Annotated in this window: 74 protein-coding genes; 35 read left to right on the top strand and 39 right to left on the bottom strand. The window is 68.2% G+C overall.

Translation table 11 applies throughout. The features are described from left to right. Nucleotides 1-141: 141 nt before the first annotated feature. The gene (locus tag V7Q48_RS13230) at nucleotides 142-339 is read right to left on the bottom strand and encodes a hypothetical protein (protein ID WP_333838710.1); all 198 of its coding nucleotides are present in this window, start codon (nucleotides 337-339) and stop codon (nucleotides 142-144) included. Nucleotides 340-660: 321 nt separating this feature from the next. Between V7Q48_RS13230 and polA the strand changes: the two genes are divergently transcribed. Then, complete coding sequence (polA, locus tag V7Q48_RS13225) at nucleotides 661-3,495, top strand: DNA polymerase I (RefSeq protein WP_333838708.1); 2,835 nt, start codon at nucleotides 661-663, stop codon at nucleotides 3,493-3,495. A 30-nt stretch (nucleotides 3,496-3,525) separates the two neighbouring features. Here polA and V7Q48_RS13220 read toward each other — a convergent pair whose 3' ends face one another. Further along, complete coding sequence (locus V7Q48_RS13220; protein ID WP_333838707.1) at nucleotides 3,526-3,957, bottom strand: CBS domain-containing protein; 432 nt, start codon at nucleotides 3,955-3,957, stop codon at nucleotides 3,526-3,528. Between the two features lie 115 nt (nucleotides 3,958-4,072). Between V7Q48_RS13220 and V7Q48_RS13215 the strand changes: the two genes are divergently transcribed. Beyond that, nucleotides 4,073-4,366, top strand: coding sequence for a hypothetical protein (locus V7Q48_RS13215; RefSeq protein WP_333838706.1), 294 nt, complete (start codon nucleotides 4,073-4,075; stop codon nucleotides 4,364-4,366). 18 nt (nucleotides 4,367-4,384) lie between these two features. Here the strand turns inward: V7Q48_RS13215 and V7Q48_RS13210 are convergent, their stop codons facing one another. Genes V7Q48_RS13210 through V7Q48_RS13195 form a run of 4 tightly spaced genes read right to left on the bottom strand, consistent with a single transcriptional unit; the run spans nucleotide 4,385 to nucleotide 7,378 of the window. After that, on the bottom strand, nucleotides 4,385-4,759 hold the full coding sequence (locus tag V7Q48_RS13210; RefSeq protein WP_333838705.1) for a (2Fe-2S) ferredoxin domain-containing protein: 375 nt from the start codon (nucleotides 4,757-4,759) through the stop codon (nucleotides 4,385-4,387). Then, a complete protein-coding gene (locus V7Q48_RS13205; protein ID WP_333838703.1) occupies nucleotides 4,756-5,271 on the bottom strand; it encodes a DUF2497 domain-containing protein in 516 nt (171 codons plus the stop codon). Before V7Q48_RS13205 ends, V7Q48_RS13210 begins: the two co-directional genes overlap by 4 nt. Before the next feature lie 41 nt (nucleotides 5,272-5,312). Continuing rightward, nucleotides 5,313-6,773, bottom strand: a complete 1,461-nt coding sequence (locus V7Q48_RS13200; RefSeq protein WP_333838701.1) for a TolC family outer membrane protein — start codon at nucleotides 6,771-6,773, stop codon at nucleotides 5,313-5,315. A 5-nt stretch (nucleotides 6,774-6,778) separates the two neighbouring features. Then, entirely contained in the window at nucleotides 6,779-7,378 is a 600-nt protein-coding gene (locus tag V7Q48_RS13195) for a protein-L-isoaspartate O-methyltransferase family protein (RefSeq protein ID WP_333838700.1), read from the bottom strand. Nucleotides 7,379-7,577: 199 nt separating this feature from the next. Between V7Q48_RS13195 and V7Q48_RS13190 the strand changes: the two genes are divergently transcribed. After that, nucleotides 7,578-9,101 carry a fumarate hydratase gene (locus V7Q48_RS13190; RefSeq protein ID WP_333838699.1) on the top strand — a complete coding sequence of 508 codons (1,524 nt, stop codon included), beginning with the start codon at nucleotides 7,578-7,580 and terminating at the stop codon, nucleotides 9,099-9,101. A 169-nt stretch (nucleotides 9,102-9,270) separates the two neighbouring features. Here the strand turns inward: V7Q48_RS13190 and V7Q48_RS13185 are convergent, their stop codons facing one another. After that, nucleotides 9,271-10,731 (bottom strand): PQQ-dependent sugar dehydrogenase, encoded by a 1,461-nt coding sequence (locus tag V7Q48_RS13185; protein ID WP_333838698.1) that lies wholly within the window; start codon nucleotides 10,729-10,731, stop codon nucleotides 9,271-9,273. A 70-nt stretch (nucleotides 10,732-10,801) separates the two neighbouring features. Here V7Q48_RS13185 and V7Q48_RS13180 point away from each other — a divergent pair, with 70 nt between their 5' ends. Next, nucleotides 10,802-11,281, top strand: coding sequence for a GAF domain-containing protein (locus V7Q48_RS13180; protein WP_333838696.1), 480 nt, complete (start codon nucleotides 10,802-10,804; stop codon nucleotides 11,279-11,281). A gap of 51 nt (nucleotides 11,282-11,332) precedes the next feature. On the opposite strand, the gene V7Q48_RS13175 is transcribed toward V7Q48_RS13180, so the two are convergent. The 6 genes from V7Q48_RS13175 to V7Q48_RS13150 form a co-directional block, all read right to left on the bottom strand. Next, the gene (locus V7Q48_RS13175) at nucleotides 11,333-12,328 is read right to left on the bottom strand and encodes a ParB/RepB/Spo0J family partition protein (RefSeq protein ID WP_333838695.1); all 996 of its coding nucleotides are present in this window, start codon (nucleotides 12,326-12,328) and stop codon (nucleotides 11,333-11,335) included. Beyond that, nucleotides 12,325-13,101, bottom strand: coding sequence for a ParA family protein (locus V7Q48_RS13170; RefSeq protein WP_333838694.1), 777 nt, complete (start codon nucleotides 13,099-13,101; stop codon nucleotides 12,325-12,327). Before V7Q48_RS13170 ends, V7Q48_RS13175 begins: the two co-directional genes overlap by 4 nt. Then, on the bottom strand, nucleotides 13,098-13,793 hold the full coding sequence (rsmG, locus tag V7Q48_RS13165; RefSeq protein ID WP_333838693.1) for a 16S rRNA (guanine(527)-N(7))-methyltransferase RsmG: 696 nt from the start codon (nucleotides 13,791-13,793) through the stop codon (nucleotides 13,098-13,100). The genes V7Q48_RS13170 and rsmG overlap by 4 nt, the downstream gene beginning before the upstream one ends. Next, nucleotides 13,790-15,640 (bottom strand): tRNA uridine-5-carboxymethylaminomethyl(34) synthesis enzyme MnmG, encoded by a 1,851-nt coding sequence (gene mnmG / locus V7Q48_RS13160; RefSeq protein WP_333838692.1) that lies wholly within the window; start codon nucleotides 15,638-15,640, stop codon nucleotides 13,790-13,792. Before mnmG ends, rsmG begins: the two co-directional genes overlap by 4 nt. A 78-nt stretch (nucleotides 15,641-15,718) precedes the next feature. After that, entirely contained in the window at nucleotides 15,719-17,023 is a 1,305-nt protein-coding gene (mnmE, locus tag V7Q48_RS13155) for a tRNA uridine-5-carboxymethylaminomethyl(34) synthesis GTPase MnmE (protein WP_333838691.1), read from the bottom strand. 85 nt (nucleotides 17,024-17,108) lie between these two features. Beyond that, complete coding sequence (locus V7Q48_RS13150; RefSeq protein ID WP_333838690.1) at nucleotides 17,109-17,378, bottom strand: DUF6489 family protein; 270 nt, start codon at nucleotides 17,376-17,378, stop codon at nucleotides 17,109-17,111. 131 nt (nucleotides 17,379-17,509) lie between these two features. On the opposite strand from V7Q48_RS13150, the gene V7Q48_RS13145 reads away from it, so the two are divergent. Next, entirely contained in the window at nucleotides 17,510-18,208 is a 699-nt protein-coding gene (locus V7Q48_RS13145) for a dienelactone hydrolase family protein (RefSeq protein ID WP_333838689.1), read from the top strand. A 122-nt stretch (nucleotides 18,209-18,330) separates the two neighbouring features. Here V7Q48_RS13145 and rho read toward each other — a convergent pair whose 3' ends face one another. The 4 genes from rho to hemE all read right to left on the bottom strand — a co-directional run bounded on the left by rho (nucleotide 18,331) and on the right by hemE (nucleotide 23,800). After that, nucleotides 18,331-19,587 carry a transcription termination factor Rho gene (rho, locus tag V7Q48_RS13140; protein ID WP_333838688.1) on the bottom strand — a complete coding sequence of 419 codons (1,257 nt, stop codon included), beginning with the start codon at nucleotides 19,585-19,587 and terminating at the stop codon, nucleotides 18,331-18,333. Nucleotides 19,588-19,921: 334 nt separating this feature from the next. Next, the gene (locus V7Q48_RS13135; protein ID WP_333838721.1) at nucleotides 19,922-20,365 is read right to left on the bottom strand and encodes a CopD family protein; all 444 of its coding nucleotides are present in this window, start codon (nucleotides 20,363-20,365) and stop codon (nucleotides 19,922-19,924) included. Between the two features lie 157 nt (nucleotides 20,366-20,522). Next, nucleotides 20,523-22,673, bottom strand: a complete 2,151-nt coding sequence (locus V7Q48_RS13130) for a prolyl oligopeptidase family serine peptidase (protein WP_442947139.1) — start codon at nucleotides 22,671-22,673, stop codon at nucleotides 20,523-20,525. A gap of 98 nt (nucleotides 22,674-22,771) precedes the next feature. Then, complete coding sequence (hemE, locus tag V7Q48_RS13125; protein ID WP_333838687.1) at nucleotides 22,772-23,800, bottom strand: uroporphyrinogen decarboxylase; 1,029 nt, start codon at nucleotides 23,798-23,800, stop codon at nucleotides 22,772-22,774. A gap of 364 nt (nucleotides 23,801-24,164) precedes the next feature. Between hemE and V7Q48_RS13120 the strand changes: the two genes are divergently transcribed. The 9 genes from V7Q48_RS13120 to V7Q48_RS13080 all read left to right on the top strand — a co-directional run bounded on the left by V7Q48_RS13120 (nucleotide 24,165) and on the right by V7Q48_RS13080 (nucleotide 30,338). Further along, nucleotides 24,165-25,007, top strand: a complete 843-nt coding sequence (locus V7Q48_RS13120) for a pyruvate, water dikinase regulatory protein (protein WP_333838686.1) — start codon at nucleotides 24,165-24,167, stop codon at nucleotides 25,005-25,007. Next, a complete protein-coding gene (locus V7Q48_RS13115) occupies nucleotides 25,004-25,588 on the top strand; it encodes a Maf family protein (protein WP_333838685.1) in 585 nt (194 codons plus the stop codon). The genes V7Q48_RS13120 and V7Q48_RS13115 overlap by 4 nt, the downstream gene beginning before the upstream one ends. Continuing rightward, nucleotides 25,585-26,445, top strand: coding sequence for a shikimate dehydrogenase family protein (locus V7Q48_RS13110; RefSeq protein WP_333838684.1), 861 nt, complete (start codon nucleotides 25,585-25,587; stop codon nucleotides 26,443-26,445). The genes V7Q48_RS13115 and V7Q48_RS13110 overlap by 4 nt, the downstream gene beginning before the upstream one ends. Then, the gene (gene coaE / locus V7Q48_RS13105; protein ID WP_333838683.1) at nucleotides 26,442-27,047 is read left to right on the top strand and encodes a dephospho-CoA kinase; all 606 of its coding nucleotides are present in this window, start codon (nucleotides 26,442-26,444) and stop codon (nucleotides 27,045-27,047) included. The genes V7Q48_RS13110 and coaE overlap by 4 nt, the downstream gene beginning before the upstream one ends. 49 nt (nucleotides 27,048-27,096) lie before the next feature. Next, complete coding sequence (gene dnaQ, locus V7Q48_RS13100) at nucleotides 27,097-27,813, top strand: DNA polymerase III subunit epsilon (RefSeq protein WP_333838682.1); 717 nt, start codon at nucleotides 27,097-27,099, stop codon at nucleotides 27,811-27,813. A 73-nt stretch (nucleotides 27,814-27,886) separates the two neighbouring features. After that, nucleotides 27,887-28,468 (top strand): ribosome hibernation-promoting factor, HPF/YfiA family, encoded by a 582-nt coding sequence (gene hpf / locus V7Q48_RS13095; RefSeq protein WP_333838681.1) that lies wholly within the window; start codon nucleotides 27,887-27,889, stop codon nucleotides 28,466-28,468. A 179-nt stretch (nucleotides 28,469-28,647) separates the two neighbouring features. Continuing rightward, complete coding sequence (locus V7Q48_RS13090) at nucleotides 28,648-29,109, top strand: PTS sugar transporter subunit IIA (RefSeq protein WP_333838680.1); 462 nt, start codon at nucleotides 28,648-28,650, stop codon at nucleotides 29,107-29,109. Between the two features lie 14 nt (nucleotides 29,110-29,123). Then, nucleotides 29,124-29,480, top strand: a complete 357-nt coding sequence (locus tag V7Q48_RS13085; RefSeq protein ID WP_333838678.1) for a DUF1491 family protein — start codon at nucleotides 29,124-29,126, stop codon at nucleotides 29,478-29,480. A 192-nt stretch (nucleotides 29,481-29,672) separates the two neighbouring features. Beyond that, entirely contained in the window at nucleotides 29,673-30,338 is a 666-nt protein-coding gene (locus V7Q48_RS13080; RefSeq protein ID WP_333838677.1) for a cell wall hydrolase, read from the top strand. Nucleotides 30,339-30,370: 32 nt separating this feature from the next. Here V7Q48_RS13080 and V7Q48_RS13075 read toward each other — a convergent pair whose 3' ends face one another. Further along, complete coding sequence (locus tag V7Q48_RS13075; RefSeq protein ID WP_333838675.1) at nucleotides 30,371-31,198, bottom strand: DUF815 domain-containing protein; 828 nt, start codon at nucleotides 31,196-31,198, stop codon at nucleotides 30,371-30,373. A 60-nt stretch (nucleotides 31,199-31,258) separates the two neighbouring features. On the opposite strand from V7Q48_RS13075, the gene V7Q48_RS13070 reads away from it, so the two are divergent. Beyond that, nucleotides 31,259-32,233, top strand: coding sequence for an L-threonylcarbamoyladenylate synthase (locus tag V7Q48_RS13070; protein ID WP_333838674.1), 975 nt, complete (start codon nucleotides 31,259-31,261; stop codon nucleotides 32,231-32,233). 36 nt (nucleotides 32,234-32,269) lie between these two features. Here the strand turns inward: V7Q48_RS13070 and V7Q48_RS13065 are convergent, their stop codons facing one another. The 6 genes from V7Q48_RS13065 to rpoZ form a co-directional block, all read right to left on the bottom strand. Next, nucleotides 32,270-32,536: a hypothetical protein gene (locus tag V7Q48_RS13065; RefSeq protein WP_333838673.1), complete on the bottom strand. Its 267-nt coding sequence runs from the start codon at nucleotides 32,534-32,536 to the stop codon at nucleotides 32,270-32,272. A 109-nt stretch (nucleotides 32,537-32,645) separates the two neighbouring features. After that, on the bottom strand, nucleotides 32,646-33,170 hold the full coding sequence (locus V7Q48_RS13060) for a CarD family transcriptional regulator (RefSeq protein WP_022675317.1): 525 nt from the start codon (nucleotides 33,168-33,170) through the stop codon (nucleotides 32,646-32,648). Nucleotides 33,171-33,656: 486 nt separating this feature from the next. Next, the gene (gene fdxA, locus V7Q48_RS13055) at nucleotides 33,657-33,995 is read right to left on the bottom strand and encodes a ferredoxin FdxA (protein ID WP_333838667.1); all 339 of its coding nucleotides are present in this window, start codon (nucleotides 33,993-33,995) and stop codon (nucleotides 33,657-33,659) included. 15 nt (nucleotides 33,996-34,010) lie between these two features. Continuing rightward, nucleotides 34,011-34,301 carry an RNA-binding S4 domain-containing protein gene (locus V7Q48_RS13050; RefSeq protein ID WP_333838665.1) on the bottom strand — a complete coding sequence of 97 codons (291 nt, stop codon included), beginning with the start codon at nucleotides 34,299-34,301 and terminating at the stop codon, nucleotides 34,011-34,013. 15 nt (nucleotides 34,302-34,316) lie between these two features. After that, complete coding sequence (locus tag V7Q48_RS13045) at nucleotides 34,317-36,968, bottom strand: helicase-related protein (RefSeq protein ID WP_333838664.1); 2,652 nt, start codon at nucleotides 36,966-36,968, stop codon at nucleotides 34,317-34,319. Between the two features lie 103 nt (nucleotides 36,969-37,071). Then, entirely contained in the window at nucleotides 37,072-37,416 is a 345-nt protein-coding gene (gene rpoZ, locus V7Q48_RS13040) for a DNA-directed RNA polymerase subunit omega (protein ID WP_333838663.1), read from the bottom strand. Nucleotides 37,417-37,632: 216 nt separating this feature from the next. Between rpoZ and V7Q48_RS13035 the strand changes: the two genes are divergently transcribed. The 4 genes from V7Q48_RS13035 to V7Q48_RS13020 all read left to right on the top strand — a co-directional run bounded on the left by V7Q48_RS13035 (nucleotide 37,633) and on the right by V7Q48_RS13020 (nucleotide 42,304). Continuing rightward, nucleotides 37,633-38,337, top strand: coding sequence for a PilZ domain-containing protein (locus tag V7Q48_RS13035; protein ID WP_333838662.1), 705 nt, complete (start codon nucleotides 37,633-37,635; stop codon nucleotides 38,335-38,337). A 123-nt stretch (nucleotides 38,338-38,460) separates the two neighbouring features. Beyond that, the gene (locus V7Q48_RS13030; RefSeq protein ID WP_333838660.1) at nucleotides 38,461-40,083 is read left to right on the top strand and encodes an NAD(P)/FAD-dependent oxidoreductase; all 1,623 of its coding nucleotides are present in this window, start codon (nucleotides 38,461-38,463) and stop codon (nucleotides 40,081-40,083) included. 26 nt (nucleotides 40,084-40,109) lie between these two features. Then, a complete protein-coding gene (locus V7Q48_RS13025; protein ID WP_333838659.1) occupies nucleotides 40,110-40,511 on the top strand; it encodes a GtrA family protein in 402 nt (133 codons plus the stop codon). A gap of 50 nt (nucleotides 40,512-40,561) precedes the next feature. Further along, nucleotides 40,562-42,304 (top strand): hypothetical protein, encoded by a 1,743-nt coding sequence (locus V7Q48_RS13020; RefSeq protein WP_333838658.1) that lies wholly within the window; start codon nucleotides 40,562-40,564, stop codon nucleotides 42,302-42,304. A 64-nt stretch (nucleotides 42,305-42,368) separates the two neighbouring features. Here the strand turns inward: V7Q48_RS13020 and V7Q48_RS13015 are convergent, their stop codons facing one another. The 6 genes from V7Q48_RS13015 to erpA all read right to left on the bottom strand — a co-directional run bounded on the left by V7Q48_RS13015 (nucleotide 42,369) and on the right by erpA (nucleotide 46,260). After that, the gene (locus V7Q48_RS13015) at nucleotides 42,369-43,478 is read right to left on the bottom strand and encodes an alkene reductase (protein WP_333838657.1); all 1,110 of its coding nucleotides are present in this window, start codon (nucleotides 43,476-43,478) and stop codon (nucleotides 42,369-42,371) included. A gap of 124 nt (nucleotides 43,479-43,602) precedes the next feature. Further along, a complete protein-coding gene (locus V7Q48_RS13010) occupies nucleotides 43,603-44,109 on the bottom strand; it encodes a Fur family transcriptional regulator (RefSeq protein WP_333838656.1) in 507 nt (168 codons plus the stop codon). Nucleotides 44,110-44,118: 9 nt separating this feature from the next. Next, the gene (gene msrA, locus V7Q48_RS13005; protein ID WP_333838654.1) at nucleotides 44,119-44,790 is read right to left on the bottom strand and encodes a peptide-methionine (S)-S-oxide reductase MsrA; all 672 of its coding nucleotides are present in this window, start codon (nucleotides 44,788-44,790) and stop codon (nucleotides 44,119-44,121) included. Nucleotides 44,791-44,807: 17 nt separating this feature from the next. Beyond that, nucleotides 44,808-44,963 (bottom strand): hypothetical protein, encoded by a 156-nt coding sequence (locus V7Q48_RS13000; RefSeq protein WP_333838653.1) that lies wholly within the window; start codon nucleotides 44,961-44,963, stop codon nucleotides 44,808-44,810. Between the two features lie 161 nt (nucleotides 44,964-45,124). Then, nucleotides 45,125-45,916, bottom strand: coding sequence for an exodeoxyribonuclease III (gene xth / locus V7Q48_RS12995; RefSeq protein WP_333838652.1), 792 nt, complete (start codon nucleotides 45,914-45,916; stop codon nucleotides 45,125-45,127). After that, on the bottom strand, nucleotides 45,913-46,260 hold the full coding sequence (erpA, locus tag V7Q48_RS12990; protein ID WP_333838650.1) for an iron-sulfur cluster insertion protein ErpA: 348 nt from the start codon (nucleotides 46,258-46,260) through the stop codon (nucleotides 45,913-45,915). Before erpA ends, xth begins: the two co-directional genes overlap by 4 nt. A gap of 192 nt (nucleotides 46,261-46,452) precedes the next feature. On the opposite strand from erpA, the gene V7Q48_RS12985 reads away from it, so the two are divergent. From V7Q48_RS12985 to V7Q48_RS12965, 5 genes are all read left to right on the top strand, one after another. Beyond that, entirely contained in the window at nucleotides 46,453-47,199 is a 747-nt protein-coding gene (locus V7Q48_RS12985) for an alpha/beta fold hydrolase (protein WP_333838649.1), read from the top strand. A gap of 8 nt (nucleotides 47,200-47,207) precedes the next feature. Beyond that, the gene (locus V7Q48_RS12980) at nucleotides 47,208-48,161 is read left to right on the top strand and encodes a tetratricopeptide repeat protein (RefSeq protein WP_333838648.1); all 954 of its coding nucleotides are present in this window, start codon (nucleotides 47,208-47,210) and stop codon (nucleotides 48,159-48,161) included. Next, complete coding sequence (locus V7Q48_RS12975; RefSeq protein ID WP_333838646.1) at nucleotides 48,158-49,144, top strand: LLM class flavin-dependent oxidoreductase; 987 nt, start codon at nucleotides 48,158-48,160, stop codon at nucleotides 49,142-49,144. The genes V7Q48_RS12980 and V7Q48_RS12975 overlap by 4 nt, the downstream gene beginning before the upstream one ends. Nucleotides 49,145-49,375: 231 nt before the next feature. Further along, a complete protein-coding gene (locus V7Q48_RS12970; protein WP_333838644.1) occupies nucleotides 49,376-54,118 on the top strand; it encodes an NAD-glutamate dehydrogenase domain-containing protein in 4,743 nt (1,580 codons plus the stop codon). 83 nt (nucleotides 54,119-54,201) lie between these two features. Further along, nucleotides 54,202-55,443, top strand: a complete 1,242-nt coding sequence (locus tag V7Q48_RS12965) for an NAD(P)/FAD-dependent oxidoreductase (protein ID WP_333838642.1) — start codon at nucleotides 54,202-54,204, stop codon at nucleotides 55,441-55,443. A gap of 3 nt (nucleotides 55,444-55,446) precedes the next feature. Here the strand turns inward: V7Q48_RS12965 and V7Q48_RS12960 are convergent, their stop codons facing one another. After that, complete coding sequence (locus V7Q48_RS12960; RefSeq protein ID WP_333838641.1) at nucleotides 55,447-56,319, bottom strand: alpha/beta fold hydrolase; 873 nt, start codon at nucleotides 56,317-56,319, stop codon at nucleotides 55,447-55,449. Beyond that, the gene (locus tag V7Q48_RS12955; RefSeq protein ID WP_442947138.1) at nucleotides 56,316-57,017 is read right to left on the bottom strand and encodes a TetR/AcrR family transcriptional regulator; all 702 of its coding nucleotides are present in this window, start codon (nucleotides 57,015-57,017) and stop codon (nucleotides 56,316-56,318) included. The genes V7Q48_RS12960 and V7Q48_RS12955 overlap by 4 nt, the downstream gene beginning before the upstream one ends. Before the next feature lie 179 nt (nucleotides 57,018-57,196). Between V7Q48_RS12955 and V7Q48_RS12950 the strand changes: the two genes are divergently transcribed. The 4 genes from V7Q48_RS12950 (at nucleotide 57,197) to V7Q48_RS12935 (ending at nucleotide 62,212) form a co-directional block, all read left to right on the top strand. Further along, a complete protein-coding gene (locus tag V7Q48_RS12950) occupies nucleotides 57,197-58,399 on the top strand; it encodes a spinster family MFS transporter (protein WP_333838717.1) in 1,203 nt (400 codons plus the stop codon). Nucleotides 58,400-58,546: 147 nt separating this feature from the next. Then, nucleotides 58,547-59,476, top strand: a complete 930-nt coding sequence (cysD, locus tag V7Q48_RS12945) for a sulfate adenylyltransferase subunit CysD (protein WP_333838638.1) — start codon at nucleotides 58,547-58,549, stop codon at nucleotides 59,474-59,476. Beyond that, on the top strand, nucleotides 59,476-61,419 hold the full coding sequence (gene cysN / locus V7Q48_RS12940) for a sulfate adenylyltransferase subunit CysN (protein ID WP_333838636.1): 1,944 nt from the start codon (nucleotides 59,476-59,478) through the stop codon (nucleotides 61,417-61,419). Before cysD ends, cysN begins: the two co-directional genes overlap by 1 nt. A gap of 28 nt (nucleotides 61,420-61,447) precedes the next feature. After that, nucleotides 61,448-62,212 (top strand): 3'(2'),5'-bisphosphate nucleotidase CysQ, encoded by a 765-nt coding sequence (locus tag V7Q48_RS12935; RefSeq protein ID WP_333838635.1) that lies wholly within the window; start codon nucleotides 61,448-61,450, stop codon nucleotides 62,210-62,212. A gap of 16 nt (nucleotides 62,213-62,228) precedes the next feature. Here V7Q48_RS12935 and V7Q48_RS12930 read toward each other — a convergent pair whose 3' ends face one another. Continuing rightward, the gene (locus V7Q48_RS12930) at nucleotides 62,229-64,352 is read right to left on the bottom strand and encodes a right-handed parallel beta-helix repeat-containing protein (protein WP_333838633.1); all 2,124 of its coding nucleotides are present in this window, start codon (nucleotides 64,350-64,352) and stop codon (nucleotides 62,229-62,231) included. Nucleotides 64,353-64,437: 85 nt separating this feature from the next. Beyond that, the gene (locus tag V7Q48_RS12925; RefSeq protein WP_333838631.1) at nucleotides 64,438-65,340 is read right to left on the bottom strand and encodes a LysR family transcriptional regulator; all 903 of its coding nucleotides are present in this window, start codon (nucleotides 65,338-65,340) and stop codon (nucleotides 64,438-64,440) included. Nucleotides 65,341-65,434: 94 nt separating this feature from the next. Here V7Q48_RS12925 and V7Q48_RS12920 point away from each other — a divergent pair, with 94 nt between their 5' ends. From V7Q48_RS12920 to mmsB, 5 genes are read left to right on the top strand one after another with little or no spacing between them, the layout of a single operon-like run. Beyond that, nucleotides 65,435-66,934 carry a CoA-acylating methylmalonate-semialdehyde dehydrogenase gene (locus V7Q48_RS12920; protein ID WP_333838630.1) on the top strand — a complete coding sequence of 500 codons (1,500 nt, stop codon included), beginning with the start codon at nucleotides 65,435-65,437 and terminating at the stop codon, nucleotides 66,932-66,934. Nucleotides 66,935-66,992: 58 nt separating this feature from the next. Further along, a complete protein-coding gene (locus V7Q48_RS12915; RefSeq protein ID WP_333838628.1) occupies nucleotides 66,993-68,138 on the top strand; it encodes an acyl-CoA dehydrogenase family protein in 1,146 nt (381 codons plus the stop codon). Then, nucleotides 68,135-69,190, top strand: coding sequence for an enoyl-CoA hydratase/isomerase family protein (locus tag V7Q48_RS12910; protein WP_333838627.1), 1,056 nt, complete (start codon nucleotides 68,135-68,137; stop codon nucleotides 69,188-69,190). The genes V7Q48_RS12915 and V7Q48_RS12910 overlap by 4 nt, the downstream gene beginning before the upstream one ends. After that, nucleotides 69,187-69,969, top strand: a complete 783-nt coding sequence (locus V7Q48_RS12905; protein WP_333838626.1) for an enoyl-CoA hydratase-related protein — start codon at nucleotides 69,187-69,189, stop codon at nucleotides 69,967-69,969. The genes V7Q48_RS12910 and V7Q48_RS12905 overlap by 4 nt, the downstream gene beginning before the upstream one ends. Nucleotides 69,970-69,998: 29 nt before the next feature. Then, entirely contained in the window at nucleotides 69,999-70,877 is an 879-nt protein-coding gene (mmsB, locus tag V7Q48_RS12900) for a 3-hydroxyisobutyrate dehydrogenase (protein ID WP_333838716.1), read from the top strand. A gap of 62 nt (nucleotides 70,878-70,939) precedes the next feature. Here mmsB and pnuC read toward each other — a convergent pair whose 3' ends face one another. The 4 genes from pnuC to V7Q48_RS12880 form a co-directional block, all read right to left on the bottom strand. After that, the gene (gene pnuC, locus V7Q48_RS12895) at nucleotides 70,940-71,518 is read right to left on the bottom strand and encodes a nicotinamide riboside transporter PnuC (protein ID WP_333838624.1); all 579 of its coding nucleotides are present in this window, start codon (nucleotides 71,516-71,518) and stop codon (nucleotides 70,940-70,942) included. A gap of 12 nt (nucleotides 71,519-71,530) precedes the next feature. Then, nucleotides 71,531-72,619, bottom strand: a complete 1,089-nt coding sequence (locus tag V7Q48_RS12890) for a phosphotransferase enzyme family protein (protein WP_333838714.1) — start codon at nucleotides 72,617-72,619, stop codon at nucleotides 71,531-71,533. A 20-nt stretch (nucleotides 72,620-72,639) separates the two neighbouring features. Beyond that, the gene (locus tag V7Q48_RS12885; RefSeq protein WP_333838622.1) at nucleotides 72,640-74,913 is read right to left on the bottom strand and encodes a TonB-dependent receptor; all 2,274 of its coding nucleotides are present in this window, start codon (nucleotides 74,911-74,913) and stop codon (nucleotides 72,640-72,642) included. Between the two features lie 284 nt (nucleotides 74,914-75,197). After that, nucleotides 75,198-78,119, bottom strand: a complete 2,922-nt coding sequence (locus V7Q48_RS12880; protein WP_333838620.1) for a TonB-dependent receptor plug domain-containing protein — start codon at nucleotides 78,117-78,119, stop codon at nucleotides 75,198-75,200. Nucleotides 78,120-78,441: 322 nt separating this feature from the next. Between V7Q48_RS12880 and V7Q48_RS12875 the strand changes: the two genes are divergently transcribed. Together V7Q48_RS12875 and V7Q48_RS12870 are read left to right on the top strand one after the other, a co-directional pair. Next, nucleotides 78,442-79,665, top strand: a complete 1,224-nt coding sequence (locus V7Q48_RS12875) for an MFS transporter (protein ID WP_333838619.1) — start codon at nucleotides 78,442-78,444, stop codon at nucleotides 79,663-79,665. Beyond that, complete coding sequence (locus tag V7Q48_RS12870) at nucleotides 79,662-81,299, top strand: glycoside hydrolase family 43 protein (protein WP_333838617.1); 1,638 nt, start codon at nucleotides 79,662-79,664, stop codon at nucleotides 81,297-81,299. Before V7Q48_RS12875 ends, V7Q48_RS12870 begins: the two co-directional genes overlap by 4 nt. On the opposite strand, the gene V7Q48_RS12865 is transcribed toward V7Q48_RS12870, so the two are convergent. Next, a complete protein-coding gene (locus tag V7Q48_RS12865) occupies nucleotides 81,272-82,003 on the bottom strand; it encodes a substrate-binding domain-containing protein (RefSeq protein WP_333838712.1) in 732 nt (243 codons plus the stop codon). The two genes, V7Q48_RS12870 and V7Q48_RS12865, sit on opposite strands and share 28 nt — an antisense overlap. Between the last annotated feature and the right edge of the window lie 20 nt (nucleotides 82,004-82,023).

The following is an 82,023-nucleotide window of genomic DNA, read 5'->3' as shown; positions in this document are numbered from 1 at the left end:
CCTCCCCACGCGTGGGGAGGATCCTACACACGCCGATTACCGCATCGCAGCATGCGCGTCGACGAAAACGCCGCACATGCGAAAAGGGGCGCAGCCGATGGCCACGCCCCTTTGCCTGTAACCTGCCCTTGCGGGCAAGAATTACATCTTGGCGGCAGCGCTCGCGTCAGCGGCGGCTTCCGAAGCCGAGGCGCTGGCGTCGGCAGCAGCAGCCGAAGCGTCGGCCGAAGCGTCAGCAGCTTCGCTAGCAGCTTCAGTGGCGGTTTCAGCCGGCTTTTCCGAGCAGCCGGCGAGGGCGAAGGCGGTGCCGGCGACAGCGGCGAGGATGAGCTTGCGCATGCGTTACAATCCCTGGATTGAAGTGAACCGCGCCGGGCAAAAACCCGCCGCAAAGCCTACTCCCACGGTAGACTTCGACGTCCCAATTAATCGGCAATTCATCGGCTTGCAAGCACAAGACGACGGTATTGCGACGGGCCGTCGCTATCGCCCTTAGCGGCAAGGCTTTTTTGCGCGAGCGACCCTGCGCCGAAGCGCCCTTTGCGCGGGACGTTCCGTTTAACGCACGATACGATCTTTCGCACTTGCACATGGATTTCAGTGCCAGGGCGCGCGCCCGTCGGCCTTTCCCCGCACGGACCAACGCGGTACAGCCAGCCCATGGATTCCCGCAATCACCTCTATCTCGTCGATGGCTCGGCCTACATTTTCCGTGCCTATCATCGCCTTCCCCCGCTCACCAACCCGCAAGGGGTGCCGGTGGGCGCGGTCTATGGCTACACCACCATGCTGTGGAAGCTGGCCGAGGACCTGCACAAGGCCGATGGACCGACGCATCTGGCGGTGATTCTCGACAAGAGCTCGATCACCTTCCGCAACACGCTCTACGACCAGTACAAGGCCAACCGGCCCCCGCCGCCCGAGGACCTCAAGCCGCAGTTCCCGCTGATCCGCGACGCGACGCGCGCCTTCAGCCTGGCCTGCATCGAGGAAGACGACCTCGAGGCCGACGACCTCATCGCTTCCTACGCCCGTGCCGCCACGGCCAAGGGCTGGGACGTGACCATCGTCTCGTCGGACAAGGACCTGATGCAGCTGGTCGGCACCTGCGCGCAGGGCGGCGGCTGCGTCGACATGCTCGACACGATGAAGAACCAGCGCATCGGCATCCCCGAGGTGGTCGAGAAGTTCGGCGTCGCGCCAGAGCTGGTCGGCGACGTGCTGGCGCTGATGGGCGATGCGGTGGACAATGTCCCCGGCATCCGCGGCATCGGCCCCAAGACCGCGACCAAGCTGATTCAGGAGCATGGCGGGCTGGAGGCGGCGCTGGCCGCCGCGCCCGGCATGAAGGCCAGCAAGCTGCGCGAAAGCCTGATCGAGCAGGCCGACATGGCCCGCCTCTCGCGCCAGCTCGTCGCGCTCAAGGAAGATTGCGCGCTGCCGATCCCGCTGGAGGATTTCACGCTCGGCCCGATCCCGCCCGATCCGCTGGCCGCCTTCCTGTCGACGCACGGCTTCACCAGCCTGCTGCGCAAGCTCGGCAGCGCCGCCGCGCCGACCGCCGGCACCGGCTCGATCGCCCCTGCCCCCGGTATGGAGCCGGTGGTGGCGCCGATCGATTCGACGCGCCAGCCGCTGCCCGAATGGCCCTCGATCGATCGCGACCTCTATCCGTGCGTCCAGACGATGGAGGCGCTCGAGGCGTGGATCGCGCGCGCCTATGCCGCCCGGATCGTTGCGATCGACACCGAGACTTCCGCCCTCGATTCGATGCGTGCCGATCTCGTCGGCGTCAGCCTCGCCACGGGGCCGAATCAGGCGTGCTACATCCCGCTTGGCCATCGCGGGGCCGACATGTTCGCCGAGGCACCGGTGCAGATCCCGCGCGAGGCGGCTTTGGCCGCGCTCAAGCCGCTGCTGGAAAGCGAGGCGGTGCTCAAGGTCGGGCAGAATGTGAAGTACGACCTCACGATCCTGGCGCGCCACGGCATCGCGGTGGCGCCGATCGACGACACCATGGTCATGAGCTTCTGCCTCGATGCCGGGCGCAGCGACACCGGGCTTGCCGGGCATGGCATGGACGAACTCGCCAGCCGCCACCTGTCGCACCAGACCATGCTGTTCAAGGACGTCTGCGGCAGCGGCAAGAAGGCGATCTCGTTCGCCGAGGTGCCGCTGGCAGACGCCACGCGCTATGCGGCCGAGGACGCCGACGTCACCTGGCGCCTGCACCAGCTGTTCGCCCCGCGCCTGTCCGACGAGGGCGGCACGCGTATCTACGAGCGCGTCGACCGCCCACTGGTGCCGGTGGTCGCACAGATGGAGCGTAACGGCATCCGCGTCGATCGCCAGCAGCTGGCCGATCTCTCCACCCGCTTCGCCGCCGACATCGCGCGGCTCGAAGGGGTGATCCACGAGAAGGCCGGCGGGCCCTTCACCATCGGCAGCCCCAAGCAGCTGGGTGACGTCCTGTTCGACAAGCTCGGCTACAAGGGCGGCAAGAAGGGCAAGAGCGGCCAGTATTCGACCGACCAGTCGGTTCTGGAAACGCTTGCCGGCCAGGGGGCCGAAGTGGCGACGCTGGTGCTCGAATGGCGCCAGCTGTCCAAGCTCAAGAGCACGTATACCGATGCGCTGCAGGCTGCGATCAATCCCGAGACCGGCCGCGTCCACACCAGCTACAGCCTGGTCGGCGCGCAGACCGGGCGCCTGTCGTCGAACGATCCCAACCTCCAGAACATTCCGATCCGCACCGAGATCGGCCGCCAGATCCGCGAGGCCTTCGTCGCCGAGCCGGGCCATGTACTGCTCGCGGCCGACTATTCGCAGATCGAGCTGCGCCTTGCGGCGCACATCGCCGATGTGCCTGCCCTGCGCGAGGCCTTCGCCGAGGGGCAGGACATTCATGCCCGCACCGCGCAGGAGCTGTTCGGCGAGGTCAACCGCGATACGCGCGGCCGGGCCAAGACCATCAACTTCGCCATCCTCTACGGTATCAGCCGCTGGGGCCTGGCGCAGCGGCTGGGCACCAGCGCCGACGAAGCGCAGGCGATGATCGACCGCTATTTCGAGCGTTTCCCCGGAATCCAGCGCTACATCCACGAGACGCTCGAGAGCGTGCGCACCAAGGGCTATTCGGAGACGCTGTTCGGCCGCAAGACCTGGTTCCCACGCATCACCTCGGGCGCGCAGGCCGAACGCCAGGGCAGCGAGCGCGCGGCGATCAACGCGCCAATCCAGGGCACCAGCGCCGACATCATCAAGCGTGCGATGGCGCGGATGCTGCCCGCACTGGCCCAGGCCGGCCTGCCGCGCGTGCGCATGCTGCTGCAGGTGCACGACGAACTGGTGTTCGAACTGCCCGAGGAAGACGTCCCCGCCGCCAGCGAGGTCATCCGCGCGGTGATGGCGGGGGCTGCGGCACCGGCGGTGGAGCTGACCGTGCCGCTGGGCGTCGAGATCGGCACCGGCCCCAGCTGGGGCGCGGCGCACTGATCGGTTTACCTGAGGCCGGGTAGCCGAGGCTCAGGCGGACTGGATGTAGACCCGCATCGCGTCCGCCTCGGCCTCGATCCGGTCGATCCGGTATTTCACCAGGTCGCCGATCGAGATGAACCCGGTCATCGTGCCCTGATCGAGCACCGGCAGGTGGCGGAAGCGGCGGCGGGTCATCAGCGCCAGGGCTTCCATGATCGAGGTCTCGGGGCTGACCGTTACCACGGGTGCGGTCATCACCGCGCGCACCGGCAGGCGCAGCGCGTCCTCGCCATGGGCCTTGAGCGCATGGACCACGTCGCGTTCCGACAGGATGCCGGCCACGGCGCTGGTACCGTCACGCACCGGCAAGGCACCGATGTGCCGTGTCGAGAGAATTTCAACCGCGTCGGCCACGGTGTCTTCCGCGTGGCACGACCACACTTCGCCGGAGCGACCGGCCAGCAAGCGCGCAATGGTCATCATCAGGCTCCTCTTCCCCTTGGGGCAGATGGTCCCGCCTCCGCCCCGATCATGCCACGTTCCGGTTGCGCGGCAAGAGCCTTGCGATACGAGTGCTGCCGGAAGAGGAATTGCCATGGCCGGTCATTCGCCGCTCGACGATCCTGACAATGCCGCGCACGCCTGGGCGCGCTATCGCTGGCTGCTGCGCTGGATGGGACTGGCAACGCTGCTCACCGTGCTGGCGGTCGACGGCTGGCTCTACTGGCAGTTCGGCTTCGTCTCGATCCACCTCTACATCGCCGCCTCGCTGGGCGTCGCGCTGACCATGATGCTGATGGCCGCGCTGATGGGGCTGGTGTTCCTATCGAGCGGCACCGGCCACGACGAGAGCATCGAGGACCGGCTCGACAGCTCGCACTGGGAATGAGATGGCGTTGCGGGCCGATCAGCCCGCCGGCGGATGAAGCCGGTAGTCCTCGACCGGCACGCCGCCGATCACATGCTCCTGGATGATGCGCTCAAGCACCGCGGGTGAGCACGAGTGATACCACACGCCCTCGGGATAGACGACCGCCACCGGCCCGGCCGCGCAGACGCGCAGGCAGCCGACCTTGCTGCGCAGCACGCCCTTCGAGCCGCCCAGCTTCAACTCGCCCAGTCGCTTCTTGAGGAACGACCAGGCAGCGTCGCTTTCCTTCTTGGGGCAGCACTTGTCCTTGTCGGAATCGGCGCAGAGGAAGATGTGCCGCTGGGGCGCAAAGCCGCCGAGCTTGGCGACGACGCCTTCCGCCTCGGCGATGGCCTTGTCGAGCTTGCTCAACCGCGTTTCCCGGCGATGCGCGCGATCTCTGCAGCGACCATCTTCTCGACCATCCCGGGCAGGTTACGCTCAAGCCAATCGGCCAGCATCGGGCGCAGCATGTCGCGCACCATGCCCTCAAGCGAGGTTTCGCCCGAGCGCACGATCTGCGGCTGCGCGCCGGGTTGCGCCAGCATGGCAAGTGCCGCCAGCGAATCGCGCATCGATTCGGTGGTTTCGGGCGGGAGCAGCGAGTCGCCGTCCTCGTCCTGCGCGCCGGCGCAGGGTGCCGCAGTCCCGCGGCGCGCCTCGTTCATGATCTGCGCGGCAACTTCGGTGAGGTCGAGCACGTCGGGCTGCGCAGGCTTCATCGTCACCGCCGGGCCGCTGGCCAGCGCCGGGGCGATGGCGGCGGCAGCATCGGCAGCCGACATCGGCGCACGCGGCGCGACATCGGGCCGTGCATCGCGCGCGATGACTTTCTTGATCGATTCGAGGATGTCCTCGACCGAAGGTTCGCCCGCCTGACGCATGTTGCCCCGTTTCCTGCCTGTTCGTGCCGCCCGAGTCCCGCTCAGGGCAGGGGCTGGTCGGGGATTGTCGCATCCTGCGCAGGCGTGTCAACCGTCGGGGTCGAACGCGCGACGGGCGTGGGGTCGCTGTCCCAGTCCCAGATGCGATGGTGGACGCGCTCGTAATTGGCCACCGGATCGTACAGCGCGCCGCCGTCGAGGCCGAGGTCCTTGGCCTGCGCCCGGCCCATCGCCGACAGCAGCGCGAACCCGGCGACATATTCGTTGCGCTGCGCCGTCACCAGCTGGACCTGCGCATTGAGCAGTTCCTGCTCGGCATCGAGGATGTTGAGGATCGTGCGATTGCCCACGGTGTTTTCAGCGCGCACGCCCTCGAGGCTGAGCGCGGCGGCGTCCACGGCGGTCTGGTTGAGCGCGATCACTTCCTTGGCGGCGAGCCAGGCCGACCAGGCGGAGCGCACCGTGGCGATCACCGCACGCTCGGTGCCGATCTCCTGCTCGAGCGTCACGCTCTGGCTGGCCTGCGCCTGCCGCACGCGGGCCGCCGGTGCCCCGCCCTGGAACAGCGGGATCGAGGCGGTCACGCCCGCGACCATGTTGCGCGACGAATTGGGAATGCCGGGATTGAAGCTGCTGAGGTAGTTGGTGCTGCTCGACGTGGCGCTCGCCGAAACGGTGGGCAGCCGGCTGGCGCCGGCAACCTTGACGTCGAAGCCCGCGGCCTTGCTGGCCTCGCGCGCGGCCTGCAGGTCGGGATTGTTGTCGAGCGCATAATCGACCGCATCGTCGACCGTTGCCGGCATGCCGGCCAGCGCGGGCGGGTTCTCCAGCGTGCCGGGGGCATGGCCGATGATCCGCACATAGGCTTCGCGGCTGGCGACGAGGTTGGCCTCCGCCGACCGCAACCCGGCGCGCGCCAGGGCCAGGCGCGAACGCGATTGCGCGACGTCGGTGCGGGTGACGTCACCGATCTCGAAGCGGTCGCTGGTCGCCTGGAGGTTGACCTCGAGGACCTGGACGTTGTTCTTCTGCAAGCCGACGATCGCGGCATCGCGGATCACGTCCATGTAGGCGCCGACCGAGCTGGTAAACACGCTGGACTCGGTGCCGCGCAGCGAGGCACGGCCGGCCTCGACCCGGGTTTCCGCCGCGCGCAGCCCGTTCTTGACCGCGCCGCCGCGATAGAGCGGCAGGCCCGCGGTGGCATTCACGCCCAGCACGCGATCGGGATACGAGGTCGAGAACGAACTGCCGCCCTTGTCGACATATTCGTTGTAGTTCACGCTGCCCGACAGCGACGGCAGGGCCTGCGCCCGCGTCAGCGGCACGTTCTCGTCGATCGCGCGCAGCTGGGCCCGCGCGGCCTGGAGATCGGGGTTGGTGGTGTAGGCCGAGGTCAGCGCGGTCCGAAGGTCGTCCGCCATCGCCGATGGAATGCCGAATGCGGGCAATCCGGCCAGGCACAGCCCGGCAACCACCCCGCGCAGCCTGGCCGGCGTCATGGGTTTCAGAAGCTCCAGCTCTTGGGGGCGGCAAATTCGGGAAGGACGGCGAAATCGGCGTCGCCCAGCGCGGTCAGCGCCAGCGTGCCCGCAACCTTGCGACCGATCGCGAGACGCGTCACGCCACGCTCGACCAGCCCGGTGACGAGGCGGCCATCGGCATCGACGGTCGCGGCCAGCGCCGGCGGCACGACCTCGATCGCGCCATCGACCAGCACCAGCGCGAAACAGCCGAGGCCGGACAGATCGTCCGCCGGCGTCGCCTGTGTCACGATCAGGCCGAGCTGGCGCAGCAGCGCACCGAGGTATTCGCCGGGCTTGCCGACGACGAGCGCGCGTTCACCGGCCAGCGGGGCCGCGGCTGTCAGCATCTGGCCGTGCGTCAGCGCCGGGGCAAGCACGGTGCCGTCGCCCAGCGGCACCGCGCGGTCGACATAGGCCAGCGCGCGGCGGTCGGCGGGCACGAAGTCTTCGCGCGGAACGCTGGCGAAGGCACCCAGGAGGGCGGGATCGTTGACGCCGCTGACACGCAGCTGGCTGTCGATCATCGCCTTGCGTGCCGGTGCCATTCCGGTCTCGGCTGCCTCAGCAAGTGCCACGCTCATCGCTATTCCTCATCGTGCTGTCGGGATGCGCGCCAAGTCTTCGCAAGTGCACGCGCAAGGGGATTTGGCGTCTCTAGAATATTGCCCGCGCGCCGCCAAGCGTCTTGCATGACGTCTGTCGGCGCACGGACGGCGTTGGCAGATTGTCATGGGGCGCCTAAGGGCTGGGGCACATTGCTGGAGCAGGAGCACGATTGCGATGGCGGATATGGTGACGATCCGGGAAGCGGATCTGGTCGAGAGCGTGGCCGACGCGCTGCAATACATCAGCTACTTTCACCCGATGGACTACATCCGCGCGCTGGGTGACGCCTACGAGGCCGAACAGGGCCCCGCCGCCAAGGACGCGATCGCGCAGATCCTGACCAACAGCCGGATGTGTGCCGAGGGCCACCGCCCGATCTGCCAGGACACCGGCATCGTCAACGTCTTCATCGAATGGGGCCAGGACTGCCGCCTCGAATCCGACCTGTCGCTGCAGGACGTGGTCGACGAGGGTGTGCGCCGCGCCTACCTCAACGCCGACAACAAGCTGCGCGCCTCGGTGCTGGCCGACCCGGCCTTCACCCGCCGCAACACGCGCGACAACACGCCCTGCGTGCTCCACGTCGAGATGGTCAAGGGCAACAAGGTGACCGTCGACGTCGCGGCCAAGGGCGGCGGCAGCGAGAACAAGTCCAAGTTCAAGATGATGAACCCCAGCGACTCGATCGTCGACTGGGTGCTGGAAATGCTGCCGCAAATGGGCGCCGGCTGGTGCCCGCCGGGGATGCTCGGCATCGGCATCGGCGGCACCGCCGAGCACTGCGTGCTGCTGGCCAAGAAGGCGCTGATGGAGCCGATCGACATGGCCCAGCTCAAGCAGCGCGGCGCCCAGACCGATATCGAGCGCCTGCGCATCGAGATCTTCGACAAGGTCAATGCCCTGGGCATCGGCGCACAGGGCCTCGGCGGCCTCTCGACCATTCTCGACGTCAAGATCATGGACGCGCCGTGCCATGCCGCAGGCAAGCCGGTCGCGATGATCCCCAACTGCGCCGCCACGCGCCATGCGCACTTCACCCTCGACGGCAGCGGGCCGAGCTATCTCGAGCGCCCCAAGCTCGACGAATGGCCGCAGGTCCACTGGGCGCCCGACGCGGCGGCCAAGCGCGTCAACCTCGACACGCTGACGGCGCAAGAGGTCCAGGGCTGGAAGCAGGGCGATCGCCTGCTGCTCAATGGCCGCATGCTCACCGGGCGCGACGCCGCGCACAAGCGCATCCAGGACATGCTCGCCAAGGGCGAGGAACTGCCGGTCGAGTTCAAGGGACGCGTGATCTACTACGTCGGCCCGGTCGATCCGGTGCGTGACGAAGTGGTCGGCCCCGCCGGCCCGACGACCGCGACGCGCATGGACAAGTTCATGGACATGATGCTCGACAAGGGCCTGCTGGCCTGCGTCGGCAAGGCCGAGCGCGGCCCGGCGGCGACCCAGTCGATCGCCAACCACAAGTCGGCCTACCTGATGGCCGTGGGCGGCGCCGCCTACCTCGTCGCGCGCGCGATCAAGGAAGCCAAGGTCGTCGGGTTCGAGGATCTCGGCATGGAGGCGATCTACGAATTCACCGTCGAGGACATGCCGGTTACCGTCGCCGTCGACAGCGAAGGCCAGAACGTCCACCAGATCGCCCCGCTGGTATGGAAGAAGAAGATTGCCGAGGAAGGCCTGCTGCCGGCCTGATGACGGCACGGAGGGGTCATCGGCCCCTCCACCACCGCTTCGCGGCGGTCCCCCTCCCCCGCCTCGCGGCAGGGAGGACCAACAAGATCCTCCCCATCCCCGATGGGGAGGTGGCAGGCCGATAGGCCTGACGGAGGGGCGAGGCCCGGCCCCCCCCCTCCTTCACTCTTTACTGTTGCTTGTTGAGCACCGAATCCGGGTCCTGCTGGATGCGGATCGTGCCCATCGGCGGCTTGGGCGGCAGCGGGCGGTCGGCGATCTGCGCGATCGCTTCGGCCGGCTTGGCGCCCGGTGCGGTCACGCGCCAGATCACCCCGCCGACATCGTCGCTGACCAGCAGCGCGCCATCCTTGGCGAAGGCCACCCAGGTCGGGCGGCCATGGGCCTTGCCCTCGCCGTTGAGGAAGCCGGTCAGCACCGGCACCGGCGGCGCAGGCAGCACATTGCCGCGATCGTCGAAGCGCACGAACACGACGTCATAGCCCGCCAGCGGGCGCCGATTCCACGAGCCGTGACGGGCGACGAAGGCACCACCGGCAAAGCGCGTGCCCATGGTGTTGCCGCCGCGCGCAAAGGCCAGGCCCAGCGGCGCGACATGGGCGCCCAGGCCGTATTCGGGCTTGCGCACGTATTCCATCATGTATTCGGGCATCGGCAGCTGCACGCGCCAGTCGATGTTGGTCTTCCAGTAGGCCCAGGGCCAGCCATACTGCGCGCCGAGCGGCACGTTGGTAAGGTAGTCGGGCACCAGATCGGGCCCGAGCATGTCGCGCTCGTTGACCACGGCCCACAGCTCGCCGGTGTGCGGGTTGAAGTCCATGCCGTTGGGATTGCGCATGCCATTGGCGAACTCGCGCACCGCGTGCTTGACGAAGTCGAACTCGAAGATCGCGGCGCGGCCGTTCTCCGCCTCAAGGCCGTTCTCGGCGATGTTGGACGCCGACCCGATCGAGACATAGAGGCGGTTGCCATCGGGGCTCAGCGCGAGGTTGCGAGCCCAGTGCATGCCGCCACCCGGCAGGTCCATCAGCTTGGTCGGCTTGCCGGTCAGCGTCGTCTGACCGGGCTGGAACGGCCACCACACCACGCCATCGGTGTTGGCGACGTAGAGCCGCCCTTCGCGCCAGACCATGCCGAACGGCGAGTTGAGCGCGGGGTTCTCCATCACGAAGCGCTGCTTCGCCTTGCCGCTACCGTCGGCGTCGCGCAGCACCACGATCTTGTTGGGCGATGCCTCGCCCGCCCCGGCCGACTTGAACAGCAGGCCGGCGACGAAACCGGTGATCCCGCCCCCCCCGCGCGGCCCGGCCGGCGCATTGGTCTCGGCGGTCAGCACGTCGCCGTTGGGCAGGATGGTCATCGTGCGCGGATGATCGAGCCCTTCGGCAAAGCGCGTGACGACCAGGCCCTGGGTAGCTTGGGGCCCCTCACCCGCCTGCCACCCGATCGGCTTGGCAATGCCGACCGAGGGCAGCAGCTGGGAGGACGGCTCCGCCATCTTGGGATGCGGCCCTGAGGTCTCGTCGGTGGTGTATTGCGCGGCAGGGCCCCGGATCGCCCAGGCCATGAAGGCGGCGATGACGACCAGCAGCAGCGCAAGGGCGATGAGGAACTTCTTGAATGTGCTCATGGCCGCCAAACTAGGCCGCCATGCGCGTCGCTGCAATGACAGCCTTGCGCAAATACGCTAGGCAAGACGCATGTACGATTTCAGCTTCGATCCCGCCGACAAGCCCACCCTCTATGCCGATCTGGCGTCCGCTGCACGCGGGCTGATCGCGGGCGAGCCGGACCCCGTTGCCAACATGGCCAACCTGGCCGCGCTGCTGGCGATCGCCCTGCCGGACTGCAACTGGACCGGCTTCTACCGCATAGTCGACGGCGGGCTCGTGCTTGGGCCATTCATCGGCAAGCCTGCCTGCATCCGCATCGCGCTGGGCGAAGGCGTGTGCGGCGCCGCGGCAGCCTCGCGCCAGACCCAGCTGGTGCGCGATGTCCATGCCTTTCCCGGCCACATCGCCTGCGACGCGGCGAGCGCGTCCGAACTCGTCGTGCCAGTGATCCGCCACGGCCAGGTGATCGCGGTAATCGACCTCGACAGCCCGACGGTCGGCCGCTTCGACGAGGCCGACGCGCTGGGCATCGAAGCGCTGGCCGCGGTGATCGCCGACGCGATCTGACGCGCCGGCTTCCTGTCAAACCATTGTTTCAATTATTGAAAAACGGCGGCGTCAGATCGCGCCGCCGGTCAACCGCTGGCAGATCAGGTCAAGCTGGTCGAGCGTCTTGTAGCGGATCTCGACCGTGCCACTGCGCGGGTCGGCATCGGTGTGAATCACGACCTTGAGGCCGAGGAATTCCTCGACATGCGCCTGGACGGCCGCGATGTCCGCCGCGCTGGCGGGATCACGCTCGGCCCGGGCCACGCGGCGCGGCGCGCTCTCCGGGCGCGTGGCCCGCTTGGCCAGGCGCTCGGCGTCTCGCACCGACAGCCCCTTGCCGACGATTTCCTGCGCGAGGGCGAGCGGCTCGGGCACCACGGCGAGTGCGCGGGCATGGCCCATGGTCAGCTCTTCGCGCTGGACCATGTCGAGCACGGCGTCGGGCAGGACCAGCAGGCGCATCATGTTGGCGACGTGGCTGCGCGACTTGTCGACGAAGCGGGCGATCTCCTGTTGAGTCAGCCCCTCGGTATCGGCAAGGCGCTGGTAGGCCCGCGCTTCTTCGACCGGGTTGAGGTCTTCGCGCTGGAGGTTCTCGATTAAGGCGAGCGCAGTGACGTCACGCTCGCTGAGATCGCGCACGATCGCGGGAATCTCGTGAACCCGCGCACGCTGGGCGGCGCGCCAACGGCGTTCGCCGGCGACCAGCTGATACCGTCCCCCCGCCATCGGGCGCACGATCACGGGCTGGATCACCCCGCGCGCGGCGATGGATTGCGCCAGCTCGTCGAGCGCTTCTTCGTCGAAATGGCGACGCGGCTGCTCGGGATGCGGCTCGATGTCCGATACCGACAGCAACGCCACACCCGTCGTCGGCCGGCCGCCCGGAGTGCCGGCGCCAGCAGTGCCAGCATCGACCAGGCTGGCACCGTCGGCTCCGACAGAGGCCGCCTTGGGCCGCGACAGCGCTTCCTCGCGCCGCGTCTCGCCCAGCAGCGCGCCGAGGCCGCGCCCCAGGGCAGCCCGCTTCGGGGTTGCCGTCTTGACGCCTTCGTCGCCGCTCATGCCGCTTTCCTTCGTTCGGGCAGGCGCGCAATCAGTTCGCGCGCAAGTTTCATGTAGGCCTGCGATCCGGTGCAGGCGTGGTCGTAGATCAGCGCTGGCAACCCGTGGCTCGGCGCTTCGGACAAGCGGACGTTGCGCGGAATCACCGCCTCGAACACGAGGTCGCGCAGGCACGAACGCACGTCGTCGGCGACCTGGTCGGTCAGGCGGTTGCGCCGGTCGTACATCGTCAGGACGATGCCGATGATGCCGAGATCGGGATTGAACCGCTCCTGCACGCGCTCAACCGTCTGCAGCAACTGGCTGAGACCTTCGAGGGCGAAGAACTCGCACTGCAGCGGCACCATCAGACTGTCGGCAGCGCTCAGGGCATTGAGCGTCAGCAGGCCCAGCGACGGCGGGCAATCGATCAGGCAGATCTCGTGAACCTTGTCAGCCGATAGCGCAGCGCGCAGGCGGCCGGTGCGATCGTCGACGCTGACCAGTTCGACTTCGGCGCCCGAGAGGTCGACCGTCGCCGGGATGATATCCAGACCGGGGATGCGGGTCGGAACGGCACACTCCGCCACCCCTGCCCCGTCGATCAGCAGATCGTAGGAAGACCGGCCGCGGTCCGCAGCGTTCAGCCCGATTCCTGTCGAGGCATTGCCTTGCGGGTCGAGGTCGACCAGCAGCACTTTCCAGCCTGTCGCCGCAAGCGCGGTGGCGATGTTGATGGCAGTGGTGGTCTTGCCCACGCCGCCCTTTTGATTCGCAATGGCGATGGTAATCATCGACGAGACCCTCTTTGGACGGCACCGGCGTTTTGCCCGGGCTTCGGGGGATATCCCCCCAGCAATCGGCCAGCGATGATGCCGGCATCGGGATCGGTCAGCGATTGTTCCACGTGAAACATGTGCTGCCAAGTCTTGGGCAGTATAGCCAATTCGTGCGCCGCCTTCGCCCCCTTGGGCAGCAGCCATAGCGTATCGGGTGTGGAAAAACGCGCAGAAATCGAAAGCAGCTTGTCGAGCGGCGCAAATGCCCGTGCAGAAATTACTGCATACTGCAAATTGGCAAGATCCTCGACGCGCGACAAGACAACCTTGACGTTGGCCAAGCCCACCGCATCGGCTGCATGCTGGAGCCATTCCGTTCTGAGTCGCCGCGAATCGACCAGTGTCACAGCACGGTTGGGTTGCAACGCCGCGACGATCAGACCCGGGAACCCGGCCCCCGTCCCGAGATCAAGCCAAGCGCCTGATGGGATTGTTTCACGTGGAACATCCAGGAGCTGTGCGCTGTCGACAATATGGCGTTGCCAGATCATCGGGATGGTCCCGCGCGCGATCAAGTTCTGCCGTTCGTTCTCGGCGACCAACAGGTCTACCAGCTGTTCAAGACGGCCCATATCGGCGTCGGTCGCCCCAAGCTTATCTCGCAACCACGCCTGCGCGGCCGCTTCGTTGTCGATAATTGCGGTCATGCTGCCAGTCTCCGGCGCGCGTGGACGAGGAGGCTGGCCATCGCCGCCGGGGTGATCCCCGCCAGGCGTCCAGCCGCCGCAAGGGTCGCAGGCCGCGCCGCCGTCAGCCGCTCGACCATTTCGGCCGACAGACCCGGTACCTGCCCATAGGGAAAGTCATCGCCGAGCGGCACGGTCTCGTTCGCTCGCAAGTCGCGCAGTTCAGCTTCCTGCCGCGCGAGGTAAGGCGCATAGGCGGCGTCTTCCTCGACTTCTTCCACAAGCAAAGGGTCGTCCGGCAACGCATCGCCAATCCATGGCGACAGGTCGGCCAAGGCGACCTCAGGGAAGCGCAACCACTCCATCAAGCTACGACGTATCCCGTCGCCCCTCACGGATAGCCCTGCCCTCGTCATGTCTGCCGGGGTGACCGCTTGCGTCAGCGCCTGTTCGAGCGCGACCCGTCGATCCTGCCGACGCGCAAACCATGCGGCCCGTTCCGGACCCACGCAACCGGCCGCCAAGGCTAGCGGGGTTAGCCGGGTCGAGGCATTGTTGGCGCGCAGGCGCAGGCGATACTCGGCGCGCGCCGTCAGCATGCGATAGGGTTCGCTCACGCCGTGCAGGGTCAGGTCGTCGATCATCACCGCCATGTAACTCGATCCGCGATCGAGCGGCGCTGGTGCCGTCCCGAGCACGGCCGCGGCCGCATGCATTCCGGCGACGAGGCCTTGGGCGGCCGCTTCCTCGTAACCGGTCGTGCCATTGATCTGACCGGCAAAGTAGAGCCCGGGCAGGGCCCGCACTTCGAGGCTCGGACGAAGGGCGCGCGGATCGATGTGATCGTACTCGACCGCGTAGCCGGGCACCACGATCTCGACCTGCTCCAGCCCTTCCATCGAGCGCATCATCGCTACTTGCACATCGGCGGGAAGCGAGGTCGAGAGGCCGTTCGGATAGACGAGGTGATCGTCCAGCCCTTCGGGTTCGAGGAAGACCTGATGGCTGTCCCGATCGGCGAAGCGGTGAATCTTGTCCTCGATCGACGGGCAATAGCGCGGCCCCTTGGCACCGATCGCCCCGGTGAACAGCGGCGACCGGTCCAGCCCGGATCGGATGATATCGTGCGTTGCCTCGTTCGTCCGGCTGATTGCGCAGAACACCTGCGGCAGCGGGCGCCCCGCACTCAGGGGCGACATCGTCCACGGGTCTTGGTCGCTCGGCTGTTCCTCCAGTCGCGCCCAGTCGATGGTCCGTCCATTGAGGCGCGGCGGAGTCCCGGTCTTGAGCCGGGCCATGGGCAGCGCCGCGTCGCGCAGTTGGGCCGCCAAGCGGTGCGCCGCGTCCTCGCCGATGCGGCCCCCCTCCATGCGCTCCTCGCCCCGGAAGAGACGCGCGCCGAGGAACGTCCCGGTGCACAGGACCACCGCCCCCGCCTCGATTGCCGAACCGTCAGCCAGCGTAACTCCGGTGACCCGGCCGCCGGTCATCTGCAGGGCCGCGGCCTCGCCGCCGATGACCGTCAAGCCCTGCTGCCCCATGACGACGGTCTGCACGGCTGCCTTGAACCGCTTGCGATCCGCCTGCACGCGCGGCCCCTGCACCGCGCTGCCCTTCGAACGGTTGAGCATGCGATAGTGAATGGCGCCGGCATCGGCGGCCCGGCCGATGACGCCATCGAAGGCATCGACCTCGCGCACGAGATGCCCCTTCCCCAGCCCACCGATGGCAGGGTTGCAGCTCATGGCGCCGATTTTGTCGGGATCGAAACTGACCAGCGCGGTGCGCGCGCCCATGCGGGCCGCCACGCAAGCCGCCTCGACGCCGGCGTGACCGCCGCCGACAACGATGATGTCGAAGGAATGCATGGCCCCGCCCTATCCTGACCCGGCGATCCGGTCAAAGCGTGTTTCACGTGAAACACGGCGGGCGGCGCAGTTCTGCGACTACTTGCCGATGCAGAACCGACCAAACAGCGCATCGAGCATGTCTTCGGTGCCCGCCCGCCCCGCCAGACCATCGAGCGCACGCCGCGCCAAACGAAGACTCTCCGCGGCCAGCAGCGGATCGATGTCATCCTGTGCCGTCACCAGCGCCTCGCGCAGCGCCGACAACAGACGATGCTGGCGTTCGTTGAGCGCCGCCTGCCCTGGCGCCGGCAGGCTCTGGCGCGCATGGTCCACCAGATCGGCGCGCAGCGCCTCAAGCCCTTCTCCTGTCATGGCCGACAGGCGATAGCGGGCGTGCTGCTTATGAGCGGCATCCGGATCATCGGACCTTGCCGATATCTCCCACAGGTCAACCGTGTGCCCTGTCGGCCCCTGCCCTTCGGGCCCCAACCACAGGATGAGGTCAGCCCGCTCGGCCTCCGCCCGTGCCCTGGCGATGCCGATCCGTTCGATCTCCCCCGCGCCCTCGTCGCGCAAGCCGGCCGTATCGGCGAAGGTAAAAGGCACCCCGGCAATCGCGATGCTCTGGGTCAATACGTCCCGTGTCGTCCCCGGCTCAGCCGCGGTAATCGCAGCGTCCTGCTCGACCAGCGCGTTGAACAGCGTCGACTTTCCGGCATTCGGTGGCCCCGCCAGCACCACGCGGAACCCTTCGCGGAGTGGTTCGGCCCGAGGGCGGTCCAGCCAAGTTCCGATGGTATGGGCCAATGCACCGACCTCGGCCGCAAAGCCGTCCGGCATGGCAGCCACGTCATCCACGTCGTCCTCGTCCGCGAAATCGAGAGCAGCCTCGAGCTTTGCACCCAGTGAAAGCACCTCGCTGCGCCACGACTCCACGGCGCGTGACAAGGCGCCCTCGGCCATGGCCAGCGCGCTGCGGCGCTGCAGTTCGGTCTCGGCCGTCAGCAAATCGGCGAGACCCTCCGCCTCGTTCAGGTCGATGCGCCCATTGGCAAAAGCACGGCGGGTGAACTCGCCGGGCTCTGCCCGCCGCAGCCCGGGCAAGCGGGCCAGCGCGGCTTCCACTGCCGCAACGACCGCCCTGCCCCCATGCAAATGAAGCTCGGCACTATCCTCGCCCGTCGCGGTCCCTGGGCCGGGCAACCACAGGACCATGGTCGCATCGAGCGGCGTCCCGTCCTGCGGGTCCGCAAGCTGGCGGAAACTGGCGCGGCGCGGTGCGGGCACCTGGCCACACAGCTGCTCGAGAGCGATGCGGGCACCTGGACCGCTGATGCGGATGACGGCAATCCCAGCCGGGGGCGCACCCGAACTCAGGGCGAAGATCGTATCGACAGTCATGCCCTGCCCTTAGCCGATGGTCCGCCACGTGTCGCGGAGATCATCGGCCAGTCCGGGGTGCGCCATGACGGTGAACCCGATGGCGCTACTTCTTCTCGCCGCTCATGCCCGCCTTGAAGCCTGCCATTGCGGCGCCTGCGCCCTGCTCCATGAATTGCTGGAACAGCTTGAGGCCCATCTCGCCCATTGGCGCGAGCTGCTTGGCATAGCCCTGCAGCTGGTCGACATTGCTGACGCCCTGCATCGCCTTGGCGATGGTATCGACGTAGACATCATTGGCACGCGATACGTCGGGCAAGCCAAGGAAGCGCCGGGCCTCCTCCGGGCTGCACTCGATTTCGACATTCACTTTCATGGTCTTGTCTCTCCCATGGGGTGCCTTGTCGGGCAAACTGTCATGCGCGCTTGGCAAAGTCCATGGTCGCAGCCAATGTCCCGCGCGACCATCTGATTTGGACCAACCCCCGCCTAGAAAGGACCAACGCCATGGGCTCCATGACGAGCTTCCCCAGCCTGGATCACGACAGCACGATTCCCGCCTACGTGGCAAAGCCCGAGCAGCCGTCGAAGGCCGCGATCATCGTCATCCCCGAAATCTTCGGCGTCAACGAGGGTATCCGGCGCAAGTGCGAAGCCTGGGCAGACCTCGGCTATATCGCCCTTGCCCCGGATATCTTCTGGCGGTTTGCACCCGGCGTCGAACTCGACCCCGATGTGCCCGAGCAGATGCAGGAAGCCTTCGGGTACTATCAGCAGTACGATCCGAACCTCGGCGTTCAGGACATCGAAGCCGCGATCAAGGTGCTGCGCAGCGAGCACGGCGCGGAGAAGGTTGGCCTTGTCGGCTTCTGCCTGGGTGGGCTCATGGCCTATATGGCGGCAACGCGAACCGACATCGACGCTTCTGTCGGTTACTATGGCGCCGGCATCGACACGAAACTCGATGAAGCCAAGGCGATCGCCAATCCCCTCGTCCTGCACATTCCCGAGCAGGACCATCTGGTCTCGCCCGAAGCCCAGGCCAAGATCCACGCGGCGCTCGATGCGCATCCCAAGGTCACGTTGTTCGACTATCCGGGTCTCGACCATGGCTTCGCCGCCGAGATGGGCAATCGCCGCAATGAGGATGGCGCTCAACTCGCCGACCGGCGGACGCGCGATTTCCTCGCGTCGGCCCTTGGCTGATACGGTCAGGCCGAAGGCGTCAGCGTGGCGATGTTTCACGTGAAACAAGCTCGCCACGGCGCGTAAGAAAAGGGCGGCATCGCAGGATGCCGCCCTTTGTCGTTCTCGCGATCGCTCGCGGCTTACTGGTTCATCGTCGCGAAGAAGTCTTCGTTGGTTTTAGAATCCTTCATCTTGTCGAGGAGGAATTCCATCGCGTCGACGGTGCCCATCTGCATGAGGATGCGGCGCAGGACCCACATCTTGCCAAGCTGGTCGCGCGGCACGAGCAGCTCTTCCTTGCGGGTGCCGCTCTTGCCGACGTCGAGCGCCGGGAAGATGCGCTTGTCGGCCACCTTGCGGTCAAGGACGATTTCCGAGTTACCGGTGCCCTTGAACTCTTCAAAGATGACTTCGTCCATGCGGCTGCCGGTGTCGATCAGCGCGGTAGCGATGATCGAGAGCGAGCCGCCTTCCTCGATGTTGCGCGCTGCACCGAAGAAGCGCTTGGGGCGCTGCAGGGCATTGGCGTCGACACCGCCGGTCAACACCTTGCCCGACGAGGGCACCACGGTGTTGTAGGCACGGCCGAGGCGAGTGATCGAGTCGAGCAGGATCACGACGTCGCGCTTGTGCTCGACGAGGCGCTTGGCCTTCTCGATGACCATCTCGGCAACCTGGACGTGGCGCGAGGCGGGTTCGTCGAAGGTCGAGGAGATCACTTCGCCCTTCACCGAGCGCTGCATGTCGGTGACTTCTTCCGGACGCTCGTCGACCAGCAGCACCAGCAGGAACACTTCCGGGTGATTGTCGGTGATCGCCTTGGCCATGTTCTGCAGCAGCACGGTCTTGCCGGTGCGCGGCGGTGCCACGATCAGGGCGCGCTGGCCCTTGCCCTGCGGGCTGACGAGGTCGATCACGCGCGCCGACTTGTCCTTCACCGTCGGGTCGAGCGTGTCGAGCTTGAGGCGCTCGTTGGGGTAAAGCGGCGTCAGGTTGTCGAAGTTGACGCGGTGGCGCACGGCCTCCGGATCGTCGAAGTTGACCTTCATCAGCCGGGTGATGGCAAAGTAGCGCTCGCCGTCCTTGGGGGCGCGAATCTCGCCCTCGACGGTGTCGCCGGTGCGCAGACCCCACTTGCGGACCTGGTTGGGCGACACATAGATGTCGTCCGGGCCGGCGAGATAATTCGCCTCGGGGCTGCGCAGGAAGCCGAAGCCGTCGGGCAGCACTTCGATCGTGCCGATGCCAAGGATTTCCTCGCCGTCTTCCGCCACTTCCTTGAGAATGGCGAACATGAGGTCTTGGCGGCGCATGGTGCTTGCGCCCTCGACGCCCAGCTCTTCGGCCATTTCGACCAGCTCGGCGGGGGTTTTCTTCTTGAGTTCTTTAAGATGCATCGTTGTGTTCCGTCAGCGGACAGTGTGCTGGAAATGGCCGGCGGGCCGAAGGGCTTGGAGAAAGCAGACCCGGTCACGCGGATGACGCGCGACGATGTGCCGGACGAGGCCAGCGATATGCCTGCGCCGTCCTTACGTCAATGCGGGATGTGACGGGGTGGGGTGCTTGCCTGAGGGGCCCTTCGACAAGCTCAGGGCGAACGGAGGCAAGACAAGATGGCGCGATGGACCGGAGCTGCCATGGCCTACAGGGGCCGGTTCAATTCCAGCCCCCTCCCCACCGTTCGCCCTGAGCCTGTCGAAGGGCGCCAAAGCACTCAGCCCGAAACCAGGCTCAGAACGGCTTCACGATCACCATTATCACGATCAACGCGCCCGCAATGCCCGGCACTTCGTTGATCAGGCGCAGTTGCTTGCCGGTCAGCCGGCGCTCGCCCTTGGCCAGCGCACGATGATAGCGGGCAAGCCAGATGTGATAACCGGTCAGCGCGACGACGAGCAGCAGCTTGGCATGCAGCCAGCCTTGCGTGAACCAGCCGCCCGAGATCGCCATGGCCAGCCCGAGGATCCACACGACAGCCACCGAGGGCGCCATGATGATCTTCATCAGCTTGCGCTCGCGGTCGATCCACACCGCGTTTTCCGGCGAATTGACCGGCGTTTCCTGATGATAGACGAACAGGCGCGGAAGCATGAACAGCCCCGCCATCCAGAATATCACGAATATTACGTGGCCGGCCTTGAGCCAGAGATAGATCATCGCGAGCACCTGAAGCATGAGGGTCATCCAGCGCCTGAGGCCGCAAGGCCCGCCGCGTTCCAGCTGTCACGCCGGTCGGCCACGTCCTTGCGGTTCTTGGCCTTTCGCCAATCGTGTCGTCCCCCGATGACGCGAAAACGCGCCATCGGCAAGTCGGCTCATCGGGTATCCGGGCTTAGCGCGCCGGTTTGAGCCAGCGGGCCAGCCAGTCGAACACCGTCGCATGCCACTGCAGCGAATTCTTCGGCTTGAGCACCCAGTGGTTCTCGTCGGGGAAGACCAGCAGTTCCGAAGGCACGGCGCGGCGCTGGAGCGCAGTGAAGGCGGCCAGCCCCTGGGTATAGGGGATGCGGAAATCCTTCTCGCTGGTCATCACCAGCATCGGCGTGCGCCACTGGTCGACGTGGTTCACCGGGTTCCACTTCTCGAACGCGGCCGGGTCCTCGTAGTAAGGATGGCCGCCGTGCTCCCATTCGTCGAACCACAGCTCGTCGGTCTCGTAAGCCATGGCGCGCGCATCGAAGACGCCGTCGTGCTGGACGATGCACTTGAACCCTTGCGGCCAGCGCCCCTCGATCCAGTTCATCATGTACCCGCCATAGCTGGCACCGGCGGCGCAGGCATTGGCGGGATCGACTGCGCCGTCCTTGATGGCGGCCGCCGCCATGCCCTTTTGCAGGTCCTCGAGCGGCTTGCCGCCCCAGTCGTTGTTGATCGCATCGACGAAGCCCTGGCCGTACCCGGTCGAGCCGTGGAAATCGATCGTGATCGCGGCATAGCCCTGGCTTGCCCAGAGCTTGGGGTTCCAGCGGTTGGACCAGCTGTCGTTGAACGAGCCCTGCGGGCCGCCGTGGACCAGCAGCACGGTCGGCAGCTTGCCGGTGCTGCCCGCAGGCTTGAGGATCTGGCCCCAGACCGTATCGCCATTGGCCCCGGCGAACGAGAACCGCTGCACCGCGATCGGCGCCTTCGCCGCCATGGCGCTGGCCGCGACGTCGGTGAGGCGGCGCGCCGCCCGCCCCGGCTTGCCGAGGTAGATCTCGGCCGGCGCGTCGAGGCTGTCGCGCTTGAGCACGAAGGCCCCGCCCTTGAGCGGCACGATCTGCCCGACATTGCCCTCGCGCGCCGGATTGAACGCCAGGCGCGTCGCCTTCCCGCTTGTCAGGTCGATGCGGAATGCGGGGGTGTCGAGCACGTCCTCGGCTGTGGCGATCAGCGCCTTGCTGTCGGGGGTGAAGGCGAGCGAGGTGACCGAGCGATCCCAGCCTTGCGTCAGGGCGCGGTGCTGTCCGGTCCTGAGGTCCATCAGCTGGACAACCAGGCGATCGCTTTCATAACCGGGGCGCGCCATCGCTGCCCAGGCCAGCCAGCGCCCGTCGGGGGAGACCGCGGGCATGGTGTCGGTCGCCTTGTTGTCGGCGGTCAGGTTGCGCGGTGCGCTGCCATCGACCGGCGCCCACCACAGGTCGAGGTTGGTCGAGCGCGGCTCGTCACGATCGGCGACGCGGCGCGCCATGACGACAGCGCTGGAGTCAGCACTCCAGGCCACTTCGCTGCCATCGCCGAAGGGCTTGGACGGCGTGTCGCCCACTTGACCACCATCGAGCGCACGGCCACTGGCCTCGTCGGCCTTCCCCACGTTGAGCGAGAAGGCGAAAACGCGGCTGTGGACGCCGGGCGTTTCCCATTGGTCCCAGTGGCGCACGAAGCCGGCGCCGTCGCGATAGAGCCGACCGCTACCGGGACCGGTCAGAGCGGTATCCCCGCCCGCGCAGCCGCCAAAGGTCGTGCAGGCATCGGGAAGATCGCCCCACACCGCCAGGCGCCTGCCATCGGGCGAAACCTTGAAGCCGGCAACCTCGGCCTTGAACGCGGTGACCTGCACCGGCGTCCCGGCCTCACCTTGCGCGCCCGGCGTTACCGACCAGACCTGCGCAGTCCCGCCGCCACTCTCGCCTCCCTTGTCGGAGAGGAACCACAACCGGCCATCCGGCGTGAAGGCGGGGTCGCTGATGCTGCCCTGCCAGGCGAGCATGACCGGCTTGCCACCGCTGAGCGGCTGCAGCCACAGCGCGGTGCTGCGCTTGTAGGTTTGCGGGTCGGTGGTGGTGAGGACGTGGGCCACGCGGCGCCCGTCGGGCGAGACCGCCATGGCGCCGAGTCTCGGCAAGGTGACGAGATCCTGCGCCGTCATCGCCGCGGCCAGCTTGGCGGCGGGCATGGCAGTGGCGGACGTGGCAGCAGAGGGCGTGGTGGGCGATTGGGCGAAGGCGACCGGCGCGCAACCGAGCGCCAGCGCCGCGAGCGTGAGCTTGTGCGTGTTCATGGTTGCATGGGTAACCTGTCCCATGCCCCGCGCAAGTGCTGATGACGCTGCCGCTCCCCGCACCCTGGCGCGGAAGACGGCAGCGCCTATCGTTCAGGTCAGGGCCGTTCCCAGCCGCGCACCGTGGCGAGCAGTTGCTCGACATGCGCGATCGGCGTGAACTGGCCGATGCCATGGCCCAGGTTGAACACATGCGGCCGGTCGGCGAACGCGTCGAGCACGCGCAGGGTCTGGCGGTCCTGCTCGGCCCCGCCGGCCAGCAGCAGCAGCGGATCGAGATTGCCCTGCACCGGCATCCCGGCAGGCAGCTCGCGGGCCGCCCACAGCGGATCGATCGTCTCGTCGACGCCGACGGCGTTGACCCCGGTCTCGCGCGCATAGGCGGCCAGCTTTTCGCCCGCGCCCTTGGGGAAGCCGATGATCGGCACGTGCGGATAGCGCGCCTGCATCGCCGCGGCGATCCGGGCATTGGGCGCGATCACCCAGCGCTCGAACTCGGCCGGGGCAAGGCTGCCGGCCCAGCTGTCGAACAGCTGCAGCGCCTCTGCGCCCGCCTCGACCTGCCCGGCGAGATAGTCGATCGTGACCGCGACGATCGCGTCGATGATCGCCTGGAACGCCGCCGGGTCGCGATAGGCATAAGCGCGGGTGTCGTGATGGTCGCGGCTGCCCTCGCCCGCCACCATGTAGGTCGCGACGGTCCACGGACTGCCGGCAAAGCCCAGCAGGGTGGTCTCAGGGCCGAGCTGGGCCTTCACCCCTGCCACGGTCGCATAGATCGGCGCGAGGCGCTCAGGCACGGCGCTGAGCGTCTCCAGCGCGGCATCGAGCAGCCGGGGGGAGAGACGCGGCCCCTCGCCCGCCAGGAACGCCAGATCCTGCCCCATGGCATAGGGGACGATCAGGATGTCGGAAAACAGGATCGCACCGTCGAAGCCGAAACGGCGGATCGGCTGCAGCGTGATCTCGGCCGCGGCCTCGCTGTCATAGACCAGCGCGAGGAAACCGCCCTTTTCGGCGCGAAGGGCGCGGTATTCGGGGAGATAGCGGCCGGCCTGGCGCATGAGCCAGAGCGGGCGGCGAGCAAGGTTCTGGCCGTGCAGCGTATCGAGAATGGGGCCGGGCATCGCAGCGTGTGTCCAATCCAAACAAAACAATAGATTCTTATTTAAAAGGATTCAGGTGTTGTTGGCCCTGTGGAAACCGGGGATTGCGGGGCTCTGCCCGATTTGTCCCGGATCCTCCACAAAATTCGCGTGGTGCGACTCTCGCTGACTCCGATGGCAAGCGCAACTTCTCCTCGATTCCCACAGGCTGTGGGAATCCATGCCCGCATGTGGGAGAATCGCCCCCTAACGGACTCGCTCCGGGGGCAAAATCACCGCCCGAACTTGTCGTCGGTTTCCTCCCGTGGTTTATCCGCGCTCTATCCACAGGGTTGCCCCGGATGTGCCGGAATGCCGCCCGGAGGCTGTGTATAAAAGGGGCACCATGCAGCGCCTGCATCTCCACCTGCTGTCGGACTCGACCGGTGAAACGCTTGAAATGATTGCGAAAGCGGCACTGGCGCAGTTCGAGGACGCCGATGTCGTGCGCCACTTCTGGCCGATGGTGCGCTCGCAGCAGCATCTCGACCGCATCCTTGGGGAAATCTCCGCCAACCCTGGCCTCGTGCTGTTCACGCTGGTCAACACCGAGACGCGCGACCGGCTGGAGGCGCGCTGCGCCACGCTGGGCCTGCCCGCGATCGCCGCGCTCGATGCCGTGACCGCCGCGCTCGAGCAGCAGCTCGGGCAGGAAGCCCGCGGGCGCCCCGGCCGCCAGCACATGATGGACGAGGCCTATTTCCAGCGCGTCGACGCGATCCAGTTCACCATCGCGCACGACGACGGCGTTGGCTGGGAAAACTGGGAAGAGGCCGACATCCTGCTCGCCGGCGTCTCGCGCAGTTCCAAGACGCCGACCTCGATCTACCTCGCCAATCGCGGGTACAAGGTCGCCAATATCCCGATCGTGGTGGAAAGCCCGCCGCCCGCCTCGCTGCACAGCGTGCGCCGGCCGCTGGTGGTCGGTCTCACCACCAGCCCGGAACGGCTGATCGCGGTGCGCCGCAACCGCCTGCTGTCCTTGAACCAGGCGCCCGAGACCCCCTATGTCGATACCGAGCATGTCACGCGCGAGGTCCAGTATGCCCGGCGCATGTTCGCCGACAACGGCTGGCCGGTGATCGATGTCTCGCGCCGCTCGATCGAGGAAACCGCCGCGGCGGTCATCACGCTGTACAACGAACGCAAGGCTGCGGGGGAAGGCAATCCGGGAATGAAGGCTCTATGATCGTACTCGCTTCGCAAAGTGCCTCGCGCAAGGCCATGCTCGATGCCGCCGGCGTCGCTTACGAGGCCCGCGCCGCCGACGTCGACGAAGGCGCGATCAAGCGCGAGCTGATCGGCGTGCCCGGCTGCGAGGTCGCGCAGATCCTCGCCGAAGCCAAGGCGCTGGCGGTGTCCGCCGCGGTGCCGGGCCGGCTGGTGCTGGGCGGGGACTCGCTGGTCGAGGTCTGTGGCCGTTCATTCGACAAGCCGGTCAGCCGCGAGCAGGCGGCCGAGCACCTGCGCTTTTTCTCAGGCCAGACCATGCTTCTGCACAGTGCGGCCGTACTGCTGCGCGATTGCGGCGTCACATGGCGGCATTGCGAGACCGCGCGGCTCAAGGTTCGCCGGCTTTCCGACAGCTTTATCGACAGCTATCTCCACAAGGAGTGGCCGGCGGTTTCGGGCTGCGTCGGCGTGTTCCGGATCGAGGCGCTGGGCGTGCAACTGTTCGAGAGCGTCGAGGGCAGCCACTTCACCGTCCTGGGCATGCCGCTGCTCGCGCTGCTGGGCGCGCTGCGCGATGCGGGCGAGCTGGGGGCATGAGCGCGCGTCCCTATGCCGAAGTGATCGGCGATCCCATCGTCCAGTCGAAGTCGCCGGCGATCCACGGCTTCTGGCTGGAGCGGCTGGCGATCGAGGCTGATTACCGCGCCACGCACGTCACGCCCGAGGGCCTTGCCGCCTATATCGCGGAACGCCGCCACGACCCGCTCTGGCGCGGCTGCAACGTGACCATGCCGCACAAGCAGGCGGTCATGCCGCTGATCGACCGGCTCGACCCGCTTGCCGCGCGGATCGGCGCAGTCAATACGATCGTGCCCGAAGATGGCGCGCTGGTCGGTTACAACACCGATGCGCCGGGCTTCATGGAGCCGCTGCAGGGCCTGGTCGACACCCCGCACCTGTTCCGCATGGCGCGGGTGATGGGTACCGGCGGCGCCGCGCGCGCGATCGTCGCCGCGCTCTCCGACGCCGGCTTCGTCATCGTGCTGGCGGGGCGCGATCCCGCCAAGGCGGCGGCGCTGCTCGCCGATGTCGCGCGGGGCAGCGATCACCATGCGGTCGACATCGCCCATTTCGCCACGCCGACCGATTTCGCCTTCGACGATCGCGACCAGTGCGCCGATCTGGTGGTCAATGCCTCGCTGCTGGGCATGACCGGGCAGCCGCCGCTGGCCTACGACCTCAGCCACACCCCGCCGGGCGCGGTGTTCTACGACATCGTCACCAGCCCCGCTGACACCGATCTGCTGCGCCGTGCGCGCGACGCTGGGTTCGCGACGGTCGACGGCCTCGCCATGCTGATCGGCCAGGCCGACTACGCCTTCCGCCGGTTCTTCGGCGCAACGCCGGTGCGCGGGGGCGACGACGCCTTGCTGCGCGCCCGGCTAGCGGCGTGAGCCAGCCCTTCGTCCTCGGGCTGACCGGCTCGATCGGCATGGGCAAGTCCGCGGTCGCGGCCATGCTGCGCGATGCCGGCGTGCCGGTGTTCGATGCGGATGCGCAGGTGCATCGGCTGCAGGGACCCGGAGGGGCCTTGCTCCCCGCGATCGAGGCGGCGTTTCCGGGCGTGACCGGGCCGCAGGGCGTCGATCGCGGCGCCTTGGGTGCGCTGGTGTTCGGTGACCCGGCTGCCCTCGCCCGGCTGGAAGCCATCGTCCATCCCGCCGTGGCCGAGGCGCGCGCTGCGTTTCTGGCGGCCCATGCCGACGCGCATCTGGTGGTCTTCGACATTCCGCTGCTGTTCGAAAAGGGCCACGAGGCAGGGCTCGATGCGGTCGCGGTGGTGTCCGCCCCGGCCGCGGTTCAACGCGCGCGGGTGCTGGCACGGCCGGGCATGACGGCGGAAAAATTCGAGCGCATCCTCGCGCTGCAGGTGCCTGATGCCGACAAGCGCGCCCGCGCCGATCACGTCATCGACACCGGCCTGCCGCTGGCCGAGACCGCCCGCGTGGTTAACGATCTCGTCGCCACGCTTCAGGCAAAAAACCCCCGACCCTAAACGTCTGTACCCCTTGCCAGCCCCGGCATGCGGGTTCACATAAGTTGAAATGCGCGAGATCGTCTTCGATACCGAAACCACTGGACTGGACCCCCGCGGGGGCGACCGGCTGGTGGAACTGGGATGCGTGGAGATGGTCAACCGGGTCGCCACCGGGGCCACCTTCCACGCCTATTTCAATCCCGAGCGTGACATGCCGGCCGAGGCCGAGGCCGTGCACGGGCTGTCGGCCGCATTCCTCGCCGACAAGCCGCTGTTTGCCCAAGGCGCGCAGGACTTCCTCGATTTCATCGGTGACGCGCCGATGGTCGCGCACAACGCCGGGTTCGACTTCGGCTTCATCAATGCCGAGCTGGAGCGTTGCGGCCTGCCCGAAGTCAGCCGCGATCGCATGGTCGACACGGTGGCCATCGCGCGGCGCAAGCATCCCGGCGCCAAGCTCAGCCTCGATGCGCTGTGCACGCGCTATGGCATCGACCGCAGCCACCGCACGAAGCATGGCGCGCTGCTTGACGCTGAACTCCTCGCGCAACTCTATGTCGAATTGATGGGCGGCCGGCAGATCGGCCTGGAACTGGCGGCAGAGGCGAACGTCTCTGTCTTCGGGTCCGGCGCCGCAGCCGGTGTGGTGGCCGTGGCCGAAGTGGCCGTGGCCCGCGTCGCCCGGACTTTCCGTGAACCCCGGCCCCACGGGCCGAGCGAAGCGGAATTGGCCCGCCATGCCAAGTTCATGGAGGGCTTCAGCAACCCGCTCTGGTCGCGCTGACCGTGCGGGCGGCCCGTCCAGGGTCGTTCGCAAGCCGGCGCCCGGTCCGGGCTTAGACAAGGAGAGAAGACCCATGGACATTCGCGTTTCGGGACATCAGGTCGATACCGGCGCCGCCTTCGAAGCCCACGCGGCCGACAGGCTTACCGGCATTGTCGACAAGTACTTCTCCGGCGCGCTTTCGTCGCAGGTCACACTGGGCAAGGCGCCACATGGCGGATTCCGTTGTGACATCGTCACGCATGTGACGCAGGGGTTGATTCTCAAGGGCAGCGGCGTGGCGCAGGATGCGCACCAGGCGCTCGACCAGTCCGCCGAGAAGATCGACAAGCAGCTGCGCCGCTACAAGCGCCGCATCCGCAACCACTCCGAAGGTTCGGATTTCGCCCGCCGCAGCGAGGAAGCGGCCTACACCGTCTTCATGGTCGAGGAACCGGCGGAGGAACATGACGAGACCGAAGGCGCCGATGCGCCGCTGGTCATCGCGGAAACCCGCGTGGACGTCCCCACGGCCACTGTCTCCGACGCCGTGATCATGCTCGATCTGCGCAATACCAACGCCCTGCTGTTCAAGAACGCCGGGACCGGTACGCACAACATGGTCTATCGCCGCGGCGATGGGTCGATCGGCTGGGTCGAACCCGGCGCAGCCTGAAGCATAGTCTGAAACAAGTCGCCCGCCCGCGCAGGAACTCCTGTGCGGGCGGCACGGCATAGACAACCCAGGTCTGCAGGGGGCCGCCCGGCATTCATCGCTTGCAAGCCAAACGAATAGGGCGCATGGCGCCGCCAACTTGAGCGTGCATTCACGCAGGCTGTGGCATTATTCGTTTCATGACCGCACTTTTTTCCATTGATCCTCAAGCGGTACGGGTGATCCGGGCCGAGTCCAAGGCCCAGATCCTGGACACGCTGGCCGACGGCTTCGCCGCGGTCTATCACCTCGATCGTGCCCACGTTCTCGAGCGCATCGAGGAGCGCGAGGCGCTGGGTAGCACCGGGTTCGGTCGTGGCGTCGCCATTCCGCATGCCCGGCTCGAAGGCCTGGCGCGCCCCGTGGCCGTGTTCCTGAGACTGGAAGAGCCCGTCGCGTTCGACGCGGCCGATGGCATGCCGGTCGATTGCGTGTTCGGGCTCCTCTCGCCCGAGCAGGCCGGTGCCGTCCACCTCCAGGCGCTCGCCGCGATCAGTCGCCTGATGCGCGATGATCGCATGCACCAGCGGCTGAGCCACGCGCCCGACGCCGATGCGCTCTACGCGCTGCTCGTCAACGTGATTGACCGCGACGCCGCCTGAGCAGGTCGATGGCGATGGACGATCCCCGCCTGCCACCCCGTATCGAGGTTTCCGGCTGGATCCGTCGCGCCGAAGCGCGTGGCGGCGGGGGCATGGTGCTGCACAAGGGCGATCCGGACGCGGGAACCATCCTGCTGGTTTCGCTCGAAAATAACGGAACGATGGACCCGCCGGCGCTGCTGTGGGAGCGGCTTCCCCAGCCCGACGGACAGCGCGTTTGGACTGTCACGCGGGTGCAAGACCCTGAAAATAAACACGAATTTAACGACTATATAGCGCAGAGAACGGGGCGTGACCCCGATCTGTGGGTTGTGGAACTGACCGTCGCGAACCCGCAACAGTTCGTCGGGAACCCGGGAACCTCAGGTTGACTCCCCCGCCCGGCTGAATAAACCGCGACCATCGAATTTGCGCAGGCGGCGCCGCTTGGCATTGGGGTCTCACGGCGCTGGCACGCAGACGGGGGTTTTTCCGTTACGGCCCTTGTGGCACGCCACCGGCAGTTTTGCCCGGTCGTTGTCGCACGCCGCTTCCGGCCAGCCACCGCACAGTGCAGATGGTTGATGATCTATCCTACCCGCTTCGTCCGCAGCGCCTTCGTGGTGCTGGCTGCCGTCGCCACGCTGTGCGGCGCCTCGATGGCCGAAGCCCAGGATGGGTCCACCCCGACCGAAACCCAGATCATCGTTCCCGAAGGTGACGCCAACGGCCCCATCGTGCTCCCGGCAGTGCAGTCGACCGTGACGCTTCCCGCCGCCCGCGGCGAAGTCGTCGTCCCCGGCACTGCTACTGCGACTGCCACCGCGCCGATCAGCGCTGCATCGCTCGACGCGCTGGTCGAGGCGACCCCCGTCCCCGCCGCGCTGCCGTCCGAGCTGGAATGCCTCGCCGGCGCCGTCTATTTCGAAGCCAAGGGCGAAAGCCTCGCCGGGCAGCTCGCCGTGGCACGCGTGATCGTCGCCCGCGCGCACTCGGGCCGCTACCCGGGCTCGTACTGCGGCGTGGTGTACCAGCCCTCGCAGTTCTCGTTCGTGCGCGGCCATGCCATGCCGGCGATCAACCACAACACCCGCTTCTGGGCCAATGCCGCGCGCATCGCCCAGATCGCCGATCAGGGCAGCTGGAAGAGCCCCGTCGAGGGTGCGCTGTTCTTCCACGCCACGCGCGCCGCGCCGGGCTGGAACAAGACCCGCCTTGCGGCCATCGGCGGGCACATCTTCTACCGCTGAGCCTTTTCTGCCGATGAGCCTGGCGGCGCGGCTCAGTCGAGCTGCTTGCCGGCCCTGCCCGCCAGTTCAGTCACGTACTGCCACGCCACCCGGCCCGACCGGCCGCCGCGCCGTCGCGACCATTCGAGCGCATCGCCGGGTGTGAAGGCCAGATCCATCGCGGCGCAATAGCCTTCGATGATCGCCAGGTAATCGTCCTGCGAACAGGCATGAAAACCGAGCGAGAGGCCGAAGCGATCGGCCAGCGCCAGGCGATCGTCGACCACGTCGCGCGGATTGATCGGGTCGTCCTGCTCGGCCATGTGCCGTTCGACGATGGCGCGGCGATTGGACGTGACGGCAAGCCGCACATTCGCGGGCCGCGCCTCGACCCCGCCCTCGAGCCACGAGCGCAGCAGCCGCGCACCTTCGGTATCGCCGGTGTCGAAGCCGAGGTCGTCGAGGAACACGAGGAACTGGCGCGGAACGGTGCGCAATTGGCCGAACAGCAGCGGCAGGGTCGCATCTGGCAAGGCCTGGACCAGAGCGATCCGGCCCGGATGCACCGCGTTGGCCGCGTTCACCGCAGCGCGCAGCACGGCGGACTTGCCCATCCCGCGCGAGCCCCACAGCAGCATGTCGTGCGCGGCGGCGCCGCTCGCCAGCCGCATCACGTTGTCGACGACCGCTGCCTTGGGCAGGTCGATGCCGCGCATGTGGTCCAGCGACGGCGCCTCGAGCCGGTCCACGCCGCGCGCGCCGTGCCCGGTCCAGACATAGGCGGGGCAGGCCAGCCAATCGACCGGCTCGGGCGCCGGCGGGGCGATCCGCTCCAGGGCTTCGGCGATGCGAGTGAGCAGGCGGTTGTGCGGTTTGGTCATGGCGGCGCGGCCCCAAGGAAAATCTTGCAAATGGAATGCAGCGCGATAGCGCACTGCATCATGAGCACCACCGAAATTTCCGGCCAGGGTCCTGCATATCCCGCGGGCACGATCCTTGCCGCCGACGATGCCAGCATTGCCGCGGCGGCAGCGGTGCTCGCCCATGGCGGAACCGTCGCCGTGCCGACCGAGACGGTCTATGGCCTTGCCGCGCGCGCCGATCAGGACGCATCCGTCGCCGCGATCTATCGCGCCAAGGGGCGCCCCGATTTCAATCCGCTGATCGTTCACGTGCCCGATATTGCCGCAGCCGAGCGCCTTGCCCTGTTCGATGATCGAGCGCGGTTGCTGGCGGCGGCATTCTGGCCGGGAGCCTTGACGCTGGTGCTGCCCCGGCGTGAGGGCGCGGACCTTGCGGCGGCGGTGAGTGCCGGCCTGCCCACGGTCGCGCTGCGCTGCCCGGCGCATCTGGTGATGCAGGCCGTGCTGCGTGCGTGCGGCCTGCCGCTCGCTGCGCCCTCGGCCAATCGCAGCGGGGCGATCAGCCCGACGCGGGCGGCGCATGTCGCTGCTTCGCTGGGAGACCGCGTCGATCTCGTCCTTGATGGCGGCGATACGCGTCAGGGCATCGAATCGACCATCGTCGGCCTGCGCGTGGATGGGGGCTGGGCCGTGCTCAGGCCCGGGCCGATCACGCCTGAGGCGATCGCAGCTGTGCTGGGCATGGAGGCCAGCGACCACGACAGGGCAAAGATCGAGGCGCCGGGGCAGTTGGCCAGCCACTACGCCCCAGGCAAACCCGTGCGGTTGAATGCCAGCGAAGCGGCGGCGGACGAATTCCTCATCGGCTTCGGCCATGTGGCGGGCGACACGACGCTATCCGCCACCGCCGATCTCGCCGAGGCAGCGGCACGGCTCTATGCCTGCCTGCATGCCGGCGCCGCAGATCCGCGCCCGCGCATCGCGATCGCGCCGATACCCGACGCCGGCATCGGCATCGCGATCAACGATCGACTGCGCCGCGCCGCAGCCTGAGCCAGGGCACGGTCGTCACATTGCGCGCGGCGCCGCTTACATCGGCTGCGGGGCAACCGGACGGTTGAGATCGTCGAGCACCGCCTGCGCGGCCGTCGCGCGGGCGCAGGCGCGCTTGTTGCCACGGGTGCACTGGGCCTGCTCGCGCGTGAGCCGGGCCTGGGCCTTGGCGATCGCGGCGGCATTCTGGCTGGCCAGCGCCTGTTCGCGCGCCGGGCCGGGGCGCGTCGGGTCGACCGCGCCGGGCATGGTGCAGGCACCCACCGTGGCGAGCAGCATCAGGGGAAGGGCCGATCGCAACATGGTATGCCTTTCGTAGCAAATTGATGAAAATGGCTTTTCCAGCCGCCAACGCAAAAGGCCGCCGGAGGTTCCGACGGCCTTTTCACGTTTTGCCTGGCTGCAGGAGCGCTCAGACGGTCTCGTAGTACTTGGGCGCGTGTTCGTTGAGGATCGCGAGGATCTTCTTGAGCGCGGCCGGCTCGTCGGTCTTTTCCATCGCGGCCAGTTCGCGGGCCAGGCGCGAGGACGCCGCCTCGAAGATCTGGCGTTCGGAATAGCTCTGCTCGGGCTGGTCGTCGGCACGGAACAGGTCGCGCGTCACTTCGGCGATGGACACGAGATCGCCGGAGTTGATCTTGGCTTCGTATTCCTGGGCGCGGCGCGACCACATGGTGCGCTTGACCTTGGGCTTGCCCTTGAGGGTATCGAGCGCCTCGCGCAGCGTCTTGTCCGAAGACAGCTTGCGCATGCCGATCGCTTCGACCTTGTTCACCGGAACGCGAAGCGTCATGCGCTCCTTTTCGAAGCGGAGCACATAGAGCTCCAGCTTCATGCCCGCGATTTCTTCCTGCTGAAGCTCGACCACGCGGCCGACACCATGCTTCGGGTAAACGACGTAATCCCCAACATCGAAGGCAAGAGCCTTGGCTGCCATTTCTTATCCTTTCGACGCCGACAGAGGGGCGACGGGTCGGGCCGAAGTGCCCGGCGGGAAAAAGCTGATGCGATCGGCGGGTCGGTGAAACCAGTCGCTCCGGCCCTGCTGTGCGCAAGGCCCGGTCCATGGAGCGGGGCGGTGCCATCATGGCCTCATGGGCCGAGGGGCAACGCTATCTGGCAAACGACCGTGACAAGCCCGGTCAAGCCTTGCGATCCGTCAGCGTTTTTCCGTTTGCCGCCTGTGTCTGCCTTCTCGTAACAAAAAGGGCGCCCGGCAAACGACTTTGCCCGGCGCTTGACCTGTATATAGCAGGTCTGTGGCAAAATTACCAGAGGCACGCGACACATGCGGGAAACCGCCGCTGCCCGCTTGGCCGGCGGAAGCGGGGTGGTGTCTTATGCGCGGCGCACTAGGCGCGCGCGAACCGTGGGGCCTGGGCGATTCGCCAGCCATCCGGCCGCGAATCGCCCAGGCCCGCGATCAGTCGCCCTCGCCGGGTTCGGGCGAGAAGAACTTCTCGAACTTGCCGTCCACGCCCTTGAACTCGTCGGCGTCGGCCGGCGCGTCCTTCTTGGTGGTGATGTTCGGCCATTCGGCGGAGAATTTGGTGTTCAGCTCCAGCCACTGCTCGAGCCCGCTTTCGGTGTCGGGCAGGATCGCCTCGGCAGGGCATTCCGGCTCGCACACGCCGCAGTCGATGCATTCGCTGGGGTTGATGACGAGCATGTTGTCACCCTCGTAGAAGCAGTCCACGGGACAGACTTCCACGCAGTCCATGTACTTGCAGCGGATGCAGGCATCGGTGACAACGTACGTCATGCTGGTCCAAATTCCTCAAGGCTCGATTTCGCGCCGTGCTAGAGGTGCGAGGGGCGCCGCGTCAAGCACCCGATAGCACCCTTGTGCCTCAGGCGCCGGCCCGCGCCGTGCCGGAAGGGCCACGATCTCGATCACCCGGACCCCTCCGTGGGTCGGCAGGACCATGATGTCGCCGACCTTGACCGCCGCGCTGCAGCGCTCGATCCGCCGGCCATTGACGCGGATGTGGCCTTCCTCGACCCAGCCCTGCGCCAGCCCCCTGCTTCCGGCAAACCGCAGGAACCACAGGAGCTTGTCGATCCGCATCGTGTCCCGTTCTCCCTACCGGATCAGCGCGGCGAGCGCTGCGAAGGCGCCGCCCCCATCGTTGCTTCGAGACTGGCCTGGCGCCTGCGTCGCCTCGCCCGAAGCTCGACGCCTGCCTTGCTCGTGACCCCGGCTGCGCTTCGCATCGGGTCCAGGTCTCAGCCCGCGCGGTGCGCGCCATTCCCACAGCGGCGGGGCGGGCGGGCCGGCGTGGCCATCGCGCAAGGGGCGGCTGGTGATCGCGCGAAAACCCGCATGGCGCAAAAGCGTGGCATAGACGGCCGTGGTCAGGCCCATCGACAGGGCCAGCGCCGGATCGAGGAACACCCGCTTGCTGCGCGCACCGGTGCGTGTGCCATGGGCGGCCTGGATCAGCCGTTCGGCCATGTCCACCCGCACCGCCTGCGGGCCGGCGGCACGATAGCCCACTGGCAGCGGGCCGTGCTTCACCGCAGGTGGCATCCCCGCGGGCGGTGCGGGCGGCTCGAGCCCGTGAACCTGTGCCAACCTCGCCCAGGCCGCCGCCGCTGCCGGGCGCAGCGCTGCGGGCACGAAAACGTCGAGCGTCCCGGCCTGCACGCCCATGCGGCGAAGCGCCGTGCGCTGTTCGGGGGTGCAATCCTCGAGCCGCGCGTCCTCGCGCGGCGTGACGCCCCCGCCCTCGATCAGTCGCAGCGCCAGTGCCCGCAGCGCAGGCCCCGCCGCCGGATCGCGCGCCGCCTCGGCCAGACGGACGAAGGGAGCAAGCGGCTTGGCCAGGGTGCGGTCCATCCAAGCCTGTAGCGCGGCCAAGGCCTTGTCGCGGCCGGGGCTGCCGAGTCGCTCGACCGCCGGATCGAGCTTGAGCCGTGGTTCGAGCAGCGTCTTGCCGCGGGTCAGCCGCGCGACGACCAGCCCGCGCCAGGCAAGGTCCGCACCGTCGAGCGTCAGCGCTTGCCCCGCCGCGGCATCATCCAGCAATTCGCCCAAGCGCGTGGCCAGAAGGCCGGGCAAGTGGCGCTCGGCGGCGGCGAGCAGCAGCTTGCGATCGGCGGCGCGGGCGAGCGGATCGACGACGAAGCGGAATCCCTCGAGGTGGCCGATCGCTTCGTCGTCGACCAGCACCACGCCCGATTCGTCCTGCCGGACGGGCAGGAGCGAGGCGTCGGCGCCGGCCTTGCGCATCAGCACGGTGGTGCGCCGGTTGACGAAGCGTTCGGTCAGGCGCGCGTGGAGGGCGTCGGACAACCGCGTTTCCACCGCGCGGGCACGGGCGGCCATCTCGTCGCGGGCAAGGACCCAGTCGGGCCGCTGCGCGATGTAGGACCAGCTGCGGATCGCGGAGATGCGGCCCTGCAGCGTATCGATGTCGCCGGCGGGGTTGTCGAGCTGCGCGATGGCCTGTGCCACGTAATCGGCACCGAGATAGCCGCCGCGCAGGTCCTGCCACAGCCGCGCGACGAAGCGCGCATGCGTGTCGGATCCCTGCTGGCGGAAATCGGGCAGCGAGCACACCTGCCAGAAGCGCTGGACGCTGCGGCTGCCGCGTACCGTGGCGGTCACCGCCGGGTCCTCGGCCAGGCGCTTGAGCACGGCGAGGTCGATCGCCTCGGGCGGCATGGCCAGTTCCGGCCGTGGCGGCGGGCTTTCCAGGTCCTCGATCAGCGTGGCAACCGAATCGAAGCGCGGCTCGGGCTCGCGCCAGAACAGGCGGGTCAGCGGCGGGAAGCGATGCTCCTCGATCGCATAGACTTCCTCGTCGGTGAATTCGGGATCGCGCCCGCCCGTTCCCGCCAGCGTGCCGAACGTGCCGTCCTTGTGGTGGCGCCCGGCGCGGCCCGCGATCTGCGCCATCTCGGCCGTGGTCAGGCGGCGGTGGCGGTGTCCGTCGTATTTCGACAGGCCGGCAAAGGCGACATGTTCGACATCGAGGTTGAGGCCCATGCCCACGGCGTCGGTCGCCACGAGGTAATCGACCTCGCCCGCCTGGTACATCGCCACCTGGGCGTTGCGGGTCTGTGGGCTGAGTGCACCCATGACCACGGCCGCACCGCCGCGAAAGCGGCGCAGCATCTCGGCCATGACGTAGACCTGCTCGGCCGAGAAGGCGACGATCGCGCTGCGCGGTGGCAGGCGGCTCAGCTTCTTGGCGCCGACATGGCTGAGCGTGGAAAATCGCGGCCGCGTGATGATTTCGGCGCCGGGGACGAGTGCCTTGACCATCGGCTCGAGCGTCGCCGAGCCGAGCAGCATCGTTTCCTCGCGGCCGCGGGCGTGAAGCAGGCGATCGGTGAAGATGTGGCCGCGCTCGGGATCGGCGGACAATTGCGCCTCGTCGAGCGCGACGAAAGCGAGATCGGGCCGTGCGGGCATGGCTTCTGCCGTGCACAGCAGCCAGCGCGCGTCCTTGGGCTCGATTCGTTCCTCGCCGGTGATCAGCGCGACCTGCGCCGGTCCCTTGATCGCGCAGACCCGGTCATAGACCTCGCGCGCGAGCAGCCGCAGCGGAAAACCGATCGCGCCCGAGGAGTGCGCGCAGAGTCGTTCGATCGCGAGATGGGTCTTGCCGGTATTGGTGGGGCCGAGCACCGCCTTGACCGTACCGCCGCCATTGTCGCGGCCCGATCCACCGGGCAGGCGATTCGCCGGGAGTGTCGCTCTTGCGGAAGCGGGCACGCGCTTGGCCATGCAGCAGATGTGGCGGCGGGGCGGTGCACATGCAAGAAGGCGCCGGGGAATTATCCCCGACGCCTTCTCGTGTCAGATGGTGCTGCCCCTTCGGGCGGCGGCCTCAGGCGTCGTAGTCAGCGCCCAGCGAGGTGTTGCGCACCGGCGCTGCGGCCGTGATGCGCAGGGCCTCGGCCGACTGCGAAAGCGAGCCGATTTCATCGACTTCGTCGTCGTCGTCGGGCAGGACGCGCTGCAGCGACTGGATCAGGTTTTCCTTGAGGATCGTCGGGCGCACGGTCTCGTCGGCGATTTCGCGCAGGGCGACCACCGGGTTCTTGTCGCGGTCACGATCGATGGTGAGTTCGGCCCCGCCCGCGATCGCGCGAGCACGCTCGGCGGCCAGCAGAACCAGGTCGAAACGGTTGGAAACCTTGTCGACGCAATCTTCGACAGTAACGCGCGCCATGGGCACTCCAGAAATCAGGAATGGTCGGGAAGCGGCAGCTAGGCAGCAAGCTGCAAAAAGTCAAGAAACTTAGGGTTCCATAGCTCGGTTTAGATGGCCTTTCGGTCCGATATGTGAAACCATCGGTAACGCTAAGGCAAGACTTGGGCTATAACATCGACCTGACCGTCGATCGGCCGCATCAGCGTCCGGTCCTTCAGCTTGGAGATCAGGGCCGTGGCCCAGCACAACGATCAGCCGCCGCCGGCGCCCGCGATTTCGGCCGACCCCGTCGGTGCCGAACTGCGCGCCGCGCCGCGTTTCACGCTGCTGATCCGCGTCGCCAAGCTTGTCGTCGACGGTGCGGAATACCCTTGCGTGCTGCGCGACGCCTCGGACACCGGCGCCAAGGTTCGCGTGTTCACGCCGATTCCGCCGCACCGCGAACTCCTGATCGAGCTGGGCAATGGCCAGCGCCATGCCGCGCGGCTGGTATGGACCGCGGCCGATCACGCCGGTCTGCAGTTCGACAGCCCGATCGATGTCCAAGCCGTCATCGACGAACCGGGATCCAATGCACGCCGCCAAGTGCGCCTGCGCCTCGCGATCGACGGCATGCTGCATTCGGGCGGCGAGCGCGCCGCGATCCACCTGCACGACATCTCGCAGCAGGGCGCCGGCATCAGTTGCGACAAGTGGTTGATGGTGCATGAACTGGTCCGGCTCGAGACGCCGGTGGCGCCGCCGATCTATGCCAAGGTCCGCTGGCGCGACCACCCGCGCTACGGCCTGGTGTTCGAACAGACCTTCAAGCTCGACGAGCTGGCGCAGATCGTCGCGCGGCTGCATGGCGGCCGCCACGAACCGGCACCGGGAGGCCAGAACGGTTCGCATGCCGGCCATCGCATCGGCGCTGCAGCCGCCAGGACCGCGCCGCGATGACCCGCGCGGCGGCCACGGGGAAGCCCGTAGCGCCACCGCAGGACATGCTTAACATTAACCATCCTTTATCCAATTTCCTTCATTCCTTGCCTATCGACGAATCCATCGAGACGGGGGCAAGGCATGGTTAACGAGCGCAAGGTCGAAGGGCTGAACATCGCCCGCGGCGACCTCCACGATCGCGCCAACCAGCATTATCATGTGGACGTGGCGATCATCGGCGCCGGCCCGGCCGGGCTGACCGCCGGGTATCTGCTGGGCAAGCAGGGCCTCTCCGTCGCGATCATCGAGAAGGACACGCGCTACGTCGGCGGCATCAGCCGCACCGTGGAGCACGAAGGCTATCGCTTCGACATCGGCGGCCACCGCTTCTTTTCCAAGTCGCAGGCCGTGGTCGACCTGTGGAACGAGATCCTGCCAGACGACTTCATCCAGCGCCCGCGGATGAGCCGCATCTACTACGAGGGCAAGTTCTACTCCTACCCGCTGCGCGCGTTCGAGGCGCTGTTCAACCTCGGCATCGTGCGCTCCACGCTGTGCATGGCCAGCTACGCCAAGGCCAAGGCCTTCCCCAACAAGGCCGTGCGCAGCTTCGAGGACTGGACCGTCAACCAGTTCGGCCAGAAGCTCTATTCGATCTTCTTCAAGACCTACACCGAGAAGGTCTGGGGCATGCCCTGCAACGAGATGAGCGCCGACTGGGCCGCGCAGCGGATCAAGGGCCTCTCGCTCGGCGCGGCGGTGCTCGACGGGTTCAAGCGCAGCCTCGGGCTCAACAAGAAGCCCAACGACGGGATGCAGACCAAGACGCTGCTCGAGACCTTCCGCTATCCGCGCCAGGGGCCGGGGATGATGTGGGAAGCCGCGCGCGACAAGATCGTGGCTGCCGGTGGCCGCGTGCTGATGGGCCACGCGATGAAGCAGCTGGCGAGCGACGGCGCAGGCGGCTGGCGCCTGCTCGCCACGCGCGACGATGGCGGCGAGACGATGATCCACGCGGCCCATGCGATCAGCTCGGCACCGATGCGCGAGCTCGCCGCACGGCTCCATCCGCTGCCGCAGACAGTGATCGAGGCCAACGACCTCAAGTACCGCGACTTCCTGACCGTCGCGCTCAAGATCCGCTCGGAAGACCTGTTCCCCGACAACTGGATCTACATCCACGACAGCAAGGTGAAGGTCGGCCGGATCCAGAACTTCCGCTCGTGGTCGCCCGAGATGGTGCCCGACGACAGCGTGGCCTGCGTCGGCCTCGAGTATTTCTGCTTCGAGGGTGACGACTTGTGGGCCGCGAGCGACGACGACCTCGTCGCGCTGGCGACGCGTGAGATGGAGATCCTGGGCCTGATCCGTCCCGACCAGGTGATCGGCGGCGTGGTCGTGCGCCAGGAAAAGGCCTACCCGGTCTACGACGATACTTATGCCGCCAACGTCGACGCGATGCGGCGCGAGCTGGAAATGAGCCATCCGACGTTGCACCTCGTGGGCCGCAACGGCATGCACCGCTACAACAACCAGGATCACGCGATGATGACCGCGATGCTGACGGTGGAAAACATCGTCGCCGGCGCGCGGCTCTACGACACCTGGTGCGTCAACGAGGACGCCGAATACCACGAGGCCGGTGCCGAAGGGGCAGACGCCGGGCTTCCCGAAACGCGCCGGCCCAGCGCCGACCAGGCGGCCGCGCTCGCCTCTCTGCGTCAGGTGCCCGCGCGCGTGGCGCCCGCCGCCCGCGCGGCGTGACCGGACCGGGTGCGGGAGCGGGGTTGATGCTGTCACGCGTCCAGCGCTGCGCGGCGCCGGTTTTCCTTCGCTACGTGCTGGCCAGCGTCGGCGCGCTGGCGGTCGACATGGGATCGTTTCTGGCCGGGCTGGCCCTGGGCGTTCCGGCGGTGGCCGCATCGGTATTGGGCTATGCCCTCGGGATCACGGCGCACTGGATGCTCTCGTCCACCGTGGTCTTTGCCGATGATGTCGCGGCGGCCGGCGCCGCGCGGCGCCGCCAGCAGGCGCTGTTCGTCGCCTCTGCCCTCGTTGGCCTCGGCGTGACGGCGCTGGTCGTCGGCGGACTGGCGCGGCTGGGCCTCGATCCGCGCGCGGCGAAACTGGCGGCGGTGGGGATCAGCTTCGTCGTCACTTGGCTGCTGCGCCAGCGCGTGGTGTTCCGGTGAGCGCACCGGGCGTCGCACCGCACGCCTCCAACATTTCTTCCAGCCCCGTGATGCCCTGGCGCCCGATCCTGCTGGTCTGGGGCCTTATCATGCTCCTGCTGCTGGCGGTGCACTGGCGCGCCGTGCCGGCCCTGCACATGGCCGATCCCGACGATGCGCTGCGGCTGGTGCAGGTGCGCGACCTGCTGGCCGGCCAGCCCTGGTTCGACCTCCATCAATACCGCATCATGGCGCCCGAGGGCGTGCTGATGCACTGGTCGCGCCTGGTCGACTTGCCGCTCGCTGCGGTGATCGTCATGCTGCGCCCGCTGCTGGGCCAGCCGATCGCCGAGCAGGCCGCGCTGATCGTCGTTCCCGCCCTGACGCTGCTGGCTGCGCTGGCGCTGGTGATGCGCACGACCTGCCGGCTGTTCGACCGCGACACCGCGATAATTTCCGGCATCGTCGTCGGCCTCACCGGCCCGCTGCTGCACCAGATGCAGCCGCTGCGCATCGATCACCACGGCTGGCAGATCGTCGCCGCGCTGGCGGCACTGGCGGCGTGGCACGACGACGACCGGCGTCGTGGCAGCGCGGTGCTGGGCATTGCGCTCGCTGTGGGCCTAGCCATATCGCTCGAAGGATTGCCGCTGGCGGTGCTGTTCATCGCCGGGCTGGTGGTGCGTGATGGCCGCCACCGTCGCTGGGATGCGCTGGCTAGTTCTACCGCCGCTTTGGCAGGCACTTCGATCGTCCTGTTCCTTGCCCTGCGCGGGTTGGTCGATGGGATCGAGCATTGCGATGCGGTCTCGCCGATGCACCTGGCGGCCATGGTCTGGGCGGCGGCAGGATGCGCCGCGCTGGCCCATTGGCGACCGCGCAACCTGGCAGTGGTCGCGGCGGTGCTCGCCGTCGTTGCGATCGGCGCGGCCGGCATCCTCTCGCTCAGCGCCCCGCAGTGCGTCGGCGGCGCGTTCGGAGGCATGGACCCCTATGTGAAGTCGCATTGGCTGGACAACGTGCGCGAAGGCCGCCCGGTCTGGGGCAACGGTCTCGTCGGCTGCATGGCGCTGATCGCCGCGGTTCCGCTCGGCCTGCTCGGCTGCGTACAACTGCTGCGCCAGGCCCGCGGCGACGCGCGGATGCGCTGGCTGGGCCATGGGCTCATCCTGCTCGGCGCGGCACTGGTCGGGCTGCTGGTGAGCCGGGCGATGATCACCGCCTCGGCGCTGGCGATCCTGACGGCGGCATGGCAATTGCGGCAATGGCGCCTCGCGGCCCTCGCCAGCCCGCAACTGGGTCGGCGCATCGGCATCACTGCGGCCATGCTGCTCGCAGTGATGCCGGTCATCCCCGCCGCCGGATACGACGCGCTGCGCAGCCGGCTCCATCCCAAGCCGCAGGATGCCGGCGACGGCGCGCAAGGATGCGATTTCGTGCGCGGTCTGGCCCCGCTCGATCGCCTGCCGGCAACCGATGTCTTTGCGCCGCTCGATATCGGCCCGGAAATCCTCATGCGCACGCACCAGCGCGTCGTCGCCACCGCGCACCATCGCGGCAGCGCCGCGATCGGCGACGTCCTGCATGGCTTCATGGAACGGCCGGACCAGGCCCGCCCCTACGTCGCCCGGCGGCACGCAGGGCTCGTCGTGGTCTGTACGCGTACGCCCGAACTCGGACTCTATCGCCGCTATGCGCCGCAGGGTCTGGCGGCGGCCCTGCTCGATGGCCACCCACCCGCGTGGCTGCGCCCCCTGCCCTGGCCCGGTGGCGACAGCACCGGCATCGCCGTGTGGCAAGTCCGGCAACCCTGACCAAACGAAACGCGCCGCCTCTCCCATAACGGGAAAAGCGGCGCGCCGTGCATTCGTGTGGCGATCAGGCGCCGGCCGAGGCGACCTCTTCGGCCAGCGTCGGATAGTCGGCGTAGCCCTCGGGCACCGGGAAGTACCAGCTTTCGGGAGCATTGCGGTTGGGGGCCAGCGGGGCACCCTGGCGAATGCGCTCGACCAGATCGGGGTTGGAAATGAACGGACGGCCGAAGCTGACCGCATCGGTCCGGCCCGAGGCCACGTCGGCTGCCGCCTGTTCGGGGGTGTAGTCGCTGTTGAGCACCAGCGGACCCTTGTAGATCGAGCGGATCAGCGCATCCTGCGCCGGCACATCGGTGCTGCCGAAGGTGCCGTCCGGCCCCGGCTGGCGCAGTTCGACGAACCCGGTGCCCAGATCCTGCAACGCCTGTGCGGCGACGCCGAACACGGCCGCGGGGTTGCTGTCGTCCACGCCCTGGCTGTCGCCGTTGGGCGAGAGGCGCACCGAGACGCGATCGGCGCCCCACACCGAAATCAGGCGCTCCATCACCTCGCGCAGCAGGCGCACGCGGTTTTCGGGGCTGCCGCCGTAGTCGTCGTCGCGCAGGTTCGATCCGTCACGCAGGAACTGGTCGATCAGGTAGCCATTCGCGCCGTGCAGCTGGACGCCGTCGAAGCCGGCCTTCTTCGCGTTTTCGGCGGCGAGGGCATAATCGTCGAGCAGGCGCGGCATTTCATCGAGGCGCAGGGGGCGTGCCTCGACCGCGTCCTTGCGGCCCTCGAAAGTGTGGACGTGGCCGGGGACGCGGGTGGCCGAGGCAGAGACCGGCGGCTGGCCTTCGTTGAAGTCGGGATGGACCACGCGGCCCATGTGCCACAGCTGCGCGACGATGCGTCCGCCCGCGGCATGGACGGCATCGGTGACCGGCTTCCAGCCCTCGACCTGGGCGTCGGTCCACAGGCCCGGTGCATGCGGCCAGCCCAGGCCTTCCTTGCTGATGCCGGTGGCCTCGCTGATGATCAGCCCGGCGCTGGCGCGCTGCTCGTAGTACTTGATCATGATCGGCGTCGGCACGGCATCGCGCCCGGCGCGGCCGCGGGTCAGCGGTGCCATGATGATGCGGTTCGGCGCGGAAATGGCGCCAAGCGCGATCGGCTGGAACAGGGAGTCATGCATGGGAACTACCTCTTGGCAGTGAGTTAAGTTGCGTATTGCAACCTTTATGCCGCCGTTTCGATCCCCGTGGCAAGCCGGATAAACGCACCGACCCGCAATTTCGCCTTCGCGCCTGCAAAGAAATTCAGCCCTGCCTATCCGTGCCCGTGCTGCAGGCCGCGCAGCGGCCGCGAATTTCCACCATCGGCCGCACCTCGGTAAAGCCCGCATCCTGTGCCGCGCCGCGCAGCGCATCGGTCAGCCGGTCGTCGTCGATGTGGGTGATGCGCCCGCACACGTCGCAGATCAGGAAGATGCAGTCGTGGCGGCAGCCCGGGTGGCTGTTGGCGATATAGGCATTGGCGCTCTCCACCCGGCGCGCCAGGTTGGTGCGCACGAACAGGTCGAGGATGCGATAGACGCTGTTGGGGGCAACCCGCTTGCCGCGCCGCTCGCCCACCGCCTCGGCGATGTCGTAGGCGGAGGAGGCGCCATCCTGGGCGCAGAGCACGGCGAAGACGTCGGCGCGCATGTCGGTCCACTGCTCGCCCGATTGGGTGAGCGCGGCCCTCGCCGCTTCGACCAGCCTATCGCCGGCAACATGGTGGTGATCGTGACGGCCCATGCCTTCCAGATAGGCATGGGCGGCCATCGTTGCAATTCAGTTCGGCGTGAAGTCCGGCTTGTACCACTGCGGGAAGGTCCGCTTGAGCGCATCGACCCGCGCCACGTCCCAGCGCAGGATATAAGGATGGCGCGGATTGCGCAGCGCAAAGTCCTGGTGCTCGGCGGGGCCGGGGTAGAAACCGTGCCATGGCTCGATGCGGGTGACGATCGGCCGCTTCCACAGCTTCAGCGCCTTGAGCTGCGCGATGTAGGCGGCCGCGACACGCTTCTGCTCAGGGCCGATCGGCACCAGCGCGTTGCGGTACTGCGGACCGACGTCGGGTTCCTGGCGGTTGAGCTGGGTGGGATCGCTGGCCACCCCGAAGAAGACCTGCAGCAGCTGGTCGTAGCGGATCCTGGCCGGATCGTAGGTCACGCGGATCGCTTCGGCATGGCCGGTCGTGCCGGTGCTGACCGTCTCGTAGTCCGCATCGGCGCGCAACCCGCCCTCGAAGCCGGAAACGACGCTGGTCACGCCCTTGAGGTGACTGAACACCGCCTCCATGCCCCAGTAGCATCCGCCGGCGAACACCGCGGTCTTGAGGCCGGACGCTTCATTGGCGCGGATCACCGCCTCGGGCACGCGCGGGGCGGGTTGTTCGGCAAGCGCCGGCTGCTGGCAGGCTGCCAGCGCCAGCGCCAGCGCCGCGGTGGCGCCCAGGCTCATGAGGGCGCCGCGCAGGGTCACGGGTGAGCCGCGGCCTGAGTCGGGGCCGCGCTCGCGGCGCTCACCGGCGAGAGCGCATGCAGCGAGGTCAGCGTGGTTGCGCCCACGGCCACTGCGCCCAGCGCGAAGCCCAGCGCGAGCGAGCGAAAGAAATCCCGTTGAAACAGACCCATGGCGCAATCCAGTCAAAATCAGTTGCATTCTGCTACTGTGCAGATGCGAACGCGCCTTTAGACTTACAAGAGGCGGCATGTCCATATCCTTCGACCAACAGCAAATCGCCGCCGACCAGAAGCCGAAACTCAAAGGCTGGCGATCGGTCGCCAGAAACGCCTCAGCGCCTTAACGTAACCCAAACGGGGGCATGGTCGCTGGCCTTTTCCCGCCCGCGATGCGCCTTGTCGACGCCCGAGGCGACCAGCCGGTCGGCGAGTTCGGGGCTGAGCAGGGCGTGGTCGATGCGAAAGCCGTGGTCGCGTGGCCAGGCCCCGGCCTGATAGTCCCAGAACGTCCACAGACCACCCTGGGGATGGTGCAGGCCCAGCGCATCGGTCCATCCGTCGGCCAGCAGGCGCTGGTAGGCATCGCGCGACTCAGGCTGCATCAGCGCATCGGTCGCCATGGCCCGGATGTCCCACACGTCCTTGTCGGTGGGAATCACGTTGAAGTCGCCCAGCACCGCGGCGGGCACTTCCTCGGCCCAGATCTGGCCCATGCGGGTGCGCAGGCGGTCCATCCAGCGCAGCTTGTAGTCGAACTTGGGGCCGGGCTGCGGATTGCCGTTGGGCAGGTAGATGCACACCACGCGCACCCCGAAGACATCGGCCTCGAGATAGCGGGCGTGCTCGTCCTCGGGCTCGCCGGCCAGGCCGCGCTGCACTTCGACCGGCTTCTCGCCGTCGGCCAGGATGGCGACGCCATTGAAGCCTTTCTGCCCGTGCCAGATCGCATGATAGCCGATCTTCTCGAAGTCCTCCGCGGGGAAGCCTTCGTCCTGCGTCTTGATCTCCTGCAGGCAGGCGACGCTGGGGCGCGTTTCCTCGAGCCATTCGAGCAGGCGCGGCAGGCGCGCCTTGATGCCGTTGATGTTGAAGCTGGCGAGCTTGAGCGGCGCCGCGCTGCTCACACCGAGAAACTCGCGCCGCAACCGCAGCCCGAGGCGGCATTGGGATTGGTCACGCGGAACGCCGCGCCGCCCAGCGACTCGACATATTCGACCGCGGCACCGGCCACGAGATCAAGGCTCATCGCATCGACCGCCAGCTGCACGCCGTCGGTCTCGACCACGGTGTCGTCGGCCTCGATCGAATCGGCCAGCCCGAAGCGGTACTGGAAACCCGAACAGCCGCCACCCTCCACGGCGAGCCGCAGGATCGCGGGCTTCGCCTGCTTGGCGGCAATGGCCGCCACGCGCGCGGCGGCGGACGGTGCCAGGGTGATGGCGGGGGCGGCAGAAGCGGGCTGGGTCATGGCTTGCGAGATAGGCGCGGTGGCGCCCATGCTCAAGGGCGTTGGGACCTGCAGCGCCGCAGATCCACCCCATCCGCGACGTGGAGGTGTCAGGCGCGCCAGCGCCTGACGGAGGGGTCGGGCCTCTCGCAACGGCTCGGACCAGGCAAGGCGCGGTTGCAGGCGCCGGTCGGCGGGCCTACCCTCGCGTCCATGACTACCCCTGCCCCGCCTGTCTTCCACCCCGGCCCGCATGGCCTGTCGCTCGCCACGCGTTTCACGCCCGGGTTCGGGCCGGCACTCGTGTTCCTGCCCGGCTACATGTCCGACATGGCGGGCGGCAAGGCGACCGCGGTGTTCGACTGGGCGGCAGAGATCGGGCGTGCCTGCCTGCTGCTCGACTATTCGGGCTGCGGCCTTTCCGAGGGCAAATTTGCCGAGGGCACGCTGTCGCGCCGGCGGGACGAGGTCGTGGCGCTGATCCACGCGCACGCCCTGGACGAGGTCGTGCTTGTCGGCTCGAGCATGGGCGGCTGGCTCATGCTGCTGGTGGCGCAGGCCCTGCCCGGCACCGTGCGCGCGCTGGTCGGCCTCGCCGCGGCGCCCGATTTCACCGAATGGGGCTACGACACGGCGCAGAAGGCCATGCTGGCGGCCGGGGAGACGGTGCTCGAGCCCAACCCCTATGGTCCCGAGCCGACCCCGACTCACGCCGCCTTCTGGGCCGATGGGCAGGCGCTGCAGCAATTGAACGATGGCGTTCCCTTCGATGGCGCGGTCCGGCTCATTCACGGCCAGGCCGATGCCGATGTGCCCTGGACCTTGGCGCTCACCCTGGCCGAAAAGTTGCGTTCATCCGATGTGCAGGTGCTGCTGATCAAGGACGGCGACCATCGCCTCTCGCGCCCGCAGGACATCGCCGTGCTGCTGGATACGCTGGCCTCCTTGCCCCGGGATTGATCTGACGGATGCTGCTTGCCCTCGCCCTGTTCGCCGCTTCAGGTTCGTTTGACGCCCATTGGCAGCAGATCGGCCCGAGCCCGCGTCCGCTGCAGCTTAACGACCTGCCGATTCCCGGCCGCCGCAAGCCGGCCCCCCAGGGCGGGGACGAGGCCGACGCCTCCGCCCCCGCCCCGGCCAAGCGCGACCGGCTGTCCGATTGCCTCAGCGTCGGGCGCGATAACCCCGCGCTCGCCGAAAGCCTCGCCGAGCACTGGCTGGCCGAGGTCAAGGTGGGTTCGGAGCGGGTGCGCGCCAACCAGTGCCTGGGGCTGATGCGCAGCCAGCAGGGCAATTACGACGGCGCCTATGCCGCCTTTACCGAGGCGGTCGGGTTGATCCCTCCGGCGCAGGCGGCCGGGGCCGTGCCGCTGATGGCCATGGCCGGCAATGCCGCGCTCGCGGCGGGCAAGCCGCAGGATGCGCTGACCTGGCTCGATCGTGCGCTGATCGTGCACGACTTTGCCGACAACGCCGCGCTCGGCGCGGTCCAGACCGATCGCGCCCGCGCGCTGGTGGCCCTGGGACGCAATGCGGATGCCGCCAAGGCGCTGGGCGAAGCGCATCGGCTTGCGCCCGAGGACCCCGAGGGCTGGCTGCTTTCCGCCACGCTCGCACGCCGCGACAAGGATCTTGCGACGGCGCAGCACGATATCGAGGAAGCCGCCCGGCTCGACCCGCGCAATGCCGCAGTGGGCGTCGAGGCCGGCGTGATCGCGATGCTCGGCAACCGCGAGGATGCGGCGCGCCAGTCGTGGCAATCGGTGGTCGCCACCGCCCCCGGCAGCGACGAGGCCCGCACCGCGCAGGGCTACCTCGCGCAGATCGGTGCCGGCCCGTCTGGGGTTGATCGCGGCCAGCCTGCCCCCACATCGGGTGCAGCGTCCCTCCCCCGCGGGACGTCCGGAGATACCACGCGATGAAACTGTCCGTTCTCGATCTGGTGCCGGTGATCGAGGGCGGCTCGATCACGCAGGCCATGGCCGATGCCACCGCGCTCGCCGAAGCGGCCGAGGCCGCCGGCTACCACCGCTACTGGGTGGCCGAGCATCACGGCATGCCCGGCATCGCCGGTGGCGCGACGTCGGTGGTGCTCGCCCACGTCGGTCGCAACACCAGCCGCATCCGCCTCGGCGCGGGCGGGATAATGCTGCCCAATCACAATCCGCTGGTCATCGCCGAGCAGTTCGGCACGCTCGACGCGCTGTTTCCCGGCCGCATCGACCTTGGGCTGGGCCGCGCACCGGGTGCCGACCAGCGCATCGTGCGTGCGCTGCGCAAGGACGTGAACCGCTCGGCCGAGGATTTCCCGTCCGACGTGGTGGAACTGCAGGCCCAGTTCGCGGGCGATCCGCGGCTGCCGCTCCAGGCCAATCCCGGGCATGGCGCCGACGTTCGCATGTGGATCCTGGGCTCCAGCCTGTTCGGCGCGCAACTCGCGGCCATGCTCGGCCTGCCCTATGCCTTCGCCTCGCATTTTGCGCCCGATCACCTCGATGCCGCGCTGGCGCTCTATCGCGAGCGGTTCACGCCGTCCGACGTGCTCGACAAGCCCTATGCCATGGCCGCGATCAACGTGCTCTGCGCCCCGACCGACGCGGAGGCCGAATTCCTTGCGACCAGCCAGGACCAGTCGTTCGTGCGCCTGCGCAGCGGCGACCCGGGCAAGCTGCCGCCGCCGATCGCGGGCTATCGCGACACGCTCGCCGCCCCGCAGCGCGCCACGCTCGATCACTTCCGCCAGGTCAGCGCGATCGGCAGCCCCGAGACGGTGCGTGCCGGGCTCGAGGCGTTCCAGCGCCGCACCGGGGCGGACGAACTGATCGTGGCGGGCGCCACCTTCGATCCGGCCTTGCGCCGCCGCAGCCTCGCGCTCACCATGGAGGCGATCAAGGCGCCGGCCTGACATCGCCATGGCTAACGGCCGGCTTGGCTTAAGGCCCGCAGGGGCTTCATGCGGCCCCCCGGTTTGCCGGTCGTGAACCTTTCGGTGCGATGGATCGGGCACAGCGGTTTTCAAAGGCAGTTTCATTCGTTACCAAACGGGCCAGACCCACAAAAACGATAACACCCCACAAAAACTATAACACGGGCCGGCCGCGACCGGACCAGCCCGGGATTGCAGGAAGCGAACGCCATGGCATCGAGCACGACCGAGACCCCGTCATCCGGCTCAGGTTCATCAAGCCCGAACCCGTCGGGATCGGGGCCTGACTCCGACACGCTGGTAACCGCGCTCGCGGCCAGGCTCGAGGCGGCGCTGCTGCCCGGCGAGGCGGCCGATTTCGATGCCGAGCGCCTGGCCGAGGCGGCGCGTTTCACGCTGGCGACCGCGGCGCTGCGCAAGGGTTCGCAGCCGGCGGTGGCGATCGAGTCGGTCGGCGGCCAGCGCGCGCTGCGCATCGCCGTCATCAACGACGACATGCCGTTCCTCGTCGACTCGATCGCTGCGGCCATCACCGCGCAGGGCCTCACGATCGAGCGGCTGCTGCACCCGGTCCTCGCGGTGCGGCGCGATCCCAACGGCGCGCTGGTCGATCTGCCGCAAGGTGATGCGATCGGCGAACTGCGCGAGTCGATGATCTATCTCGAGACCGAGCGCGCCGATGCCAAGGCCCGCCGCGAACTCGCCGCCGCGCTCGATACGACGCTGGCCGATGTCCACGCTGCGGTGGCCGACTGGCCGCAGATGCAGGCGCTGATGCAGCACGACGCGCGCGGCCTGCCCGACCTCGAAGGCGCAGCGCTGCTGCGCTGGCTCGCCGACGGCATGCTGACCCAGCTTGGGCACGTCACCCGCCACCGCGACGGCACCGAGACCGAGGCGCTGGGCATCTGCCGCGCAAGCGACGCCGCGCTGCTGTCCGACGTGTCCTACGACCGCGCCTTTGCCTGGTTCGAGAAGGCCGGCGCCCGCGGCGAGGATGCCGTGCGCGTGCCGCTGATCGTCAAGGCCAACCGCATCGCGCGCGTCCACCGCCGCGTGCCGCTCGACCTGTTCATCGTGCCGGTGAACGAGGGCGGGCAGCTGGTCGCCCTCTCGGTCCATGCCGGCGTCTGGACCAGCTCGGCGCTCGCCGCCACGCCCGACCGCGTGCCGCGGATGCGCAGCCAGCTCGAGGCGCTGATGTCGAAGCTCGGCTTCGATCCCGCAGGCCATGCCGGCAAGGCGCTGGTCCATGCCCTGACCGCGCTGCCGCACGACCTCTTGATCTCGTTCGCCGATGCCGACCTGGAACGTATCGCGACGACGATGATGGGCCTCGTCGACCGTCCGCGCCCGCGTCTCGCGCTGGTGCGCGCGCCGCTCGACCGCCATCTCTATGCCTTCGTGTGGCAGCCGCGCGATACGCAGAGCACCGAGGTCCGCCGCCAGGTGACCCGCCTGCTTGAGCAGGAAACCGGCGGCCAGGTGATCGACTGGAGCCTGCAGGTCGAGGGCAGCACGCTTGCCCTTACCCGCTTCGCGATCGACATGCGCGGCGACGACGACACGCTGGCCGACCAGGGCCGCGGCGTCGACGAGGCCGCGCTCGACCAAGCCTTCCAGACCATGGTGCGCGGCTGGGAAGCCGCCGTCGAGGGCGAACTCGCCAAGACCGAGGAGCCGAGCCGCGCCGCCGCGATCGCCGCGCGCTATGCCCCGGCCTTCCCGGTCGGCTATCGCGCCGACTACGGCGCCGCCGAGGCTGCCAGCGACATCCGCGTGCTGCGCGCGCTGACCGCCGACGATGCGCCGCGCCGCGCGGTGCAGCTGCACCGCCTGCCGGGTGAATCCGGCCTGCGGCTCAAGCTCTACCAGCGCGAGGGCGCGATCGTGCTGTCCGACGCCGTGCCGGTGCTCGAGAACTTCGGCTTTCGCGCGCTCGAGGAAGTGCCGACCGCGCTCGATCACGGCAAGCTCGGCTTCATCCACGACTTCCTGGTCGCCCACCCGGTCGATACCACGCCTGAGGCGCTGCTCGCCCGCGCCACCGCGATCGAGGATTCGCTGGCGGCGGTGCTCAACGGTGCGGCCGAGGACGATGCCTTCAACCGCCTGATCGTCGCGGTCGGGCTGACGGCGATCGAGGCCAACTGGCTGCGTGCCTGGTATCGCTACTTGCGCCAGGCGGGCATGACCTTCGGCATCGCCACCGTGGTCGATGCGCTCAAGAACGCGCCGGACGTCACGCGCGGGCTGGTCGCCTTCTTCCGCGCGCGCCACGATCCCGCCTTTGCCGGGGACCGCGCCGCTGCCGGCGACAGCGCCGCCGAGGCGATCCGCACCGGGCTGGCGGGTGTTGCCGCGATCAACGATGATCGCCTGCTGCGCTCGTTCCGCGCGCTGGTCGAGGCGGTGCTGCGCACCAATGCCTTTGCCCCGGCCGCGGCCGAGGCCGTGGCGTTCAAGCTCGATTCGGCCAAGGTCCCGGGCCTGCCCAAGCCGCTGCCGTGGCGCGAGATCTTCGTCTACAGCCCGCGCGTGGAAGGCATCCACCTGCGCGCCGGGCCGATCGCACGCGGGGGCCTGCGCTGGTCCGACCGGCGCGACGACTTCCGCACCGAAATCCTCGGCCTGATGAAGGCGCAGCGCGTGAAGAACGCGGTGATCGTGCCCACCGGCGCCAAGGGCGGCTTCTATCCCAAGCAGTTGCCCGACCCGGTGCGCGAGCGCGAGGGCTGGCTCGCCGAAGGCAAGGCCAGCTACCAGGTGTTCATCCGCACGCTGCTGTCGATCACCGACAACATCGTCGATGGCGCGGTGGTCCATCCCGAAGGCGTGGTCATCCTCGACGGTGAGGATCCCTATTTCGTCGTCGCCGCCGACAAGGGCACCGCAACCTTCTCCGACGTCGCCAATGCGATTGCCGCCGAGCGGGACTTCTGGCTCGACGACGCTTTCGCCAGCGGCGGCTCGAAGGGATACGACCACAAGGCCATGGGCATCACCGCCAAGGGTGCCTGGCTCTCGGTCCAGCGCCACTTCCTCGAACTGGGCGTCGACGTGCAGAACGACCCGGTCCGCGTGATCGGCGTGGGCGACATGTCGGGCGACGTGTTCGGCAACGGCATGCTGCTGTCCAAGGCGCTGAAGATCGTTGCCGCGTTCGACCATCGCCACATCTTCCTCGATCCCGATCCTGACGCGGCGGCAAGCTGGGCGGAACGCAACCGCATGTTCGCACTGCCGCGGTCGAGCTGGGACGACTATGACAAGAGCCTGATCTCGGCGGGCGGCGGGGTCTTCCCGCGCAGCCTCAAGTCGATCCCGCTGTCGCCCGAAGTGCGCGCCGCACTCGGCATCACGATGGAGGAACTCGACCCCGATACCCTGATCGCGCTGATCCTTCAGGCGCCGGTCGACCTGCTGTGGTTCGGCGGCATCGGCACTTATGTGAAGGCGTCGAGCGAGGCCAACGTCAATGTCGGCGATCCCGCCAACGATGCGTTCCGCGTCTCGGCCAACGAAGTGCGCGTGCGGGTGATCGGCGAGGGTGCCAACCTCGGCATGACGCAGGCCGCGCGCATCGAGTTCGCGCTGCACGGCGGCCGGGTAAACACCGACTTCATCGACAATTCGGCCGGCGTCGACTGCTCGGACAACGAGGTCAACATCAAGATCGCGCTCGCCTCGGCCAAGCGCGCCGGGCGCCTCGACGAGGATGGCCGCGTCGCGCTGCTGTCGAGCATGACCGATGCGGTCGCGCACCTCGTGCTCGAGGACAACCGCCTCCAGGCGCTGGGCCTCTCGATTGCCGAGCGCGGCGGGGTGCAGGCCGTGCCCGCGCTGACCCGCCTGATCGACGTGCTCGAGGAGAACGGCGATCTCGATCGCAAGACCGAGGGCCTCGCCGGGTCGGACGAATATGCCCGCCGGGCCGCTGCCGGGGCCGGGCTGATGCGCCCCGAACTGGCGGTGCTGGTCTCCTCGACCAAGCTGGTGCTCCAGCGCGCGCTGGAGGAAAGCCCGGTGGTCGATGACCCTGTGCTCGAGGAAGAACTCCTCGCTGCCTTCCCCGAGGCGATGCGCGAGACCTACGAGACTGACATCGTCCACCACCGCCTGCGCCGCGAGATCATCGCGACCAAGCTGGCCAACCGCATCGTCAACCGCCTCGGCCCGGTCCATCCCTTTGAACTGGCCGAAGAAGAAGGCATGTCGCTGGCGCAAGTCGCGGCCGCCTTCGTCGCGGCAGAGCGGCTGCTGGGCCTGCGCGAGACGTGGGACCTGCTCGATACGGCATCGATGCCCGAGCAGCTGCGCCTGTCGCTGTTCGAGCGCACGGCGCGCGGGCTGCGCGGTCACATCGCCGACGTGCTGCGCTCGTGCCACGGCACGCTGGAGCCCAACGAGCTGATCGAGGACCTGTGCGGCGGCGTCGGGCGCCTGTCGCACACCACGGCCGAGCTGCTGCGCGGCGAGGCGCAAGTCCAGGCCAAGGCCATGGCGCAGGAACTGGCCGATGCCGGCACCCCGGCCGATGTCGTCCAGCGCGTCGTTCACCTGTTCGACCTCGACGGGGCGATCGGGCTGGCGCACCTGGCCGACGAACTCGACGTCGACGCGGTGGTGCTGACCGGCGCCTTTGCCGATCTCGGCGCGCAGTTGGGCATCGACTGGGCGCAGCAGACCGCGGCGCGCATGGTTCCGTCCGACCCGTGGGAGCGCTTGCTCGTGGCCGGCCTCGCGCGCGATTTCCAGCAGATGCGCATGGAATTCCTGCGCCGGCTGGGCGGCACCAATCCCGATGACGCGACGCACGCGTGGCTGGCCGCCAAGGCCGAGCCGGTGCGCCAGCTGCGCGCGCTGATCGCCCGCGCGCAGGCGACCGCCACGGTGACGCCGGCCATGCTGGCGCAGATCGCCAGCCAGGCCCGTAGCCTGCTGCTGCGCTAATGCTTGGCATAAGTTGGCGCGGTTCCGCTTGACGGGCCGCGCCAATTGCCGCCAATCCACGGGCAAAGCGTGAGGAGGCGGATATGGGTGCGTTCGAGACCGGCTTTGCCGATGCGGTGATCGTGGGGGCCGGCCACGGCGGCGCGCAGGCGGCGATCGCGCTGCGCCAGAACGGGTTTACCGGGTCTATCCTGGTGATCGGGCGCGAGCCGGAACTGCCTTACGAACGCCCGCCGCTGTCCAAGGAATACCTGGCGCGCGACAAGACCTTCGACCGCATCATGATCCGCCCGGCCGCGTTCTGGGCCGACAAGCAGGTCGAGATGGCGCTGGGCCACGAAGTCGTGGCCGTCGATCCCGAGGCGCGCAGCCTGCGCACCGCGGATGGCGCGACGATCAGCTATGGCGACCTGATCTGGGCCACCGGCGGCGACGCGCGGCGCCTGTCGTGCGCCGGGCACGATCTCGTCGGCGTCCACGGCGTGCGCACCCGCGCCGATGCCGATCGCCTGATGGCAGAGCTCGATGCCGGGGCCCGGCGCGCAGTGGTGATCGGTGGCGGGTACATCGGCCTCGAAGCCGCCGCCGTGCTCACCAAGTTCGGCGCGCAGGTCACCTTGCTTGAAGCCTTGCCGCGCGTTCTGGCGCGCGTGGCGGGCGAGGCGCTCTCGACCTTCTACCAGGACGAACACCGCGCGCACGGCGTGGACCTGCGCACCGAGGTCATGGTCGATTGCCTCGAGGGCGATGGCACCAAGGTGACCGGCGTGCGCCTTGCCGACGGCCATGTCCTGCCTGCGGACCTCGTGATCGTGGGCATCGGCATCATCCCGCAGGTCGGACCGCTGCTGGCCGCGGGCGCGGCGGGGGGCAACGGCGTGGACGTCGACGAATACTGCCGCACCTCGCTGCCGCACATCTACGCGATCGGCGACTGCGCGGCCCATGCCAACGACTTTGCCGACGGCGCGGTGATCCGCCTCGAATCCGTGCAGAACGCCAATGACCAGGCGACCACCGCCGCCAAGGCGATCTGCGGCGCGCCGGTGCCGTACCGGGCGGTGCCGTGGTTCTGGTCGAACCAGTACGACCTGCGCCTGCAGACGGTGGGCCTGTCCACCGGGCACGACGAGGCCGTGCTGCGCGGTGATCCCGCCACGCGCTCGTTCTCGGTGGTCTACCGCAAGAACGGCAAGGTGATCGCGCTCGACTGCGTCAACATGGTCAAGGACTACGTCCAGGGCAAAAAGCTGGTCGAGGCCCGCGCCGCGCTGAGCGCCGAGCAGCTGGCCGATGCCGGCGTGCCGCTCAAGGAGATGCTCTGACGGTCACACCCGCTTGAGGAAAGCGGCGATGGCGTTGAGCGCGTCGGGCTCGTCCATCATCGGTGCGTGGCCGACCCCTTCGACGGGGACGAGTGTCGCGTCGGGATGGCCGGCGACCATGGCCTCGGCGACGTCGGCATCCAGCAGGTCCGTGGCCGTGCCGCGCAGCACCAGCACCGGGCGGGACGACGCCAGCGCGTTCCACTTGGCCCAGGGGTCGGGATCGGCGACGATCCGGGACAGCGCACGGGCGATCGCGGGGTCGTAGTCGGCGACGACATGCGTCTGTCCGTCGGCCCGCGTTTCCTCGCGGAACAGCCGCCGGGCCATCGCGATCCAGTCCTGCGCGCCATACCGCGGAAAGACGTCGGCGTTGAGCGCGGCGACGGCAGCTGTGGCGGCGTTCCAGTCGGGCAGGGGAGGGCGCTCCCCGACATAGCCGGCGATGCGTTCCAGCCCGCGCGGCGCCAGTTGCGGCCCGATGTCGTTGATGACCGCACCGGCCACGCGGCCCGGATCGCGCGAGGCCAGCTCGATCGTGATAAGCCCGCCCATCGAGGTGCCGATGAAGATCGCACGCGCCAGGCCCAGCGCATCGAGCAGGCGCAGCACGTCGTCGACATACGTCGGCACGTCGTACTGCTCGGCCGGATCGCGTGCGGACGAGCCGCGCCCGCGCATGTCGAGCGCGAGGACGCGTCGCCCCTGTGCCGCGACCCAGGGCGCCAGGCTCTCGAAATCGCGCGAATTGCGGGTCAGGCCGTGAAGGCAGACCACCGGCAGCCGGGCAGGGCCGGCCGCCGCGGCATAGTCGCGCGCGAACAGGTCGAGGCCGTCGGCGCCGGTCCAGCGGCGCGCTTGCCAAGTCGCGGTCATGCCGCGTCCCCGCCGGGGCGCGTGGGGGCCATGCCCTGGCCGATCAGCCGTCCGGCTTCGGCCACCACGGCCTCGGGCGGCTCGTCGCCCCACACCCCGTAGCGCAGGCCGAGGAACACGTTCATGCCCATGATCGCCCAGGCCCGCACTTCGTTGTCGCCGGCTGCGATCTCGCCGCGCAGCGTCGCCGCCTCGAGCCGGGCGGCGATGCGATTGGCCGAATTGGTGTAGTGCTCGCGATAGGCAACCGGGTCGACGAATTCGGATTCGTCGATGATCCGGTAGATCTCCTTGTGCTGGCGCACGAACTCCAGATAGGCAAGCTGGCCCGCCCGTTCCGCCGCGAGCTGGTCGGGCGCGGCGGCGATGCGCGGCGCGACGTAGTCCTTCACCTGGCCCGACAGGTCGCGCACCAAGGCCTGGAAGATGGCTTCCTTGCTGTCGAAATAGACGTAGAAGCTGCCCGTGGCGACGCCGGCGCGCGCGGTGATCTGGCTGATCGCGGCATCGTGAAAGCCCTTCTCGCCGAATTCCTCGGCCGCGGCATTGAGCAGCGCGCGCAGGGTCTTCCGGCCGCGTTCGGTCTTGGGCACCTTCGTTCCCGGCACAGGGCCAAGGGGCACAGGGTCGGGGTGCGCAGGATTTGCGGGCGCCGGGGTCTCGGACGTCACGGCCGGGGAAATCGTCGCGTCAGGCATCGCTCTCGCCAGTTCTAATTTGAAGCGTGATTCATTTTTCACTATTAAGCCGGCAATGGCCTGCGACGCAAGATGTAGCGCATGCGGGTGCCGATGGGGAGAGAACCATGCCGAATGCCCGCGAAACCCTTGGAACGGCGCCGGGCCGTGGCGCGCGTCATCCGGTCTTCGTGCTGGCGATGCTGCTGATCGTCTATACGTTCAACTTCGTGGACCGGCAGATTTTCGGCATCCTCGCCGGGCCGATCAAGGCGGACCTTGGCCTCAGCGATACTGAGCTCGGCGCGCTCGGCGGCTTCGCGTTCGCGCTGCTCTATTCGACGATGGGCCTGCCGCTCGCCTGGCTTGCCGATCGCCGTGGCCGCAGCCCGGTCATCGCCGCCTCGCTCGCTGTGTGGAGCGGCTTCACCGCATTGTGCGGCCTCGTCACCGGATTCTGGGCGATGTTCGCCTGCCGGCTGGGCGTCGGCATCGGCGAGGCGGGCGGCGTCGCGCCGTCCTATGCCCTTATTTCCGACAACTTTCCCGCACACCAGCGCGCGCGGGCGCTGGCCATCTATTCGCTAGGCATCCCGCTCGGCTCGGCGGCCGGGATCATGCTCGGCGGCTATGTCGCCGCGGCGGTGAACTGGCGCGCGGCCTTCCTCGTGGTGGGGCTGGCAGGCCTGGTCTTTACCCCGCTCTTCGCCCTGCTCGTCCGCGATCCCGTGCGGGCGCCGGGCCACGCCGCGTCCGCGCCGTCGATGGGCGCGGTCATCGCCGTGCTCGCGCGCAAGCCGGCGTTCTGGCTGCTCGCCTTCGGCGCGGCGTCGTGCTCGATGATGGGCTATGGCCTCGCCTTCTGGCTGCCCTCGCTGATGCGGCGCTCGTTCGGGCTGGACCTCGTCGAGACCGCGCGCTTCTTCGGCCTATTGCTGCTGGTTGGCGGGACCGCAGGCGTGCTCGCGGGCGGCTTCCTCGCCGACTGGCTCGGCCGCCGCAGCCGCGCCGCCTATGCGCGGGTGCCGGCGCTCTCGTTCCTCGCCGGCGTGCCCCTGTTCCTAGCTGGGCTCAACTGCGGCTCCGCGTCGCTCGCGTTCTGGCTGTTCCTGCTGCCGCAGGCGCTGGTCTACATCTGGCTCGGCCCGATCCTTACCGCCGTCCAGCACCTCGTCGCCGCCCCGATGCGCGCCACCGCCTCGGCGGCGTTCCTGCTCATCAACAACCTCATCGGCGTGGGGCTGGGGGCGCTGGCGATCGGCACGCTGTCCGACTGGCTGACCCCGACTCACGGCGCCGACGCGCTGCGCCTCGCGATCGAGGCGGGGCTCGGGTTCTACCTGCTCGCCGCCGTCCTGCTGCTGTTCGCGGGCCGCACTCTGGCGCGCGACTGGGTCGACTGAAGGCCTGCTGGCCCCTCCATCAGCGCGTGGTGGAGGGGCAAGTCTCCCGATAGCTCGCTTTTCGCCGCGCAAACATAATGCAGCGGGCCTTGCTGCGTGTATGGGGTCTAGAGGGGCGCAGCGCGGCGATGCGCGGGCGACGAGGACATGACCAAGGCGATGGACCAGAACAGGCTCACCCACCTGCAGCGGCTCGAGGCCGAGGCGATCCACATCATGCGTGAAGTGGTGGCCGAGGCGGACAATCCGGTCATGCTCTATTCGGTGGGCAAGGACAGCGCGGTCATGCTGCATCTGGCGCGCAAGGCCTTCTTCCCCGCGCCGCCGCCGTTCCCGCTGCTCCACGTCGATACCACCTGGAAGTTCCAGGACATGTACGCGCTGCGCGACCGCATGGCGGCCGAGAGCGGCATGGAACTGCTGGTCTACCAGAATCCCGAGGCCGCCGCGCGTGGCATCAACCCGTTCGACCACGGCGCGCTGCACACCGACATGTGGAAGACCGAGGGGCTCAAGCAGGCGCTCGACAAGTACGGCTTCGACGCGGCCTTCGGCGGCGCGCGGCGCGACGAGGAGAAGAGCCGCGCCAAGGAGCGCATCTTCAGCTTCCGCACCGCCAGCCACGGCTGGGACCCCAAGAACCAGCGGCCCGAGCTGTGGAACCTCTACAATGCGCGCAAGGCCAAGGGCGAGAGCATCCGCGTCTTCCCGATCAGCAACTGGACCGAGCTCGACATCTGGCAGTACATCCACCTCAACGACGTGCCGATCGTGCCGCTCTACTTCGCGGCCGAACGCCCGACTTACGAGTGGGAAGGCCAGCTGTTCATGGCCGACGACATCGACCGGCTCGAACGCGTGCTGGGCAAGCGGCCCGAGATCACGATGCGCTCGATCCGCTTCCGCACGCTGGGCTGCTTCCCGCTGACCGGCGCTGTGGAAAGCACCGCCGCGACGCTGCCCGAGGTGATCCAGGAGACGCTGCTCACCACCACCAGCGAGCGGCAGGGGCGGGTGATCGACAAGGACGCCGGCGGCGCCGGCATGGAAGTGAAGAAGCAGCAGGGGTATTTCTGATGACCGTCACGAACGCCCCCGAGCAGGTCTCCGCGCCGGTTTACGTCACCGACGACCTGATTGCCCAGGACATCGACGCCTACCTCGAGACGCACCAGCACAAGACCATGCTGCGGTTCATCACCTGCGGGTCGGTGGACGACGGCAAGTCGACGCTGATCGGCCGGCTGCTCTACGATTCGAAGATGATCTTCGAGGACCAGCTTGCCGCGCTCGAGACCGACAGCCGCAAGGTCGGCACGCAAGGTGCCGAGATCGACTTCGCGCTGCTGGTCGACGGGCTGGCGGCTGAGCGCGAGCAGGGCATCACCATCGACGTCGCCTATCGCTTCTTCAACACCGAGAAGCGCAAGTTCATCGTCGCCGATTGCCCCGGGCACGAGCAGTACACCCGCAACATGGTGACCGGCGCCTCGACCGCCGACCTTGCGGTGATCCTGATCGATGCGCGCAAGGGCGTGCTGACGCAGACGCGCCGCCACAGCTTCCTGTGCCACCAGATCGGCATTCGCAACATCGTGCTGGCGGTCAACAAGATGGACCTCGTCGGCTACGACCAGGACGTGTTCGACGCGATCGTCGCGGATTACACCGCCTTCGCGCACTCGATCGGGATCGAGGCGTTCACCGCCATGCCGATCTCGGGCTTCAAGGGCGACAACGTCACGCTGCGGTCGGAGCATACGCCGTGGTATGCCGGCCCGACGCTGATCGAGCATCTGGAGACGGTCGAGGTGCTGGCCGCGGCCGATGCCGACAAGCCGTTTCGCCTGCCGGTGCAGTGGGTCAACCGGCCCAACCTCGATTTCCGCGGGTTCGCCGGGTTGATCGCCACCGGCGTGGTGCGTGTCGGCGATGCCGTGCGCGTGCTGCCCTCGGGCAAGACCAGCACGGTCTCGCGCATCCTCGTCGGCGACATCGAGGCGGACAGCGCGCTGGCCGGTCAGTCGGTGACGCTGTGCCTGACAGACGAGATCGACTGCTCGCGCGGCGATGTCATCGCCGTGGCCGACAACCCGCCCGAGGCCGCCGACCAGTTCGAGGCGACGCTGGTGTGGCTCAATGACGCGCCACTGCAGGTCGGCCGGGCCTACTGGCTCAAGCTGGGCACGCAGACCGTGTCGGTGACAGTGTCGCAGCCCGAATACGTCATCAACGTCAACACGATGGAGCAGCTGGCCGCCAAGACGCTCGATCTCAATGCGATCGGCGTGGCGCAGCTCATCGCCGACCGCGCGCTGGTGTTCGAACCCTATGTCGACAATCGCACGCTGGGCGGGTTCATCCTGATCGACAAGATGACCAACGCCACGGTGGCGGCGGGCATGCTGCGCTTTGCGCTGCGCCGGGCGCAGAACGTGCACTGGCAGGCGATGGACGTGACGCGCGAGGCGCATGCCGCGCTCAAGCGGCAGAAGCCGGCGCTGCTGTGGTTCACCGGGCTTTCGGGCTCGGGCAAGTCGACCATCGCCAACATGGTCGAGAAACAGCTGCACGCGGTGGGCAAGCACACCTTCCTGCTCGACGGCGACAACGTGCGCCACGGGCTGAACAAGGATCTCGGCTTTACCGAGGCCGACCGCATCGAGAACATCCGCCGCGTGGGCGAGGTGGCCAAGCTGATGACCGATGCCGGCCTCATCGTGCTGACCGCGTTCATCAGTCCGTTCCGCGCCGAGCGCGAGATGGTGCGCGGCATGCTGCCCGAAGGCGAGTTCATCGAGATCTTCGTCGACACCCCGCTCGAGGATGCCGAGCGCCGCGATGTGAAGGGCCTCTACAAGAAGGCCCGCAGCGGGCAGCTCAAGAACTTCACCGGGATCGACAGTCCCTACGAACGGCCCGAGGCGCCCGAAATCAGGGTGGACACGACCCGCGAACGCCCCGAGGACGCGGCCGAGCGGATCGTCAACCACCTGCTCGGCTGGGCGCCGACGATCTGACCGCGTGACCTGAGGGGGGCCGCTTGTGATGACCGATGCCGAACTGGCCGCGCAGCTCGCGCGCGCCGCAGGACGCCTGCTTCTGGCGGTGCGCGACAGCGCCCTGGTGGAGGGCAAGGCGCTGGGCGCGGCCGGCGATGCCACGGCCAATGCCTTCCTGTGCCATGCCCTGCGTGCCCAGCGGCCCGACGACGGCCTCCTGTCCGAGGAGGAAAAGGACAACGCCGCGCGGCTCGATCAGCGGCGCGTGTGGATCGTCGATCCGGTCGACGGCACGCGCGAATACGGCGAGGCGCGCAGCGACTGGGCGGTCCATGTCGGCCTGGCGATCGACGGCGTCGCGGTAACCGGCGCCGTCGCGCTTCCCGATGCGGTTGGCGAGGGAGCCGGTCCCGCCGGCACAGGGCTGGTCCTGCGCAGCGACGCCCCGCGGCCCGTGCCTCCCGCGCCCGACCGGCTGCGCATGGTGGTTAGCCGCACTCGCCCCGCGCGTGAGGCGATTGCGGTGGCGGAGGCGATCGGCGCCGAACTCGTGCCGATGGGCAGCGCCGGCGCCAAGGCGATGAGCATTATCCTCGGTAAGGCCGACATCTATCTCCACTCGGGCGGGCAATACGAGTGGGACAGCTGCGCGCCGGTTGCCGTGGCGCTCGCCCACGACCTCCACGCCAGCCGCATCGACGGCAGCCCGCTGATCTACAACCGCGCCGATACCTACATGCCCGACCTGCTGATCTGCCGCCGCGAACACGCCGCGCTGGTGCTGGAGACCTTGGCGGCGCTCGCGGGCTGAGCCGGGAGCCTCGCCCTCAGCGCCGCGTCTCCGGCCCGCTGCGCGCGATGACGGCCTTGGCTTCCGCTGGCCAGGCAGCACCGCGCACGGCGATGTTTCCGCTGGCATCGTTGTTGAGGTAGGCGGTCCAGTCGCCATATTGCCGGCCGCCGTTGAACCAGTTGCCGGTGGCCTTGTTGTCCATCGCGGTGCGGCGCGGGGCGAGGTGGGACTGGCTGTTGAGGTTGAGCCACAGGCCGCCGACCCGGTCGATGACGTTGCCTCGCACCGTGACGTAGCGCGTCCCCTCGTCGAGGTAGATCGCGATTGCGCCGGGGCCGGTGACGTCGGCGATGTAGTTTTCGGCGATCAGCGCGCCCGGATCGGCGGAGAGGTGGTAGATCGCGCCGCCGTCGGGGAACCACTGCTTCACCCGCTCGACCCGGTTGCCGAAAATGACCGTGTCGCGCAGCGTCGTCGGGGTGTCGTAGACCACATTGCCCGGCGCATCGTAATAGCCGCGCTGGCGCTTGGCATATTCGGGACTGCCGCCGGGGTCGTTGGCGCCCCAGCCCCAGCCCACGTCGATCCCGTCATAAGGCGCGTCGCTCACCGCGTTGTGCAGGATCAGTGTGCCCGAGGCGTAGGTCACGAGGATGCCGGTCTGCTCCTTGTAGTCGCGCGAGATCTGCCGGATCGTGTTGTTGGCGATGACGATGTCGCGCAGGGCAAGTCCGGGGCGCGAGGGATGATGCGCATCGGGGCCGATGCCCCCGGCCATGATCGCGCCGCCGGCCAGGTCCTCGAACAGGCTGTGCGTCACCTCGATCGAGGAGGCGGCGAGCGCCGCGCCGCTGGCGTTGGCGCTGGCCTCGTTGCCTATGCCCAGCGCGATCTGGCCGAGTTGCGAGAAGCGGTCGTCGTCGAACACCACGCGCCGCGCGGCGGCGATCTGCACGGCGGCGGGCTGCTGGCTCCACAGGCTGCGCATGCGCTCGAACGCGGCGCATCCCCAGCTGCAGTCGCGCACCGGGTCGGCCGGGTAGCCGGCGACCTCGCCCGACAGGAACGCACCGCTTTGCTGGCTGGCGTAGCCATCGGGGCCGGACGGGTGCAGCCAGCTGGTGTGACGGAACGACAGCCCGGTGAAGGTCAGATCCTGGACGGGCGCGTCGATCGTGCCGCTGATCGACAGCAGGTGATCGAGCCGGGGCAGCACGACCGGCAATGTCGCCATGTCCTCGCCGGCGCGCGGGATGTAATAGAGCGCGCCGGCGGCCGGGTCGATCGCCCACTGGCCGGGGATGCGCAGAAAGGCCGGGGCGCCGGTCAGGAACAGCCGCGCCACTTCGGCCGAGACCGGGCGCGCCATGGTGTCGTAGCCGATCAGGTTGTTGCGCCAGCCGGGTTGCTGCATCTCGATGCGATTGCCCGCGATCCGCGCGACCATGGCGTGGCGGTGCGTGAACCAGCCGGTGCTTTCCACCTCGATCCGGTCTTGCGCAGGCAATTGTCCGAGGAAAAGCCAGGCCGGGTCGCCGACCTCGAGGCCCCAGGGCGTGAACGTGACGGCAGCGCGCGGGATCTCGATCGACGCGCGCGGTGCCAGCCGGCCAGCGACGACCAATTGCCGGCTATCGATCCCGGCCGGGATTGCGGCGGACCAGATGTTGCGCGCCGCGTCGACTTGGCGCCACCCATGCACCTCCTGCCCACCCGAAACAACGGGCCATGCCCCTGCCGTACCCTGCCAGCGCACGACATGGCCGTTCTGGCCGCCATCCGCCCGGCCGAAGCGCAGCGGAGCCTCGAGACTATAGGTGCCTGGCGCCAGCAATACGGTGACATCGTGGTCGGCATTGATTTGGCGGACCGCCGCCTGCGCCCGGACCAGCGAATGCAGCGGGTGCTCGGCGCTCCCGTCGCCGTCGGCATTGCCGGTCACCTTGGCGGGACTCACATGGATCACCACCGCCTCGCGCGCGGGCGGATTGGGGATCACGATCTTCGGCTCGGTCACCACCGCGCGCGGCGGGAGGACCGGAATCGCAGGCGCGGGAATGACCGGCTGCGCCCAAGCGGGCACAGCGACCGTGGCCATGGCAAGCGCCAGCACTGCGCCTCCGCCCGACAGGCGCAGGGACGATGGACGAAGGAACATGGACGGCGCTCTCCCTGATGCAAATCGGGGGGAGGCTATCGCATCACATTAACTCGGACAAGTTTTTCGCCCACCCCTTGTGCGGTCAGAGCGGCAGCAGGCGTGCCCGATGCGCCTGGACGGCGGCGAGGATCCAGGCGCGGCCCGCGTCGATCCGCGCCAGCCGGTGCGTATCCTGGTGCGTCACCAGCCAGAACGCCCGGGTGATCCGCGTTGCCGGGAGGACGGGGACGAGCGTCGTATCGGCATCGCCGATGAAACAGGGCAGCACCCCGATCCCGGCGCCCGCGGCGATGATGCGGTGCTGCGCATTGATGCTCGACGAGCGCAGCGCGATCGGCAGGTCGGGGTGGATTTCGTCAAGATAGCGCAGTTCGGGCGCATAGATGAGATCGGGAATGTAGCCGACTAGCCGGTGTCCGTGCATGAGTGCGGACGCCTCGGAAGGTGTGCCGGCCTGTGCCAGATAGCCTGGCGTCGCGTAGAGCCGGAGGGTGTAGTCGCTGAGCTTGCGCGCGATCATCGGACCACCGGTGGGGCGCGAGAGCGTGACCGCCAGGTCGGCCTCGCGCTTGGCGAGGCTGAGGAAGCCGCTGTTGGCGACGAGGTCGAGCGTCAGCGCCGGATGCGCCGCGACGAAATCGGGAATGTGGCGGGCCAGAAACCAGGCGCCGAACCCTTCGGACACGCTGATCCGCAACTGGCCGGTGAGCGGCAGGCCGGCCTCGCCATGCCCGGCCTCTTCAATCGTCGAGGCGGCCATGGCCATCGCCTCGGCATGGCCGCGCAGACGTTCACCCGCCTCGGTCAGGGCCTGCCCGTCGCGCGTCTGCTCGAACAGGGTGGCGCCGATCCGGGCCTCGAGGCGGCGCAGGCGCCGCCCCGCGGTCGTCGCGTCGATGCCCAGCGCCGCTCCGGCGCGCGCGAGTTGCCCACTGCGCGCGATGGCGAGAAAGACCTGAAGGTCACTCCAGTCGAATGCCTGCATAGGTGCAGGTCATAGCTGCGAAACTGCATCTTGTCTGCGGCAGTGGTGCCGCGCATGACGATCCAAACAGTCCAATTGCCGAGAGGAACTGCCCGTGCGCCAGATCGACCACGTCATTGCCGGGGGCACTGCCGGCCTCGCCGCCGCGCGCACCGCATCCGTCTACGATCCCAACACCGGCGCGGTGCAGGCGCAGGTGGTGCTGGGCGACGCCGCCACGCTCGACCGCGCGGTCGCCGCCGCGCAGGACGCGCAGCCCGCCTGGGCCGCCACCAATCCGCAGCGCCGTGCCCGCGTGATGTTCCAGTTCAAGGCGCTGGTCGAGGCGAACATGGACGAGCTCGCGCACCTGCTCAGTGCCGAGCATGGCAAGGTCGTCGCCGACGCCAGGGGCGATATCCAGCGCGGGCTCGACGTGGTGGAATTCTGTGCCGGCATTCCCCACGCGCTCAAGGGCGAATACACCCAAGGGGCCGGGCCGGGGATCGACGTCTATTCGATGCGCCAGCCGCTGGGCATCGGCGCGGGGATCACGCCTTTCAACTTCCCGGCGATGATCCCGCTGTGGATGGGCGCGGTCGCGCTGGCGACGGGCAATGCCTTCATTCTCAAGCCGAGCGAGCGTGACCCCTCGGTGCCCAACCGCCTCGCCGCGCTGTGGCTCGAGGCCGGGCTGCCCGAGGGTCTGTTCCAGGTGGTTCACGGCGACAAGGACATGGTCGACGCGATCCTCGACCACCCCGCCATCGCGGCGGTCAGCTTCGTCGGCTCGTCCGATATCGCGCAGTATGTCTACAGCCGCGGGGTTGCCGCGGGCAAGCGCGTCCAGGCGATGGGCGGGGCCAAGAACCATGGCATCGTCATGCCCGATGCCGATCTCGATCAGGTGGTGAACGACCTCGCCGGGGCGGCCTTCGGCTCGGCCGGCGAGCGCTGCATGGCCTTGCCGGTGGTGGTGCCGGTGGGCGAGGACACCGCTGAGCGGCTGCGCGCCAAGCTGGTGCCGGCGATCGCCGCGCTCAAGGTCGGCGTATCGACCGATCCGGCCGCGCATTATGGCCCGGTCGTCACCGCCGAGCACAAGGCGCGCGTCGAGGGCTGGATCGCGCGCTGTGCGCAGGAAGGCGCCGAGCTGGTGGTCGACGGGCGCGGCTTTACGCTGCAGGGCCACGAGAACGGCTTCTTCGTCGGGCCGACGCTGTTCGACCACGTCACGCCCGAGATGGACAGCTATCACAACGAGATCTTCGGCCCCGTGCTGCAGATCGTCCGCGCCCGCGATTTCGAGGAGGCGCTGGCCCTGCCCAGCCGCCACCAGTACGGCAACGGCGTGGCGATCTTCACCCGCAACGGCCACGCCGCGCGCGAGTTTGCGGCACGGATCAACGTCGGCATGGTCGGCATCAACGTGCCGATCCCGGTGCCCGTCGCCTACCACACCTTTGGCGGCTGGAAGCGTTCGGCATTCGGCGATACCAACCAGCACGGCATGGAAGGCGTGAAGTTCTGGACCAAGGTCAAGACCGTCACCGCGCGCTGGCCCGATGGCGGCGGCGACGGCAGCAATGCCTTCGTCATCCCGACGATGGCCTGAGTTCCGGCATAAAACCCGCCAGAAACCCCGCGAAAACCCCCGATTGGCAGACCAGACGATGACCGACCAGTTCGCCCTGACCGACGACCAGCTTGCGATCCAGGATATGGCGCGCAAGTTCACCGCCGACCGCATCACCCCCTTCGCCGCGCAGTGGGACGAGGACAACCACTACCCGGTGGACGTGTGGAAGGCCGCCGGCGCGCTCGGCTTCGGGGCGATCTACGTCAGCGAGGCATCGGGCGGCATCGGGCTGGGCCGGCTCGAGGCCGCGCTCATCATGGAGGCGATGGCGTACGGCTGCCCCGCCACCTCGGCCTATATCTCGATCCACAACATGGCCGCATGGATGATCGACACCTATGGCTCGGCCGAGCTGAAGGCGCGCTTCCTGCCCGACCTCGTCTCGATGGACCGCATCGCCAGCTATTGCCTGACCGAGCCGGGATCGGGATCCGACGCGGCGGCGCTGCGCACCACGGCGCGGCGCGACGGCGATGATTACGTGATCGACGGCACCAAGCAGTTCATCTCGGGCGCGGGTTACAACGACGTCTATGTCTGCATGGTTCGCACCGGCGGGGACAAGGCCCGCGGCATCACCTGCCTGGTCGTTGAGAAGGATACGCCGGGCCTGTCGTTCGGCGCGCCCGAGCGCAAGCTGGGGTGGAACGCCAGCCCGACCGCACAGGTGATCTTCGACGGCGTGCGCGTGCCGGTGGCCAACCGCGTCGGCGCCGAGGGCGAGGGTTTCCGCTTTGCGATGGCCGGGCTCGACGGCGGGCGGCTCAACATCGGCGCCTGCTCGCTCGGCGGGGCGCAGCGCTGCCTCGACGAGGCGATCGGCTATACCCGCGACCGCAAGCAGTTCGGCAGCCCGATCGCCGAGTTCCAGAACACACAGTTCACGCTGGCCGACATGGCGACCGACCTCGAGGCGGCGCGCGCACTGCTGTATCTGGCCGCCGCCAAGGTCAATGCCAATGCCCCGGACAAGAGCCGCTTTTCGGCGATGGCCAAGCGGTTGGCGACCGACAGCGGCAGCGCGATCGTCGACAAGGCGCTGCAACTGTTCGGCGGCTACGGCTATTTGCGCGAATATCCGATCGAGCGCTTCTGGCGCGATCTGCGCGTGCATTCGATCCTCGAGGGCACCAACCAGGTCATGCGCATGATCATCGGCCGGGACCTGCTGCGCCAATGACCGGGGAAACGAACGCCGACGTACGGGTGGTGCGCGAGGGCGCGGCCGGGTGGCTGTCGCTCGACCGGCCCAAGGCGATCCATGCCCTGACCCTGCCCATGGTCGAGACGATGACCGCAGCGCTGCTGGAATGGCGCGACGATGCCGCGGTCGCGGCGGTGATCCTCGATCATGCCGACGGGCGTGGCTTCTGCGCCGGCGGTGACATCGCGCTGCTGCGGCGTTCGGCGCTGGAGGACGGGGGCGCGGCCGGGCGGCATTTCTTTTTCGAGGAGTACCGCCTCAACCACCTGCTGTTCACCTTTCCGCGACCGGTGGTGGCGTTCATGGACGGGATCACCATGGGCGGCGGCGTCGGCATCGCGCAGCCGGCACGCCTGCGCGTCGTCACCGCGCAGACCCGCTATGCCATGCCCGAGACCGGCATCGGCCTGTTTCCCGATGTCGGCGGCGGCTGGCACCTGTCGCGCCTTCCGCAGCGCATCGGACAATACCTTGCGCTGACGGGCGCGCGGCTCGACGGGGCGGATTGCCTCTGGGCCGGCATTGCCACGCATTACCTCGGCGCCGAGGCCATGCCGCAGGCCAAGGCACGCATCGCGGCGGGCGAGGCACCGGACGCGGTGCTCGACGCGCTGGCCGAAGCGCCGCCGCCCTCGCGGCTGGCCCAAGTCGCGCCTGCGATCGAACGCCACTTTGCGTCGGACCGGCTCGAGGACGTGCTCGCCAGCCTCGCGGCGGATGAAAGCGAATGGGCGGTGCAGACCCTGGCCAGCCTGCGCACCAAGTCCCCGCAGACCTGCAAGGTCGCGCTGCGCCAGCTGCACGACAGCCTCGCCTGCCCGGATTTCGGCGCCAACATGGCGATGGAATACCGCATCGCCTCGCGCGTGCTGACCCTGCCCGACTTTGCCGAGGGCGTGCGCGCGGTGATCGTCGACAAGGACAACGCCCCGCGCTGGAACCCGGCCACGCCCGAAGGCGTGACCGATGCGCTGATCGACAGCATTTTTGCGCCGCTGCCCGCGGCCGAGGAATGGAGACCCCTATGAGCTTCACCACGATCCTGGTCGAACAGCATGGCGCCGTCACGCTCGTCACGCTCAACCGCCCGCAGGCGCTCAATGCGCTCAACTCCACGGTGCTCGAGGAACTGATCGCCGCCTTCGCCGCGTTCGAGGCCGATCCTGCCCAGCGCTGCGCGGTGCTGACCGGCGCGGGCGAGAAGGCCTTCGCCGCGGGTGCCGACATCAAGGAGATGGCCGACAAGCCGGCGGCCGAGTTCTTCGCGGAGGACTTTTTCGCGGGCTGGACCAGTCACTTCGTCAAGGCGACGCGCAAGCCGTGGATCGCGGCGGTCAACGGCTTCGCGCTGGGTGGCGGGTGCGAAGTGGCGATGATGGCCGATTTCATCATCGCCGCCGACACCGCACGGTTCGGCCAGCCCGAGATCAAGCTGGGCGTCGTGCCGGGCATGGGCGGCTCGCAGCGGCTCACGCGCGCAGTGGGCAAGGCCAAGGCCATGGACCTGTGCCTGACCGGGCGCATGATGGATGCAGCCGAGGCGGAACGCGCCGGACTGGTGGCGCGCGTCGTCCCGCTTGCCGAGCTGATGGACGAGGCGATGAAGGCCGCCGCCGCGATCGCGGCGATGCCGCCCCTCGCCGCGATCGCCAACAAGGAACTGGTTAACGCCGCCTTCGAGACGACGCTCGACCAGGGCATCGTGCTCGAACGCCGGGTATTCCACGTTCTGGCCGCAACCGAGGACAAGGCGGAGGGCATGGCCGCCTTCGTCGAGAAGCGCCCCGCCGTGTGGAAGGGCCGCTGAACGTGGCGGGGAACGTGGCGGGTGATGCGCTGACCATCGGCTTCATCGGCCTTGGCAACATGGGCGGCGGCATGGCCGCCAACCTGGCCAAGGCCGGGCATGTCGTGCGCGCCTTCGATCCTGACGCCGCAGCCCTGGCGCGGGCTGGCACGCAGGGGTGCGAGCCGGTCGGCAGTGCGCAAGAGGCCGTGGCGGGCGCCGATGCGGTGGTCACCATGCTGCCCAACGGCGCGATCGTGGCGCAGGTGCTCGCCGAGTCGGTGATCGGCCATGCGCCTGCCGACGCGCTGCTGCTTGATTGCTCGACCATCGACGTCGCCACGGCGCGCAGCATCGCGGGGCAGGCGGCCGAGGCCGGCCATGCCATGGTCGATGCGCCGGTCTCCGGCGGAATCGCGGCGGCCAATGCCGGGACGCTGACCTTCATGGTCGGCGGCAGCAACCAAGCCTTTGCGCGTGCGCAGCCGATCCTGGCGGCCATGGGCAAGGCGGTGATTCATGCCGGCGCCGCCGGTGCCGGGCAGGCCGCGAAGATCTGCAACAACATGATCCTCGGCGCGACGATGGTCGCCACCTGCGAGGCCTTCGCGCTGGCCGATCGGCTGGGGCTCGACCTGCAGACCTTCTACGACATCGCGTCGAAAGCCTCGGGCCAGTCGTGGTCGATGACCTCGTATTGCCCGGTGCCCGGCGTGGGCCCGCAAAGTCCGGCGGACAACGGCTACCAAGGCGGCTTCGCCACCGCGCTGATGCTCAAGGACCTCAATCTCGCGCTGGCGGCGGCGGCCGATGCCGGCGCCACGGTGCCGATGGGCGCGCGGGCGCAGGAACTCTATACCGCGTTCGCAGAGGCCGGGCATGGCGGTGTCGACTTTTCGGCGATCATCCGCACGTTCGAGGGGGCGTAGCCGAGTTTTGCGGCTGATATGATCGTCCCCGTGCCGAAGGCATGGGGAGGATCATTTGCGCTTCAGCGCTCGCGTTGCGCGGTCCAGCGACGCCAGCCGAGCACGGCTAGGACGCAAAGCAGCGCATAGAGCCCGGCGGTGAGCCACAGGCCCTTGAACACGAACATGCCGACATAGACCGCGTCGACCGCGATCCACAAAAGCCAGTTGGCGGCATGGCGGCGTGCGGTCCACAGCTGGGCCACCAGGCTAAAGCTGCTCAGCGTGGCATCGAGCCAAGGTAGCGCGGCATCGGTATAACGGCTGGTGCCCCAGCCGATCACGCCCGCACCCAGCGCGCCGGCCAAGAGCCAGACGACGGCGCGTTGCGGGGGCAGGGGGACAACTGCGATGGAGGCATCGACCGGCCGTTCGGCGCCATCGCTGCGCCGCCCGCGCGCCCAGGCGATCCAGCCATACAAGATTGCCACGCCGAATAGCGCCTGCAGCACCATGTCGGCATAGAGCCGCACGTCGAGGAACAGCTTGAAATAGAGCGCGCAGGCGACGAGCCCGAGCGGCCAGCACCACAGGTTGCGCCGCGCCGTCAGCCAGATCGACAGCACGGTGACGGCAACGGCGACGATTTCGAGACGCGACATGGCCGGTACCCTTCAGTCCTGGCGGATCGCGCCGAGCAGGGCCGATCCCTCCGCGCCCGCGAACCACGCCGCATGGTCGAGCAGATAGCCCTGCCAGGCAAGGTCGGCATCGGTGCGGCGGCCAAGGACGCCCTGGAAATAGTCGACCTCGGCCAGAGCGAACTCGACATGACATAGCGGGAGGAGGCGGGCGACCAGCGCGCGATCAACCGGCGCAATCGTTTCATAGCCGGATAGCAGTGCAAGTGCGTCGGCACATTGGGCGATCGATGCGCTGCGGCCCAGCTCAAGCCAGCGCACCGCGCTGCGCTCGAGCGCGATGGCAAGGTCGAGCATCGCCCGGCCGCGATCCGCCAGCCCGAAATCGAGCACGCAGGCAACGTCGCCCTGCGCGTCCCACAACAAGTTGGACGGATGCCAGTCGTTATGCGTCCACAGCGCGGGTGCGGCACGCAGTACCTGTGCGGCATCGCACGCTTGCCAGGTGTCCAGAACCATACCCAGATCGTGGCGCCACGGCTTGTCGGCCAGGTAGTCCGCCAGCGCCGGGCTATGCCCAACCAGGGCCTCGGCCGCGCCAAGCGGATCGGCGGCGGTGAGGATCGATGCGCCGCTGACCAGCGGGCCGGGCGTGCGGGCGGGGGCGTCGAAGCCTTGGCCTACGCGATGCAGCCAGGCTAGTGCGACGCCGGCGGCATGGGCGTGGTCGGCGGACAGGAACGGCGTCCACGAGGCGCGATCGCGGTAGAGGTCCAGCCCTTGGCCGGCGCGATGGACTTCCCAGACCCAACGGCCATCGTCCCACGCCGTCCGTCCGCCGGCATCAGCCAGCACCGCCGCCACCGGCACGCCGCCCGCCGCCAGATGGGCGATGAAGGCATGTTCGGCGTCCAGCGACGCGGCATCGCGCACTGCGCGGTCGTGCCGCTTGCAAAACAGCACGCCAGCGTCGGTCTGCGCCAGCGCAGCCGAGGAGAACGGGCGCGGCGAGTGCCAGGTCAGCGCCTCCAGGCGTCCGGCCTCGGGCAGGCGGGCGAGCAGCGCCGCCGCCTCGGCCCGCGTGATCGCCGGCCAGGCCGGCGCTTCCAGCCCCTCGCCCATGCCGTGGACGCGGTGCGCCGTCACCGGAACTGGTGCGCCAGCGTCACGGCCACGGCGCGGCCGGCGCCGATGTAATAGCCCGGCGCCGATCCCGCGATCAGGCTGCCGCGCCGGCCCATCGTGTCGCGTGCATTGGCGTTCACGGCCTCGACGCCCGAGAGCACGCGCGGGTCGGTCAGGTTGATGAGATTGACGCGCAGGTCCGTGCGCGGCGCACCGGGCCGGGCGAAGTGCACGCCGAACGCCACGTCGAGAGTCGCGTAGCCGGGGATGCTCTCGTCGTTGACCAGCGTCGCATATTGCCGGCCGACATATTTGAGCGCCACGCTGCCGAACAGCCGCGTGTCGTCATATGTGCCGCCGAGGCCGAACTGCACTTCGGGCGCCTGGACCGCGCGCTTGCCGCGTGTGGGCAGGACATCCTCGCCCACCGGCAGGTCGTCCTGCAGCCGCGCATGGAGCCACTCGCCCGAGAGGTAGAGGCTCACGCCTTCGGCCGGGCGCCAGTCGATCTCGCCGTCGACGCCCACGGTGTGCTGCCGGCCGGCGTTGATCGTGGTGTTGACCAGAGCGCCATTGAGCGGGGCGACCGTCGCCACCAGCCGGTTGCGAAAGGCATAGCCGAAGCCGGTGACCGAGGCCGACAGGTCGCGTCCCTGCCAGCGCCAGCCCAGTTCCGCCGCGATCGAGCGCTCGCTGCGCAGGCGGTCGGTGCCGGTGCTCGAGACACCGCCATAGCCGTCGTAATTGTCGTAAAGCGCATATTGGTCGGGCGCGCGGAAGCTGGTGGTGACATTGGCGAAGAACTGCTGGCGCGCGCTGGCCTGCCAGTGCAGCGCGGCGCGGGGCAGGGCGGCGAAGCGGTTGGCGCGCACCGCGCCTTGCGTGCCGGGCAGCAGGTTGCGCCCCGAATGCAGCAGGTTCACCCCCTTGAATCCGAGGTCCAGCGTCAGCCCCTGCGCCAGCGTCATGCTGTCGGCAACGAAGAACGCCTTGGTTACGGTCGTCGTGTGGATGTCCATCAGCGCATAGAGCCGCCCGTCGTCGGTGCGGATCGCATCCGCGCCCTTGCCCCAGCCGTCGAGGGGTTCGCCTTGCGCGTCGAGCGGCGTGAAACTCTGGATGTCGTGATCGACGCCGCGGTCGAACCAGGCGCCGGCGGTCAGCGCATGGCCGCCGCGCCGCCAGGTCAGGCTCAGCACCTCGCCGGTGCGGAACTGGTCGCCGGTGAAGTTGGCAAGCACGTCGCGCGTGGTATCGGTAGCGCCGGGCACGGGGCGGTCCAGCGTCTCGGTGCCGAGCACGGTGCCGGGGTAATAGCCGTCCGGCCCGATCGAGGCGCCGTAGGGTGCATTGCCGAATCCGCGCTGGACATAGGTCGTGCTGTCGAGGCTGAGGCTGTCGGACAGCACGAGGTGGACCGGCGCGGAGGCATAGAGGTTGCGGAACGGCTGGCGATAGAGGCGCCAGTAGTCGAGCCCGTCGCGCGCATAGCTGCCGCCATGGCCGAAGCGCCGCCCCTGTGCCTGCCAGTCGGCGAGGGTGGGGCTGGCATAGGCCGATGTATTGGCATCGTTGTACGAGATCGCGAGGCTGGCGGTGTTGCCCGCACCCCAGGCGGCGGCGATCTTGGCGTCGATGTGCTGGCGCGTGTCGAAGCCGGGACCACGCCAGTTGTCGGCGCGGTTGTTGGAATAGGACAGGAAAGCGCGCAGGGTATCGCCGGCAAAGCGCCCGCTGTCGACGCGCACGAAGCCGCGCCGCTCGTTGTACGATCCGACCGAGACATCGGCGAAGACGCCGGGTGTGTCGTGGGGCGCGTCGAGTGTCACCGCCAGCACGCCGCCGACGGCATTGACCACCGGCGCCGCGATCGCTGCCGCGCCGGGTCGCAGCGTCACTTCGCTGAGGTTCTCGGCATCGGCGAACTGCGCCGGATAGGCATAGTAGTAGCCGATGTCGTTCTGCGGCGCGCCCTCGAGCAGGACGCCGATCGAATCCTGCGCCAGCCCGCGCAGCGTGAGGCTCGAGGTTGCCGAAAGCCCGAAGGGATCGGTGCTGGAGACATTGGCGCCGGGCAGCAGGTTGACCAGCTGGAAGGCATTGAGCGTCGGCGCCTGCTTGGTGATGAACGGGACGCCCACCCCGCTGATCGCCGCCGGGGCGCTCTGGTCGGGCAGCAGGCCCTCGGGATCGGGGTGGCCGACGACGCGGATCGTTCCGTCGTCCTCGGCCTGTGCGGCGGGGGCCAGCAGGATCAGCGCCGCGAACCCCAGCGGGAGGGCCAGGGGCATGCCGATCGCCCGCGCGCGCAAAACAGTCTTCAAGTCTTGGGTCTCCGAACCGGCGAGCGCCCCTCGGGCGCCATGGCTCGCCGCTATTCGGCTATCGCGCCGGCGTCCACCGCCCTTTTTGTGGGGGGCGAGCAGATCGGCTCGGAAAGGTAGTCGCATGCCTTCCGGGGCAACGCGTTGAGGGGGCGAATCGTTCGGAAGGCATGCGACAGGCGAGGGCTGGCCGGGAGTGGGTCGGCACAGCCCACGATGCCGCCGGCGACGGTGAAGCCGCCGGCGAATAGTCAGAAGCTGAAGCGGACGCCCGCGCGATATGTGCGGCCGATCACGTCGTAGAGGGCAGGGTTGACGAAGAAAGGCGATTTTGCCGGATTGCGATCGAGCAGGTTGTCGACCTTGGCATAGGCGGTGACGCCCTTGGTGACGGTGAACGTGCCGCCGATGTCGAGATAGAACGCGCCAGGCATGAAGTTCTGGTCGATCGTCGGGGCATTGGGCGTCGAGACAGGGCAACTGCCGGGGTTGCACACCACGTACTGGTGGCCGAGCACGCCATCGCTGAACCAGCGTTCCTGCACGAAGGCCGAGAACGTGTCGTTCTCGTAGCTCTGGATCGCCAGCCACTTCCAGTCGGGCGTGTTGCCGGTGTTGACCCCGGCCGAGTCGACGGGGAGCGTACCGGGCAGGCCGGTGTCGGTGATGAACTTCTCGATGTGCGTGGCCAGCGCGCGCAGCGTGAAGCTGCCGGGCAGGCCGAGCGGGCGCTGCCAGCGGTAGCTTGCCTCGATGTCGAAGCCGCTGGTGCGGATCGAGGCGAGGTTGAAGGCCTGCGCGTTGACGAAGTTGGGGCCGCTGGTGTTGTTCAGGTTGAACGCCGAGCAGGTGGCGAGCACCAGCTTCTGGTAGCACAAGTTGACGATGTCGGCCGGAGCCAGGCTGGAGATCACGTCCTTGATCTTGATGTTGTAGTAGTCGAACGAGAGGCTCACCCCCGGCAGCCACGAAGCTCCCGACAGCGCGACGCCGAAGGTCGTGTTGCGTGCGGTTTCGGGCCGCAGGTTGGGGTTGCCGATCGAGTTCTGGATGACCAGCACGTTGGTGCGCGTGAACGGGTCGAAGAAGTTGGGCAGCGTCGTCGTGACGGGCGCGGCGAAGAGCTCTGACAGGTTCGGGGCACGCACATCACGCGAGGTCACGCCGCGCAGGCGGATGCCGTCGATCGGTGTGCTCCAGGTACCGCCCAGCTTCCACGCCCAGATCGTGCCCGAGGTGCTGTAATCGGTGACGCGCGCCGCGCCGTTGATGTTCGCCTCGCCGATGGCGGACGACTTGAACAGCGGCAGGTCGGCCTCGAAGAACGCTTCCTTGACGCTGTAAGCGCCCTGGCCGTTCTTGTAGTTGCCTGCATACCAGTTGCTTCCGCCCGCCAACAGGGTCGGATCGGCAGGGTACATCGCGTCGGCCGGGGTATTGGCAAAGCCCGCACCATAGGGGTCGGCGCGCACGCGGTAGTATTCGTGGCGATATTCGGCACCGAATGCGATCGACAGCGGACCGGCCCAAAGGTCGACGGGCGAGCCGGAGACGTTGAAGCTGACCACGTCCTGCGTCTGCCGCGTGCGCTGGTACGGGCCATCCTTGGGCACGACGTAGGCGAGCGCGCCGGCGGACGGGTTGCCGCCGAACAGGTTGAGCGGCTGGCACCCGTTGGCGCGCGCTACCGGATCTGCACAGACGATCGCGCCATTGAGCAGGGTGGCGTTGACGGCCTGTGTGAAGCGGTTGTTGAGCAGGATATTGCTGACGTTGATCGTCGTGCGGTTGAGGCCATGCTCGTAATAGGTGTCGTAGCGCCAGTCCGTGCCCAGCACCGGAACGACGCCCTTGGCGCCGATCACGGCACGATACTGCTGCCGATCGGTGTGGACCTGGGTGTTGCCAAGCGCGGCATTGCTTGTGCCGAAGGTGAACTTGGTGATCCCAGCCGTGGTACAGGCGGACTTGATCTCGGCCGGGACGAAGGGATTGTCGCAGTTGATCGACACGCCGGGCTTGTTCATGCCGCCGACGGGCTGGTTCTGCGTCTTGACCTGGCCGTAGTTGAACGAAACATAGATCTCGTTGCGATCGGCAAAATCATAGCCGATCCGGCCATAGCCGATCTTGCGCTCGATCGCGGACTGTAGCGAACGACCGGCGTCGACGTTGCCCGACAGATCGCCGCCGAGGCAGAAGCCGGGGAAGCAGCCCTTGACCGCCGTCGTGCCGTCGCGTGCCGGCACCCCGCCCGAACCATACTGGAACTGGAAGGGCTTGCCGGCCTGGTCGAAGGCGATGCCCTGCAGCGGGCCGGCGGTGATGAGGCCGTACTTGGTGTAATTGTAGGCTTGGGCAAAGTCACGCAGGACATAGCGCGGCGACTTGTCGTCGGTCACGCCGCGGTCGATCAGCGAAGTCTGCTTGAACCAGTCGCGTCCACCGGCAAGACCCAGACCGAACTGGCCGCCGCCCACGCCGTCTTCGTTGGCGTATTCGCCGCTGGCGAGGACATGCAGGCGGCCGTCGGCGAAGCTCTTGCCAACGGCAAGCTGGACCAGCACCTGTTCGTCGTCGTGGTAGCGGGTGATGCCGCCCTGCAGGTTGCCCTTGATTCCCTCGAAATGGGTGTCGGTGATGAAGTTGACCACGCCGCCCACGGCGTCGGAGCCATAGGATGCCGAAGCGCCGCCGTTGACCACGTCGACACGCTTGATGAGCAATTGTGGAAACAGGCTTACGTCGGGAACGCCAGTCACGTTGGCGCCGACGACGCGTTGGCCGTCGAGCAGCGTCAGCGTACGGATGGCACCCACACCGCGCAGCGAGAACGACGAGAGGCCCTGCTGGCCGCTCGATGTGCTGAAGGTGTTGACTGTCGTGCCGCTCGAACCCTGCAGCGAAGGGAGCTGGGCAATCGTGGTGAAGATGTTGGGCTGGGCGTTGGATGCGATCGCGCCGGCATCAACCATGGTCGTGGGCGTCGGCGCCTTGAAGCCGCTGGTGGTGATGCGCGATCCGGTGACGACGATGTCGGCGGTGGACGGCGCGCCAGCCTGGGGCTGGGCTGCTGCGTCCGGTGCGGTCTGCGCCAGCGCCGCGGGCGCGACGAGGCACGCGACGATCGCGGCGAAACTGGCGGTATGGGCCTGGCGGTGACGAACGGGCATTCTCTCTCCCCCGAATGGTCGTTTTCGTCGAGGCCCGTTATCCCCGGGTCCCCGGCGCGGCATCCTTTCCGAGCCTTGCAACATGGACTCGACACGAATGCTGTTAGCGCAAACACAGGTATTGATGTTCAAGCCGATTCTTGTCAATAGTCAGACAAGAGGATTGCAGTCGAATTCCGCCGGAGTGGTCTGATGAAGGTCAATGAGCCCGAATTATGGGCAATCTGTCAACGACTTGACGATCAGTGCCCATGCAGGTGGCGCATGTTCACGTTATCAAAGATATGTCATGTCTGACCGCATTCCCCGTTTACGATGGGTGATGATCGCGCTTTTTGTGGGCGCCATGGTCATCAACTATCTGGCACGATCGGTGCTGGGCGTTGCCGCACCGGTGATCTTGGCCGAGCAGGCGATCAGCAGCCGCGAATATGGCTGGATCACGGGCGCCTTCCAGGTTGGCGTCATGCTCCAGCCGCTGGCGGGGCATTTCCTGGACAGTGCGGGATTGCGCATCGGGTTCGGGGTCTGCGTCGCGGCCTGGTCGCTCATCACCATGGCGCATGGACTGGTTCACGGCTGGCTCGGTTTTGCCGGCTTGCGTGCAGCACTCGGGCTGGCCGAAGGATCGGCGCAGCCGGCGGGGCAGAAGCTGGTCGCCGAATGGTTTCCCGCGCGCGAGCGCGGCGCGGCCGGCGGCATCTACAACATCGGCGCCTCGTTCGGCGCGGTTTTCGCACCGCCGCTGGTGGCCTGGGCCGTCATGGCACATAGCTGGCGGCTTGCATTCATCGTGGCCGGCGCGATCGGGCTGGGCTGGGCGGTGCTGTGGTTCCTGGCCTATGATTCGCCCGCGCGGCACCGCCGCCTGTCCGCGCGGGAACGGGCCTTCATCGCCGCCGGTCAGGAAGAGCGTCTTGCCGCCCGGGCCGAACGCCGTCCGCTGCGGCAAGTCCTGGGTACGCTGGTGCGGCGCCGCGATTTGTGGGGCATCGCCCTGCCGCGCCTCCTCGCCGACCCGGTCTGGGGCATGCTGTCGTTCTGGATGCCGCTCTACCTGGCGCGAGTGCGTGGTTTCGACCTTGCACAGATCGCGCTGTTCGCCTGGTTGCCGTTTCTTGCCGCGGACCTTGGTTGCCTGTTCGGCCCGGCGGTCGTCGCGTTTTTCCAGCGACGCGGCGTCGCCCTTGTCGACGCACGTCGCTGGGCGTTCTCGCTGGGGGCGGTGATGATGACGGGCATGGCCTTCGTCGGCCTCGCCAGCAATCCCTACGTCGCGATCGCGCTGCTGTGCCTCGGTGGCTTCGCGCACCAGACACTGTCGGTCACTGTCATTACGATGGCCTCCGACCTTTTCGCGCGTGACGAAGTCGCCACCGCTGCAGGCCTTGCCGGCCTGGCAGGCAATCTGGGCGTCCTCGTTTTCTCGCTGTCGCTGGGCCAGATGGTCGACGTCGTCGGCTATGGCCCGTTTTTCCTGCTTCTCGGTACGCTCGACCTCGTCGGTGCCGTGCTGCTCTGGACTTTGGTGCGAAAGCCCGCATGACCACGTTTTCCAACCCCGTTCTGCGCGGGTTCAATCCCGATCCCTCCATCCTGCGTGTCGGCGATGACATCTACATCGCCACGTCCACTTTCGAATGGTATCCCGGCGTCCAGATCCACCAGAGCCGCGATCTTGTGCACTGGCGCCTCGCCAGCCGGCCCCTGTCCCGTGCGACGCAGCTCGACATGCGCGGCGATCCCGATTCATGCGGGATCTGGGCGCCCGATCTCACCCATGCCGACGGTCGCTTCTGGCTCGTCTACACCGATGTGAAGCGCTATGGCATGACGACGGTCAACGGCGCGAAGGGTTTGTCGCTGCGTGATTTTCCGAATTTCCTCGTCACTGCCCCCACGATCGAGGGGCCGTGGTCCGATCCGGTTCACCTCAACAGCAGCGGCTTTGATCCGGCGCTGTTCCATGACGAGGATGGCCGCAGCTGGCTGCTCAATGTGCGCTGGGATCACCGCCCCGGCCGCGGCCGGTTCGCCGGGATCGAGCTGCAGGAACTGGACCGCGAAACGCTGTGCCTCGTCGGCGAGCCGCAGCTGATCTACACCGGTACCGATCGCGGCTTCACCGAAGGACCGCATCTTTATCGGCGCGATGGCTGGTATCACTTGCTTGTCGCGGAGGGCGGGACCGGCTGGGATCACTCCGTGGTCATGGCCCGAGCCCGGACCATTGCCGGCCCCTACGAAACGCATCCCGACGGCGCGGTGCTGAGCGCTGATGGCGCGCGCGACGGTGCGCTGGCTCGCGCCGGTCACGGCGATCTGGTGACGCTGGCGGACGGCTCGCCGTGGCTGGCCTATCTCTGCGGCCGTCCCTTGCCGGGTCTGGAGCGCTGCGTGCTGGGGCGCGAGACCGCGCTGCAGCCGATGCGGTGGGATGCCGACGGCTGGCTGCGCACACTCTCGGGTGACGGCCAACCCGAGCCGGCGCCCGCTGCGCCCGATCTGCCCAAGCACCCCTGGCCGGCGGGGCCGCTCGATGACGGGATGTGGGACGGACGCTTCACCTCGGCCATCCTGCCTCCGGCCTTTCAATGGCTGCGCACGCCGCACGCGGATCGCTTGTTCAGCCTTTCGGCAAGGCCGGGGTACTTGCGCCTTTATGGGCGGGAGACCGTCGGCAGCCAGTTCGAACAGGCGCTCGTTGCCCGCCGGCAGACGCATCATGCCTGGTCGGCCGAGACCCTGCTCGATTTCGACCCGCGCAGCTTCCAGCAGGCCGCCGGCCTGATCTGTTATTACAACAGCACCAAGTTCCATTACCTTCTCGTCAGCGAGGAGGATGGCGCGCGCGTGCTGCAGGTCATGTCCGCCTCGCCCGAGGATCCGGACGGCACCAGCCTGATCACGGTGGCCATGCTGCCTGCGGGGCCGATCGCGCTGCGCGCCGAGTGCGACGGACCGGTGCTGCGCTTCTCGTGGCGTGCACAAGCGCAGCAAGTATGGCAGCGGGTCGATTGCGTGTGCGACGCCAGCGTGCTGTCCGATGAAGTGACGCGGCCAGGATTACCCAACTTCACCGGCAGCTTCGTAGGGATGGCCTGCCAGGACATGTCAGGCCGAGGCACGCCTGCCGACTTTGCGTGGTTTCGCTATGCCGGAGCGGACGATACTGCCTGATCGAAGCTGCCGTTTTCAGATTGCGCTGCAGATGGCGGAGCGGTCGATTGCCGCGCGACGATCGCGTGGTCGAGGATCGATTGGCGGGGCCCGGCACGGCGGCCACCGACGCCCTTCGCCTTGCCACGGCCGATCTCGCCGACGAGCAGGCCGAGCGCCTCGGCGGCCAGCTTGCGCACCGGCTGATGGACCGTGGTCAGCGGCGGCCAGAGCGTAACGGCCGCCGTGGTATCGTCGAACCCCACGACGGTCAGTTCTCCCGGCACATCAAGCTGCTGGCGATGCGCGACCGAGACCACGGCGGCGGCCATGTCGTCGTTGCTGGCAAAGATCGCGGTCGGTGGCGTGGCTCCCGCCAGCAACTGCTCGCCCGCCGCGAGGCCCGAGGCATAGCTGAAATCGCCCTGCACCACTTGCACGTCGACGCCGCCGGTCTCGCGCACGGCGGCGTAGAACCCGGCCATGCGTTCGGCGCTGGCAGCCTGGTCCGGATTGCCCAGGATGAAGCCGATCCGACGATGGCCGAGCGCGAGCAGATGGTTCGTCATCTGGTAGGCGGCGGCGCGGTCATCGATCCTGACGCTGATGCCGTCGGCCACGGCGGGGGCGCCGACAGCGGCGAAGGGGCAGCTACTGTCCCGCAGCACACGCAGCACCGCGGGCGCTTCTCCGGCTCTGTTGCAAAAATCGTGAAGCTTGAGCATGCTTGGCGGAGATTGGACGG

Source organism: Novosphingobium sp. (assembly GCF_036803765.1).
In the GTDB taxonomy this organism is placed as follows: Bacteria; Pseudomonadota; Alphaproteobacteria; order Sphingomonadales; family Sphingomonadaceae; genus Novosphingobium.
Note: the sequence above shows the minus strand (reverse complement) of the source record. Positions and strands in the feature narration are given on the sequence as shown.

Bases quoted from the DNA above. Each gene is read 5' to 3' on its own strand.
- V7Q48_RS13230 (WP_333838710.1), bottom strand. From the start codon at position 339: ATGCGCAAGCTCATCCTCGCCGCTGTCGCCGGCACCGCCTTCGCCCTC.
- polA (WP_333838708.1), top strand. From the start codon at position 661: ATGGATTCCCGCAATCACCTCTATCTCGTCGATGGCTCGGCCTACATT.
- V7Q48_RS13220 (WP_333838707.1), bottom strand. From the start codon at position 3,957: ATGACCATTGCGCGCTTGCTGGCCGGTCGCTCCGGCGAAGTGTGGTCG.
- V7Q48_RS13215 (WP_333838706.1), top strand. From the start codon at position 4,073: ATGGCCGGTCATTCGCCGCTCGACGATCCTGACAATGCCGCGCACGCC.
- V7Q48_RS13205 (WP_333838703.1), bottom strand. From the start codon at position 5,271: ATGCGTCAGGCGGGCGAACCTTCGGTCGAGGACATCCTCGAATCGATC.
- V7Q48_RS13200 (WP_333838701.1), bottom strand. From the start codon at position 6,773: ATGACGCCGGCCAGGCTGCGCGGGGTGGTTGCCGGGCTGTGCCTGGCC.
- V7Q48_RS13195 (WP_333838700.1), bottom strand. From the start codon at position 7,378: ATGAGCGTGGCACTTGCTGAGGCAGCCGAGACCGGAATGGCACCGGCA.
- V7Q48_RS13190 (WP_333838699.1), top strand. From the start codon at position 7,578: ATGGCGGATATGGTGACGATCCGGGAAGCGGATCTGGTCGAGAGCGTG.
- V7Q48_RS13185 (WP_333838698.1), bottom strand. From the start codon at position 10,731: ATGAGCACATTCAAGAAGTTCCTCATCGCCCTTGCGCTGCTGCTGGTC.
- V7Q48_RS13180 (WP_333838696.1), top strand. From the start codon at position 10,802: ATGTACGATTTCAGCTTCGATCCCGCCGACAAGCCCACCCTCTATGCC.
- V7Q48_RS13175 (WP_333838695.1), bottom strand. From the start codon at position 12,328: ATGAGCGGCGACGAAGGCGTCAAGACGGCAACCCCGAAGCGGGCTGCC.
- V7Q48_RS13170 (WP_333838694.1), bottom strand. From the start codon at position 13,101: ATGATTACCATCGCCATTGCGAATCAAAAGGGCGGCGTGGGCAAGACC.
- rsmG (WP_333838693.1), bottom strand. From the start codon at position 13,793: ATGACCGCAATTATCGACAACGAAGCGGCCGCGCAGGCGTGGTTGCGA.
- mnmG (WP_333838692.1), bottom strand. From the start codon at position 15,640: ATGCATTCCTTCGACATCATCGTTGTCGGCGGCGGTCACGCCGGCGTC.
- mnmE (WP_333838691.1), bottom strand. From the start codon at position 17,023: ATGACTGTCGATACGATCTTCGCCCTGAGTTCGGGTGCGCCCCCGGCT.
- V7Q48_RS13150 (WP_333838690.1), bottom strand. From the start codon at position 17,378: ATGAAAGTGAATGTCGAAATCGAGTGCAGCCCGGAGGAGGCCCGGCGC.
- V7Q48_RS13145 (WP_333838689.1), top strand. From the start codon at position 17,510: ATGGGCTCCATGACGAGCTTCCCCAGCCTGGATCACGACAGCACGATT.
- rho (WP_333838688.1), bottom strand. From the start codon at position 19,587: ATGCATCTTAAAGAACTCAAGAAGAAAACCCCCGCCGAGCTGGTCGAA.
- V7Q48_RS13135 (WP_333838721.1), bottom strand. From the start codon at position 20,365: ATGCTTCAGGTGCTCGCGATGATCTATCTCTGGCTCAAGGCCGGCCAC.
- V7Q48_RS13130 (WP_442947139.1), bottom strand. From the start codon at position 22,673: ATGAACACGCACAAGCTCACGCTCGCGGCGCTGGCGCTCGGTTGCGCG.
- hemE (WP_333838687.1), bottom strand. From the start codon at position 23,800: ATGCCCGGCCCCATTCTCGATACGCTGCACGGCCAGAACCTTGCTCGC.
- V7Q48_RS13120 (WP_333838686.1), top strand. From the start codon at position 24,165: ATGCAGCGCCTGCATCTCCACCTGCTGTCGGACTCGACCGGTGAAACG.
- V7Q48_RS13115 (WP_333838685.1), top strand. From the start codon at position 25,004: ATGATCGTACTCGCTTCGCAAAGTGCCTCGCGCAAGGCCATGCTCGAT.
- V7Q48_RS13110 (WP_333838684.1), top strand. From the start codon at position 25,585: ATGAGCGCGCGTCCCTATGCCGAAGTGATCGGCGATCCCATCGTCCAG.
- dnaQ (WP_333838682.1), top strand. From the start codon at position 27,097: ATGCGCGAGATCGTCTTCGATACCGAAACCACTGGACTGGACCCCCGC.
- hpf (WP_333838681.1), top strand. From the start codon at position 27,887: ATGGACATTCGCGTTTCGGGACATCAGGTCGATACCGGCGCCGCCTTC.
- V7Q48_RS13090 (WP_333838680.1), top strand. From the start codon at position 28,648: ATGACCGCACTTTTTTCCATTGATCCTCAAGCGGTACGGGTGATCCGG.
- V7Q48_RS13085 (WP_333838678.1), top strand. From the start codon at position 29,124: ATGGACGATCCCCGCCTGCCACCCCGTATCGAGGTTTCCGGCTGGATC.
- V7Q48_RS13080 (WP_333838677.1), top strand. From the start codon at position 29,673: ATGATCTATCCTACCCGCTTCGTCCGCAGCGCCTTCGTGGTGCTGGCT.
- V7Q48_RS13075 (WP_333838675.1), bottom strand. From the start codon at position 31,198: ATGACCAAACCGCACAACCGCCTGCTCACTCGCATCGCCGAAGCCCTG.
- V7Q48_RS13070 (WP_333838674.1), top strand. From the start codon at position 31,259: ATGAGCACCACCGAAATTTCCGGCCAGGGTCCTGCATATCCCGCGGGC.
- V7Q48_RS13065 (WP_333838673.1), bottom strand. From the start codon at position 32,536: ATGTTGCGATCGGCCCTTCCCCTGATGCTGCTCGCCACGGTGGGTGCC.
- V7Q48_RS13060 (WP_022675317.1), bottom strand. From the start codon at position 33,170: ATGGCAGCCAAGGCTCTTGCCTTCGATGTTGGGGATTACGTCGTTTAC.
- fdxA (WP_333838667.1), bottom strand. From the start codon at position 33,995: ATGACGTACGTTGTCACCGATGCCTGCATCCGCTGCAAGTACATGGAC.
- V7Q48_RS13050 (WP_333838665.1), bottom strand. From the start codon at position 34,301: ATGCGGATCGACAAGCTCCTGTGGTTCCTGCGGTTTGCCGGAAGCAGG.
- V7Q48_RS13045 (WP_333838664.1), bottom strand. From the start codon at position 36,968: ATGGCCAAGCGCGTGCCCGCTTCCGCAAGAGCGACACTCCCGGCGAAT.
- rpoZ (WP_333838663.1), bottom strand. From the start codon at position 37,416: ATGGCGCGCGTTACTGTCGAAGATTGCGTCGACAAGGTTTCCAACCGT.
- V7Q48_RS13030 (WP_333838660.1), top strand. From the start codon at position 38,461: ATGGTTAACGAGCGCAAGGTCGAAGGGCTGAACATCGCCCGCGGCGAC.
- V7Q48_RS13025 (WP_333838659.1), top strand. From the start codon at position 40,110: ATGCTGTCACGCGTCCAGCGCTGCGCGGCGCCGGTTTTCCTTCGCTAC.
- V7Q48_RS13020 (WP_333838658.1), top strand. From the start codon at position 40,562: ATGCCCTGGCGCCCGATCCTGCTGGTCTGGGGCCTTATCATGCTCCTG.
- V7Q48_RS13015 (WP_333838657.1), bottom strand. From the start codon at position 43,478: ATGCATGACTCCCTGTTCCAGCCGATCGCGCTTGGCGCCATTTCCGCG.
- V7Q48_RS13010 (WP_333838656.1), bottom strand. From the start codon at position 44,109: ATGGCCGCCCATGCCTATCTGGAAGGCATGGGCCGTCACGATCACCAC.
- msrA (WP_333838654.1), bottom strand. From the start codon at position 44,790: ATGAGCCTGGGCGCCACCGCGGCGCTGGCGCTGGCGCTGGCAGCCTGC.
- V7Q48_RS13000 (WP_333838653.1), bottom strand. From the start codon at position 44,963: ATGGGTCTGTTTCAACGGGATTTCTTTCGCTCGCTCGCGCTGGGCTTC.
- erpA (WP_333838650.1), bottom strand. From the start codon at position 46,260: ATGACCCAGCCCGCTTCTGCCGCCCCCGCCATCACCCTGGCACCGTCC.
- V7Q48_RS12985 (WP_333838649.1), top strand. From the start codon at position 46,453: ATGACTACCCCTGCCCCGCCTGTCTTCCACCCCGGCCCGCATGGCCTG.
- V7Q48_RS12980 (WP_333838648.1), top strand. From the start codon at position 47,208: ATGCTGCTTGCCCTCGCCCTGTTCGCCGCTTCAGGTTCGTTTGACGCC.
- V7Q48_RS12975 (WP_333838646.1), top strand. From the start codon at position 48,158: ATGAAACTGTCCGTTCTCGATCTGGTGCCGGTGATCGAGGGCGGCTCG.
- V7Q48_RS12970 (WP_333838644.1), top strand. From the start codon at position 49,376: ATGGCATCGAGCACGACCGAGACCCCGTCATCCGGCTCAGGTTCATCA.
- V7Q48_RS12965 (WP_333838642.1), top strand. From the start codon at position 54,202: ATGGGTGCGTTCGAGACCGGCTTTGCCGATGCGGTGATCGTGGGGGCC.
- V7Q48_RS12960 (WP_333838641.1), bottom strand. From the start codon at position 56,319: ATGACCGCGACTTGGCAAGCGCGCCGCTGGACCGGCGCCGACGGCCTC.
- V7Q48_RS12955 (WP_442947138.1), bottom strand. From the start codon at position 57,017: ATGCCTGACGCGACGATTTCCCCGGCCGTGACGTCCGAGACCCCGGCG.
- V7Q48_RS12950 (WP_333838717.1), top strand. From the start codon at position 57,197: ATGCTGCTGATCGTCTATACGTTCAACTTCGTGGACCGGCAGATTTTC.
- cysD (WP_333838638.1), top strand. From the start codon at position 58,547: ATGACCAAGGCGATGGACCAGAACAGGCTCACCCACCTGCAGCGGCTC.
- cysN (WP_333838636.1), top strand. From the start codon at position 59,476: ATGACCGTCACGAACGCCCCCGAGCAGGTCTCCGCGCCGGTTTACGTC.
- V7Q48_RS12935 (WP_333838635.1), top strand. From the start codon at position 61,448: ATGACCGATGCCGAACTGGCCGCGCAGCTCGCGCGCGCCGCAGGACGC.
- V7Q48_RS12930 (WP_333838633.1), bottom strand. From the start codon at position 64,352: ATGTTCCTTCGTCCATCGTCCCTGCGCCTGTCGGGCGGAGGCGCAGTG.
- V7Q48_RS12925 (WP_333838631.1), bottom strand. From the start codon at position 65,340: ATGCAGGCATTCGACTGGAGTGACCTTCAGGTCTTTCTCGCCATCGCG.
- V7Q48_RS12915 (WP_333838628.1), top strand. From the start codon at position 66,993: ATGACCGACCAGTTCGCCCTGACCGACGACCAGCTTGCGATCCAGGAT.
- V7Q48_RS12910 (WP_333838627.1), top strand. From the start codon at position 68,135: ATGACCGGGGAAACGAACGCCGACGTACGGGTGGTGCGCGAGGGCGCG.
- V7Q48_RS12905 (WP_333838626.1), top strand. From the start codon at position 69,187: ATGAGCTTCACCACGATCCTGGTCGAACAGCATGGCGCCGTCACGCTC.
- pnuC (WP_333838624.1), bottom strand. From the start codon at position 71,518: ATGTCGCGTCTCGAAATCGTCGCCGTTGCCGTCACCGTGCTGTCGATC.
- V7Q48_RS12890 (WP_333838714.1), bottom strand. From the start codon at position 72,619: ATGGGCGAGGGGCTGGAAGCGCCGGCCTGGCCGGCGATCACGCGGGCC.
- V7Q48_RS12885 (WP_333838622.1), bottom strand. From the start codon at position 74,913: ATGCCCCTGGCCCTCCCGCTGGGGTTCGCGGCGCTGATCCTGCTGGCC.
- V7Q48_RS12880 (WP_333838620.1), bottom strand. From the start codon at position 78,119: ATGCCCGTTCGTCACCGCCAGGCCCATACCGCCAGTTTCGCCGCGATC.
- V7Q48_RS12875 (WP_333838619.1), top strand. From the start codon at position 78,442: ATGATCGCGCTTTTTGTGGGCGCCATGGTCATCAACTATCTGGCACGA.
- V7Q48_RS12870 (WP_333838617.1), top strand. From the start codon at position 79,662: ATGACCACGTTTTCCAACCCCGTTCTGCGCGGGTTCAATCCCGATCCC.
- V7Q48_RS12865 (WP_333838712.1), bottom strand. From the start codon at position 82,003: ATGCTCAAGCTTCACGATTTTTGCAACAGAGCCGGAGAAGCGCCCGCG.